91 protein-coding genes and 2 tRNA genes (2 of these 93 running past the window's edge) are annotated in these 115,343 nt (G+C 46.5%); 46 read left to right on the top strand and 47 right to left on the bottom strand.

Features of this window, described 5'->3' with window-relative positions; all coding sequences use genetic code 11:
- Together AC1DFM_RS28635 and AC1DFM_RS28630 are read left to right on the top strand one after the other, a co-directional pair.
- Positions 1 to 427, top strand: partial view of an Mpo1 family 2-hydroxy fatty acid dioxygenase gene (locus AC1DFM_RS28635; protein ID WP_477080204.1) — the 3' portion only. 35 nt of this gene lie to the left of the window's left edge; 427 of the gene's 462 nt are visible here — the last part of the coding sequence; its start codon lies beyond the left edge, outside the window; it ends in the stop codon at positions 425 to 427.
- Positions 428 to 519: 92 nt separating this feature from the next.
- Positions 520 to 3,363 (top strand): TonB-dependent receptor, encoded by a 2,844-nt coding sequence (locus AC1DFM_RS28630; RefSeq protein WP_477080203.1) that lies wholly within the window; start codon positions 520 to 522, stop codon positions 3,361 to 3,363.
- A gap of 99 nt (positions 3,364 to 3,462) precedes the next feature.
- Here AC1DFM_RS28630 and AC1DFM_RS28625 read toward each other — a convergent pair whose 3' ends face one another.
- The 4 genes from AC1DFM_RS28625 to AC1DFM_RS28610 all read right to left on the bottom strand — a co-directional run bounded on the left by AC1DFM_RS28625 (position 3,463) and on the right by AC1DFM_RS28610 (position 8,349).
- A complete protein-coding gene (locus AC1DFM_RS28625) occupies positions 3,463 to 5,040 on the bottom strand; it encodes a DHA2 family efflux MFS transporter permease subunit (RefSeq protein WP_477080202.1) in 1,578 nt (525 codons plus the stop codon).
- Positions 5,041 to 5,212: 172 nt separating this feature from the next.
- Entirely contained in the window at positions 5,213 to 6,301 is a 1,089-nt protein-coding gene (locus AC1DFM_RS28620) for an HlyD family secretion protein (protein ID WP_477080201.1), read from the bottom strand.
- A gap of 70 nt (positions 6,302 to 6,371) precedes the next feature.
- A complete protein-coding gene (locus tag AC1DFM_RS28615; RefSeq protein WP_477080200.1) occupies positions 6,372 to 7,727 on the bottom strand; it encodes a TolC family protein in 1,356 nt (451 codons plus the stop codon).
- Complete coding sequence (locus AC1DFM_RS28610) at positions 7,717 to 8,349, bottom strand: TetR/AcrR family transcriptional regulator (protein WP_477080199.1); 633 nt, start codon at positions 8,347 to 8,349, stop codon at positions 7,717 to 7,719. The genes AC1DFM_RS28615 and AC1DFM_RS28610 overlap by 11 nt, the downstream gene beginning before the upstream one ends.
- Before the next feature lie 251 nt (positions 8,350 to 8,600).
- Between AC1DFM_RS28610 and AC1DFM_RS28605 the strand changes: the two genes are divergently transcribed.
- From AC1DFM_RS28605 to AC1DFM_RS28585, 5 genes are all read left to right on the top strand, one after another.
- Entirely contained in the window at positions 8,601 to 9,074 is a 474-nt protein-coding gene (locus AC1DFM_RS28605; RefSeq protein ID WP_477080198.1) for a hypothetical protein, read from the top strand.
- Between the two features lie 207 nt (positions 9,075 to 9,281).
- Positions 9,282 to 10,748 carry a sensor histidine kinase gene (locus AC1DFM_RS28600; RefSeq protein ID WP_477080197.1) on the top strand — a complete coding sequence of 489 codons (1,467 nt, stop codon included), beginning with the start codon at positions 9,282 to 9,284 and terminating at the stop codon, positions 10,746 to 10,748.
- Positions 10,717 to 11,412 carry a response regulator transcription factor gene (locus tag AC1DFM_RS28595; RefSeq protein WP_477080196.1) on the top strand — a complete coding sequence of 232 codons (696 nt, stop codon included), beginning with the start codon at positions 10,717 to 10,719 and terminating at the stop codon, positions 11,410 to 11,412. The genes AC1DFM_RS28600 and AC1DFM_RS28595 overlap by 32 nt, the downstream gene beginning before the upstream one ends.
- 266 nt (positions 11,413 to 11,678) lie before the next feature.
- Positions 11,679 to 12,473 carry a DUF6597 domain-containing transcriptional factor gene (locus AC1DFM_RS28590; protein WP_477080195.1) on the top strand — a complete coding sequence of 265 codons (795 nt, stop codon included), beginning with the start codon at positions 11,679 to 11,681 and terminating at the stop codon, positions 12,471 to 12,473.
- 192 nt (positions 12,474 to 12,665) lie between these two features.
- Entirely contained in the window at positions 12,666 to 13,922 is a 1,257-nt protein-coding gene (locus tag AC1DFM_RS28585; protein WP_477080194.1) for an aminopeptidase P N-terminal domain-containing protein, read from the top strand.
- A gap of 137 nt (positions 13,923 to 14,059) precedes the next feature.
- On the opposite strand, the gene AC1DFM_RS28580 is transcribed toward AC1DFM_RS28585, so the two are convergent.
- From AC1DFM_RS28580 to AC1DFM_RS28570, 3 genes are all read right to left on the bottom strand, one after another.
- The gene (locus AC1DFM_RS28580; RefSeq protein ID WP_477080193.1) at positions 14,060 to 15,997 is read right to left on the bottom strand and encodes a hypothetical protein; all 1,938 of its coding nucleotides are present in this window, start codon (positions 15,995 to 15,997) and stop codon (positions 14,060 to 14,062) included.
- 21 nt (positions 15,998 to 16,018) lie between these two features.
- A complete protein-coding gene (locus AC1DFM_RS28575; protein ID WP_477080192.1) occupies positions 16,019 to 17,878 on the bottom strand; it encodes a 3-keto-alpha-glucoside-1,2-lyase-like domain-containing protein in 1,860 nt (619 codons plus the stop codon).
- Between the two features lie 361 nt (positions 17,879 to 18,239).
- On the bottom strand, positions 18,240 to 18,860 hold the full coding sequence (locus AC1DFM_RS28570) for an HAD family hydrolase (protein WP_477080191.1): 621 nt from the start codon (positions 18,858 to 18,860) through the stop codon (positions 18,240 to 18,242).
- Between the two features lie 58 nt (positions 18,861 to 18,918).
- On the opposite strand from AC1DFM_RS28570, the gene AC1DFM_RS28565 reads away from it, so the two are divergent.
- Positions 18,919 to 19,383 (top strand): GNAT family N-acetyltransferase, encoded by a 465-nt coding sequence (locus AC1DFM_RS28565; protein WP_477080190.1) that lies wholly within the window; start codon positions 18,919 to 18,921, stop codon positions 19,381 to 19,383.
- 118 nt (positions 19,384 to 19,501) lie between these two features.
- Here the strand turns inward: AC1DFM_RS28565 and AC1DFM_RS28560 are convergent, their stop codons facing one another.
- On the bottom strand, positions 19,502 to 20,020 hold the full coding sequence (locus AC1DFM_RS28560; RefSeq protein WP_477080189.1) for a DUF4251 domain-containing protein: 519 nt from the start codon (positions 20,018 to 20,020) through the stop codon (positions 19,502 to 19,504).
- 119 nt (positions 20,021 to 20,139) lie between these two features.
- Here AC1DFM_RS28560 and AC1DFM_RS28555 point away from each other — a divergent pair, with 119 nt between their 5' ends.
- From AC1DFM_RS28555 to AC1DFM_RS28535, 5 genes are all read left to right on the top strand, one after another.
- Positions 20,140 to 21,900: an ABC transporter ATP-binding protein gene (locus AC1DFM_RS28555; RefSeq protein ID WP_477080188.1), complete on the top strand. Its 1,761-nt coding sequence runs from the start codon at positions 20,140 to 20,142 to the stop codon at positions 21,898 to 21,900.
- 300 nt (positions 21,901 to 22,200) lie between these two features.
- Entirely contained in the window at positions 22,201 to 23,037 is an 837-nt protein-coding gene (locus tag AC1DFM_RS28550; protein WP_477080187.1) for a hypothetical protein, read from the top strand.
- An 85-nt stretch (positions 23,038 to 23,122) separates the two neighbouring features.
- Positions 23,123 to 24,022: an NAD(P)/FAD-dependent oxidoreductase gene (locus AC1DFM_RS28545; RefSeq protein ID WP_477080186.1), complete on the top strand. Its 900-nt coding sequence runs from the start codon at positions 23,123 to 23,125 to the stop codon at positions 24,020 to 24,022.
- 93 nt (positions 24,023 to 24,115) lie between these two features.
- Positions 24,116 to 24,427 carry a hypothetical protein gene (locus AC1DFM_RS28540; RefSeq protein ID WP_477080185.1) on the top strand — a complete coding sequence of 104 codons (312 nt, stop codon included), beginning with the start codon at positions 24,116 to 24,118 and terminating at the stop codon, positions 24,425 to 24,427.
- A gap of 513 nt (positions 24,428 to 24,940) precedes the next feature.
- Positions 24,941 to 25,306, top strand: a complete 366-nt coding sequence (locus AC1DFM_RS28535) for a contact-dependent growth inhibition system immunity protein (RefSeq protein WP_477080184.1) — start codon at positions 24,941 to 24,943, stop codon at positions 25,304 to 25,306.
- Positions 25,307 to 25,639: 333 nt separating this feature from the next.
- On the opposite strand, the gene dinB is transcribed toward AC1DFM_RS28535, so the two are convergent.
- The gene (dinB, locus tag AC1DFM_RS28530) at positions 25,640 to 26,830 is read right to left on the bottom strand and encodes a DNA polymerase IV (RefSeq protein WP_477080183.1); all 1,191 of its coding nucleotides are present in this window, start codon (positions 26,828 to 26,830) and stop codon (positions 25,640 to 25,642) included.
- A 26-nt stretch (positions 26,831 to 26,856) separates the two neighbouring features.
- Between dinB and AC1DFM_RS28525 the strand changes: the two genes are divergently transcribed.
- Positions 26,857 to 27,441, top strand: a complete 585-nt coding sequence (locus AC1DFM_RS28525) for a pentapeptide repeat-containing protein (RefSeq protein ID WP_477080182.1) — start codon at positions 26,857 to 26,859, stop codon at positions 27,439 to 27,441.
- Between the two features lie 14 nt (positions 27,442 to 27,455).
- Here the strand turns inward: AC1DFM_RS28525 and AC1DFM_RS28520 are convergent, their stop codons facing one another.
- From AC1DFM_RS28520 to AC1DFM_RS28500, 5 genes are all read right to left on the bottom strand, one after another.
- A complete protein-coding gene (locus AC1DFM_RS28520; RefSeq protein ID WP_477080181.1) occupies positions 27,456 to 28,466 on the bottom strand; it encodes a type II TA system antitoxin MqsA family protein in 1,011 nt (336 codons plus the stop codon).
- Positions 28,467 to 28,536: 70 nt separating this feature from the next.
- On the bottom strand, positions 28,537 to 28,818 hold the full coding sequence (locus tag AC1DFM_RS28515) for a hypothetical protein (RefSeq protein ID WP_477080180.1): 282 nt from the start codon (positions 28,816 to 28,818) through the stop codon (positions 28,537 to 28,539).
- A 127-nt stretch (positions 28,819 to 28,945) separates the two neighbouring features.
- On the bottom strand, positions 28,946 to 32,107 hold the full coding sequence (gene lacZ, locus AC1DFM_RS28510) for a beta-galactosidase, LacZ type (RefSeq protein ID WP_477080179.1): 3,162 nt from the start codon (positions 32,105 to 32,107) through the stop codon (positions 28,946 to 28,948).
- 148 nt (positions 32,108 to 32,255) lie between these two features.
- Positions 32,256 to 32,630 (bottom strand): hypothetical protein, encoded by a 375-nt coding sequence (locus AC1DFM_RS28505; RefSeq protein WP_477080178.1) that lies wholly within the window; start codon positions 32,628 to 32,630, stop codon positions 32,256 to 32,258.
- Positions 32,627 to 32,983 carry a hypothetical protein gene (locus AC1DFM_RS28500; protein WP_477080177.1) on the bottom strand — a complete coding sequence of 119 codons (357 nt, stop codon included), beginning with the start codon at positions 32,981 to 32,983 and terminating at the stop codon, positions 32,627 to 32,629. The genes AC1DFM_RS28505 and AC1DFM_RS28500 overlap by 4 nt, the downstream gene beginning before the upstream one ends.
- Before the next feature lie 305 nt (positions 32,984 to 33,288).
- Between AC1DFM_RS28500 and AC1DFM_RS28495 the strand changes: the two genes are divergently transcribed.
- The 5 genes from AC1DFM_RS28495 to AC1DFM_RS28475 all read left to right on the top strand — a co-directional run bounded on the left by AC1DFM_RS28495 (position 33,289) and on the right by AC1DFM_RS28475 (position 40,863).
- The gene (locus AC1DFM_RS28495; RefSeq protein ID WP_477080176.1) at positions 33,289 to 34,170 is read left to right on the top strand and encodes a helix-turn-helix domain-containing protein; all 882 of its coding nucleotides are present in this window, start codon (positions 33,289 to 33,291) and stop codon (positions 34,168 to 34,170) included.
- A gap of 89 nt (positions 34,171 to 34,259) precedes the next feature.
- Positions 34,260 to 36,986 (top strand): DUF1553 domain-containing protein, encoded by a 2,727-nt coding sequence (locus AC1DFM_RS28490; RefSeq protein WP_477080175.1) that lies wholly within the window; start codon positions 34,260 to 34,262, stop codon positions 36,984 to 36,986.
- Positions 36,987 to 36,991: 5 nt separating this feature from the next.
- Complete coding sequence (locus tag AC1DFM_RS28485) at positions 36,992 to 38,488, top strand: DUF1501 domain-containing protein (protein ID WP_477080174.1); 1,497 nt, start codon at positions 36,992 to 36,994, stop codon at positions 38,486 to 38,488.
- Positions 38,489 to 38,491: 3 nt separating this feature from the next.
- On the top strand, positions 38,492 to 39,418 hold the full coding sequence (locus AC1DFM_RS28480) for a sugar phosphate isomerase/epimerase family protein (protein WP_477080173.1): 927 nt from the start codon (positions 38,492 to 38,494) through the stop codon (positions 39,416 to 39,418).
- Positions 39,418 to 40,863 carry a c-type cytochrome domain-containing protein gene (locus tag AC1DFM_RS28475; protein WP_477080172.1) on the top strand — a complete coding sequence of 482 codons (1,446 nt, stop codon included), beginning with the start codon at positions 39,418 to 39,420 and terminating at the stop codon, positions 40,861 to 40,863. Before AC1DFM_RS28480 ends, AC1DFM_RS28475 begins: the two co-directional genes overlap by 1 nt.
- Before the next feature lie 27 nt (positions 40,864 to 40,890).
- On the opposite strand, the gene AC1DFM_RS28470 is transcribed toward AC1DFM_RS28475, so the two are convergent.
- Positions 40,891 to 41,913, bottom strand: coding sequence for a helix-turn-helix transcriptional regulator (locus AC1DFM_RS28470; RefSeq protein WP_477080171.1), 1,023 nt, complete (start codon positions 41,911 to 41,913; stop codon positions 40,891 to 40,893).
- Positions 41,914 to 42,157: 244 nt separating this feature from the next.
- Here AC1DFM_RS28470 and AC1DFM_RS28465 point away from each other — a divergent pair.
- The 5 genes from AC1DFM_RS28465 to AC1DFM_RS28445 all read left to right on the top strand — a co-directional run bounded on the left by AC1DFM_RS28465 (position 42,158) and on the right by AC1DFM_RS28445 (position 45,848).
- A tRNA-OTHER gene (locus AC1DFM_RS28465) sits at positions 42,158 to 42,275 on the top strand.
- 84 nt (positions 42,276 to 42,359) lie between these two features.
- Positions 42,360 to 42,469, top strand: a tRNA-OTHER gene (locus AC1DFM_RS28460).
- 82 nt (positions 42,470 to 42,551) lie between these two features.
- On the top strand, positions 42,552 to 44,093 hold the full coding sequence (locus tag AC1DFM_RS28455) for a hypothetical protein (RefSeq protein ID WP_477080170.1): 1,542 nt from the start codon (positions 42,552 to 42,554) through the stop codon (positions 44,091 to 44,093).
- A 116-nt stretch (positions 44,094 to 44,209) separates the two neighbouring features.
- Complete coding sequence (locus tag AC1DFM_RS28450) at positions 44,210 to 44,563, top strand: hypothetical protein (RefSeq protein ID WP_477080169.1); 354 nt, start codon at positions 44,210 to 44,212, stop codon at positions 44,561 to 44,563.
- A gap of 130 nt (positions 44,564 to 44,693) precedes the next feature.
- The gene (locus AC1DFM_RS28445) at positions 44,694 to 45,848 is read left to right on the top strand and encodes a BamA/TamA family outer membrane protein (protein WP_477080168.1); all 1,155 of its coding nucleotides are present in this window, start codon (positions 44,694 to 44,696) and stop codon (positions 45,846 to 45,848) included.
- 124 nt (positions 45,849 to 45,972) lie between these two features.
- Here the strand turns inward: AC1DFM_RS28445 and xseB are convergent, their stop codons facing one another.
- Positions 45,973 to 46,182: an exodeoxyribonuclease VII small subunit gene (xseB, locus tag AC1DFM_RS28440; RefSeq protein WP_291919532.1), complete on the bottom strand. Its 210-nt coding sequence runs from the start codon at positions 46,180 to 46,182 to the stop codon at positions 45,973 to 45,975.
- Positions 46,160 to 47,599 (bottom strand): exodeoxyribonuclease VII large subunit, encoded by a 1,440-nt coding sequence (gene xseA / locus AC1DFM_RS28435; protein WP_477080167.1) that lies wholly within the window; start codon positions 47,597 to 47,599, stop codon positions 46,160 to 46,162. Before xseA ends, xseB begins: the two co-directional genes overlap by 23 nt.
- Positions 47,600 to 47,771: 172 nt before the next feature.
- Here xseA and AC1DFM_RS28430 point away from each other — a divergent pair, with 172 nt between their 5' ends.
- The 5 genes from AC1DFM_RS28430 to AC1DFM_RS28410 all read left to right on the top strand — a co-directional run bounded on the left by AC1DFM_RS28430 (position 47,772) and on the right by AC1DFM_RS28410 (position 56,068).
- On the top strand, positions 47,772 to 48,365 hold the full coding sequence (locus tag AC1DFM_RS28430) for an RNA polymerase sigma-70 factor (protein WP_477080166.1): 594 nt from the start codon (positions 47,772 to 47,774) through the stop codon (positions 48,363 to 48,365).
- Between the two features lie 118 nt (positions 48,366 to 48,483).
- Positions 48,484 to 49,539 carry a FecR family protein gene (locus AC1DFM_RS28425; RefSeq protein ID WP_477080165.1) on the top strand — a complete coding sequence of 352 codons (1,056 nt, stop codon included), beginning with the start codon at positions 48,484 to 48,486 and terminating at the stop codon, positions 49,537 to 49,539.
- A gap of 223 nt (positions 49,540 to 49,762) precedes the next feature.
- The gene (locus AC1DFM_RS28420; RefSeq protein WP_477080164.1) at positions 49,763 to 53,314 is read left to right on the top strand and encodes a SusC/RagA family TonB-linked outer membrane protein; all 3,552 of its coding nucleotides are present in this window, start codon (positions 49,763 to 49,765) and stop codon (positions 53,312 to 53,314) included.
- A 25-nt stretch (positions 53,315 to 53,339) separates the two neighbouring features.
- Positions 53,340 to 55,157, top strand: coding sequence for a RagB/SusD family nutrient uptake outer membrane protein (locus AC1DFM_RS28415; RefSeq protein ID WP_477080163.1), 1,818 nt, complete (start codon positions 53,340 to 53,342; stop codon positions 55,155 to 55,157).
- Positions 55,158 to 55,165: 8 nt separating this feature from the next.
- Positions 55,166 to 56,068 (top strand): metallophosphoesterase family protein, encoded by a 903-nt coding sequence (locus tag AC1DFM_RS28410; protein ID WP_477080162.1) that lies wholly within the window; start codon positions 55,166 to 55,168, stop codon positions 56,066 to 56,068.
- Between the two features lie 67 nt (positions 56,069 to 56,135).
- Here the strand turns inward: AC1DFM_RS28410 and AC1DFM_RS28405 are convergent, their stop codons facing one another.
- Complete coding sequence (locus AC1DFM_RS28405; protein ID WP_477080161.1) at positions 56,136 to 56,957, bottom strand: DUF4846 domain-containing protein; 822 nt, start codon at positions 56,955 to 56,957, stop codon at positions 56,136 to 56,138.
- 201 nt (positions 56,958 to 57,158) lie between these two features.
- Between AC1DFM_RS28405 and AC1DFM_RS28400 the strand changes: the two genes are divergently transcribed.
- Entirely contained in the window at positions 57,159 to 58,001 is an 843-nt protein-coding gene (locus tag AC1DFM_RS28400) for an MBL fold metallo-hydrolase (protein ID WP_477080160.1), read from the top strand.
- Here the strand turns inward: AC1DFM_RS28400 and AC1DFM_RS28395 are convergent.
- On the bottom strand, positions 57,922 to 58,491 hold the full coding sequence (locus AC1DFM_RS28395) for a hypothetical protein (RefSeq protein ID WP_477080159.1): 570 nt from the start codon (positions 58,489 to 58,491) through the stop codon (positions 57,922 to 57,924). The genes AC1DFM_RS28400 and AC1DFM_RS28395 overlap by 80 nt on opposite strands.
- A 92-nt stretch (positions 58,492 to 58,583) precedes the next feature.
- Here AC1DFM_RS28395 and AC1DFM_RS28390 point away from each other — a divergent pair, with 92 nt between their 5' ends.
- The 3 genes from AC1DFM_RS28390 to AC1DFM_RS28380 are packed head-to-tail and all read left to right on the top strand — an operon-like array spanning position 58,584 to position 60,460.
- A complete protein-coding gene (locus AC1DFM_RS28390; protein ID WP_477080158.1) occupies positions 58,584 to 59,048 on the top strand; it encodes a ferritin-like domain-containing protein in 465 nt (154 codons plus the stop codon).
- Between the two features lie 45 nt (positions 59,049 to 59,093).
- Positions 59,094 to 59,702, top strand: a complete 609-nt coding sequence (locus AC1DFM_RS28385; RefSeq protein ID WP_477080157.1) for a Crp/Fnr family transcriptional regulator — start codon at positions 59,094 to 59,096, stop codon at positions 59,700 to 59,702.
- 50 nt (positions 59,703 to 59,752) lie between these two features.
- On the top strand, positions 59,753 to 60,460 hold the full coding sequence (locus AC1DFM_RS28380) for an alpha/beta fold hydrolase (RefSeq protein WP_477080156.1): 708 nt from the start codon (positions 59,753 to 59,755) through the stop codon (positions 60,458 to 60,460).
- Here the strand turns inward: AC1DFM_RS28380 and AC1DFM_RS28375 are convergent.
- Positions 60,434 to 61,348, bottom strand: a complete 915-nt coding sequence (locus tag AC1DFM_RS28375; RefSeq protein WP_477080155.1) for a DUF4349 domain-containing protein — start codon at positions 61,346 to 61,348, stop codon at positions 60,434 to 60,436. The genes AC1DFM_RS28380 and AC1DFM_RS28375 overlap by 27 nt on opposite strands.
- A gap of 84 nt (positions 61,349 to 61,432) precedes the next feature.
- On the opposite strand from AC1DFM_RS28375, the gene AC1DFM_RS28370 reads away from it, so the two are divergent.
- Positions 61,433 to 61,906, top strand: coding sequence for a helix-turn-helix domain-containing protein (locus AC1DFM_RS28370; protein ID WP_477080154.1), 474 nt, complete (start codon positions 61,433 to 61,435; stop codon positions 61,904 to 61,906).
- 73 nt (positions 61,907 to 61,979) lie between these two features.
- Here the strand turns inward: AC1DFM_RS28370 and AC1DFM_RS28365 are convergent, their stop codons facing one another.
- Entirely contained in the window at positions 61,980 to 62,483 is a 504-nt protein-coding gene (locus AC1DFM_RS28365) for a hypothetical protein (protein ID WP_477080153.1), read from the bottom strand.
- 248 nt (positions 62,484 to 62,731) lie between these two features.
- Positions 62,732 to 63,508 carry a hypothetical protein gene (locus tag AC1DFM_RS28360; RefSeq protein ID WP_477080152.1) on the bottom strand — a complete coding sequence of 259 codons (777 nt, stop codon included), beginning with the start codon at positions 63,506 to 63,508 and terminating at the stop codon, positions 62,732 to 62,734.
- Positions 63,509 to 63,716: 208 nt separating this feature from the next.
- On the opposite strand from AC1DFM_RS28360, the gene AC1DFM_RS28355 reads away from it, so the two are divergent.
- The 4 genes from AC1DFM_RS28355 (at position 63,717) to AC1DFM_RS28340 (ending at position 68,582) form a co-directional block, all read left to right on the top strand.
- Positions 63,717 to 64,310 (top strand): TetR/AcrR family transcriptional regulator, encoded by a 594-nt coding sequence (locus AC1DFM_RS28355; protein ID WP_477080151.1) that lies wholly within the window; start codon positions 63,717 to 63,719, stop codon positions 64,308 to 64,310.
- A 297-nt stretch (positions 64,311 to 64,607) separates the two neighbouring features.
- Positions 64,608 to 65,666, top strand: coding sequence for an HlyD family secretion protein (locus AC1DFM_RS28350; RefSeq protein ID WP_477080150.1), 1,059 nt, complete (start codon positions 64,608 to 64,610; stop codon positions 65,664 to 65,666).
- Position 65,667: 1 nt separating this feature from the next.
- Positions 65,668 to 67,248: a DHA2 family efflux MFS transporter permease subunit gene (locus AC1DFM_RS28345; RefSeq protein ID WP_477080149.1), complete on the top strand. Its 1,581-nt coding sequence runs from the start codon at positions 65,668 to 65,670 to the stop codon at positions 67,246 to 67,248.
- A gap of 23 nt (positions 67,249 to 67,271) precedes the next feature.
- Complete coding sequence (locus tag AC1DFM_RS28340) at positions 67,272 to 68,582, top strand: TolC family protein (RefSeq protein WP_477080148.1); 1,311 nt, start codon at positions 67,272 to 67,274, stop codon at positions 68,580 to 68,582.
- 108 nt (positions 68,583 to 68,690) lie between these two features.
- On the opposite strand, the gene AC1DFM_RS28335 is transcribed toward AC1DFM_RS28340, so the two are convergent.
- From AC1DFM_RS28335 to AC1DFM_RS28290, 10 genes are all read right to left on the bottom strand, one after another.
- A complete protein-coding gene (locus AC1DFM_RS28335; RefSeq protein ID WP_477080147.1) occupies positions 68,691 to 69,959 on the bottom strand; it encodes a right-handed parallel beta-helix repeat-containing protein in 1,269 nt (422 codons plus the stop codon).
- Positions 69,960 to 69,993: 34 nt separating this feature from the next.
- Positions 69,994 to 72,711: a TonB-dependent receptor gene (locus tag AC1DFM_RS28330; protein WP_477080146.1), complete on the bottom strand. Its 2,718-nt coding sequence runs from the start codon at positions 72,709 to 72,711 to the stop codon at positions 69,994 to 69,996.
- 192 nt (positions 72,712 to 72,903) lie between these two features.
- Positions 72,904 to 73,989: a Gfo/Idh/MocA family protein gene (locus AC1DFM_RS28325; RefSeq protein WP_477080145.1), complete on the bottom strand. Its 1,086-nt coding sequence runs from the start codon at positions 73,987 to 73,989 to the stop codon at positions 72,904 to 72,906.
- A gap of 198 nt (positions 73,990 to 74,187) precedes the next feature.
- A complete protein-coding gene (locus tag AC1DFM_RS28320; RefSeq protein WP_477080144.1) occupies positions 74,188 to 75,987 on the bottom strand; it encodes an aryl-sulfate sulfotransferase in 1,800 nt (599 codons plus the stop codon).
- Between the two features lie 269 nt (positions 75,988 to 76,256).
- Positions 76,257 to 76,733: a hypothetical protein gene (locus AC1DFM_RS28315; protein ID WP_477080143.1), complete on the bottom strand. Its 477-nt coding sequence runs from the start codon at positions 76,731 to 76,733 to the stop codon at positions 76,257 to 76,259.
- A 138-nt stretch (positions 76,734 to 76,871) separates the two neighbouring features.
- Positions 76,872 to 78,500: a RagB/SusD family nutrient uptake outer membrane protein gene (locus tag AC1DFM_RS28310; protein ID WP_477080142.1), complete on the bottom strand. Its 1,629-nt coding sequence runs from the start codon at positions 78,498 to 78,500 to the stop codon at positions 76,872 to 76,874.
- Between the two features lie 48 nt (positions 78,501 to 78,548).
- On the bottom strand, positions 78,549 to 81,839 hold the full coding sequence (locus AC1DFM_RS28305; RefSeq protein ID WP_477080141.1) for a TonB-dependent receptor: 3,291 nt from the start codon (positions 81,837 to 81,839) through the stop codon (positions 78,549 to 78,551).
- Between the two features lie 227 nt (positions 81,840 to 82,066).
- Positions 82,067 to 83,263, bottom strand: a complete 1,197-nt coding sequence (locus tag AC1DFM_RS28300) for a FecR family protein (protein WP_477080140.1) — start codon at positions 83,261 to 83,263, stop codon at positions 82,067 to 82,069.
- Positions 83,264 to 83,340: 77 nt separating this feature from the next.
- Positions 83,341 to 83,970: an RNA polymerase sigma factor gene (locus AC1DFM_RS28295; protein ID WP_477080139.1), complete on the bottom strand. Its 630-nt coding sequence runs from the start codon at positions 83,968 to 83,970 to the stop codon at positions 83,341 to 83,343.
- Positions 83,971 to 84,038: 68 nt separating this feature from the next.
- A complete protein-coding gene (locus AC1DFM_RS28290) occupies positions 84,039 to 84,494 on the bottom strand; it encodes a NanQ anomerase/TabA/YiaL family protein (RefSeq protein WP_477080138.1) in 456 nt (151 codons plus the stop codon).
- A gap of 107 nt (positions 84,495 to 84,601) precedes the next feature.
- Here AC1DFM_RS28290 and AC1DFM_RS28285 point away from each other — a divergent pair, with 107 nt between their 5' ends.
- From AC1DFM_RS28285 to AC1DFM_RS28275, 3 genes are all read left to right on the top strand, one after another.
- Entirely contained in the window at positions 84,602 to 84,931 is a 330-nt protein-coding gene (locus tag AC1DFM_RS28285; protein WP_477080137.1) for a hypothetical protein, read from the top strand.
- Between the two features lie 126 nt (positions 84,932 to 85,057).
- Positions 85,058 to 85,591 carry an RNA polymerase sigma factor gene (locus AC1DFM_RS28280; RefSeq protein ID WP_477080136.1) on the top strand — a complete coding sequence of 178 codons (534 nt, stop codon included), beginning with the start codon at positions 85,058 to 85,060 and terminating at the stop codon, positions 85,589 to 85,591.
- A gap of 9 nt (positions 85,592 to 85,600) precedes the next feature.
- Entirely contained in the window at positions 85,601 to 87,190 is a 1,590-nt protein-coding gene (locus AC1DFM_RS28275) for a hypothetical protein (protein WP_477080135.1), read from the top strand.
- Here AC1DFM_RS28275 and AC1DFM_RS28270 read toward each other — a convergent pair.
- Positions 87,179 to 87,844, bottom strand: coding sequence for a GDSL-type esterase/lipase family protein (locus AC1DFM_RS28270; protein ID WP_477080134.1), 666 nt, complete (start codon positions 87,842 to 87,844; stop codon positions 87,179 to 87,181). The genes AC1DFM_RS28275 and AC1DFM_RS28270 overlap by 12 nt on opposite strands.
- Positions 87,845 to 87,909: 65 nt before the next feature.
- Between AC1DFM_RS28270 and AC1DFM_RS28265 the strand changes: the two genes are divergently transcribed.
- Complete coding sequence (locus tag AC1DFM_RS28265; RefSeq protein ID WP_477080133.1) at positions 87,910 to 88,317, top strand: YrdB family protein; 408 nt, start codon at positions 87,910 to 87,912, stop codon at positions 88,315 to 88,317.
- Here the strand turns inward: AC1DFM_RS28265 and AC1DFM_RS28260 are convergent.
- From AC1DFM_RS28260 to AC1DFM_RS28225, 8 genes are all read right to left on the bottom strand, one after another.
- Positions 88,314 to 89,297, bottom strand: coding sequence for an ABC transporter ATP-binding protein (locus AC1DFM_RS28260; protein WP_477080132.1), 984 nt, complete (start codon positions 89,295 to 89,297; stop codon positions 88,314 to 88,316). The genes AC1DFM_RS28265 and AC1DFM_RS28260 overlap by 4 nt on opposite strands.
- Positions 89,298 to 89,400: 103 nt before the next feature.
- Positions 89,401 to 90,474, bottom strand: a complete 1,074-nt coding sequence (locus AC1DFM_RS28255) for a dipeptidase (RefSeq protein WP_477080131.1) — start codon at positions 90,472 to 90,474, stop codon at positions 89,401 to 89,403.
- 14 nt (positions 90,475 to 90,488) lie between these two features.
- A complete protein-coding gene (locus AC1DFM_RS28250) occupies positions 90,489 to 91,529 on the bottom strand; it encodes a PfkB family carbohydrate kinase (protein WP_477080130.1) in 1,041 nt (346 codons plus the stop codon).
- A gap of 99 nt (positions 91,530 to 91,628) precedes the next feature.
- Positions 91,629 to 92,099, bottom strand: coding sequence for a RidA family protein (locus AC1DFM_RS28245; RefSeq protein ID WP_477080129.1), 471 nt, complete (start codon positions 92,097 to 92,099; stop codon positions 91,629 to 91,631).
- Positions 92,100 to 92,171: 72 nt separating this feature from the next.
- Positions 92,172 to 93,488, bottom strand: a complete 1,317-nt coding sequence (locus AC1DFM_RS28240) for a gluconate:H+ symporter (RefSeq protein ID WP_477080128.1) — start codon at positions 93,486 to 93,488, stop codon at positions 92,172 to 92,174.
- A gap of 157 nt (positions 93,489 to 93,645) precedes the next feature.
- A complete protein-coding gene (locus AC1DFM_RS28235; RefSeq protein WP_477080127.1) occupies positions 93,646 to 95,877 on the bottom strand; it encodes a glycoside hydrolase family 20 protein in 2,232 nt (743 codons plus the stop codon).
- A gap of 53 nt (positions 95,878 to 95,930) precedes the next feature.
- Complete coding sequence (locus tag AC1DFM_RS28230) at positions 95,931 to 97,457, bottom strand: SusD/RagB family nutrient-binding outer membrane lipoprotein (RefSeq protein ID WP_477080126.1); 1,527 nt, start codon at positions 97,455 to 97,457, stop codon at positions 95,931 to 95,933.
- 58 nt (positions 97,458 to 97,515) lie between these two features.
- Entirely contained in the window at positions 97,516 to 100,683 is a 3,168-nt protein-coding gene (locus AC1DFM_RS28225; protein ID WP_477080125.1) for a SusC/RagA family TonB-linked outer membrane protein, read from the bottom strand.
- Between the two features lie 314 nt (positions 100,684 to 100,997).
- Between AC1DFM_RS28225 and AC1DFM_RS28220 the strand changes: the two genes are divergently transcribed.
- Both AC1DFM_RS28220 and AC1DFM_RS28215 read left to right on the top strand, forming a co-directional pair.
- Positions 100,998 to 101,783 carry a DeoR/GlpR family DNA-binding transcription regulator gene (locus tag AC1DFM_RS28220; RefSeq protein ID WP_477080124.1) on the top strand — a complete coding sequence of 262 codons (786 nt, stop codon included), beginning with the start codon at positions 100,998 to 101,000 and terminating at the stop codon, positions 101,781 to 101,783.
- Positions 101,784 to 101,897: 114 nt separating this feature from the next.
- On the top strand, positions 101,898 to 104,159 hold the full coding sequence (locus AC1DFM_RS28215) for a TonB-dependent receptor (protein WP_477080123.1): 2,262 nt from the start codon (positions 101,898 to 101,900) through the stop codon (positions 104,157 to 104,159).
- A gap of 102 nt (positions 104,160 to 104,261) precedes the next feature.
- Here AC1DFM_RS28215 and AC1DFM_RS28210 read toward each other — a convergent pair whose 3' ends face one another.
- From AC1DFM_RS28210 to AC1DFM_RS28195, 4 genes are read right to left on the bottom strand one after another with little or no spacing between them, the layout of a single operon-like run.
- Entirely contained in the window at positions 104,262 to 105,878 is a 1,617-nt protein-coding gene (locus AC1DFM_RS28210) for an arylsulfatase (protein WP_477080122.1), read from the bottom strand.
- A 22-nt stretch (positions 105,879 to 105,900) separates the two neighbouring features.
- The gene (locus tag AC1DFM_RS28205; RefSeq protein ID WP_477080121.1) at positions 105,901 to 107,544 is read right to left on the bottom strand and encodes an arylsulfatase; all 1,644 of its coding nucleotides are present in this window, start codon (positions 107,542 to 107,544) and stop codon (positions 105,901 to 105,903) included.
- A 17-nt stretch (positions 107,545 to 107,561) separates the two neighbouring features.
- Positions 107,562 to 109,031: a RagB/SusD family nutrient uptake outer membrane protein gene (locus AC1DFM_RS28200; protein ID WP_477080120.1), complete on the bottom strand. Its 1,470-nt coding sequence runs from the start codon at positions 109,029 to 109,031 to the stop codon at positions 107,562 to 107,564.
- A 30-nt stretch (positions 109,032 to 109,061) separates the two neighbouring features.
- Positions 109,062 to 112,118, bottom strand: a complete 3,057-nt coding sequence (locus AC1DFM_RS28195; RefSeq protein WP_477080119.1) for a SusC/RagA family TonB-linked outer membrane protein — start codon at positions 112,116 to 112,118, stop codon at positions 109,062 to 109,064.
- 474 nt (positions 112,119 to 112,592) lie between these two features.
- On the opposite strand from AC1DFM_RS28195, the gene AC1DFM_RS28190 reads away from it, so the two are divergent.
- A complete protein-coding gene (locus tag AC1DFM_RS28190) occupies positions 112,593 to 113,615 on the top strand; it encodes a YXWGXW repeat-containing protein (RefSeq protein ID WP_477080118.1) in 1,023 nt (340 codons plus the stop codon).
- Between the two features lie 150 nt (positions 113,616 to 113,765).
- Here AC1DFM_RS28190 and AC1DFM_RS28185 read toward each other — a convergent pair whose 3' ends face one another.
- Together AC1DFM_RS28185 and AC1DFM_RS28180 are read right to left on the bottom strand one after the other, a co-directional pair.
- Complete coding sequence (locus AC1DFM_RS28185) at positions 113,766 to 113,978, bottom strand: hypothetical protein (protein WP_477080117.1); 213 nt, start codon at positions 113,976 to 113,978, stop codon at positions 113,766 to 113,768.
- Positions 113,979 to 113,993: 15 nt separating this feature from the next.
- Positions 113,994 to 114,488, bottom strand: a complete 495-nt coding sequence (locus AC1DFM_RS28180) for a DinB family protein (protein WP_477080116.1) — start codon at positions 114,486 to 114,488, stop codon at positions 113,994 to 113,996.
- Between the two features lie 142 nt (positions 114,489 to 114,630).
- On the opposite strand from AC1DFM_RS28180, the gene AC1DFM_RS28175 reads away from it, so the two are divergent.
- Positions 114,631 to 115,343: the 5' portion of a GlxA family transcriptional regulator gene (locus tag AC1DFM_RS28175; RefSeq protein ID WP_477080115.1), read on the top strand. The gene runs 259 nt beyond the window's last position; 713 of the gene's 972 nt are visible here — the first part of the coding sequence; its start codon is at positions 114,631 to 114,633; the stop codon falls past the right edge of the window.

The following is a 115,343-nucleotide window of genomic DNA, read 5'->3' as shown; positions in this document are numbered from 1 at the left end:
TGCCAGTCACCGTAACCATACCAACAAACTGATTCACTGGATTTGTGTGCCGGCTATCTTCTTCAGCATAGTAGGCTTTTTATATGCGGTGCCCTTGCCCATCCCGGGTATGAGTGGGTTAATTACGCTGGCGCATGTAGCCCTGCTGTTACTCCTCATTTACTATGTGCGCCTCTCGCCTTCTCTGGCGGCGGGCATGCTGGTGATCGGCATTATTTGCCTCTGGCTATGGCGGCTGATTGCGCTTACCGGGCTGGTGATCTGGCAGGCGGCGCTGGGCATTTTTGTATTAGCCTGGATCGGACAATTTATCGGGCATAAGATCGAGGGCGCCAAACCTTCCTTTTTTAAAGACCTGCAATTTTTACTCATTGGCCCCGCGTGGTTAATGAGTTTTATTTATAAGAAGGCAGGCATAAAACTTTAGTACACAACGACCTTGTATTCGGGCAGTAATATTAAACCGGGGATTGCATCAAATCTCCGGTTTTTTTGTTAAATTCAGAAAACTGCCTGCATATGAGCCTCAAATTTCTACCTTGCTTCACAAGCCTGCTGCTATGTGCGCTTTCAACCATCGCACAAACTCAAAAGATCACTGGTAAAGTTACCGATGCCAGCACGGGACAAGCCCTCGAAGGCGTTACCGTACACGTAAAGTCTGCTCCCAAAGGCACGCAAACCAATGCTGCCGGTGTATTCAGCCTGGATGCTGCCTCCAGCGATGTACTGGAATTCAGTTCCATCGGCTACGCACCACAGCAATTAAACGTTAACGGACAAACACAGCTCAACGTAAAAATGGTGTCCCTCATTGCGGAACTGGGACCTATCGTTTCCGTAGGTACCCGCGGCGGTGGGCGAGCCAAAACAGAAACACCCGTCCCGGTGGATGTTATCAACGTCAATCAGGCCGGATTGCCTACTGCTAACATGGAACTCACCTCGTTGCTGAATGCGTCCGCCCCATCCTTCAACTACAACAAACAAAGTGGTAGCGACGGCGCCGATCAGATTGACCTCGCTACATTGAGAGGTCTCGGCCCAGATCAAACACTGGTACTGGTAAACGGCAAACGACGCCATCAAACCGCGTTTGTGGCTGTATTCGGCACCAGGGGCCGTGGTAACTCCGGTACCGACTTAAATGCCATCCCGGAATCTTCCATCGACCGGGTGGAAATACTGCGCGACGGCGCTTCCGCCCAATACGGTTCTGATGCGATTGCGGGTGTTATTAATATTATTCTGAAGAAAGATGTCAATCATCTCAATATCACCACCGGTTATGCCGGCTACTACGACCATAAATACAATACTTATTTTAGCCGCGATTTAAAGCAGTATGAATACGCCAACCCCATTGACGGTAACACCGTCACCGTTGGCGCCAATTACGGGCTTCCTTTGGGCAAACACGGTGGGTTTATTAATCTCTCCGGTAACTTCCTGAAACAAGGTAAAACGTTCCGGCAGGTAGGCGATACAGATCTGACACATGCCAATTCACTACCCATCAACACCGGCAGGCGCGCCCATGGCGATGGCTCCGTTACCTCCGGCGGCGGCATGTTCAATATGGAAGTACCCGTGAGCAGCAGCACCACCACTATCTACGCTTTTGGCGGCTACAATTACAAATCGTCTGACGCTTACGCCTATACGAGATCGTTTGCCGGTCACCCGGAACGCTTCCCTACTAATGCAGCCGGACAGCTGATCTACTACCCCGACATTATGGAAAGCATTCCTACACCGGGCAGTACCCCAGATACGATCTTCAATCCGCATATCCAGACACATATCCAGGATTTATCGCTGGCAGCCKGCGTAAAAGGCAGCACAAATAACAACTGGAAATGGGACTTCAGCAATACCCTTGGCAGAAATGATTTTCATTTCTTTGGAGATAAAACCTTCAATGCCTCCCTGGGCAGCACTACGCCCACTCATTTCAACGATGGCGGCTATTCCTTTTTGCAGAATACCACCAACCTCACTTTCACCAAAGATATTCCGCATATAGGCGCCGGCTTTAACCTGGCACTCGGGGCAGAGTATCGCTATGAGCGCTACAACATATACGCCGGTGATGAAAATTCCTGGAAAAACTACGACCCTAGCTTTGTCAAAGCCACCGGTGCACAGGGTTTCCCGGGTTATCGGCCCACAGATGAAGTAAAAGCCACCCGCTCCAACATCGCCGCATTTGTAGATGCAGAATGGGATATCACCACTAAGTTCTTACTGGGAGCGGCTATCCGTGCGGAAAATTACAACGACTTCGGCTTCACCAGCAACTATAAGCTGGCAGCCCGTTACAAGGTAGCGCCGCATTTTAATATACGCGGTTCCGTTAGTACCGGTTATCGGGCGCCTTCCCTGCAACAAATTAATTATAGCTCTCAATTCACCAACGTACAGGGCGGCCGTATTACCGAAGTGAAAATTGCACCTAACACCAATGCCATTACACAGGCTGCCGGCATTCCTGCCCTGAAACAGGAAAAATCCATCAATGCCAGCCTGGGCTTCTCCTGGAAACCCATCTCAGATCTGACCATTACACTGGATGGCTACCTGGTGAAGGTAAAAGACCGGATTGTGTTATCCGGACAGTTTAATAAGTCCGACGCCACTTTGGATTCGGTATTCCTTAAAGCGCTGAAAGATTTGCACATTGACAATGCGCAATTCTTTGCCAACGCCGTCAACACTACCAATACAGGGCTGGATCTGGTGATCGACTATAATAAGAAATGGGGCAACCAGCATTTCCGCGCGTTATTTACCGGAAACATTCAGCACATGAATATTGATAAAATCAATGTGCCGGATAAACTGAACGACAGCTACCTGCATCGCAATGAATTTTTCAGTGAAAGAGAACAACATTTTGTATTGGCCTCTGCACCGCCAGCCAAGCTGGGCTTGAATCTGGAATATGGCATCAACAAATTCAGCGTTGGTACCCATTTGAATTATTACGGTAAAATTGTATTGCTGGGATACGGTTTTGCGGGAGATCCTGCTAAAGAAGGTACCGGCTTACCCGGCGATCCGAATCTCGAAGGCACCGGTATCAATCCGTTGGTAGCATTAGATAAAGATGGTACGCTGGTACGGGAGCAATTTAATTACAATGGGAAACTAACCACGGATATTTATTTCAGCTACCGGTTTTCTTCCCATGTCTCCTGGTTCCTGGGAGCAGATAATATCTTCAATGTACATCCGGATTTCGGTTATGTGCCCGGCGCCAAACAATCTGCTTACGACGGTGAAACGGGTGGACCCTGGGACGCTGTCCAGATGGGCTTTAACGGCATCCGGTTGTTTACAAAACTGGCGTTGAACTTTTAGGATAAAAAAAATCCCCGATTAAAATCGGGGATTATTTACCTAAACCTACAACTGTTACACTGTTATTGCAACAATATTTTTATGTTGAAAACGGGTCCGTTAGTGCATAGCAGACGGGTCCAGTTTCGGTGCTTTTTTTGCTTTTACCATCAGTACAAATGGTACACAGATCAGGAAGAGTATGCCCAGGTACAGGAATACATCCATGTACGATAGCGTAGCTGCTTGCCTGGTGACGGTGTAGTCCAGCAACTGATAGCCGCTGTTGATGGCTTTATGCGGGTCCATCCCTTTAGCGATGAAGCTGTGCTGTAAACCATTTACGCGGTTAATTACATCCGGATCATTCACATCCAGTTTAGCTACCAGGTCGCTGCGGTGCATCATATTGCGGCGGGCCATAAAGGTAGTGATCAATGCCACCCCGAAGGAACCACCCAACTGACGCATCATCCCTGTAAAGGCGGCGCCCTGGCCAATTTGCTGACCTTTCAGGCCGGACAGTGATAAAGTGGTAATTGGAATGAAGAGTAAACCCATACCTATCCCACGTACAATCAGCATCCAGAAGAAAGCATCTGAGCCGGTATCAGCTGGCGTAATGATTTTATACCCCCAGAAACAGAACACAAAGAACAGGAACATCCCGGCGGCCACCATGTATTGTTGTGGTACACCTTTCTCCAGCATTTTACCGATCAGTGGCATCATGACGGCCGTGGTTAAGGCGGCAGGAATCATCAGCATACCAGACTGGGTGGCGGTCCATCCCAGAGAACCCTGTGTGTATAAGGGGATAATAAACGTAGAGCCGTATAATCCAAAGCCCATGATAAAGGAAAGAATTGTACCTACCCGGAGATTCCCGTTTTTAAGTACCCTTAGTTCCACAATGGGATTTTTATAAGTGAGCTCACGCCAGATGAAAAAGAACAATGCCATTACACTGGCAACGGTTAATGCCGTAATAGTGGGATCATTAAACCAGTCGTCTTCCTGTCCACGTTCCAGTACAAACTGCAGGGAGCCTACCATCACGGCCAGGAGCCCTATTCCGAGGAAGTCGATTTCGCTGACCGAACGTTTTTCTCCATATTTCGGGCTACGTACAAACTGCAGGGTAAGCAGGGTAGCAATAACGCCGATGGGTATATTAATATAGAAGATGTAAGGCCAGGAGTAGTTATCGGTAATGAAACCACCTAAAGGAGGTCCTAACGTAGGACCGATGATCACCCCTAAACCATAGATGGCCTGGGCAATACCGCGTTTTTCAGGCGGATAACTTTCGGTGATAATTGTTTGTGAGGTTACCAGCAATGCACCTCCTCCTAAACCTTGTATGAAACGGAATACAATCAGTTCCCACATAGTAGTGGCGTTACCACAAAGGAAAGAGGAAATGGTGAATATGATGATGGAAGCCGCAAAATAGTTACGGCGACCGAATTGTTGTGATAACCAGCTGGTCATCGGTACAATGATTACGTTACCAATGGCATAAGCAGTAACTACCCAACCGATTTCACTGAGCGTGGCGCCCATGTTACCCCGCATGTCATTCAACGCCACATTTACGATAGTGGTGTCTACTATCTCCAGCAGCGCGCAAAATATAGCGGTGATGGTGATAATCACCCTGCGCGAGCCGTATTCTATCAAGGATTCTTGTTGCATGCAGCACTTGTATTTTGAATGAGTACAATTTTACCCGGAGTTAATAATTAATGACGGACATGATCCTTTCTGTTAGGTTTCCTTTTTGTCTATCGATTACGCCTGTCTGTTAATTATTAGCATGGTTTCCATTAATTATTAACTCCGGACAAGTTGTTATTCATATATATGATTAGTTGAGATGCACATCTACCAACACGTTCATACCTGGGCGCAGCTGTTTTACCATTTCTTCATTCGGATTATCGAATTCGATTTTAACAGGTAAACGTTGTACCACTTTCACGAAGTTACCAGACGCATTATCCGGAGGTAACAGGGCGAATTTAGAACCTGTGGCAGGTGAAAAGGAAGTAATTTTTCCTTCGATGGCTTTTTCAGGATAAGCGTCGATATGAATCGTTACTTTCTGACCCAGTTTCATTTTGTCGAGCTGTGTTTCTTTGAAGTTAGCCACTACCCATGGAGTAGTATTTAATACTACGGTGAATAACGACTGACCTGCTGCTACAAACTGTCCTGGTTGTACGTAGATTTTTGACAGTACCCCATCTTCTGGTGCAGTGATTACTGCGTAAGACTGGTTCAGTTTTGCATCCTCCACATCTGTTTGACGTTGTTTGATACCTGCGTTAGCTACGTTGATTTGTTTGGAAGTAGCGCCGCTCTGAGACGTTACCACGTTGGTTTGACGGGCAGCTGCTGCTTTTTGTCTGGCCAATACATCCAGCTGACGTTCAGCAGTTTGTTTGGCGGCAGAAGCCTGTTCAAATTCCTGTTGGGTAATAGAGTGATCTTTGATCAGGTTAGCATAACGTTGGTAATCCTGGGTTGTTCTCCAGAGGTTTACTTTCGCTGCTTCAATTTGAGCATCGATGGTAGCGATTTGTGCCTGTGCGGTGCTGATATTGGTTTGAGCAGCAGCAGTAGTAGCTTCTGCAGCGCCAAGGTTAGCCTGGGCAGCAAAGAGGCCATTTTCTGCCTGTTGTACTTTAATGGCCAGGTCGCGGTCGTCCAGCACTACCAGGGTATCGCCTTTCTTCACAAACTGGTTATCTTTCACTCTCACTTCTTTTACGTAGCCTGATACACGCGGTATTACCGGGCTCACGTTAGCATCGATCTGCGCATTATCGGTTTCTTCATGGTGTTGACCATGGATATATTTGGAGATACCAAATGCGCCGCCACCCAGCACCAGCGCTGCCAGCACTATGACGAACCCTTTGCTTTTCTTTTTAGGCGCGGTTGTTTCCTGCATGTTTATATTGTTAGTAGGTTTTGTTTGAGTTTGCGTTTCCACGGCTTTGATATTTATTGGTTTGTGCGTATTATTTGTTCTTTGATTCCAGTATACCGGCTGCCTGTAACAGTTTATTGTAAGCTACGAGGGCATCTGCCTTAGCATAAGCGTAGTTCAGGTGCGACTGCAGGTTAGCCACATCTGCATCGAGCAGGTCAGTGGTGGTAGCCAGGTTGTTGTCGTGCTTGTTCTTCGTGATCCGGTAGTTCTCTTCTGACTGTTCTATTGCCTTAATATAAGTGTCCATCTTTTTGTGGCTCAGGACATAGTTTTCGTAAGATTGATACACATCCAGATGTATACGTTCAGCGATCATCTCTTCGTTGGCCTGTACTTCTGCCATTTGAGCTTTGGCACCGGCTACTTTTGATCCGTTTTTCCAGAGAGAGCCTAAGTTATACTTGACACCTACGCCTGCAGTAACTGCATTGGTGATGGTGATGATATTAGGAACATAAGCGGCGATGTATCCACCGGTGAGTGCCAGTGACGGATAGTAATCAGCTTTCGCTGCTTTGATACCCGCTGCTGCTGCTTTTTCACGGAAGCTGAGGGCGGCGGCATCTTTACGGTTCTGATAAGCTAATTGCTCAAACTCGGCAGCACCACGTCCGTCTACAGCGTTATCTACTTTAAAGGTGGCGGTATCTACCTGGATATCGGTGTTATCGGGCAGGCCGAGCATGATATCCATATTCAGGTTCGCAATTTTCAGGTTGTTTTCCGCATCCATTAAAGCTACCTGGTAGTTCGATTGCTGCAGTTCTGCTTTCAACAGGTCGTTACGCGCCAGCAGTCCATTCTGTTCTTTATTGGAAAATTCCTTCACTCTTTCATCTGACTGGCGGATGTTTTCCCGTACCAATGATACGGCTTCCTTCGCCTTAAAAAGGTTGCTGTAGGCGCCAATGGTGTTCGCGATCACATCTTCTCTGTTCTTATCCACATCCAGTTTGGCAGCTGTTTCCAGGTAACGGGCCGATTCTTTACCGGCTTGTATCTTACCTCCTGCAAAAATCGGGAGGGATACATTGGCTGATCCGTAAGCGGCCTGGTTTACTTTTGGGCTTTCTGAAGAACCGCCGTTGCCGCTGCCCAGTTTCATTTTCAGATCTATGTTCGGCTGCGTAAGACGCATATATGAACCTGAAATACTGGCATCTGGTAACTGACGTTCGTTTGCTTCTTTGAGTGAGGCAGTAGCCTGTGCTACTTTTGCAGTACTCACTTTTAATTGTTTGCTGTTTTGTATACTCAGCGATATGGCTTCATTTAACGAAAGCGGTTTTACGCTCTGTTGTGCGGTTGCTGTCTGAAAGAAGAAAGTCAGCAGGATTCCCGATGTAAGCGCATATAATCGTGTGTATATGCTTCTAGAATTCATGTGTTAGGATTGCTTTGAACAATTTTTTTAAATGTATACTTACTCTGTTCTTGATGTACACGCTAAACGCTTCGTCTGTAGTAACGTCGGCTGGCGCGTTTTTTTTAAGTATATGTTGGGCAGGTATTACCTGATGAATAGTCCCGAATAATGTAGTCATCAACATTTCCACGTCTACATCTTTATCAAAGATGCCCGCTTCCTGCGCGTTGGTAACAATAGGCTGCATCAATCCCAGCATCTCCCCTTTCAGTTGCCAGATCAGATCCCTTACCGGGCTTTGCTGACTGTTCAGTTGCTCCCGGCTCATAATACACTGGAAGTATTGCTCTCCCAACATTTTATTGATAAACCGGTCTATCAAACTATTTATTTTGTCCAGCGGCTCCATCGTGTCATTCTCCAACAATTCATTGATGAACTTACGCGATGCCTCCAGTCTATAAGTAAAAATCGTTTCCAGCAACTTGTCCTTTGATCCGAAATAATAAGAGATCATGGCAATATTTACATCCGCCTCCTGTGCTATATCTCTTACCGAAGTGCCATGAAAGCCCTGATCGGCAAATAGCCGCTCCGCAACTTTTAAAATCGAGAGCTGTTTTTCACTATACTCTTCCATGTTCCTTTTTTGATTTGACACCACAAAACTAAACAAACGTTTAATTTAAACAAGCGTTTATTTAATCGACTGTTTAAATTTTATTTTTTACAACTTATATATTAATGATTACCAATCATAACTGTTAAAATTTTAAGCTGTTTTTAATATTTGTTAATAATTCGTTCACATAGAACGTTAAAATTTGGCCTTTTTTCGGTTGGTTTTATATTAGAATTTTGTAATTTAATAAGACGACTAACACCACTTTCATGCGTTTTCCCAGCTCTTTTCCCAGCATCCTCCTGATGGCCGGCCTCCTCACCGGTACGCTCGATATCCTCTCTGCATCGGTATATTTTACCATTGTCAGCCACGGACAACCACTCAGCAAGCTGTTTGCCTATATCAGCAGCGGCGTGTTTGGTAAAGCCGCTTTCAACGGAGATCCGGCCATGACCGCCTGGGGCCTGCTGTTTCATTACTTCATCGCCTTCTCCTGGTCGCTCCTCTTCCTGGTGATTTATCCCAAAATCACTACGCTGCGCCAATACCCCATTGCCACCGGACTGGTGTATGGCGCTATCATATGGACTTTCATGCAGTTCATCGTATTACCGCTCAGTCATGTGCCACACGGGCCGCTACGCCTCACCAGCGCACTGATCAACATGGCCATCCTGATGGTGATGATTGGTATCCCCCTTTCCCTGATCAGCCGCCGGTATTACGCTACCCCGCACTAAAGGCCCGTAGAACAAGGTGCCCCAACGCGTACCTCATCTCCGGAAAACCCAAGGATAATAAAAAATGCTAAATCGATTTTCTAGATAAGAAAAAAATGTATCTTAGGGGAGCAACAGCCAGCAAACTGTATCGTGTTTTGCCAGCACAAGGAGGAGATTACCGAGCACCATGTATCATCGCAGCAACCAAAATTAATCGCGCAGGAAATGAAGCACTCTATCAAGCTCTATATCCTGACAGCCGTCATTTGTATAATAGCCCTTGCTATTGTACAATTCCTGCTGCTATATAATACTTACCAACTACTCGACAGCCGCTTTAACTACCAGGAAAAAGGCCGCATCGGCGAAGGATATAACCTCGCCATCGCTGACGATAAACTATTTCCCGGCGGACAACCACTGCTCGACAGTCTCATTGTTCCACAATATCCCTACCTCGAAAGCATTTATAAAACCAATCCACACCGCTTTGATACCGTTGCCCAGCAACTGGTCAACCACATTGTACAGGTACTGCAGCAACACGAAAACGCCGACAGCACACTGAGAGCCATCAAGGCTGTCAACGGTATTAAAGACTCCCTCCTGTACGCCGTATGCATTCACCGGCTGGATATTAAATTCAAAGAAAACCAATATATCAACCTCTATAACCGCTTTAAAAAATATCCGTTGATCCCCGCCGATCAACAACATGAAAAGGGATTATATATTTGCGGGAACCTCCACCGGCTCACACAAAACAATGCGGCGTCTTCCCTGGTAGCCAATTCTCCCCTGCCCTACTCTTATTCACTGTCGTTTTCCTTTTATGCAGATCCGTACAACCGCCGCATACTGGTATTGCGACAAATGAGATACACCATTCTCCCCGGCATACTCACCCTGCTGGCCGTTATCACGCTGTTTGGCATCACGCTGCGCAAATGGATACATCAAAAGCATTTATCGGATATGAAATCCGACTTTATCAATAACATCTCACACGAATTCAATACCCCTATCACCGCTATCATAGTAGCCAATAAAAATATACAAAACGAAAAAACGCTCGATAATAAACAAAGCCTGATGGCTTTATCAGTAATCATTCACCGGCAGGCAGAGCGACTGAAACTCCTCGTGGAAAAAGTGATCAACGTAGCCGCCACCGATCAACTGCAACTCAAACTAAGTCGCTATGACCTGCAGGAGCTAATCTCCGAAATACTGTTCATCTACCGCATGAATGCCGCCAATAAAGGCATCCACTTTGTGTTTGCTCCACATCCGCTACCCGCCATCATTGAAACAGATACCTTTCATTTTACCACGCTACTGCAAAACATCCTGGATAACGCCGTGAAGTACAATGATCATCTACAGAAAGAAGTAATACTCCAGGTGATACCACAACCAGCAGCTTTACATCTCGTGATAAAAGATAATGGTATCGGTATGGATGCCCATACCCAACGACATATTTTTGAAAAATTTTATCGCCGCCAACCCCGGCTGTCCAAGCCCACCAAAGGTTTGGGCCTTGGCCTCTATTATGTGAAGCAATGTGTGGATACGCATGGCTGGACCATCCACGTAGACAGTGAGCCGGGCGTTGGCAGCACCTTTACTATTTGCATACCTACAAAAACAAACACCCATGAAACATCGCATTTTGTTGTTGGAAGATGAAACCGATCTGGGCAACGTAGTCAAACAATACCTGGAACTGATGGACTTCGAAGTTGACTGGCACCAAAACGGTCAAACCGCGCTGGAAGCCTTTATTGCCACGCCACAAGTCTGGCATATCCTGCTCATCGATATTAACCTTCCTGAAATGGATGGATTTGATTTCGCACAACGTGCGGCCAAAATACAGCCTCACGTCCCCTTCCTGTTTCTCACGGCACGCGGAGAAAAAAAAGACCGCCTGCATGGATTAAAAATTGGTGCAGATGATTATATCGTGAAGCCTTTTGATGTAGATGAACTGATACTACGCATAAAAAATATCCTGAAGAGAAACCAGGGAATCGGCCCCCAGACCGCTAATACCATCGACTTAGGCGGCATGCGTTTTAATAAGGATACCCTGAAACTTATTGATATCAACGGGAAAGAAACCATTCTTACCCCGTTGGAAAGTGAATTATTGCTGCACTTTTATCACAACAGCAATAAAGTAATCCGCCGGGAAGATATCCTGCATCATGTATGGGGCGCTAATGATTATTTTGTGGGAAGAAGTCTGGATGTCTTTGTATCCCGCTTCCGTAAATACTTCCAGGGTAATGAACATATCAGTATCCGGAATGTATACGGCATTGGGTTTATGTTTAATCTTTCCTCATAAAAAAAAGGGCGGGCGCTACATCGCTCAAGGGCCCGCCCCTGCACATCCTGAACCATTACAGGATGCTGTGCCTGTTTATCAACCGTATCTTGATGATATAAAAAGGTAAACCGGGGAAAAACAAATACAGGAGGAGTCAGCTGCTGCAATAGTGTTTTTCATAGTAATACATAAGTTAACAGGCTTTTCTAAAAAAGGTTCATCCGGTTACCCGGAAAAAATAATGGTGGCTAATTCGTAAATTGCGGGTACAATCGATTACCAGCATGCAAGCCATTGAACTCATAGATCAGCAGTATTTTTCCAGCCAGTACCGGTTCATGGCGCCGGCACCGGATCTTGCGGAGCATGTGGTATATTACTGGTTGCTGGATCTTCGTCAGCCTCAGCTGCAGCAACAGGAATTCCGGGAATTACTGCTGGCTAATCTCTGTTCTTCCCTGGTACTTAACCTGGGGGCCCCTTTTGAAATATATGATGCACAAAACAAGTTCCTGCATACCAGCACGCATAGTGAACTACTTGGTTATAGACCCACTGCCGTAGGGTATCGCCATCTCTTTAACAACTACCTGGCAGGCATCAAATTTAAACCGGCCTCTTTGAACTACCTGTTTCATATCAAAGGCGCTGAGATCAATGGGAAAACCCTCCCGGCGGGTGATGCCGTGCCCAACATCTCCCGGCTGGAATCTGCGGTATATGAGGCCACCCATCCTGATCAGATCAAAACGCTGCTGGATGAGTTCCTGCGTGCGCAGTCGCCCTTACCGGCTACCGACAGGCATTTTCATTATGTACAACAATCGCTCAACAGCCCGACCCTGCTGCAATCCGGCTACCAGCTGAAGAAACTGGCGGCGCTGCTTTACCTCTCTCCCCGTACACTGGAGAGATACTTTACGGCTTCACTGGGCGTGCAGCCCAAGCATTGTTTGTCTATTTTGCGCTTCCGTGAAGCGGTGATGCAGTATGTACAATACGGTTACAAAGCCGATTGGGAAGCATTGGGGTATCACGACTTCTCGCATTTCCGGAAAGACTGGCGCAGGAGGAGCTGAAAGTAGAAAGCTGAAAGCAAAAAGGTATTGTAGCGGATCAACAGAGCGTGTAAATAATTCGCATTGATCATTCGCTACAATAGCTTTTTGCTTTCTGCTTTCTGCTTTCTGCTCCCAAAAAACTGTCGCGTTTTTACACCAACTCCTGTGCCCACTCCCCCTAAGTTTGTTGTGCAACAAAAGCACTCGTCTATGTTTTCCACCCAGCGTAAAAGACTGGTCAGCCAGCTTCCACCAGATGCCGTAGCTATTCTGACTGCCAACGACATCCTGCCTACCAATGGAGATGGTACCATGCGGTACGTTCCCAATTCAAACCTCTACTACCTCACCGGTATCAAAGAAGATGATGCCATGCTGGTACTTTGTCCGCAGCATCCGGAGCCTTCCCTGCGGGAAATATTATTTATCCGGCGCACGGATCAGCTGTATGTGAAATGGCTGGGACGCCGCCTTGATAAAGCCGCTGCCGCCAAAATATCCGGTATTGATACCGTATACTTCACCGATGAATACGATGTGATCATAAAAAAAGTGATCCCGCTATGTCGTCGTATTTTCCTCTACTCCAATGAGCACGCCCGCTCTGAAAATGAAACACAAACCCGGGAAGACCGGCTCCTGCTGGATTGCAAGCGTAAGTATCCCCTACACGAATACGATCGCTTATATCCCTTGCTGGGCAAACAACGCATGGCCAAAACACCCGAAGAAATAGTCCTGCTGCGCCAGGCCTCCAAAGTAACCGAAGCCGGCTTCCGTCGCCTGTTAAAATTTATAAAGCCTGGTAAAACCGGTTACCAGATAACCGCCGAAATGATCCATGAGTATATGCAGCACCATACTACCTGGGCCGATTATGAGCCCATAGTAGCCTTTGGAGCAGATACCTGTATTCTTCATTACCGCGCCAATGAAACCGCCGGAAAAAACGGCGACCTGGTACTGATAGATGCCGCAGCCAGCCAGGATCTATACAACGCAGACCTAACCCGCACCATTCCGGTGAATGGTCGTTATACCCCACGTCAGCGCGCCTACTACGACGCCGTACTACACGTACATCACCAGGTGCGGCAATACGTACGTGCAGGCATCCACCTGAACCAGGTGTGGCAGGCATCGAACGAACTGATACTGGAAGCACTCTGTAAACTGAGCATCTGCACACCCAATGATATCCGTCGCAACGGCGCCGCCTTCTACCTGCAGAAGTATAGTTATCATAACGTATCTCATTTCATTGGCCTCGATGTACACGACCCTGCCTGGATTCATGAACCACTGCCCGCGGGCGCAGTCATCACCAACGAACCCGGTATTTACAGTGCAGAAGAAGGTATTGGCATCAGAATAGAAAACAACCTGCTGCTAACTGCCAACGGATGCGAAGATTTGATGGAAGATATTCCGAAGGAAGCGGAGGAGATAGAGGAACTGATGAATTAGCAGAAAGCGTAAAGCAAAAAGCAAAAAGCTATTGAAGCGAATGAAAGGCGCGAGTATTATAGTTACTCATTCGCTTTTATCATTCGCTTCAATAGCTTTTTGCTTTACGCTTTTTGCTTTTTGCTTTTTGCTTTCTCTTACTTCAATGAATTAATCCATGTCGCAATCTTCACCGCATCGGCTTGTGGCACCTGCGGGAAAGGCGGCATTGGCGTGGCATAACCAGGCCAGTTTTCCGGCTTAGGATTTTTGATCAGCGCTAATATTTTTGCGACAGAATAATTTCTCTTAGCTACGTCTTTAAAGCCTGGACCTACCTGCTTTTTATCAGGATTGTGGCAGGACGAACAAGTGTATTTGTTCAGTAAAGGTTTTACCTGCTCGTAGGTCAGTGCTTTAGCTGGTACCGCTGCAGTAGCTGCGGCTTTCGCATCTGTTGCTTTCGTTGCCGGGGTAGCCGGTTTGGCAGCCGTGTTTTTGGTACTCAGTGCAGATACCGGAAGCTTGTCGCCATCAGGGATGTTGTTCAGCGTGTAGTATACATCCGGATGTACCAGTGAGTAAGAACGTTCCGTAGTGCGGATACCATTCAGGCTCAGTTTATGGATATAGTACTGACGCAGGCCATCCATCACGAGACGTACTTTCATCCCATCGGGCGATACCTGTACTCCTTTGATGGTCAGCTTTTCCGTATTCACAGTAGGGCTACCATAAACAGGATGGTATTTATAGATGAAGCTTTCTACATTGTAAGAAGCGATATCTTCTGCATACTTTTTATCTACCGGTTGTGTGAAAGTGATTTCAAAACCGTCGGGCATAGCGCTTACGGTTCTCATTTCAAAAGGCACGCGGTTGTTCCAAACGAGGCGTTGCAGGCCCTGGTTAGCATCACCGGCAGAACCCCATCCACGGTTGGTTTCACCTACAAAGAGGGAACCATCTTTACCCCAGGCCAGGCGCAGTACGCCCGACTGGAAGCCGCTTCTGAAATCCCAGGCAGCACCCTGGTATTCACCTTTTACTTTCTCCAGGAATACGCGTACTATTTTGCTCTGTCCCTGATCACCAATCAGTATCTGTTTCGCAAAAGGACCGAAAGCGCCTTCCGGAATACTGGTAAGTTGTGCATTGGACACTCCTAAAACACCATGAGGCAGCCACACTGCAGGCAGCTGTACTTCAGGGAAGTATTTCTTCATGTCGAACAACGTCACAAACTTTTCGTTTTCTACGTTCTCTGGTTTGATGGCATTGCCATTAGCATCTTTGCGGAAGCGGGGATCTACTTTGCTGTACAGTTCTTCCGTAGTCAGTTTTACGGGAGAATTAGGCAGGCCTGTCCAGCGTAAGCCGGCAGGGTGGCCTACGAAGCTACCTTTCTTAACGTGAGTGAGTCCACCGGAGCCCATCCAGTCGCCCTGGTTTTCGGTATAAAACAGTTCGCCATCGATCATACCGAGGCCGCAGGGAGAGCGGAAACCGGTAGCCCATGGTTCCATTTTACCGTCTTCTGTGATGTGCATCATCCATCCTCTCCAGGGAACGCGGCTTTCACCACGCCACCATTCTTCATCACCGAAAGCTACGTTACCGGATACGAAGAAAGAGCCATCGGTGCCCAGTACAGGACCGAAGCTATATTCATGATAGTGACCAGATAACGGCCACGCATATACGGTTTCAAACAGATCCATTTTACCGTCCATGTTGGTATCGGTCATTTTGGTCAGTTCACCGCGTTGTGCGCAGTAGAGGGAGCCATTTTTATAAGCCAGTCCCAGTACTTCGTGCAGTCCGGAGGCTACTTTTCTGAAGTAGGGTTTGGTGCTGGTAGGATTCTCTACAATAAAGATATCGCCGCGACGGGTAGCCACGCCCAGATCTCCATTAGGGAGCGTGCATAAGCCACCTACTTCCAGCAGGGTTCCTTCGGGTGAACTGATGCGCGCGATGCGGAAAAAGTCCTCTTCCTTGGGAGATTCCTGTGCCTTTACGGAAGTGATGGCGGTGGTCATCAGGAACATACCGGCGGCTATTCCTGCTGTAATTCTTTTATAATTCAGTTTCATAATAGTCATGAGTATTGCTGCTTAGAAGATAACCGCATAGCCTGTTTTGGCCTGTACCGGCACAATCAGTTCTGCGCGTCCGTTCTGGTTGCGGATGATAGGAGTTGCTTTGGCATCGTCCATCTTCACATAATAAGATTTATCACCGATCACATACAGGCCGGGCGACAACTGCTCGATGCTATCTCCAACGGCTATACGGAGATAGAGGTCCGCGGCAGGTTGTTGTACCGTAACAGTACGATGGATACCCTGATTTTCCGGCAGCACACTGATATCGTCTGTAACGGCGGTACCGTATACGTTGTAGTGGAAAGTTGGTTTTCCGGTTTCATCCAGTGCATAGCCCGTTGGACGGAAGCCGGTGCCGGTGGTATCTGTACTCCAGGCAGCATCTTTGTTGGCCAGCTTTGCAATAGCGAGGGCAGGTTGATTGTTCAGCACCTGTACGGTACCCATTGGGCGGGAAGAACCATCGCCGCGATCATGCCACATCGGGGTGGTGTTCAGGAATTCGCCGCGCCATACCTGCATGGGTAAGCCATTGTCCATATCATAGGTATAGTGCACTTTGGCAGGGCTACCTACGGAGATGGCGTGTACCACACGTTTGCCGCCACGAACATCCATGAAGCTGCGCAGTACGGTGTTTTCGTTGGCCGTTACCAGAATTGGATCAGTAGGATCATCAGCAGGAACGTTTACATCACTGATCACAAATTMGCGGATATTGGCTTCTTTCACGGATAAGGTGAGGGAAGCTTTGGCCCAGTCGGTATTCTTGGCATAGAGCACTTCTACCGGATAATCGCCGGCAGCCAGTTCCATCTTACCGTTACCATCCCATCCACGTGGGTTGATCACCGCCTGGTTGTTTATTTTCATCATACCCGGACCACCGGAAGTATGCAGGTTGAAATAGTAGGTACCGGCTGCTTTTACAGACAGCGTAGCGGTGTAACGCACCAGGAATTCATTGTCCGGCAGGCCGGTTACGTTAGACGTTAATTGCGTGCCCGTGCCGGTAGCAATAGGTTTCAGCGTGGCAAAGTCGGGTTGCTTATCAAACTGACCTTTATATATGCTGTATTTCACGTCCTGCAACGTTGGCTTCGGCGCGTTGTAGTTGTTGACAACGATGTTTCTGAAGGCTACGGTGCCGTGATCGCCTTGTATGCGGAGTGGTCCGGAAGCGACTTCGTTATTCTCCATGGCGCCGCGGGTGGGGCCCGACAGCACTACGTTTTCCTGGATGGTAACGCCATTCAGTTCCAGCTTTAAGATAACGGCATCGGCAATTTTGTTACCGGAGGCATCGAAGCGGGGCGCCTGGAAGGCGATTTTCATGTGTTGCCATAAGCCGGGAGCGCGACTTACATTCTGACGGGGAGCGTGGCCATCATAGCCTTGCTGGCCGGATGGTTTGCTGTCGTCCCAGCGTTGGTAGATACCGCCGTTGTCGGAGGCACTTGGGCTGGTGGTACCCCAGCTGTCGAGCAGCTGGATTTCATATCTTCCCTGCAGGTATATACCGGAATTGGAACCTTTGGCCATGAGGTAGTCGAGTTCCAGGTCCAGGTCACCATGCTGTAATGAGCTGAATAGGTCTTTTCCGTGGGTGTTTTTCTCTGGTAAATTTACCAGAATACCTGTTCCTGCAGTGGTTTGCAGCACATTGTTCTGTTGCAGGTCTGCTTTAACGCCACCGGCTATACGCCAGTTGGCGCCGGGTTGTGCGAATGCAGATAGGTCTGTTAATGGCAGTTTGTTTTGGGCCATCATCTGCTGACAACTGCCAATACTTAAAATCAATACCAAAGTTCTCCGGTCGTACACACTTAACTGTTTCAACTTTGGACGGAACTTGTTCCATCTAAGCATAGATCTGGATTTTTTTAAAAAGTTTACATTGATTGCTAAATGCATTTAGCTTTTCAGCTACGAGCATTTGTTTCTTTATTTCTGTTATCCCGAAATGTGAATGAAATTTAAATTCTCAACTACGCTAAACGTGGAACTATGCTAATTTTCACACCAGCCGACAAAATAGAAATTAATTGTAACAAAGTTGGTAACAGGGGTCAAAAAATTACACCAGCGGTAAATAAGGGAGGACGGAGAGAAAATGAGGTTGTTTTTAATTTTATTTAAAAAGAATAGCGGATGATCGAAGCCGGTTTTGTAAAAMAAAATCTGCTTCGATCATCCGCTACAATAGCTTTGTGCTTTTCGCTTTATGCTCTTACAAGATAAGTCCGAAAGTGGCCAGCTGCTTCACAGTGCTTGCATAATCGGTATGGCAAATACCATTAATACCTAAGCCATTCGCCACATCTACAAACATGGACCGGTCTTCCAGGTACACCACTTCCTCCGCCTTTACCTGCGCAATATCCAATGCTATCTTATAGATATCTGCATCGGGCTTGCGGAAATGTACAAAGCAGGAAGAAATATAAAAGTCCACGAAGCTGCTGATATTAAAATGTTTGATCCGGTGTTCATTCAGTTCCCGGCCTTCATTATTAACGATCGCAATTTTCAGCTTATACTTGGCTTTCAGCTTTGCCACCAGTTCCAGCATGTCCGGATAGGGCGCTGATTGCGCGAACATAAAATCACGGAACTCCTGTCGCGTAAAGGAGCGGTCTTCATAAAACACCACCCGGTTCAGGTACTCATCCAGGGTCAGCTTACCTTCTTCGTAGGTATCAAACGTAAGGTGGTGCCTTTCTTCCATTTCCACGGCATCCAAACCATAAGTTTGAATAGCCAGCTTGCGGGCAGCCCTATCCCAGCCGTTAGTAAGCAATACTCCCCCGATGTCCAGGAATAAGGTGGTAATTTTTGTCTGGTTATCCATTTGGAAAAAAATTTAACAGGTCACTAAATTAACGCTATCCTTGCATTAAAACATCATCATGCAAATAAGGAAAGCAACCCGGCAGGATATCCCCGCACTGAAAAACCTGTACCAGGGCACCATTATGCATGTTAACAGCCAACATTATAATCCGGCACAAGTCAGCGCATGGGCAGCCACCGGCGAAAGAATTACTTCTCTCGAAAAAAAAATTAAAGAACAATACTTTTATGTGGCGGTTACCACAGACAACACCATTACCGGATTTGCCTCCGTGGAACGGGATGGGGAACTGGATATGATGTATGTACACAAAGACTTTCAGGGGCAAGGCATTGCTACGCTACTCATACAACAGATCTATGATCAGGCAGCTGCACTGGGACTGTCTACGCTGACATCTTATGTGAGCATCACGGCAAAACCTTTTTTCGAAAAACAGGGATTCCAGGTGGTGAAAATGCAGGAGGTAATGTTGGGGGAAGTGGGGTTGGTGAATTATGAAATGGTAAAGACTATTTGATATTGTCCGGGGCAGGATTAGTCTGATTAAACTGATTTCATATTTTTATATCATCTCCTAACATCTTACAAAAAAATCAGTATAATCAGACTAATCCTGCCCCGGACAAATACTCGCACTATTTACTTTTCTTCGCTTTCCGCTCCGTCACATATCCGTTAAAGCTCATGGCTGATCTATCATTGCTGGTTACCTGTAAAGATGCATAACCTTCACTGGAAACGGTTAAGTTCATGGACTGTACTCCTTTGTTGTCTTTAGGTTTGATGGTGATTGTCCAGCCATCTTTTTTACCAGGCTTCACGGTATAATCGAAGGATTTGGTTTTGAAATCCAGCGGCGATTTGGTAGCACCATAATCAGCGGTATAAGCGCGGCCAAAAAACGGCAGATAGCTGACAACTGAGTCGGTAGAAACAGTCAGATTATAATCCGGTGTGATATTTCGCATGCGGCCGCTCATTGGAAAGGCATTCTGCGCCACGAATACATAGTTTTGTGCATCAATGAGTGATTTAATCTGTGCTGTTTTTTCGGCTTTTTTCTGCGCCTTGGTTTCCTGCGCAAACAGGCTGGTGGTAACGGTAAGGGCCAGTGCAAAAAGCAGGCATGTTTTTAAAACAAAGAACCTTTTCATATGGTAAGATTTAACAATGAGGGTAAGCCAATATCGTACCATAACAGCCGTTCCCCATTTTTTGTTTGCCTTGCTTCCTGTTAAATAACTTAATTTTAAGAGATGATTAAAACGGAATCATGCCTAACCCATATATTTCTCTACTGAAGACAGCCTGGAAATACGCCAGGCATCAGCGTAAAAAGTATTTGCTGATCTATACTTTATTTTTCCTGGCGAATATTGTCTTTTCACTGGCCCCTATGCTATTTGGCTGGTTTATTGGCAAAGTGCAGCAGGATACTGCTCACCTGCTGCGTTATGCGCTACTCTACGTAGGCGGATATTTAGCCATCAAATTCGGGGAATGGTGCCTGCATGGTCCTGCCAGAATTATGGAACGGCAGCTGGCCTTTAACCTGAGCCGCAACTTTCTGCAGGAACGGTATCACCAGGCGCTTCACCTGCCTGTAAAATGGCATCAGGATAACCATAGCGGTGCGGTGATTAACCGGATCAGGAAAGCATATGAATCGCTGAAAGAATTTTTTGAACGTGGCTTTATGTACATGCACGCGCTTTGCAAGCTGGTTTTTTCTGTGGTAGCCATGCTGTACTTCTCCCCTTTGTACGGCAGCATTGGAATTGTCATGGGGGTGTTGTGCATGTGGATATTGCTTCGTTTTGACCGGCCATTTATTAAAACGCTGAATGAAGTAAATGAGCAGGAGCACGTGGTATCGGCTACGCTGTTCGACAGTCTTTCCAATATCATGACGGTGATCACACTGCGATTGGAGAAGAGCATGGAAAACGGGCTGCTGGCAAAAGTACAGCGTATATGGCCTCCCTTCCGGAAAAATACGCTGATCAATGAATGGAAATGGTTTGTAGCAGAAATGGTGATTACCCTGATTTACTGTGTGATTGCACTGGGATATACTGTTCAGCATTGGGTGCCGGGCGAAGTGTTCCAGGTAGCCGGCCTGGTGATGTTACTGGGCTATGTAAACCAGTTCACCAGCGTATTCCAGGATGCTGCCTGGCAATATACCGATGTGGTTCAATTCAATACCGCCGTAGAAACGGCCTCCAATATCAGTGACGCCTATACGGCGCATCACCGCCCCGATACGGCACCGGAATTGCCGGAACATTGGCGCCAGATTACCATCCGGGAACTGAGTTTTTCGCACGTAGTAACAGATGAGGAAGTGAAGGGACCACACAGTTTACATCACCTCCAGCTGTTAATAGAAAAAGGTAAGAAGATTGCGCTGATAGGCGCCAGCGGTAGCGGAAAAAGTACCCTGCTGGCAATTTTGAGAGGACTGTATGAACCATCGGCCACCACTACGTTGCAGGTGGATGGGGCGCCGTTACCGCTGGCTTCCCTGAATGAAAGTGTGACCCTGTTCCCGCAGGAGCCGGAGATATTTGAAAACACCATCGAATACAATATTACATTGGGCCTCCCCTTCTCTGCAGAAGAAGTGCTGGCCGTATGTGAAAGTGCGCACTTTTCGGAAGTGGTGGAACAATTGCCGCAAGGCCTTGCCGCCGATATCCGGGAAAAAGGTGTGAATCTTTCCGGCGGACAAAAACAGCGACTGGCGCTGGCCCGCGGCATCCTCGCCGCACGCGACAGCCAGGTAATATTGCTGGATGAACCTACCAGTAGCGTAGATCCAAAAACGGAAGCGATGATCTATGATAAAATGTTTCAGGCTTTTGCTGAAAAAGCAGTGATTTCTGCGATGCACCGGTTGCACCTGCTGCCACAGTTCGATTATATCTACGTATTACATCAGGGCAACATTGTAGCGGAAGGTACCTTTACCTATCTGCGTCAGCATAGTCCTGCATTCCAGGAATTATGGCGGCACCAGGAAAGTGCGTAAGCGCAGTAACAGCGTTTACGTACTTCCGTGTACGTTAGACCGATGCTTTTCTTTCTTTACCGTCATTTTTATCATGCAAAGTATACGGTTCGTTAAGAATGGGCCACTCATATATTAAAAATTATTACCTTTGGTCACAGACCATTATCAGACAAATTGATTTTTAGGAAAGGATAGATATGATCCTTCGGTGGATATCATTTTTTAAGTACCTGAGTATCAGCAATTGTCGTTCTTATATTTTCATCCTATGCCAAGGTTCTCTCCCAGTAGCTATTAGATAGACACTATGACCACCATATGCAAAAAATTTCACTGTACGACCTGAAGCGCAAAGTGAAAATCAGCCAGGAGCCAGATGAAATTATCACCGGGCTCGGATACAATCTCTCTTCTCTTACCATGGATGAGCGTTCCGAATTACTTTGCGATTTACTCGAAAACCAGGAAATATTTTTTGAAGCAGCAGAATTATTGATTGAAGAAGGAGGAGCAGATATACATTATAAGAGAGAAGGTATTATTCCCATTATCTTTTGTGCGGTAGGTGCCAACAAGCCTCAGGCGGTACAATACGCCATGAAAAAAGGTGCGCGGCTGATCGTGGATAATCCGGATTATCTTTTTGCCATTGCATATATTTTTAAACACAATCGTCTTGTAGCGATTACAGATATGTTGTTGCTACTGATTGAGCATAACATTCACTTCAATTTTGTGCTGGCCAGTTTGGATACCCCTTTGCTACTGGCCACCAGACATAATAACAACCGTGAAGTAGTACAATACCTGTTGTCGGAAGAAGTAGATAAATATGTGTATGATGAAGATGGATTTACGGCTGTTCACTATGTACCTTTTGCCAAAGCCCCTAACCTGTATAAAGATATGATCACCTGTATAGCTGATGTACAGGTTAAAACAAAATTTGCCACCAGTATGGAACCTGTGTTTGAATGTGTGATCAAAGTGAGTGAACACCACACCTTTGAGGAATTTATTCATGAGGCCATGAATGCTTTTCTGGAAAACAGGCACCGGATGTATGACGATATTTTTGAGAAGTATTATTACCGGCTCCACCTGATTGCCGAACATATTTCCAACATCCGTGCTGGCCTGGGAGATAGCGGATGAAAGGATGCGGATATTTTTTTCTCAAAAAAATAAATGCAACTATGTTGCAAATAAGTATATTTGCAGCTGACTTATTCAAAAGCATATGCAATCATACGATGTCATCATTACGGGAGGCAGCTATGCAGGGCTTTCTGCAGCCATGGCATTAGGCCGCTCGCTAAGAAATGTGCTGGTACTGGACAGTGGCGCTCCCTGCAATCAACAAACACCGCACTCTCATAACTTTCTTACCCAGGATGGCGCCACACCTGCCGATATCGCTGCCAAAGCGAAGGCACAGGTAGCGCAATATCCCACTGTACATTTTAAAAATGGCCTCGCCGTTAGTGCAGAAAAAAATGCGGAAGGCTTCCTGCTGCGCACCGGCGCCGGCGAAACTTTCCAGGCCCGTCTCCTGCTTTTTGCAACGGGCGTAAAAGATGAAATGCCAGCTATCAAAGGCTTTGCGGAATGCTGGGGCATTTCCGTATTGCATTGTCCTTATTGCCATGGCTATGAAGTAAAGCAGATGCCGACCGGCATCCTGGCCAATGGCGACCTGGCGTTTGACTTCGCCCGGCTGATCAGCAACTGGACCCAACAGTTGACCGTATTTACGAACGGAACTTCCCTGTTGTCGGAAGAACAAACCGCAAAGTTTGCCCGGCACGGAATTGCCATCAACGAGCAGGAGATCGCTGAAATTGTTGCGGACCACGGACAGGTAAAGCATCTGTTGTTTAAAGACGGCAGTGTACAATCGTTACAGGCAATATATGCCCGACCGCCTTTCCGGCAGCACTGCTCCATACCGGAGGCGCTGGGTTGCAGCTTAACAGAAATGGGGCATCTGGCAGCAGATCATTTTCAGGCCACCAATATTCCTGGCGTATATATAGCAGGGGATGCCACTTCTCCCATGCGTTCCGTAGCAGCGGCAGTAAGCGCGGGCAATATGGCGGGAGCTGCCATGAACCGGGAACTGATACTGACTGATTTTTAGTTTCCCTGAATGCACTGACAAAGCTTGTATATGTGAAAAGGTTTTGATATTTTAGTCAAACAGACTATTTTGCCATCACCTAAATTAACCAGAATGTTCACAACCCTTACTGCTTTGGCCGCTGTATTTTTCCTGGCCCATGTTTTTCTCCTGTTTACCTCTTTTGGAAAAGCCGGCTTTCAGAAACAAAAATACTTATGGTCGCACATTACCCTATGGATTACCGGCGCGCTAGCTGCCCTGATTGCCATGATGTATGCCGGGAAATCGGTATCGGGTGTCCTGGATGTATTTAATACGCCAGGAAAGGCGGCCTTGTTGCTGCTGATTGCGTTTGCGCTATCTGGTGCTGCACACAGCATTGTAAAATTACTAGTGCTGCCTAAATATCAGAAAACGGCTTAACTAACTCAGATGATTATACGAAAGAGGTGCAGCAGACAACTGTTGCACCTCTTTTTGTTCCTACTTGATTATTTCGACAAAGGGCTTGTCATTCTTCACCTCATCAGATACTGGGTTCTTTCTTTCCTTGTGATCGGTAGTCCCCGAATAAAGTGAAACGTTAAAAAAATCAAACGCACGGCTTTTCCCCGTACAACACAATACTATGGCTGACTTAGCAATATCCGGCCTCTATGGAAAGACTATAGAAAATGTTAAAGGTGGAAAATAATATTTCTGCTTCAACAATATTTATTATATTTATAGCTGTTGATCCTGGTTTCTTATAACCGCCGGCACTGACTGGCTACCGCAACACCTGCACAAACTCCGCAGGACTCTGCAGATGATCACCATCAAAAGAAAAATTGCGCGTTGAAATCACTTTCATAAATAACTATTTTATTAGCACGAAAAGAGAGACACATTTTTATGAATAAGAAAGATATCTGGAGATATAAATCTTTGGAGCAGTTGGAGAATAAGACCTGGGGAACGGCCACAGAACAAGATTCAGGAATAACTCAGAAATCTCTTGCATTAGTGAAGGTACCTGTAGCAAAATTATCCGCCAGCGAACTGCGGACGTTAATCGGACAATCATTTAATCCAATCTACCTGGTACCTTTGGCCTTAGAGATATTAAAAAATGATGTACTGGTAACTGCCGGTATGTATCCTGGAGACCTGCTGAAGAATGTACTGGACGTACCTTCCTCCTATTGGGGAGAACACCCTGATCTTCACCAAAGCCTGATCAGTATGATGCAGGAGAGAAGTGAAGAAATAGAAACTGAAATCGACTTACCTGAATTCTGGCGTAAGAAGGCAGAAGCGTAATAACGTAACAGGTAACGCCGTTAAGGCGAACTGCTTCAATCCAATTTACATTTTGGTAGCTATTGCATTTTGATAAAATGCAGCAGAAAGCTATTGTAGCGAATGATCAGCGAGGATTTTGTCTTTGTACAAGATTAAACTGATTATACTGATTTTTTATTTTTAAGATTTTAGAAGATGACGGGGAGATGAAAGCAAATATTGCTGCCATCTCCTGTCTTTCTTAATCCATAAAATAAAAAAATCAGTATAATCAGTTTAATCTTGTACAAAGACAAAATTCGCTCAGATCCTCGCGGGAATAAACTGTAGCTAAAAACTAACGGCTGTTAATCAATCTTCGAAATCGAACAACGACAACTGGGTAGCATTAAGCGGCTTCCCTTCCGGTACTGATGTTTCATGAAAATTAGACAACGTAATACCGAGTAGCCGTATACGTTTGTTTTCTGGTTCAGATGCAGCCAACAACTGTTTGGCCGTTTCAACAATGGTATCAAAATCACCTACCGGAGATGGAAAAGATTGGTTGCGGGTAATCTGCTTAAAATCACTGTATTTTATCTTTAGCGTAATCGTCCGCCCTTTCAGCTGATATCGCTGCAGCCGGTCGTATACCGTTTTACCAATTTTGATCAGCTCCGCCTCCATGTCCTCAATGGTGGTAAGATCATAAGGAAATGTATCTTCTGCGCCGAGTGATTTTGTTTCCCGGTGAGGCTGCACTTCGCGGTCGTCCTGCCCGCGCACAATACGATAATAAAAACTACCTACTTTACCGAAATGATTCTTGAGGTCCTGTTCCGATAACTTTTTAAGATCGGCGCCGGTAAAGAGTCCCATCCGTTTCATTTTGTCGGCGGTCACTTTTCCTACTCCATGAAATTTCTCCACCGCCAGCTGTTCCATAAATGCTTCAATGGAAGACGGACCTATGAAGGTGAGCCCATCTGGCTTATTGAGATCTGACGCTATTTTGGCAACAAACTTATTGACAGATATGCCTGCGGATGCAGTGAGCTGTAACTCATCGCGGATCGCCTGTTTGATCTGCTTGGCAATTTCAATAGCAGAACCAATATTTTGCTTATCGCTGGTGACATCCAGATAAGCTTCATCCAGCGATAACGGCTCAATCAGGTCGGTGTAGCGTGAAAATATTTCGCGGATATGCCGGGATACTTCTTTGTAGGCATCAAAACGGGGGCGAACAAATATCAGCTCCGGACAAAGCTGCAATGCCCGCTTTGACGGCATCGCAGAACGCACCCCAAACTTACGGGCTTCATAACTGGCTGTCGCCACTACTCCACCCCGCCCCTCCGGGGAACCACCTACCGCAATAGCTTTACCGCGATAGAGCGGATTATCGCGTTGCTCTACAGACGCATAAAATGCGTCCATATCAATATGAATAATTTTTCGTTGTATGCTTTGTACGTCTTTCTCCATGTCTACACCCGGAAGCGCCTCAAAGATACAACGAAAAAAAATGCGGTAATGCCGCCAAAACAGCAAATACATTAACTTTAAACCCTAATTTCTTCACTGTGAACGACAACGATCAGGAATATAGTTACGAACATCAAAAATTCGAAAATATCATATGGGATGGCAACACCATTTCCGGCAAGGAATTCTATGAATGTAAATTCTACAAATGCAGTCTGAAAGAATGTATTTTGGTGGACTGCTCCTTTGAAAATTGCACATTCGAGGATTGTGATTTATCACTGATCCAGTTCAAAAAAACAGCTTTCAGCCGGATCACCTTACTGCATTCTAAAGCCATCGGCATAGCATGGACCAACGCCCGCGATCCACTCACCGTAGATTTTCAACACTGCCGCATCAGCTATGGAACCTTTGCCGGTAAAAACCTGAAGAAAGCGGTGCTTATACATTGTCAGGCGGATGAAGCAGACTTCACCGACTGTAACCTAACACAGGCCAACTTTACAGGAACAGATCTTGCAGGCGCACGGTTTGTTGGCACCGATTTAACCCAGGCGAATTTTGTGGGAGCACATCGCTATGCCATTAACGTACAGGAGAATAAAATAAGAAAAGCGAAGTTTAGTTTGCCAGATGCGCTGGCATTGCTGGATGGACTTGGGGTGGAGATTGTGGAGTAGACATAGGGAATGATTTACTTTTCTGTGATTTTAAGTCCAAAACTATACTCATAGCTAATACGGCCAGACATATCCGCATTATTCTGCCAGGCAGACTCAAGATGACTTAACTGAACAATTTCTTTGGTTGTTTTGCCCTTAAATTTTTTTGATACTGCCTTCAATACAGCGACTTCCGATGCAGCAAAAAGCGGATCATTTTCTTCATTCAATTTAATGTTCACATCGCTGAAAAACTGATCTCCTACAAAGTCCTGAAATGCTACTTCTGTTACATTGATTAAGCCTTTATTCAAAAGATAATTATAAACACTCCCATAATTATTGGGCACCGGTCCCTTTGCAAAGGCCTTGTAACACAAGCCACTTATACCATTACCGTACTTTTTGAAATGAATAAAATCAGCATAAAATAATAGCTTATTTAGTGCGGTTGTAAATGGCTTATTCTCTTGCGCAAAAAAAAGGATCATACCAGCAATTCTTTTAATATCTGCCATTCGAAACCCATTTAGTATGTTCGGATACTTACTTTCGAAAAGATAAAAATATAATTTCTCGTCAATGGCGTCCACAGGTGCTGCTTGATTTACTTTGCGCAATACGCGGTCATATTCGTGTGGCTCAAATGCCCCCTGGCTAATATCAAGTAACTTCCTAAACTCTTGCGGGTCCTTGGCTAATCGAATTAGTCGCCCGGTTGCAACACTCGGAATTTCACCACCTTCATATTGGCGGTATACATTGACTCCCAGTCCTAATACCTCACTCATTTTTGCAGCACTCAGCCCGTATTGCTCTCTTATCGCCTTAATTTCTTCCACGAAAGGAATTCCAAACTTAGACCGGTACTTGTTATGTACCTGTGCTATATTGAGTTCATCTGATTCTGTGTCAGTAAACTCTTCACCGGAATCAACGCATTTATAAAAATGGAAACAGATGGAAAACTTTTCTTTACGGTATTCCAACTTTTTCATTTCTGTTTTTAATTCAACTTTACCGCCTGTAAATGGACTTTTCATAAACTATTTTTTAAAGGGATACTTCATTTTATATGAGGCAAGATGAAATGAAATACAAATAACACATGCATCAATAGTTCCCATCGTTATTTATATACACTTCCTTTCCCTTAACATCTTTACCAAACACCCACATATCTGATCCTCCGTTCAATTTTTCTGTGAGAGGCCCCTCACTGTAATCAATTATCTCCAGAGATTTGAGCACCTCTGTCCGCTGCTGGGGTCTGATATCTAAATCGAGTAATGCTTCTAAATTCTTCTCTCTATTGGTAAAAATCACACCCCATATATCCAGTTTAACAAAAAATGCTTGTAGGAAGCCCAGTACTTTGGCTTTTTCAGATATCATCGTGGTTGGTTTTTCAATCACAAATATATCATAAAACAACTAATTAGTTGTTTTATTTCTGAAAAAGATTAAAAAACGAATCCCCGGCAAAATTTTGCCGGGGATTCGTTTTTTAATCTTTTTCAGCTTACTTCAACGGCTTTATCCGATAATCATAAAACTGATCTGCATATGGTATCCTATACTCCTTCAATGGCATAGATCCCCAGCTATCTATTCCCTGTACACCCGACTGCTGCATATCTACGTGCATATACACGGTATTACGCGGCACCAGCTCACCGGAATGATATTGTTTCTTATCTGCTTCCGGATCGAGATCATCAAGACTATACGGCAAAGCAGAAAAATTAAGGAGTTGGGTGGTATATTCAAATCTCAATCCCTTCCCTTTCTTATTGGTGATATTCACCCAGCGTACATCCGACTTATTACCACTTTCCTGCGGGCGGGCATAAGGGAAATACTGGCTATCTACTGATTGCTGATAAAGCCCTACGAAAGATGCCGTTTTTCTATCCCAATAGTTTTCCCATGGACCACGACCATAGTAACTGATGCGGCTGAGTTGTTTATTCAGCGGCAAATCATTACCCACACGCAGCAGCAACGGATATTTTCCTTTGATCACATTCAGCTGATTACCTACATCTACGGAGCCATCGCCATATACTTTAAAGGTCTGCGTAATGGTTGCTTCTCCGGCTAAGAATTCCTTTTTGATGGTGACAATGTAAGCCGTGTCTGTTTTTTGTAATTCGGCGCTGAGTAGTTTACCTTCCTCTGCGGCATTGCGCCATTTACGCAGGGAGTGATTAAAGCCGGCGCCGATATCATTATCTGTTGGCGCACGCCAGAACGAAGGCTGGAGGCTTCCTTCCAGCAAGGTATCTCCCTGCAGCACATAGCTATTTAAGGCGCCCTTGTTCATATCAAAAGTCAACGCAAAACCGCTTCCCTTGATTTGTAATACGCCTGGCTTTTCTATGGCTGTTAATGCTGAAAGCTGGCGAACTGCTGCAAAGTCAGGCTTCACCAACGGACGCCATACAAACTGCGATGCAGCGATTTCGTAGCCCGCCGGGATAAAGGGTTCCTTTGTTTTCAGCTGATAACGCACGTTCAGAAAATATTCACTGCCAACTTTAGTGCTTACTTTTATTGGTAACAGCAAGGAAATGGTTTGTTGTGGTCCTGCTTTAAGATCGCTGATGGTGCCACGTTGTACCGGTTTTCCATCTTCCAGTATTTCCCATACCAAACGGTAGTTAGACAGATCCCGGAAGAAATACCCATTCCGGATGGTCAAACTATCGCCCTGGCCCAAAGTGGTGTGAATATGCTGGTACACTTTCTTCACTTCCACCGCCATGGGTGTGAGGCCGCGATGTGCGGTCACCACGCCTTTTACGCAGAAATTGTTATCGCTGAAATCTTCATTTACGGGACCACTCAGTGGGAAATCGCCGCCGTAGGCGAGAATGCGTTTACCATTTTTTACGGTATCGATGCCCTGATCTATCCATTCCCAGATGAATCCGCCCTGTAAATAGGGATTGTTTTCAATGGCGGTCCAGTATTCCTGGAAGTTACCCAGGCTGTTGCCCATGATGTGGGCGTACTCGCTCATGATCATCGGACGATCAGGATTACGCTGGGAATACTTCACCAGAGAACCCGGCGATGGATATTGCGGTACAATCATATCCGTGTTATAGTCGTGCTCCGCGCGTTCATACTGCACCGGACGGGTACTGTCTTTCGCTTTCAGCCAGTCGTACCCTTCGTAGAAATTGCAGCCATTACCGGCTTCATTTCCTAACGACCAGGTAATTACCGCTGCATGGTTTTTATCTCTTTCGTACATGCGTTGTATCCGCTCCAGGTGAGGAATACGCCACTGCTTATCATTCGCAAACGTATAGGCAAGATCGTAGTAGCGGCCATGTGATTCAATATTGGCTTCGTCAATCACATACAGGCCGTATTCATCGCAAAGCTGCATCCAGTAGGGATCTGGTGGATAGTGAGAATGACGTACTGCATTTACATTCAGTTGTTTCATCATTTCCATGTCTTTACGCATATCGTCTTTGGTAAGCGTATGGCCCTGTGTAGCATTGTGTTCATGCCGATTTACTCCTTTCAGGAATACGCGTTTACCATTCACGAGGAAGTTCCGGTCTTTAATTTCGATAGAGCGGAAACCAACGCGCTGTGGAATTACTTCCAGCACTTGTCCTGTTTTATCTTTCAGCGTGATGTAAAGGGTGTACAGGTAGGGTATTTCGGCCGACCAGGTTTGTACGGCGGGTATTTCTTTGCTGAAAGCAATGGTAGATTTATAATTGCCCAATACTTTCTGTATACCGCGGGATTCTTCACTGTACACGCTTTTCCCGGTGGCATCACGGAGGTCTACTGCTACGGAGAAGGTATCGGGTTTGCTGTGATTGGTATTTTTATCGATACGATAATTATCTACCTCCATCGCTATTTTAAAAATACCGTTGGTATAGGATTGATCTAATGTGGAGGTGATTTTAAAATCGCGTACATCTATTTTCGGTGTAGCATAGAGGTAAACGTCTCTTTCAATACCGGAGATGCGCCACATATCCTGGCATTCCAGATAAGAGCCATCGCTCCAGCGGTATACCTGTAGTGCTACCAGGTTTTCACCGGGCTTTACATATTTGGTAATATCAAATTCTGCAGCCAGTTTACTATCCTCACTATAGCCAACCTGCTGACCATTTACCCAAATGAAGAAGGCAGATTTCACGGCGCCCAGATGAATGAATACCTGCTTGCCGTTCCAGTCCTGCGGGATATTKATTTTCTTGCGGTATGATCCTACCGGGTTATTATCTTCCGGAATATCAAAAGGTGCATGCAGGTCTTCCCCGGTTTTAGCACGACCGGCAAACTCGTAAGGCTGATTCACATAAATGGGTAATCCATATCCGTTCACTTCCCAGTTAGCGGGCACTTTGAAATTATCCCAGGCGGCGTCATTGAAATCTGGTCTATAGAAATTTTGTGGACGTTTCCGCGGGTCCTGTACCCAGTTGAATTTCCAGGTGCCGTTGAGCGACAGGAAGCAAGCGGATTTTTCCTTTTCCTGTTGCTGCGCCAGGGTGGCATTTTCATATGCAAACGCGGTGGCCCGCATCGGCATTCTGTTGACCGATACCACTTCCGGCGTTTGCAATTCGGTGGGTAATTGTTGCGCCCAACCGTTCATAGCAAAAGCGGTCAGCGCTACCAATAGTAGTCTTTCTTTCATTGTTCAAGTATACGTTCAGTAACGTATAAAGAAAGAACTTTTTTTTAAACCGGTGCTATAAATTTGATGAGCGTGCAGGAGGAGGGGTAATGCGGCAGGCGCAGGAAATAATTCCCGCGCCCGCAAATTGGGTTGGATGAAAGACCGGCTATAGTGTTACTACACTTCTTTTTTCTTTTGAAATACTTCTTCCTCTGAAAAATAAATACAGGTTGAGGAACAACATAACGCCCAGGTAGATGAGAAAGCCGCCTATTTTAACACTGAGAATTTCCATTAAAGCCCCTGGAGTATTAATCTTTTGTGCTATTGCCATGATCAGGAAGGCAAATCCCAGGTTGAGTAAGTAAAATCCTGTTTCAAACAGGGTGTTGGTAGCGCTGGCCAGGTCTTCTTTCCCATGGAAGATATCCAGCATAAACACCCGGCTGTTTTTGAAAAGTGTGTGTGCAACCAACCAGGTAACCACTATCACAATAGGCAGATAGATAGTGTAGGCGATGAAATTTAGGGATTGTATCATATACGAGGTTTTAGATAAATATTTCGTTTGCCGATGAAGTAGATAACGAGCATGTTGAAGCAGTGCATAACGCCCAGTGACAGCAGGATCTGGCCGGTCATGGTGATGATCACCGTGAGCATGGCTAACCCATCGTGAATGGGTTGCCAGGTGCTGATCATGACTGTAGCATAGCCAATGTTTACGAGATAATATCCCACCAGTAAAATGTTATTAATGGCGTCGGTGAGTGCGGCATTTCCTTGCAGTAGTCCGAGGATAAACACCCTGCCGTTACGGTAAAACATCCATCCCACTTTTACAGTGATCAGGTAAGTCAGTGTCAGATAAATCAGGTAAGCAATGGTATTCATAACTCATTGGTTGCTTTCTGCCCTCAAAGTTATTTTATATTATTGAATTTTCAAAATATTCTGAAAGTTTCTTAATTTAAAAATGTTGCTTCCCGTTTTCCTTTTAATATATTGGGAGAGACATTTGCGCACAATGCTACTAAAATCCGGTCTGCCATTGACTTTGCGCCGGAGGCGCCTGGTTGCGGCGCTGGACAAGATAAGCTATAGGATCACTAAAGTAATAGATTTACGGGCGGGGGCACACCACCCTCCCGGTAACCATGAACCGTAAAAATTGATTGTTTAAAGATAAAACCAACGTGATGATCAGGAAAAAGGAAGGTTTCCAGGGGCAGCGCATGATCGTGATTCCCCGTAACATCCTGAATAAAAACTGTGCTAAAGAACCCGTACTAACGCCACTTTACATTACAGACATCGGCTATTATCCGAAAGCCCTTTTTCACCACCGGAAAAGAGCGCAGGGAGCCGATCAGCACATTCTTATTTACTGTGTAGACGGCAAAGGAACGGTCACCATAAAAAAAGAAACGTTTGCGGTCCAACCGGGCGATTGCTTCATATTGCCCCGCAAGCTGGCGCATGAATACAGCGCCGATGCCTCCGATCCATGGACTATCTACTGGGTGCATTTTTTAGGCAGCAGCGCCCCTGGCCTCGTAGACACAGCCGTCCGGGAATGGGATGGATATAAAACTTTTTTGCCGCACGCACCAGAGCGACTGGAACAATTTGAGACTATCTATCAACCACTTGCACGTGGCTATCGCCAGGAAAACCTGGTATATTCCAATATGCACTTCTGGTCTTTTCTCGCGTCCTGTATATATCCGGGCGTCAACAAACCCGGAAAATCAATACAGCAGCATGACGCCATAGACACGGCCATTGATTATATGAATAATCACCTGGACAAAATGCTGACCCTGCAGCAGATGGCGAAGTCTGTAAACCTGTCGCAGTCGCACTTCTCCTTTCTTTTTAAAAACAATACCGGCTTCTCTCCCATTGAGTACTTCAATCACCTGAAAGTACAGAAGGCTTGCCAGTACCTGCTCTTCACGCCACTACGCATTAAAGAAGTAGCCATACAATTGGGAATGGAAGATCCTTATTATTTCTCCCGTATGTTTACCAAAGTGATGGGAATTTCTCCCAACCAGTACCGCGAAAAGAAAGTATAATCGTAATATAGTCCATCAAAAACAACAGATCATCTAGCAGCATTCTGTCAGGGGACACTTATTTTTACAATGTGAACAATCAACTGCCAATGCATTATTTTTCCACGTTGAGGATAACTGTTGTCCTCACTATTGCTGCAGGCGCAGGCATCATGCTGGCAGCCTGCCATTCCAAGAAAAAAGTAGATTACAGCTCGGAGGTAAAACCGGTGCTGAACAAGCATTGTATCAGCTGCCACGGAGGCGTAAAACAAAATGGCGGATTTAGTGTACTGTTCCGCGAAGAAGCCCTGGGCAACACCAAATCCGGCAAACCCGCTATTATTCCCGGTCACCCTGAAAAGAGTGAATTCATTCGTCGCCTTACCTGCAAAGATCCTAAAGAACGGATGCCGCAAAAAGGAACTCCCCTCACAGAAGCAGAAATCGATATCCTCACCCGATGGGTGAAAGAAGGCGCTGAATGGGGAGAACACTGGGCTTACGTACCTCCCAAACAAATCAAGGTCCCTGATATCGATGTGGCCAACGGCAACAACATTGATCGTTTTGTACAGGCCAAACTGAAAGCAGAAGGACTTAAACCTTCGCCAGAAGCGGATAAAATGACCTTGCTGCGCCGCGTCAGCATGGATATCACCGGTCTGCCGCCAACACCGGAAATGGCTAAACGCTTTGCCGAAAGCAAAGATCCCAAAGCCTACGAAAAAATAGTGGATGAACTGCTGCAATCGCCCCATTACGGCGAACGCTGGGCCGCTATGTGGCTGGACCTCGCCCGCTACTCCGATACCAAAGGCTATGAAAGAGATGAAGGCCGCAGAATATGGCGGTACCGCGACTGGGTGATTGACGCCTTTAACAGCGATATGCCTTACGACAGCTTCACCATCAACCAGCTGGCCGGCGACCTGCTGCCCAATCCCACAAATGCACAGCTCATTGCTACGGCGTTTAACCGCAATACCATGTGCAATGATGAAGGAGGTACACAGGATGAAGAATTCCGCACCGCCGCCGTCATGGACCGCGTAGCCACCACCATGGATGTATTCCAGGGCGTCACCATCGCCTGTGTGCAATGCCATAGCCATCCTTACGATCCTTTCCGTTTCCAGGACTACTATAAACTGCTCGCCTTCCTCAACAATACCCGCGATGAAGATACCCACATGGAGCATCCTAAATTGCGTTTATACGACAGCGTTAGTCTTTCTCAGGTAAGTGAAATCAGCAGCTGGGTATCACAAAACGGCAACAACAGCGAGCTGCAGAGCGTACAGGAATTCCTGAAAGTACTGGAACCTAAAGTACATGCCCACGACGCAGATCAATATATCAACGGCGCCCTGTTAGATACCAAATACATGGGCGTAAGAAATAACGGTAGCTGCCGTCTTCCTCACCAGCAACTGGACGGAAAAACACAGCTCTTCATGAACTACTGGACCGGCAATCCTGGTGGCACCATGGAAATCAGGCTCGATAGCCTCAAAGGCAAAACGATCCTCACCCATCAACTGGCTACTACCAATGGACGCCTCGCCATCGCCATGCCAATACCAGCTATCACCGGCACGCATGATCTGTATCTGATATTCCGCAACGCGGCTATCAACCCGGCCGATGCCGTATGTGCCATAGAATGGTTTGCTTTCCGCGGTGATATGCCCGGCAAAGGAAAACCAGGATTTGATAAAATCAATGCCGAAATGATGGCACTGATTAATCAGAATCCCGATGATGTACCCGTGATGATAGAAAATCCCGCCTACATGGCCCGCACGACCCATGTATTTGAACGCGGTAACTGGCTGGTAAAAGGACCTGTAGTAACACCGGATGTACCGGCAGTACTCAATCCGTTTCCTAAAAACGCACCCCGCAATCGCCTCGGACTGGCAGAATGGATGACGTCTACACAGAATCCGCTCACCGCCCGTGTGATGGTGAACCGCTGCTGGGAACAAATTTTCGGCACCGGCATCGTGGAAACGCTGGAAGACTTCGGCACACAGGGCTTCCTGCCCTCTCACCCGGAAATGCTGGACTACCTGGCCTACCAGTTTATGCACGAATACAAATGGCACCTGAAACCATTCCTGAAGGAAATTGTAATGTCTGACGCGTATAAACAAACATCGAATGCCACACCGGAAATGCTGGAAAAAGATCCTGCAAACCGCTTGCTGGCAAGAGGCTCCCGTTTCCGTCTTACTTCAGAAGAAGTACGCGACCAGGCATTATTGGTAAGTGGTTTACTCAATCCGCAAATGCATGGCCCCAGCATCATGCCTTATCAACCGGACAACATCTGGCAAACCGTGTACAACGGCGCCAGCTGGGTGACCGCCACAGACGGCAATCAATACAGAAGAGCGGTATACGTATATCAGAAACGTACCAGTCCTTACCCATCCATGATTTCCTTTGATGGCAGCAGCCGCGAAGTATGCCTGCAACGCCGTATCCGTACCAACACACCCTTACAGGCGCTCACCACCCTGAATGATCCGGTTTACCTGGAAACGGCGACCGTGCTGGCGAAACATATGCAGCAAAACGGTGGTAAAGACGCAACAGCGTGTATTCGTTGGGGTTATCAAACCGCTTTATACAAAGCGATTCCTGACAATAAACTGAATGTATTAAAAACACTCTATACCCAGGCGCTGAAGGAGTTCCAGAAAGACCCGAATGCTGCCAAAAAAATGCTGAAAAGCCAAAACAGTGAACCGCAACAGGCCGAACTGGCTGCCCTGGCAGTAGTGGCTAATGCTATTATGAACCTGGATGAATTCCTGACTAAATCCTAAGCAGTATGACCAAACATGCAAGACTGATCAAGGAAGCAAATGATACTACCCTGCGCTTTTTTACCCGGCGTCACTTTCTGAAGGATTGTGTTACAGGCCTCGGAGCAGCCGCATTGGGCTCTTTCCTCGCCAGTTGCGGTAGCAGTAGCAGCAGCAACAAAACATTGGTAGATGCCGCCGGCAACCCGATGGCGCCTAAAGCGCCTCACTTCCCCGGCAAAGCCAAAGCAGTGATTTACCTGCACATGGCCGGCGCGCCCTCTCAACTGGAATTATTCGACTATAAGCCGGAACTGGCGAAACTACATAACCAACTTTGTCCGCAGTCCCTGCTGGAAGGTAAAAAGTTTGCGTTCATCAGAGGCGTTCCTAAAATGCTGGGACCACAGGCCGTGTTTAAACAACACGGGGAATCCAGGGCCTGGATTTCTGACCACCTGCCACACTTCACCACTATGGCCGATGATGTGAGCTTCCTGAAAGCCGTGCAAACAGACCAGTTCAACCACGGTCCAGCCCAACTGCTGATGCAAACGGGTAGCGCGCGACTGGGACGCCCCAGCACCGGCTCCTGGGTGACTTACGGACTGGGATCTGAAAACAGCAACCTGCCTGGATTTGTGGTACTGACCTCCGGAGGTAAAACCCCCGATGCCGGTAAAAGCGTATGGGGCAGCGGTTTCCTGCCTTCCGTATATCAGGGTGTACAATGCCGGACCAAAGGAGAACCGGTACTGTACCTCAATGATCCGGATGGTATGAGCAGAGACCTGCGCAAAGAATCCATTAATGCCATCAACGAAATCAATAAAGAAGAATACACCGCCTTCGGTGATCCTGAAACACTGGCGCGCATTTCCCAGTATGAACTGGCGTACAAAATGCAGATCTCTGTGCCGGATGTGATGAACATCAACAACGAACCGGACTACATCCATGAAATGTATGGCACACAGCCAGGCAAAGAATCCTTCGCCAACAACTGTTTGCTGGCCCGCAAGCTGGTGGAAAAAGGCGTGCGTTTCGTACAGCTGTACGATTGGGGTTGGGATACACACGGTACCGATGAAGGAGGTTCTATCGACTACGGCTTACGCAACAAATGCCGCGAGATCGATCGTCCTATTACCGCCCTGCTGCAGGATCTCAAGCAACGCGGTTTACTCGATGAAACCCTGGTAGTATGGGGGGGCGAATTTGGCCGTACGCCCATGCAGGAAAACAGGGATGGTAAAGAAATGCCTTTCCTGGGCCGCGATCACCACGTAGAAGCCTTCACCATGTGGATGGCCGGCGCTGGTATCAAAAGAGGCTGCTCCTTCGGTGAAACCGATGAAATAGGCTATGCTGCCGTAAAAGGTAAAGTAGCCATCAATGATATTCATGCTACCATCCTGCAACAACTGGGATTCGATCATGAAAAACTCACTTATCAGTTCCAGGGACGTCCTTTCCGCTTAACAGATACCGGAGGAAGAGTTATTACACCCATACTTAGCTAAAACATGGATCAAACAAAAAGAAATTTTCTGAAACAATCCGCCTTAATGGCTTCTGCGTTATGTTTACCGTCTCTCCCCTCCTTTGCCGCCGCCAGTATGGCTCCTGCAAAAGAAGGATTCCGGTTAATTGTGTTAGCTACCAACTGGGGATACAATGGCAGTATAGATGCCTTTTGCCAACAAGCCAAGCAAGCCGGCTACGACGGACTGGAACTTTGGTGGCCCGGAGAAGTCAGCGCACAACAGGAATTATTTGCAGCATTAGCGAAACATGATATGCAGGTGGGCTTCTTAGCTGCGGGCTACGACAGCGACTATACGAAACACGCACAGCAGTTTGAAACCATGCTGAAAGCCGCTACCAGCAGTAAAGTAAAGCCGTTGTATATCAACTGTCACTCAGGAAAGGACTATTTCACCTTTGCACAGAACTGCGCCCTGATAGACATGACCGTTCGCATCTCCAAACAATCCGGTGTACCGGTGTATCATGAAACACATCGTTCGCGGATGTTGTTTGCCGCACATGTAGCGCGGCAGTTTATTGAAGCGAAGCCGGACCTGCGACTCACACTCGATATTTCACACTGGTGCAACGTACACGAGTCGTTGTTACAGGATCAATCTGCTACTGTTGCCAAAGCGCTGGAACGCGCCTCACATATACATGCACGTATTGGTCACCCGGAAGGCCCGCAGGTAAACGATCCACGGGCGCCGGAATGGGACGGTGCGGTAAAAGCACATTTCGCATGGTGGGATCAGGTAGTACAATATCACCGTACTGCCGGTAAGCCGCTGACCTTCCTCACCGAATTTGGTCCGGCCGATTACCTCCCTACCCTGCCATATACCCGTCAGCCGGTGGCCGACCAATGGGATATCAATGTATATATGATGAAGCAGCTTAAACAACGCTATAGTAAATAATGAGACTACTGATAAATACCGGTAGCTGGAGCATGTTTATAGGGCGTTCGCATCCCTTGCTGGTCCACCTGCCTATTGGCATATTATTGATTGCCTGCATCCTTACCTTGCTGGCACGCCGGGAAAAATGGCGGCACCTGCAGGGCGCATTACCGGCTACGTTGTTGATTGCCGCATTGTCCGCCATCGCCAGTTGTATTACTGGTTACCTGCTATCGCTGGATGGAGGCTATGAAGAAAGTTTATTGCTCACACATAAATATCTCGGTATAGGCGTGGCCGTTGTGAGCACCGGCCTGTATATCCTGGAGAAAAATAAGCACAAAGGCAAGCTGCGCAAATGGCAGGTACCCGCCTCCGTGGTGATGGTATTATTGCTGAGTGCAGCAGGCCACTACGGTGGTAGCCTGACGCATGGCGATGACTACCTCACACAGGCCATGCCGGATGGTTTACGCAAACTAACCGGTATAGGCGCAACAAAAGCTCACGTAGCCGCCTATACGAATATCGCTGATGCGCGGGTATATGAAGACCTGGTGATGCCGGTGTTAACGAACCGTTGCTATGGCTGTCATAATGAGCAAAAGCTGAAAGGCGGGCTGCGGCTGGAATCGGTGGCATTAATCCGTAAAGGAGGTGAGCATGGGCCGGTATTGAAAGATAGTGTACCGGAAGAAAGTGAATTATTCAAGCGGCTGATTTTACCTGAGGAAGATGAACACCGCATGCCGCCCAAAGGTAAACCGGGCGTAACACCGCAGGAGCTGGAACTGCTGCACTGGTGGATTTCGCAGGGCGCCCCTACCGGCAAAACGGTTAAAGAGCTCAACAAAACGCCGTTAATGCTGGCGGTATTGGAAGGTATGCAACCCGCTACGCCATGGGATAAGCAGGAATTTATTCCGGAAGAAAAAGTAAGTGCCGCTAGTGCGGAGCATATAGCGAAGCTGGAAGCAAAAGGCATGAAAGTATTGCCGGTAGCCACTGGCAGCAACTACGTAAATGTAGATGGTATCAACGCAGGTAATTTCACCAATGAAGATATGCAGTTATTGTTGCCGCTGAAAGCGCAACTGGTATGGCTGAATCTGGCCGGCACCCGGGTAACAGACAGCTCGTTTGGCGTGATAGGCAAGCTCACGCACCTGGTACGGCTGGATCTCCGGAATACGGGCGTAAAAGGCAAGGACTTGTCCTCGTTAAATGCCTGTACAGAGTTGCGTTATCTCAATCTGGCCGGCACTGCGCTGACGGGGGCATCTTTAACATCTCTCGAAAAAAACAAAAAACTGCAACAGGTATACTTATACCAGTCTGGGTTAACACCAGCAGCCATGGCAGAATTACATAAATATATGCCTAAGCTGACGATTGATACCGGTGGATACCGTTTACAACAACTGGCGTCCGATACCATGGTGTATCACAAAGTAGCCAGCTGACAAGGCCACTACGTATAAGCGCATACGTTACTCCTCACCGGATTTATATCTCCGGGTAGCTATGTTTAGTCGCTTTGCAATTTGCAGGGCCAGGGATTTGGGGGACAATACTTTCATGTGTTCTCCAAATCCCATAATTTCTCTCTCCAGTTCAAAGTTCCGGACTACTTCAATACTGATAATAGTACTGCGTTCCCCTTCTTTCAGTACCTGCTGGGAGTGGTGCAGGGGTTTGGTAATCACATAAGGGGCATGCTTACTATCTACTTCCAGCACTACTTTATGGGCCACGTCTTTCTCTGATTTGGAGACACCGATGAGGTCACCGAAGTATTCTTCAAATGGTACGCCGTTATAATGAATAAACTTTTCTTTGGGTAGTTCCTGCAATGCTACTATCCTGTCCAGCGCCATGGTAGTGAGCTGCGGGGATTGTTTGGTGCGCGTGATGAGGAACCAGCGATTGCGGTATTCTTTCAGCAGGTACGGATAGCAGATGTGTTCCTGTGCGGTGGTAGCTTTAAAAGATTTATATTCTATCAGCAATGCTTTGCGTTGGAGGGTGGCCTGGTACAGCGGATTGATATGGGCTAATCCCTGTAGTTGGTGATTATTCTCAAACTGAATGCAGTTGCGGTGTGCATCGGTAGATTTATAGAGATTATTTTCCAGGCGGGCAATCATGTCGCTCATATCATCGAAGTAGCTGAAGCCATTGAATTGCTTCAGTACCGATACTATTTCCTTCATTTTATCTACATCGCCTTCGTTAATGGGCGCGTTGGTGATACTATAGGCGGAGTCGCTGTAACTATAGTATTTACGATCCTTTACCACAATGGGCGCATTATATCCCAGCTTATCGCTGCGCATCAATTGAATATCGGCCTGGATGGTGCGCTTGCTGACGCCCGAGCTGATGCCTTCTACATTATATAATACATCGGCTACTTTCTCTATCAGATCTTCGAGGGTCCATTTACGATAGCGGTTACGCAAACAATCATCGATGGCTTTATACCGGATCAGGGCCAGTTTATTAATGGACATACGCGCGTTTTATGCAAAGAAAATAAAATTCTACGCAATCTATCTGCGTAGATATCTCTTTTAGAAAAATAATTATCTCACAAAATAATGATTATCATCTCATTAAAATATTTTTTTAAATATTTTTTATGTACGCAGATGGACTGCGCACATACATTGGCATCTTTGTGTCATCGGAAGCGGTCAAGTAGATGTTACTTCAATCAACACCAAGAGATACATCCATCATTACCGCCGAAGATGGAAAGCAGTAGCTTAATGGGAAGCACCGCAATGAGCAGTTTTGAAATTACCGGCAGGTCAATTAAAACTTATTTCTATTACGGATGCGGAGTATGTTGGTTCGAATCCAACCTGCTTTACGAATACCGAGGTCAATTGTCGCTTACTTCATTCATTTGGGAAAAGCCACAACATTACCTGGTAACTTATAATCATTCATTGGAAAAGCAGTAGTTGAAAGGTAACACCGTCTTGAAAAGTTTTCACATCACCGCCAGATCAATAAAAACTTTTCACAGGATGTATAACGTTGGTTCGAATCCAACCTGCTTTACTACAATCGAGGTCAATTGTTGCTTACTTCTTCTTTTAAGGTAAAGAGCAACAACATTATCTGATTCTTAATAACAACAATCATGAACACATTATTACGCGTAGGTTTACGTCAGCAGTCGGTTTTTATTCCTGAACATGCCATGCAGGCGAATGCGGCCTACCTGACCCCTACTACCGGCTTATTGATTGCCAACCTGGCTAAACTGGGATTTGGTGTATCTGAATCTTTACTGCAGGCATTGAATAAAACCACTCCTGCCTACCAGGCTACTGTACTGGAAACATTGCGGGATGTAATGGGCGTGAATAAAAACTGGACTCCACTGATAAAAAACTGGACCATCCCTACAGAAGTAAGGATATCCGATTATATCATGACGTATTTCAACACGGTGTTCCAGGGCAGCGGAACCGAGCTTGCCTGCGGACATATTATTCCAGCTAATACATTCCCGCTGGAGCGCTATAACGGATGCCCTTTCTGCGGTACACCGCTGGAAACAGGTGTCATAGAAAACTATGGACAAAATAAGAAATTGCGCGTATTGGATCTGTGGAGCAACACAACCGCTGCCAATTACCTGCACGACTTATTGGCTTCCAAAACAGCATTGGATGCTACCCAGATGGATAGCCTGAAATCCTTGCTGTTGGTGCTTCCTTTACCAACCGTAAAAATTGGTATGAAGGAAACCCTGGTGGCGGTAGTGGATATATTAATTGAACGCAACGAAGCAGCCAGCGCTGCTGCCTTGTTTACTACGCCTACGGATATACTCCGTTACCTGTGGTACAAACATACCGGGTTCACGCAATTGATTGCGCCTAAAACCATCGTGCGGCGGAAAATAAAAAACAACACTACGCTGCATGTGGCCTATACCACTAATCCTGCCTTTGTGCAGACCTCCCTGAAGCTGAAATACAGCCGCCGGGAAGGTATTATGGTAGCCGGATGGTTGAACAGCTTAGCGATGGATGCGGAAGCAGTATGTGAAAACATGCATCCTAAACGTGGGATGTGGGTACGTTTCATCCGGGCATTACGTTTGGCGGAATTCAGCCAGCGCGCCGGATTTGAACACCTGCGTACGGTGATGGATAAATTTTATCGGGAAGATTATACCGTATGGCAGGGAACTCTGAACCATTATCGCTTGCGCTATGATGTGAACAGTACCATGTACCTGTTGCAACAGCGGCCAGGATTATTTGCCCGCTCCCTGTTTGCCAACATGCTGTGGTTTGGGCCTGAGCCAGTAGTGGCAGCTTTCCAGGCTATTGTAGATAAGATCCCTGCCCGTTTGCTGTTTACTTTGCAGATGTATGCAGATTATTATTTCGATAAAACAGCCACCCGCTCCGTGAAACCATTGGGAGGTGTGAGCAAAAGCATACCGGCTAACCGCTTGCTGGCCATGTATGACGAGGCGCAACTCCTTGCCATGCAGGCATCCATCACCACCCTGTGCCTGGAAGCCATGACCAAACGTTTTGAAGCACAGGCTACTACTGCCAAAAGCATGTACATCGCACCGGAGCGCATACCGTCGGTTGTAAACATAGCGGAGATATCCGTTGTATTCCAAGCCAGATTGGTACCGCTGAGTATATTGAAATAGATATACCACAGCTGGAACAGGCAGGCGCCCGATATGTTACGTTTACCTGCAACGCCTTTAGCCGTGGGGAAATTACGCCTAACCTGGAAGTTGGATGGATGGATAACAAACATCCAATGAGGGTCTCTGAAAAAAAGGGGGTCGCCTACGATCCTTCCTGTGTACAGCATATGGTGCGTATCACCCGCGGATTAACCAAAGGACTGGTGTTTGGCGTATTGGATGTAAAAGCAAAGGAAATCATCTGGCTCGAAATGCCTTTCGACGGACAGGTAGTATTACAACTGGACCTGGCCAATGTAAAAGCCATCCTGAAAAAACTGGATAGCAAATTATCCATTGGTCAGTTACTGCAGATCAAAGCAGCAGCACAACAGTTAACCATCACTGATCAGCTGCCTGCCGATGAGGTATATACTGCCAAATGGGCCATGAATACCGCCGCCGTGACACAGTTATTCCTTGATTAATTTGTTAACCTATATTCCATAACAATAGCAGCCGGGCATTTGCCCGCGCTGCTATTGCCATATCCGCATTTTTTATCCCTTCTTTCATCAATTTTCTAAAAATGGTGTTATATTCATATCATTGTCATACATGAATAAATACCGATTACTGTTTCTCCTTATTGCAACCCCAGCTGTATTGCATGCTCAGCTTAAGGACAAGGCCGATAGCACGGCTACGGTTTCCGTGCCCAGAGGCTTCTTCGATAATATTATGTATTATCTGAAACATACCAATGTGGAGAAGAAAAAGAAAAAAGTAGATCTCAGCTTCATTGGTGGCCCCGTTTACACACCGGAAACCAGTGTGGGCATTGCCGTGATGATGGCCGCCCAATACAAAACCGATAGAAGCGATTCCCTGCTGCCCGTTTCCAATGCGGCGATTTACGCTTCGGTAGCTGCTACCGGCTTCTATGGAGTAGGCATCAGCAATACCACCATCTTTCCGCACGACCGCTTCCGGCTGGCACTTAAAGCCTCCTTCAGCTCCCGCCCCAACAAATACTGGGGCATTGGTTACGATGCCGGCGAAAACAAAGACAACTACAGCGAATTTGTACAACTCACCGAAAAAATGCAGGCCGACTTCTCCGTGAATTTAAACGGTAAATTATTTGCGGGCCTCTGCGCACAAATTCAAAATGTACAAACGAAAAAGTTAGACACCACCGGTGGTAAGCCCTTTATGCTGCCGGAAAAAATATTGGGTATAGGCGCCGGTCCTTTTATCGTATACGATACCCGCGACTTCATCCCCAATGCCTACAAGGGCATGTATGTGCGTCTCGGCTATCGCTTCTTCCCTTCTTTCTTCGGCAACAAAGCTGTTTTCTCGCAGTTTGATCTGCAATTCGACTGGTACAAAAAATTGTGGAAAGGCGCCGTACTGGCGACCGACCTGTATGCGGAAGAACGCAGCGGTGATGTGCCCTGGAGTTTACTGGCAGAAGCCGGCGGCTCCAATCGTTTACGCGGCTACTACGAAGGCCGCTTCCGTGATAAAAACTATATCGCTGCACAAATAGAACTCCGGCAACGAATCTATAACCGCAGTGGTGTGGTGGCCTGGGTTGGCGGTGGTAACGTATTTCCGCAGTTCAATGCCTTCGAATTCCATCAGTCGCTCATCAGCTATGGTATCGGGTATCGCTGGGAATTCAAAAAAAGAGTCAATATCCGCCTGGATTATGGCAGAGGAAAGGACCAATCCGGGTTCTATTTCGGAATTAATGAAGTATTTTAGGGAGATGGATAACGCATCGCATTCTCCGACGCTCCAGACCGCTCCCAGTTGTCGGCGTATATCAAACAGTTATATCAGCAATATAAAGATAGCGTTGACAAAGCAGTAGTAATACCCTGAAGGATTACTTCTCCCCTTTCCCTTCCATCTGCTTAATAATATTATTTACCTCTGCTTCTGTGGCGCGTAATTTCTGCTGACAGAATTCTATCAGCACGGCAGCGCGTTTTACTTTTTCTGCCAACAGGTCTACTGACACCGCTTCATTTTCAATTTCGGCGGCTATCTCCTGTAATTCGTTATAGGCGGTTTCATATGTCAGTTCCTGGTTCATGCGTAGTTGTTTTTGATGTAATAGTGGCGTCCAGCGAGGCATCCGGCAATACCACCATAATATGGCTGCCCGGCTGAAGCGTACTGGCATTGCTGAGTACCTGTCCATCCTGGTAAATCATGGCGAAGCCGCGTTTTAGAATGTTAGCAGGACTCATCAGTTTAAATAAAGTATCATAGTGGGCTATCTGTCCCCGTTTGCTTTGCATGTACATCCGGCTGAACGAGCGGAACTTGTCCACCATATTATTCAAATCATTGAGGCGGTTGGATACCGTAATCCGTGGCCGTTGCAGCACCGCATTCGACGCCGCTATCAGCTCCCGGTGACGATTCAGCATAGCGGCAGAAGCATGTTGTAATACCGTATTCTTGATATTATGCAGTTCCTCTTTATGATTAGCCAGCAAGGTTCTGCTCTGATTGATAATGCTACTGTTCAGCGATGCCAGCTCCTGAAAATGACCAGAGAAAAGTTGCTGGGAACGGATCACAATACTTTGCTGCATCGAGATCAGGGCTTCTTCAAAACTACGATTATGTGCAATGATCAGCTCTGCTACCTTGGTAGGCGTTTTTGTGGCGGTATGCGCCATCATATCCGTAATAGTTTCATTCTTCTGATGACCAATACCCGTGATCACCGGTATGGGAAATTTAGCTACTGCGCGGCCTAAGATGAAGGTATCAAAAATCAGGAAGTCGGTTTGTGCCCCGCCACCACGGATAATAACCACTGCATCGTAGGGAATCTGGCTGTTGTAAATATCAATCAGCCGCTGTTGCACTAATTCCGCTTTGGCTTCCCCCTGTACCACTGTAAAATAATTATCGATGATAAAAGTATAGCCGAAATGGTTATGCTCCAGGGTATGCCGGAAATCCTGGTACCCCGCGGAATTACCAGAGGTGATGATGGCCAGTCGTTGTATCACCGCCCGCAACGGCAACTGGTTATTCTTTGTTATATAACGATCACCTACTTTACGGATAAAGTCCGCGCATTCACTGGTGAGTCGCAACAACGTTTGTTGCTTCTGCTGTTCCAGCATTCCTATCGTAAAACTGGTATCAATATCCAATAACGAAATCTGTAATCCATGTACCTGGTGATAAGCCACCGATACGCGGATTAACACATGAATATCGTTTTTAAATGGCTGTCCCGTTACAATTTCGAATTCCTTAATCCGTGTAGCGCCGTTCCCCCAGGCTACCGCGGACACTTTGGCCACGATGCCACCGGCTTGTGTATCTTTCTCCACCAGATCGAAATAATGATATCCTTTTTGCTGGTAAAAAGAGTGATTGGTCACATCGGCTACTACCCAATAGGTCTGGTCTGCAAACACGTTGTGGAGTGCCTGCTGTATTTTACTGGTGAGTGCGGAAAGCTTTATAGCGGGTGAATCGTTCATTAGCCTGGTAAAGATAAGTAAAACGTTTATTTCCGGAGAAGAAGGGAATATGCGGGGAATCTAAAAAATGTATATATTGCCCTCCATTGAATAATGAAAAGATCGTCGGTCAACCAAAATACGTAACAATCACTTAATAAAAGACTTATTCGCTTTTATATACTTTTGCGCCATGAGAGAAAATGAGCAGATAAAATTGCTTTTTCACGGAATCTGCTATGAGAACAGTATACAGGCGTATAATGAATTATATGTAAGCTTGTGTGCGCGGCTGATTCATTTTTCTGCATCTATTGTTTCCTCCTTTCATCTGGCAGAAGAAATTGTGTCGGATGTATTTATCTCCTTATGGCAAAAAAGAAACGACTTATTACATGTACAAAACCCCGTGGTGTACCTGTATGTAAGCACGAAGAATCTTTCTCTCAACACCCTGCAGCAACAAAAACGGCATCAGCATCATTCGCTGGATGATATCAACACCGACATGCTGGCTATTGCGCCGGATGCGGAAAACGGGATGGTATCTGCCGAAGTATCTCAAAAAATAGAAAGGGCGATACGTAGTTTGCCGGCCCGCTGCCAGCTGATTTTTCGTTTAATCAAACAAGATCGTTTAAGCTACCGGGAAGTAGCCGAATTGCTCAATATTTCTACCAAAACGGTGGATGCCCAGCTGACCATTGCGGTAAAAAGAATATCCCAGGCCATCCGCTTTGACCTCTCCGATGAAACGGCGCAAACCTACCTCCGGATTGATTCTTAACTTTTTTTATTTTTCTTTAGGGAGTTTTCATTGGTTTATTTGTCCTTCTAATAGTGGGAAGGACAAAAGTTACTATTTACCCATAAAATGAGGTCGTTATTTGTCCTTAACTGAAACTATGGATCAGGAAAAACTGTACACGCTACTGGCCCGCGAAATGGCCGGCATATTAACGGAAGACGAAGCAGTGGACTTGCAGCAGCTATTGCAGCAATATCCTGACGCCAGCTATATCCGCGAAATATTTGCACAAAACTGGGTACCTGCCGGGAAACAATATACCGGTTCACAGGTACAGCAACTGTTGGAGAAGCATCAATTAAGAATGCAGACACTAACAGCTGCCCCTGTCGTTGAAGCACCGGTGAAACGCCGGATGACAGGATGGTACGTCGGTATAGCGGCCAGCGTATTGGTACTGCTGGCGGTTGGCGCCTGGTGGTGGTATCCGTTGCCTCACAAAAAACCGGCGGAACTGGCGCAAATGGTCACCGAAAAGAGAATGCGTTCTCAGGTACTCCTGCCTGATGGCACACGGGTATGGCTGAATGCAGGCAGTAAACTGGACTATCCCAAACAATTTGCGGCCCATGCTCCCAGAGAAGTAACACTGGAAGGAGAAGCCTATTTCATCGTTACCGCAGATGCAGAACGTCCGTTTCGCGTACATACCAAAACCCTTCAGGTAAGGGTGTTAGGTACTGCTTTTAACGTAAGAGCCTATCCGCAGGAAGACAGCGCCGTTACCTCCTTAGTGCAGGGCGCCGTAGAAGTGGTATTGAAGAACGCTGACAACCAGGTGATATCTCTCAAACCAAATGAAAAGCTGACGGTTCCCGTGCAGCAGGCGGTGGCCGAAATCCATACTGTAGCGGCCCCGGCGCCTATTGTGATTTATAAAAGCAAACTCAGTCCCGTACAGGACAGCGTGCTGACAGAAACCGCATGGGTACAGAATAAACTGGCATTTAAACACCTGGAGCTGGAAAAAGTAGTGGTGATGCTGGAAGAATGGTATGGGGTGGAAATTGGATTTAAAGACAATCGAAAAAAGCAATTATACTTTAGTGGCGTATTTGAGTCGGAAAACCTGGAACAGGTACTCAATGCGCTGGAGACCACGTTATCATTCACCTGGCAAAAAGATGCTGCCGGTAAAATATGGATTCAATAAACAAACGTTCACTTAAACATCAGTCGCGCGAAATAAAATAAAGACAGGTTCATTTAATAGCTAAAACATAAAATAATAACAACGTAAACAAACAGCTTTAACAGTAAGCTTTTAACCGAAAAAAAACGGGAAATGTTCGTACCATTCCCCGTCCAAATATCGGTTAACAGCATTGTATTGGGTAAACTTTCCATCAACAATTATTAACCAACAAAACAAATGTATGAAAAAAAGTACAGTGGACAATTGGCTTCCGCCTAAGCGGGAGTTGTATAAACTGTTGATTTTTATGAAGCTTTCTATGCTGCTGCTTACCGTGGCCTGCTTACATGTCAGCGCATCGGTACACTCACAGTCCACCATCACGCTGAAGCTCAGCCAGGTACAACTGGAAAAAGCGCTCACGTTGCTGGAAAAAAACAGCCATTACCGGTTTGTTTATAACGATGATAATCTGCCGCAAAATCACAAAGTATCACTGGATGTGATAGATGGCAGCATCGACATGGTATTAAATAAAATACTCGATAATACTTCTCTCCGCTTCCGGAAGATGTCGGACAACCTGATTGTGATTGCGCCRGCAGCCGTGGTGAGTAAGGATATTACGGTAAAAGGACGCGTAGTAAATACGACAGGCGATCCATTACCTGGTGTAACCGTGCGCCTGAAAAACACCACCATTGGGTCTATGACCAACGATAAAGGTAATTTTGAATTGAAAGTACCTGAAAACGCTATACTGGTAGTTACCTACATCGGCTTTGACCAGCAGGAAGTAACCCTCAATGGCCGGGAAACCCTGACCATCACCATGGAGCCTTCTAAAAACTCTATGGAAGAAGTGATTGTGGTAGGTTATGGTACACAGAAGAAAATAAACGTTACCGGCGCCATTGATCAGATTTCAGGTAAGCAACTGGCAGCGAGGCCTATTGCCAATGTGGTGCAGGGCTTGCAAGGTTTAAGCCCCGGGCTGAACATCAGCTATGGCGGCGGTAAACCAGGTCAGGTGCCGAACATCAATATCCGTGGCTTTGCAACCATTGCCACTGTCAGCAACAATACTGCTACTAATGGTATGGTGGCGCCATTGATTATCATTGATGGTATCTCCGGTACAACAGAAGATATGATGCGCATCAATCCCAGCGATATTGCATCTATATCGGTGTTACGCGATGCCGCTTCCGCTGCTATCTATGGAGCGAGAGCTTCCTTTGGCGTCATCCTGATTACCACCAAAAACGGTACACCTGGCGGCAAACAGTCTCTCAGCTACAGTAATTACTTCGCTAAATCACGTCGTACCGTGATGCCGGATGCCGTTACTGATCCATATATCTATTCCCGTGTACTGGAAACAGCTACCAATAACACGCCGTGGGACTATGTAAACTACTCCGACGAATATTATAAATGGGCAAAAGAAAGATCTGATAATCCTTCTCTCCCCGATACCCGTGTAGATCCCAGCGACCCTACCAAATGGGCTTATATGGGCAGCAACAACTGGAATAATTATTTCTTTAGCAAAACCAATTCCTCTCAGTATCATAGCATTTCCCTGAGTGGTAGTGCGGAAACAGCTAAAAAAGCACCCATTACTTATCTCATTTCAGCGGATTATACCAAAGAAAACGGTTTGAATAAACTGGCAAAAGACGACTGGAATCGTTATGGTATGCGGGCTAAGATTAATATGCGCCCGATCAAATGGTTGCAGCTGGATAACAACCTGAGTGTTTATCAAACCAAGGCGGACGCACCTGCTTATAACATCACGGACGTATACTATCTGCAACCTACGCAGGTGGCTGTAAATCCCGATGGTAGCTGGGCTAATACCGGCGCCGGCCGACTCGCTGCCCAACTGGTAGATGGAGGACGCAATCTCGAAACACGTTTTGGATTCCAGGATGTGATAAGAGGGGTGGTATCTTTACTGAACAACGACCTGCAAATCACGGGGGATGCCAGCTTTAACAGAGAATTACGGAAATACCATATTGATCAGAAGCCGTATAACATTGGTTACGGCCCCAATGATGTGCGCACAGAAGGTTCCAGCAACTCAATAACAGAGCAAAACGGTACCATTATTCATGATGTATTTGACCTGTTTGCTAATTACCATAAAACCTTTGCCCGTCAACACAGCATTAATGTGGTAGTAGGATACAACCAGGAAAATTATGAATGGCAGCGTATTGACGCCCAGAAGCTGAATCTTATTTCCCCTTCCCTGCCCTACATCGCATTGACCAGCGGCGCAGCTACTGCAGGTACGCAGTATCAGTCCTATGGCATACAGAGCGTATTCGGAAGAATAAACTATACGTTCAAAGACCGCTACATTCTTGAAGCGAATGGCAGATATGACGGTTCTTCCCGTTTTCCTTCGATCAGACGCTGGGGTATGTTCCCTTCTTTGTCTGCCGCCTGGATCGCCAGCGAAGAAAGCTTTGTGCGTAATTTATCTCCCGTATTATCTACGCTCAAATTCAGGGCTTCCTATGGCAGCCTCGGTAATCAGAACGTGTCTTACTTCGGATTCCGCGAAACACTGCCTACGGATATGTCGCACTACCTGATCGAAAACGAAATCAATAAAACCATCATTAAAAGTGCTCCTGCCAACAAAGTAGACCCCACCAACTATACCTGGGAAAAAGTAACTACCAGCAACGCCGGTGTTGACCTGGGCTTCCTGCAGAACAAAATACAGGCATCTTTTGACTACTTTATACGTAATACCAAAGGCATGCTGGCGAAAGAGCGGGACTTGCCGGGCGTGCTGGGTGCAGATGCTCCTCAGCAGAACGTGGCGGACCTGTCTACACGTGGTTGGGAATTAACCCTCGGCTACCGCAACGATTTCACTGTAGCGGCCAAACCACTGAATGCAGGGATAAGAGTAACCCTGTCAGATGATAAAACAAAAATTACCCGCTTCCCGAATCCCCAGGGATTATTTTCCAACTATCGGGAAGGGCAGAACATCGGAGAAATCTGGGGCTTAGTAAACGATGGCTATTTCCAGAGTAAAGATGAAATCAAAAAACTGGACGAAACAGCGATCGTTCCATGGGGAGCACTGGACATTGTACAGGGATGGCCTAAATACAAAGACCGGGATAACAATGGCAAAATAGAACAGGGCCTTTCTACCAAAGATCCGAAAGACATGCAAGTGATCGGTAATACTGCGCCCCGCTATCGCTTCGGGATTAACCTGGACATGAACTGGAACGGTTTTGACTTCTCTGTATTCATGCAGGGTATTGCCAAAATGGATTATTACCCACATCACTACCTGTTCTGGGGGCCTTACCAGCAACCATATGCCAACATCTATCCATGGAACCTGGACTTCTACCGCGCTACCRCTGATAATGAGGCTACCCGTGCACAACACAGTGCATCTTACATCAAAGCAGGACTGGCAGATGCCAATACCAATTCTTACTACCCGGTATTACAAGCCTGGATGGCCGATGCAAACAATGGCAAAGGACTGGATATTCCACAATCTAAATACCTGCTGAATGCCGCATATATGCGTATCAAAAATGTGACGATCGGTTATACACTGCCGGCATCACTCACAAAACGCTATCACATTAATCGTTTACGCGTATACGTTACTGGCGAAAATGTATTTGAATTCTCCGCTATTAAAAAGTATGTAGATCCGGAATCTATTATTGACGGCTATGGATGGGCTTACCCTTACCAGCGTAAATATGCAATAGGATTGAATCTTGACTTGTAGTACCGGACCTTTTAAACTTTTCAACATGAAAAAAATTACTTGCTATATTATTACCGGAATGCTCCTTGCCGGCACTTCGTGTAAAAAAGATTTCCTGGATCGTTATCCTCAGGATGGTATTGCACCTGAACTGTTTTTCAAATCGGAAACAGATCTCTCTTTGTATGTGAACGGGCTACTCAATTTACCCGGCACCGGACAATATCTGAGCGATCAAAGCAGTGATAACACTGCTTCCACAGCAGCATTGGAAATTAAAAACATGATGGTGGGAACCCCAAGTTCCCAAACCATTACCTCTGGCTGGGATGCTAAACAGGATTGGAGCCGTTTACGTAATATTAATTACTTCCTGGACAACTACAGCAACGCCAAAGTAACCCAGGATGTGAAAGATCATTATGCAGGTTTAGCCAGATATTATCGCGCTGCATTTTACTATGATAAAGTAAGCCGTTACTCAGATGTTCCCTGGTATGGCACTACCGTTAAACCCAGCGATTCAGCCCTCTTCAAAGGGCGCGATCCCCGCGCAATGGTGGTAGACAATATCATGGCCGATCTTTTGTTTGCTGCGCAGCATATCAAAGAAAAAGTACCTGGTGGTACTCCCAACGTGTGGGCAGCCAAAATGTTGTACGCAAGAATTGCACTCTACGAAGGCACTTACCGTAAATATCATCCGGAACTGAACCTGCAAAGCACTGCCAGCCGGTTCCTTGATAGTGCCCGTGTACAGGCAACTGATATTATCAACGCCGGTAAATTCTCTCTTTATAATACCAATCAGCCTAACCAGGACTATGCTACCTTATTTTCCAGCCTCGACCTGTTAAAGAACCCAGAAGTAATACTGGCTTGTCCTTACGACTATACGAAAGATGCCACTAACAGCAACAGCAATGTGAACGGAACGGTATTTGGCGACTACGAACAATCACCTTCCCGCGACCTTGTGCAAACTTACCTGATGAAAGATGGTAAGCGCTTCACCGATATGGCAGGTTACGATAAGTTGCAGTACGTACAGGAATTTCAGAACCGTGATCCCCGCATGCAGCAAACGCTAGCTGCTCCCGGATTTAAAAGAGCGTCTGATGCCACCCCTTATATACAGCGACTCAATAAAAACTTCACCGGTTATCACCAGGTAAAAGGCTACGCTAACTACACAGATAATGCCATTGCAGGTAGCATGGACTTTCCTGTATATCGCTACGCGGAAACCTTGCTGATCCTGGCAGAAGCTAAAGCAGAACTGGAAACGCTGACCCAAACTGATGTTGATCAAACCATCAACCTGTTGCGCAGCCGCGCTGGTATGCCTGCTATGAATATGGCTTTGGAAAATGCTACCCCTGACCCGGTACAAGCTGCCAAGTTCCCGGATGTAATCGGCAAAAACAAAGGAGTAATCCTCGAAATACGCCGCGAAAGACGTGTGGAACTGGCACTGGAAGGTTATCGCTATAATGACCTCATGAGGTGGCATGGCGGTAAAGTCCTGGAAAAAATACCTACTGGCATGTACTTCCCCGGCCTTGGCAAATATGACCTGACCGGCGACGGTATAGAAGATATTATCCTTATTGGTAAAGACAAGGACATTCCAACGGAAGGTGCTAAAGAGAAGAATTCATTAGGCATCACTTTGAACTATTATAAAGCAGGGGCTTTCGGGGATGACGTCACCGTGTACCTGACCAACGGCACCGGTGGTGGCGCTATTGTTACCGAAACCCGGACCCGCCTCTTCAAAGAGCCGATGTATTACTACCGTCCTATCCCTTACACACAGGTAGCACTGAATCCTAATCTGCTGCAAATTTTTGGCTGGCAATAAACAACACAATGAACAGAAGAGATATCCTGAAACATACAGGCCTGATGGCAGCCGGCACCCTACTGGGACCGGCCGCCTTAAAGGCAGGCACGCCCGATCATGGGAAACGTACACCCATACTCACTATAGCGCATATAACGGATGTGCATATACGTGAAGATCTCAATGCCCCTGCCCGGTTTAAAAAATGCCTGGAGCAGGTAAAAAACCACAACGTCGACTTCTTCCTGAATGGCGGTGATGCTATCTTTGACGCCTCTTATGATGATGTAAAAAGAGAACGCGTTACACAGCTGTGGAGCGTCTGGGACGACTGCATCAGCAGCCTGAAAAACTATGAACTTTTCAGCTGTATCGGTAACCACGATATCTGGTGGAAAGCGCCCGCTAAGGACGATCCCATGTATGGCAAAGACTATGTGGTAAAGCGACTGAAAATACCTCATCGTTACTACAGTTTCACCCGCAAAGGCTGGCATTTTATTATCCTGGATGGCAATAACGATAAAGTATCACTCGATGAAGAACAATATCAGTGGCTGGTAAAAGATTTACAACAGTTGCCCGCCGGCACCCCTACCCTGGTGATGTCGCACTACCCGATATTGGGTGTTACCCCCATATTGGTGGGTGGCGGCCATTCCGATCATCAGCAACTGAAAACACTGTTCTTTCAGCATCGCGACAAAGTAAAGGTATGCCTCAGTGGTCATAATCACCTTGCCGATAATGCGGTGTACAATGGCGTGCGGTACTGCTGCAATGGCGCGATGAGCGGCTTCTGGTGGGGTGAAGGAGATAAAGAATCTGCCGGAAAAGGTTATTACCTGGAAACTCCTCCCGGATATGCTATTTTGAAATTATATGCCGATGGAACCGTGGAAAATGAATACATCGCCCACGCAGAATAAAACTAAAAACACAACAGCGCACTTACGGGTGCGCTGTTGTGGTATATATAAACCCCTGTTGCATGTGCTATGGAAATCTTGATAATTCACTACTGTCAAATACCCATTCCGGCGTCAGTAACTTTCCCGAAAAAGCAGCCGGATACCAGGGGTCAGCGCTGCCCGGATTTTTCAACACATGTATCTGTTGCGCCGGCATATAACTTTGTGCCAGCAGAAATACCCGCTCGTTCTTCGCATTTTCTGCCACGTCCATTACAATCACCGCATGACCGGGTGCGCCGCCTTTGATAAATACATCTCCCGGCAGTATACTGCGTGTATCCTTCACCGGTAGTAGTGTTTTACTGAGCGACATCGTACCAGCCCAGGAAAACACCGTTTCAAGATATTGGGCAAAGCAGGCAGGTCCGCTGTTGGCGGCTGCCTGTCTTACTTTCAGCAAACGATTCTTTTGCAACACAAAACGATCTCCTTTCATCCAGTCGCTGTAACTCATTTTAGTACCATCCGTTGCATTGAAACTGATTTTGCCGAAAGCGCCGTTGGCGTATAAATATTCGGCATATAGGCGCATCACCGCGTCCGCACATTGCTGCAGGTCCTTGTTGCCCACAGAAATATCCAATACCGCATATTGCGCCTGTTGGTTGTTTTTTAATTGTCCGTTATAGAGATGTACTTTGTTATCTGCGTTCAGCTGCATCATGCGCAGCCAGGCGCCAAAAGAACCGGACGATTGTGGCAGTCGCTTATACCCTGCCGGCAGCGGAATTTCTGCTACAGACCGGGAAGGTGCAGGGTTACTTACTTTCGGATGAATGGGCCAGGTAAGTATCGCCAATAAACCCGAAAGAATCATCATCAAAGGTTTCCACATTATTGTCATCTCCAGACATTTTACAGAAGATGCCGGTTGCCGGCATTTCCATAAAAATATTTTGGGGAGATGGATACCTGCGACCAGCTGCTCTTATCCGGGGATATCCCGGAACCCTCGCCCCTAAACACATTGTATTAATATAGAATATCAATACAATCCTCCACCCGGTTTATTCAAATCCCGATCTGAAATTTTACCTTTGCCCGCATGTCGCTATTTATTACATCATTGAATTCGGGAAGCAACGGGAATTGTTATTACATTGGCAACGACCAGGAAGCAGTATTGGTAGACGCCGGCATTTCCTGCCGGGAAACGGAGAAGCGCATGACCCGACTGGGGCTTTCAATGAAAAAGGTAAAAGCGATCTTTATATCGCATGAACATATAGATCATATCCGCGGGGTAACGGTACTGGTGAAGAAATACCAGCTGCCGGTGTACATTACCCATGCTACCATGACGCATGGCGGGCTGGCGCTGGACCCACTGCTGGTCATGTCATTTAATCCTTATGAGCCGGTGGAAATAGGTACTTTAAGCATCACTGCTTTCCCCAAATTTCATGATGCGTCAGAACCACATAGTTTTATCGTAACCGGTAATGCCGTTACTATCGGGGTATTTACGGATATCGGTGCGCCGTGTGAGCATGTGATCCGCCATTTCCAGCAATGTCATGCTGCGTTCCTGGAGGCTAACTACGATGAAGAAATGCTGGACAAAGGCCGGTACCCTTATTACCTGAAAAATCGTATCCGTGGTGGCAAAGGACACTTGTCCAATACACAGGCGCTGGAAATATTCAATCAACACCGCCCGGCATTCATGAGTCTTTTGCTGTTGTCGCATCTTTCCCAGGATAATAATAACCCCGATCTGGTACAGGCGCTGTTTGATCAACATGCCAACGGCACCGGAATCGTGGTAGCTTCCCGTCACCGGGAAACGGCCGTATACCGCATTACCGCTACCAACTTTGTGGATATGCCTGCAGCAACGCCGTTATCAACGGCCACAGCGGAAGTACCACCAGGAAAATTATTTTAACCCGGGTGCGCTTTTTCTTAAAAAAGAGCACTCCTCCCAGTAAAAATAAGTAGAAAAGCACCAGCGGAACTACCACGGGACTTAGTACAAAAGCCGCAAACAAGAAGGTATCCCATTGTTCTCCCGGATGAATAGGGTCATAACGTCGTTTCCAGAAGTGCGGACGAAGACGATGTTCTTCCACATACTGATTAAACGCTTCCACACTATGGAAGGTAATTGTCGTACAGCTGGTTTCATCTGCAATAAGATATACCCCGTTATCTCTTTCTCCAATAATATGATTCCGGTAGAAGTACCAGTCATGAAAATAAACGCTGTCTGACGCTACATCCGGGCATTTCAGCCATCGCACCTCCGCCCTGTAGGCACTGGTGCCGTCATATTCCATCTCGTTCCCGCCGGGAGTAGGCTTCACCCAGGAAGAAAGACCACTGCCATCAGCAGATCCAAATATCAAACAACTTATCAGTACAAATAAAAAACGCATGTTTTAACCGGGTGATTGAACCGGGTGTAAAATAGATAAATCTATTGGCATGTTTTATGGCAGCTACCAGTTACACTAAAAAAACTATCATCATGGAAACTATTACCACCGCTGCTACCAACGAAGTATTGAACGACCTGATCGCTGTTAATAACGATCGGATTGAAGGCTATGAAAAAGCCTTGAAAGAAGTAATTTCAGAAGACAGCGACCTGAAAGGACTTTTTACCGATATGATCGCAGAAAGCCACCAGCTCCGCAACGCCCTGGGCAATGAAGTACAGGCCGGCGGTGGCACCATGGCAAGTGGCACAACTGCCAGTGGTAAAATATACCGTGCCTGGATAGATATAAAATCTGTTTTTACGGGTCACGACCGCCACACCCTGCTGGCCAATTGCGAAGCAGGAGAAGATGCGGCACTACGGGCTTATAAAGATGCACTGGATCATGAAAGCCTGCCGGCATACATCAGTGAATTGCTCAACCAACAAAAGGAAATCCTGAAACAATCGCATGATAAGATAAAGAGATTAAGAGATAACGCCAGAAAATAACCTGCATCTAAAAAACGTTATATTGCAGCCATAAATAATGCCTGCATGACGTACGAATTGCCAGCCATCTACCATCGCCTCCGAAAGAAATATCCGGTAGTAACCGAGGCGGAATGGCAACTGCTGGACTCCATTGCTACCGTAAAACATATCAAAAAAGGAGAATCCTTTCTGCGCTATGGAAAAGTAGCCAGATATGCGGCCTTTGTGATATCCGGCATGTTCAAGTTTTCTATCGTAGACGAAGAAGGCAGTGAAAAAATTGTAAAATTCAGCTTTATTGACGATTTCCTCGCCAATTGTGAGAGCTATAATAAAAAGGCGCCTTCTGCGGTAAGTATTATCGCCGTGGAAGACGCTGTCGTGTTGAGAATCAATATCAAAAAATTGCAGCCTTTATACGACCTGCACATGAATTTACTACACGTAAATCTGCAGCTCTACCAGGAAATATTGGAACAACAATCCGAACATCAATACATTCTTTCTTTAAAAAGTCCTTTACAGCGCTACAAATTTTTACTGGAACGCCGGCCGTTTATTATCCAGAAAATATCACTCACCAATATTGCCCGCTACCTCTACACCAGCCGGGAAGCCCTTAGCAGAGCGCGTTTGTTCCTGTTAGACAAGCACCGGAACTTTTGTGATTGAGATCACAGTCGCCCTCTTTGCAGAATAATAGCTTTGTATCAAAAAACACGATGAAACAAAGCATGATTTTACTGCATGGTCTTTTTGGCGGATTGAGTAACTGGACGGAAGTAATCGCTCATTTTGAAGCAGCATACGATATTCATATTCCCCCGCTTCCTATTTATGATCAACACAGTGAAGATAATCTTGCTTACCTGGTGAAATATCTCGCCGGCTACATTGAAGCAGCACAACTGGAAAACGTTATCCTGGTGGGCAATTCGCTGGGAGGCCATGTAGCCATCCTCTACACACATCAACATCCCGAAAAAGTGAGTCGCCTGATTCTTACGGGCAGTTCTGGCTTATATGAAAATACCACTATGGGCAGCTTTCCCAAACGTAGCAACTACGACTATATTAAAGGGCGCGTAGCCAATATTTTCTATGATCCTGCCACTGCTACCGATGCATTGGTAGCTGAAGTATTTGCAACTACTACTGACGCCCGCAAATGTTATCATATCGTCAAGATGGCGAAATCCGCCAACCGCAATTATGTAGCAGACCTGCTACCAGCTATTGCTACGCCGGCATTATTAATTTGGGGAGAAGATGACAGGGTTACGCCGCCTGATGTGGCGTTACACTTTAAAAGCTTACTGCCGAACGTATCACTGGTCATGCTTTCCGCTTGCGGTCATGCACCCATGATGGAACGTCCGGCAGCATTTAATTCCGCGTTGGAATTATTCCTGCATTCTGCGGAGTTGTAATTTGCGATAGCCGATCCACGCCAGCACAGCGGCGATCAGGAAAGGCCATATCTGCACAAAAAACAAAAAGATGTTACGCAATACGACTGTCCCATCCTGCAAGGCGGTCAGCAGTTCTGTGCCGAATCCTGCGCGACTCACCGCAGCGGGGTTCACCACAATCTGTACATCTGTTACTTCCGGCTGATAAAGTTGCACCGTCAGTGTAGAATAATTCACATCGTCTAAAATGGCCAGATTATTCATTCTGCGATCAATCACCGCATCATCTTTCTGATCTTTGTAGGTGGCTACATCCAGCGGTGTAGCGTTATCACCGGCCACTACTTTCTCTACCGGTGGTTTGCCTTGTTTCTCACGACGTGCGGCCATCACTTCTTCCTTGGCGGCTTGTTGTTCGTGTTGCTCATTCTTCAGCGCATTCGCCAAATACTTGAGCGTCATGTCCTGATCTTTGATTGTGCGATGCTCAATATAACTGGCGATACCCGTCAGCGATTGATCAACAGAATCCAGTCGATCTGCCGGTACTTTCAATGTAAGATTTGCCGTGGGTGTGTATATCAGCATTCGTTTGATGGAGTCCGAACTATACGGCAACTGATATTGTTGTACACTTTCATTCGACAAGCTGCTTTCCGCTACCACGCCACCTAAACTGGTGACCAGGTGTTCTAATTGAGCGGTGGCCTTAAACACGCTAGGGACACGGCATCGCGTGTCGGCCGACTTCACTCTTTTTCGGGAAGGGGAATTAATACCGGTGATGTCATTGGAAAAAGAAGTAGAGTCGGCAGTAGCAGCCATGGCTCGATCTTCTTTTGATAGGTTGCTGCAGGCGCAAAAGCCTAATACGGGGATGAGCAAATAGTACAGTGAAGGGCGCATAACAGGAAATTTAAACTTTATACGCTCGTGCCGCAAAAGGTAACCTGCTGGAATTGTTAAAATCAGTTAACAGATTTTAGGAAGATGGGTAAGGCTATAATTTATGTATCTTTATTATCTATCAACAATATCATGCCCGTACTTCCGCAAAAATATCAATCCAGGAAAGCAGCCATTACCGCCAGTTTTATTGAAGCGGTGAATCAGCATATAGATCAGATCCTGGATGGCAGCGTTGACCGGATGTATCACATTAAAGATTTTGCCAGCCAGCTATTCATTCATCCGGTGCATCTGAGCAATACGATTAAGTTGCATACCAATCATGCGCCCTGTTATTTTTTTGAGATGCGGTTAATGGAAGAAGCCCGGAAGATGTTGAGAGATCCACGGCTCACCATCACAGACATTGCTACCCGACTTACATTCGACAATTCTAATTTTACGAAATTCTTCAAACGGTTTGAAGGGGTTACGCCGTCTCAATACCGGCAGCAATCTGAAACAGAGCAGAAAGCTGAAAGCATAAAGCAAAAAGCTATTGTCGCGAATGATTAAAGCGTAATACTATCCGCAATGATCATTCGCAACAATAGCTTTTTGCTTTATGCTTTCAGCTTTCTGCTATTTATCAGATGTAACGCTGTAAATAAATAGGTTTCAGGAAGAAGTAATTGTTCAGTGGTTTGTTATCAAACAAATCACCATCATCAAAATAGAATCCGTTGGTAAATTCTGTTTTGGAGTTCAGTTGTATTTTCCCGGTGTTATGTTCTACAATAAAATACACTGGAATAATCACATAATACTTACCGCTTCTCCCGGTAAATTTATTCCAGCGGATGTCCAGCTCCTGCATCCGAAAGAACCGGGGTTTCAGGTCGCTGGCCACATTGGTGGAACAATCCAGTTTTGTAATTTCTCCATGATCTATTTCTGCCTTCAGGGAAAATGCCAGGCTGATAGCGCCTGATTTCATGGGAATCAACGCCGTATCAATGAACCGGCTTATTTGCTGATAGGTGTTGTTGAAAGCGGTTGCCTGTTGCGCCTGGGCACTTGTAGCCAACCAAACAATGAGCATCGGGACGATATAGCCGGTCAAACAGCTAAATCGCTTAGTACCTGTTTTCATACGACATGAAATAACGTTAACGCCTATCCTATTTACCTAATTAAGATACGATTTCTTACGGGCAAAAAGATTGCAGCCGGATAAAAAAACGTAGTTAAAACAGATCAGGCTGAATGGCATCTCATTGTATATGGCAGGTAAATATTATTTGAGCAGAAAGCAGAAAGCATAAAGCATAAAGCTATTGTCGCGAATGATTAAGGCGTAACACTATCCGCAAAGATCATTCGCGACAATAGCTTTATGCTTTATGCTTTCTGCTTTCTGCTCAACAAATAATGCGCAATAGCTACTTCTATGCAGGGAATAGCCAGGATGAGCAGGAAGGTGGTTAATATGCCTTTCTGTATGCCTTTGAGAAAATGGTCTATCTGCAGGAGGGCGATGTTCACAAATAAACCTCCTTTCAGCAGCGTAGCAATTTCTGTTTGCATTACTTCCGCACTTACTTCTTCCTGCAGTCCAATTTTTTCCGTAAGCAGTTGGCGGATATATTTTTTGATGATAAAAGCCAGCCCGGCTCCTTCTGTGGTACGAAGCATGAAAGCAGCCACCTGTCCCTTTGCACCAGTAGCGGCTGCCTGTTGAGTTAGCGTTTGTCCGTATACGTTATATATCGCTGCACCAACAGTATCTATCAGCTGGTTGGAGCTAAGCCGGGATACGCCACCATCTTTAGCGCTAAACAGGGCATTGATAGCTACGGTTGCCTGCTCATCAAATATGGCGGGGACATGTTTTGCATATACCTCACGATGGGCTTTGATATCCTTACGTACACTGTTAAAGAAGCCCCACTTAAATGCAAAAAAGCCTGCCAGCACCGGCAGCAGGAAGAAATAGGTGTAAGCGATATACCGTAGCCATTGATGAGAACGATCTACGAGTATCCGTTTGCGTAAGAGGATCACTAATACCACGGCTACTACAAAGGCCAGGAAACCGCTTAGTAGGGCGCCCCAGATAAAGGTTACAGGATTGGTAAATTCACCAATAAGGTTAAAATACGTAACAACGGATTTCATCAGTACAGAATTTTTTTGGGGTACAAGATAATGTAAAACCGCCTGTTTCCCGCCTCTTCCCGGTTGGTATCCCGTCGTCAGATGTAAACTAACTGCCCATAAACCGCTACCCGCACCGCATTATCACGATGGTTATCCAGTTCATTTTAATTTAATTTGGCTGAAATGGAAAAAGGATTACTTTTACATACCAAATGGTCGGTTTTATATGAAGGATACCAGAGAACTAATTCTCAATGCCTCTTTAAAGCTCTTTCTGCAGAAAAGTTTTAAGGAAGTAACGATGAAAGAGATTGTGACAGAAACAGGGCTATCGAAAGGTGCATTTTACCACTATTTCAGCAGCAAGGAACAGGTATTTGAAGAAGTACTCCAGTTCTTTTATGGAGATGTGATGGCTGTACAGTATGATACTTTTCCCAAAGATTCACTACTGGATTTCCTCCACACCTACATTGCGAATGTAGAAAAACAGATGAAATCAGCTAAGTATACAATGGGCACAGATTTCAGCTCGAACCACTACATGCTGATTTTCGACGGACTGAAATTGCTGCCGCACTTCAGAGAAGAGCATATGGAGCGCCAAAAAATAGAACTGAAAGCCTGGACAGACATCGTAAAAGTCGCCCGAAAAAAAGGAGAGATTAAATCGGCCATGTCGGATGGACAAATTGCACGATTGTTTATTTATTGCGGCGACGGTATGGGTGTCAATTACATCATGACTGACTCCTTACATAAAGCATCCAAAGAGCTGCTGCCGCTATGGGAAGGATTGTATTATACGTTGAAAGCTTAAATATCGTATAGGCGTTAGCGCATATCGCAAAGTAATCCGGTAAAAATTTGTTTAACGAATAAACAATTATACACCGGCAATATCATATATGCCATCGCATTAGTTTATCCCGCAAGGCCACCTTATTGCAGGGCTAACCGTACATTTCACAGGAATTGGCAACAATTCTTTTTTTTAACATCAAAAACATACCGACTGGTCGGAATTATATCCGGCACAGGAGATCTATGCAAACTATTTTTCACACTTAAAATAAACCGAGCGTTCGGTTTTACATTCAACGATCAAACAATTCATATGAAAAAGAAAGCCTTAAAACTGCTGGCCATTTCCCTGATAGCCGCAGCAGCCGTAGGTACTGGCGCCTGGTTCCTGGTAAAATCCAGGTCATTTGCCTCCACAGATAATGCGCAACTGGATGGCGACATTGTTCCTATCCGCTCCGGTGTAGCCGCCTATATCGATGCGGTTCGCTTCCACGACAACCAGTCCGTGAAGCAAGGCGATACGCTGGTGCTGCTCAACACCGTTGCCCTGCAAGCCAAAGTACAACAGGCCATCGCACTACTGGAAAGCGCAAAGCAAAACCTCAGTGCATCCGACCTGAAAGCATTGGCCAGCAGTCAAAATGCACACGCCTCCGTACAAAATGCAGCCTCCGATAAACAAACCATCGCCGCTGCCGCAGCCAACCTGGCCAAAGCCCAACAGGACTTCGACCGATCCACCCAACTACTCAACATCAAAGCCACCACACTGGAACAACACGAAGCCGCCAAAACCACGCTCCTCCTGGCCCGCGCCGATTATGAAAAAGCGGTCAACCGGGAACACAGTACCTATACCACCGCCCTCGGACTGGCAACCCAGGCCAAAGCAGAACACCAACAGATATCCGTGGGACAGGCACTCGTGAAACAACGACAAGCCGAACTTAAAATGGCCGAGGAAGAACTCAGCCACGCCTACGTCACCGCCCCCTTCGATGGCTTCGTCACCAAACGCGCTATCAAAGCAGGACAGTACATCAGCGTAGGACAAACCCTCTGTGCCCTCATCGACAATCAGCATTTATGGATCACCGCCAACTTCAAGGAAACGGAACTGCATAAAATAAAAACAGGGCAGCCCGTTGAAATAACGCTGGACGCCTTCCCGGATGCACCACTCCATGGTCACGTGGCTTCGTTCAGCGGCGCCACCGGTGCTAAATTCTCCCTGCTGCCACCAGATAATGCCACCGGCAACTTCATCAAAATTACCCAGCGCTTTCCCATCCGGATCACCATCGATCGGCCAGGCAACAACGCCCTGTTTCCCGGCTTAAGCGCCCTTGTGAAGATTAATATCCAATAACATGACTACCACTACCATCCCCACTCCCATCACTTACCCTACCGGCGCCGCACGGTGGATACTACTGCTCACCGCCGTTTCCTGCGCCGTACTGGAACTGATTGACACCACCGTGGTGAATGTATCCCTGCGGGAAATCAGCGGTAATATCGGCGCTACCACCACAGAAATTGCCTGGGTGGTAACCGCCTACAGCATTGCCAACGTGATTGTTATCCCCCTCTCCGGTATGCTGTCGAACCTGTTCGGCAGAAAGCGCTATTTCACCGCCTCCGTGGCCCTCTTTACCTTTTCTTCCTTTATGTGCGGCTGCTCCACCAGCCTCTGGGTATTGGTAGCCTGGCGCTTTATACAAGGCATTGGCGGCKGTGGTATCCTGTCGACCGCACAGAGTATTATCATGGATGCTTTTCCGCCGGAGCAAAGAACTACCGGCCTCGTGATATTTGGCTTAGGCGTGATACTCGGCCCCTCCTTTGGCCCAATCCTCGGCGGCTATATCACGGATAATTTTTCGTGGCACTGGATCTTCTTTCTCAACATCCCTATCGGCACGGTGGCGGCATGGTTGTCGTGGCGCTATGTACAGGACCTTGCCGATGCCGAAAAGCCACGCATCGATGTATGGGGCATTTGCTTCCTGGCCATTGGTATTGGCTCCCTGCAATACATCCTGGAAGAAGGGACTACTGCCGATTGGTTTGCCAGCAGTGACATCACTTTCTTCTTCGTGCTGTCCGTAGTAGGATTGATTGCTTTTGTAATCCGGGAATTGTCGATCGACTACCCAGCTGTTAATCTCCGGCTGTACCGCAACTTCAACCTGGCGATGGGTAGCGCCATGAACCTGATTGTGGGCATCATCATGACCGGCACCCTATTTATTTTCCCGCTCTTTGTGCAGGTATCACTGGGGTGGACCGCTACACAAACGGGCGCATTTATGATTCCCGGCATGTTGGTCACCATTGTGGGGATGGCCATCGTAAAGAAAACCATGGAGAAAGGCGTGAACCCTAAAATCATTATCCTGACCGGCCTGGGGCTTACCTGTCTATTTCTTTTCATGATGTCTTTCTCCTCTCCGGAATCAAACAGCAACAATTTCTTCTGGCCTTTCATGATTCGTGGAATAGGCGCCGTGATTATGGTGATGCCGGTAATAGGGCTGGCCACAGCCGGTTTACAGGGCAAGGACCTGGCGCAGGCGGTGGGCTTATCCAACATGTTACGGCAATTGGGCGGTGCCTTAGGAGTTGCCTTGCTGAACATCTATCTGAGCCACGAAAATGCTGCGGTTCGTATGAACATCATACCCGCCATCAGTATCTATAATCCGATTAGCACTAACTATATCAACAACATTCAGCAAAGCATGGCAGGCCAGGGCTACGGCCCGGAAGAATCAGCGCAACTCGCCTGGCAACTGACCGATAGCGCCGTCACCAAACAAACCTTGCTGATCAGCTATAATCATGGATTCCTCCTGGTAGGCATGGTGATGCTGCTGGCCGTACCGCTGATCCTGATGATACGGTATAAAAAATCCGATGCACCCGTTGCCATGACGGATGCGCACTAATACAAACTTATAAACACACATCAATGAAACTTTTTCTGCTCACTATACTGACCGGGTTAACGCTCACCGTCCATGCGCAAAGTAACCAGCTCCGGCAGTTGAGCCTGCAACAGGCCATGGACCTGGGCCTTGCCAACAGATACGACCTGAAAGCCAACAGATACAATATTACGCTGGCGGATAATGCGCTGCAAAAAAGTAAAACTGCGTGGCTGCCGGATATCAATGCCACTGGCAATATTCATTACCAAACACAGTTACAGGCTACTTTTATTCCACCTGGTTTTGTAGGGTCCGATAAGCCTACCCTGCTGGCATTGGGCGCCAAAAACGCCACCATTCTGGGTATAGAGCTGCAACAGCCGGTACTGGAGCCCACTCTCAACACGGATATTAAAATTGCCCGCAATCAGCTGGCCCTCCAAAAAGAGAAAAACAGGTCAGATGAAATCAATATCAAAGTGCAGATTGCCACCGCGTATTACAACGTGTTGCTGAAAGATTTACAGCAACAGATCGCCACAAAAGATCAACAACGATTCCGTGAATACTATGAACTGGCCGATGGGAAATACCGGCAGGGCGCCCTTATTGAAACAGACTACCTGCGCGCACAACTGGATTATCAAAACGCTAAAATCACGGCCACCAGTGCTTCTCAGCTTTATGAGCTGGCCATGAAAAATCTCAGATATCAAATCAACATTCCCGTTAATGATACACTCACGTTAACGGACACACTGGCGACCAATCAAACAGCTGTATCTGCCGGCAACAGCTACACTAACAGAACCGAGATCAAACAGCTGCAAATAACACAACAGACAATACAACTGGAATTACGCAAGGCACGGCAGTATGGTATTCCCAGCCTCTCTGCCACCGCGAACTATTCACAACAATTTTTATACAACAACTTCGATTATGCCCGTGGGCAATGGTGGAGTCCTTTTAGTTATGTGGGTGTAAAATTGAGTATTCCGGTTTCCGGTCATCTTAAAAATCAGCATAATATCCGGAACTATCAGTTACAGGCCCGGCAGGCGGCCGACCAGCTGCAGCAGCAAACAAACGATGTGTTATTTGACATACAACAGGCCACCATTGAGTTAAACAATGCTTTGCTGAATGTAGAGAGCGCCCACAGTAATTACGCGTTATCTGAAAAAATTTACCGGCAGCAACAACAGCAATTTGCCCTGGGCAGCTTCGCTTATAATAACCTACTGGAAACAGAGCGGTCTATCAGCTCCGCGGAACAGCAGTATATCAAAGCGCAGTACGATTATCTCATTGCGCAAATAAAATATAACAAAGCAACGGGCACCTATTAACATCTAACAGTGTCGTATATACGATCATGTGCAGAGTGGGCCGTTATACAATGAAATGAGCCAGCGCTATAATAGCGCTGGCTCATTTCATTTAACAGGTAACCCGTATTAATGCTTGTTTCCGGTACCATCTGTAGGATAGGCGCCCAGGTCTTTATTAGGACCATTGCCAGCAGCTATCGACGTAGATATGCCCGCCCAGGTAGTAACACCTTTGCCAATCGCCGCAGAGGTAGATTGCAAGTGAAAATCATTGTTATTAGCAGCTCCATTGGCTACTAAAAATGCGTTATTGAAATTTGTAAACATGGGATTAGCAGTGGCTATACTGGTAGAAATAATATCTGTAGGCTGCGGTTTACCTGCTGCGCCGCCAGGATAATATCCGTTCCGTAAATTTACCACGATGGCCGGACCAGCAGGCGTGGCCGTCAGTGGTGTATTATCCGTAAATGAATCTGCGGTAGAATAGAATAAGTTATTACCATAAGTAGTATGAGCAATATCTGCATCTGTAAAAATTTCCAGTCCATGATAACAGTTTACTATCACATTATTGTATACATGGCCTATAGCGCTCACACCTACAGAAACTCCTCTGCCTGGTTCACCTGCTCCTCTTCTCCAGCCGCAGGATACAGTGGTGTTGTTGTATACGTCCACGGTGGTTTGGGCAGTAGTGACTACTGTTGCGGTTTCTAATTTAATACCAGTGCCAGCCTGGCTGTAAACCACATTATATGCTACGATGCCGGTAGCGCCAGTCTTTAAATTGATGGCTTCTCCATCATTGCTGCCACCGGATTGAATGGTGTTTCTAAGAATGGTTACCTGTGCACCTCCAAATAAACCTAATCCGTCATCCTGGCCATTGAATATCCAACTATCTTCAATATCAACTTTAATGGGCTTACTAACGACTAATGTCCTTCTGGCGCCGCCTTTATTATCTGCACCACCGGTGTCGAAAATTTTAGTCCATAAAATGGTAACAGCCTGAGCACTATCGCAGGCAAAGCCACCCCATGATCCTGGCGTATGCGTGTCAGAGTCAAATGTAATGGGATTCTTCTGGGTTCCAACAGATTCAAAAACGCCCTGGATTTTAAACTGGGAATTATTCTTAACAACAATGTTAGCACCTTCCTGCGCGTGTAAAGTATCTCCTGCTTTCACATACACATCCTGGTTCATAGTGTATGTTTTCCCGGCTAACAAAGTTCCCTTTACAAATCCACCGATGGTATCCGCCGTGATGGGATTGGAAGGAGGAATAACGGGTGTGCCAACAGTAGTACTATCTTTTTTAGCACAGGATGTCATTGCGATAATTAGAAAGATAGCTGCAAAACAGTTGTAGCGTTTTGTCGTTTTCATTTTTGGTAAATTTTTGAATGAAAGGATTTTTTCTTTAGTATTTATAACGAATACCTGCCAGATAAGAGGCGCCGGTAGCGTTGTAGCCGTTGTTAAAATTGTGGAGTACCACCACTGTCTTTGTATTTAAAAGATTATTTAACTTAACGAACATGGTAAAATGTTTACTGATAGGCGCATCGCCCGATGCCGCGAGGAAAGACATAGACCGTTGGATATAGTCGTCACCGTTATTAGGGTAAATGCTCGTCAATGTTTTACCCAGGAACTGATAAGCGATCTGGCCATTTATTTTAGTCCTTTTATTTCTATATAGCAGGGAAATATTGAGGTCATGTACCGATGCGCCGGTGAGCATCCGATGCTCGTACACCCTGACTGCCGGGTTATTCCGGTCAATTTTCAATGAATTGACATCAGAATAGTTGTAAGCGTAGTTACCACTCACACCGATGTTGCCCATGAATTTCATAAAGGTGAATTCCGCACCCGCAACTTTGGCGTTGCCTGAATTAATAGGCTGCAGATAAGTATTCGGGCCAGTGTTGCCAGCGATAGAATACTCAATGGGGTTGGTCAGGTCTTTATAATATACTCCCAGAAAAAACTGCTCCTCTTCTCTTGGAAAAAATTCATAGCGGATGTCGTAGTTATTGGCGGTGGTATGTTTGATCTGAGGATCACCTTTATAGGAGATGCCGCCGGTGCTGGGCGGGGATACTGGTGCTAAGTCGTAAAATGCCGGCCGGGCAATAGACGCAAAATAAGAGAACCTTAAATTGGTTCTGTCATTCAAGAGGTACTTAATCTGCAGGCTTGGCAAGATATCAGCATAGGACTTGGTCGCATTAGACGGATTAGTGGGGTCGGTGCGGATATAAACAACCTGGGAAGTGCTTTCAGATCTGATGCCACCGAGAATATTTATCTTCGGTAACATAATTTTAAACTGTCCATAATAAGCCGTAATATTTTCGGTAATCGTGTAGTTATTCAGGTTATATGTGCCGGCGCCATAGGGATTGTATACATTCCATTGTGCAGCATAAATATTGGTAAAAGTAGGTTTACCACCATTGGAGGCCGCCACAGGTCGCAGCGTATAATCATCTTCATAGTTGAACCGGTATTTATGTCTGTATAAACCGCCGCCTTTCAATTCCAACTGCATCCTGCCTTTGCTGGTATTGAACGTTAAGTTGCCTCCACCGCTATAATCTTTATCCTGATTATGTTGCCATAAACGATCTATCGTGTCAAAGTAATCAGGAGAAGTAGTGGTTTGCTTTGTCGATGGATCATACACCGTCAGGTTATTCGTATTAATCTGCGCCTGATCAGGTGTTTTCCTCGTGGCATCGGAAATCACACCGGTCCAGTCGAAAAGGAAATGCTTTGATAAAATATGATTTCCAGCGAGCTTGACGGTTTCTATGATCTGATTGGTGGTGGTAGATCTGTAAGCGCTATTCACCGGGCCAGTACCGGGCGTTGTTCTTCCTCCATTACCACCGGTAATGGAAGTGTCTCTGCCGATGGCACCTTCTATCTGATGGGCATATAGCAGGATATTATCTAACGTGATTTTATTCTTTGCGTTGATATTATAGTCGAGGTGTACAATCAGGTTATTTAATAACTGTCTGGTAGAAAATGATTGGGTGATAATGTCATTGATACGGGGCCGGTGATCGGGATCATTGGGGTCCGCGTTGCCGCTGTTAATTTCGGCATCGGAGCCAAAGCATATATTTTGGTAGCTATCTCCGATTAAAAATCCCAATTTGTTTTTAAAAAATCTTTCTCCGTAGGAAGCGCTCAAAGTGCCGGTAGGTGGCGCGCTGGCCGGCTTGAAATCCAGGTTGGACCGGGAGAAATCACCGGGTTGCGCCACATAATTGGCACCATTTCTTTCAGAAGGACTATATTTCTGCACATCCGATGAAGAGAATTTCAGAAACTTCCTGTCGATAAAAATCTGACTGTACCCTAATGCGCCGGTGGCAGATAATTCTCTTACTTCAGGGGCATCTTTGAAAACCAGGTTAATAGTGCCACCAATAGCATCCCCTTCCATATCCGGCAGCAACGATTTGCTCACCTCAATTCTGGACAACAATTCAGATGGTACAACACCTAAAGAGACCAACCTGGATTTGCTGTCGGGGCTCGCTATTTTGACGCCATTGATCAGCGTATTGTTGTATTTAGGTTCAAGGCCCCGGATGATGGCATAGGAATCATCGCCGGCTCCATTGCGCTGTATCGTTACACCAGAAAGCCTTTGCAGGATAYTGGCCGCGTTGATATCAGGAGATTTGGCAATCGCCTGTGCACTTACCACATTCTTTATGTTATCTGCATTTTTTTCGTTGGACCTGGAGGCGGATTCTGTTTCTTTATCCAGTTTCCCGGTAATGCTGACTGCCCGTAGTGTTTTGGAATTCGGCTGCAATGAAATGTCCAGCACAAGCGTCTGTGAGCTATTAATGGTGACGCTCTTTTCAAACTCGTAGTAACCAATGAATTTGACTTTGATCTTATAACGTCCGGGAGTCAGGTCAGAGATGGTATAAGACCCATTAGCGTCTGTTACTATAGTGATTTTGGTATCATCTAAATGCACATAGGCTCCCGCCAATGCTTCTTTTGTGTGAGCGTCTGATATGTTACCTTTTAGGGTGGCGTGTTGTGCAAATAGGAAAGCTGGAAATAGTATTACCAGTAATGATGAGATGAATTTTCCTGGCATAAATGATTTTGATTTTCCTACAAACCACCTCCCCGATTCTGTAGGAAAACTGTGTTTTATGCCCTAAATAAATCTCATAATATTATCATAACATTTGAAGCTTTTTTTTAATTCTCCTTTAAGCAAATCGTAACATTAAGTTAAAGAATGGGGAGTTTAAGCGATAGCATTTTCCTCCGATGCCGACGTTTATCAGAACCTAATCGTTTTGCCGGTACGAACTGATTCCCGGGCGGCCGACAAGATGCGTACCACTATCACGTTGTTAGCAGGCGCATATAAGCCGTAATCCGGCATTTTCAGGGTACCATTCAATACATCGATCAGGTAACGGAAAGGGTCTTCGTATACGGGTACATCTGTTGCGGTGATATGCCGGGTGGCGGCAGGGGTACGTTCGTTGTTTCGTTGTATCAATGTGTTTTTATCCGCAGCAATGAGGTATCCTTTGTCGCCATAAATCTCCATATCCTTGCGGCTGAATGTCCAGTTCCACGATGCCTGAATCGTACACTGTGCGTCGCCGTAATCTACGAGGATGGTAGCATCATCTTCCACTTTGGGATAGATCAGCGGTTTATAATGGCGTGCCACGGCAGTAACGGAAACGGGCATACGATTTTTCATCAGGCGCGTCATCAGGTTGGCGCCATAGCAGCCGAAGTCCATGAGGGCGCCGCCGCCATTCAGCACGGGGTCGGTGAGCCACTCCAGGAACTCCGGTCCGCAACCTATTTCTTTGGGGCCCTGGTGGCCATCGTTGATGGTCACTTTCCGGACCTGCCCGGCGAAGCTGCTATCTTCCAGCAGTTGGAAGGTTTTCGCCACGGACGGGTACCAGCTGGTTTCGTAGTCGGTGAGCAGGTGTATTTGATAGCGTCTGGCAATGGAATCCATCCATTGCGCATCGGCCACGGTGGTGGCCAGCGGCTTTTCCACCATGACGTGAATATGACGGGGTGCAGCCGCGGCCACCACATCCCGGTGTGCTTTAATGGAACCAAATGCCAGTACTGCAGCTGGTTTCACGGCATCCAGCATTTGGTCGAGACGGGTATAGAATATATTTTCCGGCAGGTGATATTGCCGGGCACGCAGCTTTGCTAACGCCGTATCCGGCTCATAAATACCTACGATGGTGATATCGCCTTTATCAGGGCGACCGAGAATGAAGGCCGCATGACCATGAGAAACACCGGCTACGGCTACACGTAATGGCTGTGCCAGGATGCTGCCCATGGCATGCATCAGCAGGAGAGTAAGTAGAACAACACGCATTCCTAAATCTAGGAAATATGTTTTGTTTCTACTAGTGTTTTAGTAAGATGGCTTCCACCCTTTGGCTTCCCAATAACCGATCACTGGCAGGTACGTACCGTACTTATGTTGTGCGGTAGAAAAAGTATCTGCAAAAGAACCTTTGTCGTAATCGATCGCTTTTTCCGCAATATGCGGATAATCGAAAACCGGTCTGCGTTAAATAGCATCCGGATAAAGCGCGATACGGTTTACACGATGAAAAGCAGTGCCGCTGTTGGTAACAATTTCCATTTCAAACAGCACTTCTTTTGTTACTGGGTCTATTTCCACAATACGTCCTCCGTTTCCGATAGAGGTAGGCACAATCATACCAGGACAAAACAGGATATGCCCTGTTTTGGGCAGGAGCTGCACGCTGGATATTGCCTGTGAAAAGCACTGCGCGCCTCTTTCCTGGCCATAGGACCAAACCTGTTGCACTGTTTTATTTAACACATCGATTTTGTATTCCACTACCCGGCTATAATTATTGGCGCCCGAACCAAAGTTGGGTACCCAGTTGCGGTTATACCCGTTGTCAAATACCAGTATATGATCTTCGGATAATACCACCGGCGTGTGGGGGCCCCAGGGCCAGTCAAAACCTGCCGTATGTGCGTCCCCGTTAATCACTGCCGGGTCAGTTACCAGCGACCCGCTTTCATCAACCGGTTTTAGCAGGTAAGGCTGATAGGCGGCGCCCCAATATTTATGCGGGGAAATGATCCATTGAATATTACCGGCGCGGGTAAAACGAAAAATCCCCTGGTAACGTGCGGTAGCCAGCAGGTCACTTCCAATTTCATTGATGGAATTGTTATGTGCCCAGTTGGTAGGATTCTGGGAATATTGTGGCGGTGTAATACCATCAGGCTTCACATAGCGTGCAGTATCCAGCATGTTAGCCAAATCCCACTCCTTTACAAGAGAGCCGGATGCCCGGTCCAGCTCTATAATATGGTCGTAAACGCGAGGATCTCCATTACGCAGGCGTGCGGCTGTTTTCGTGACGGTTACCAACAAATTTCCATTAGTAGCTTCTTTTACCTCATGATGAAAGGTATAGCCGAATTTTTGAAGATCCCATTGACGCAACAGGTTGCCAAACATATCGATTTCCACGATGCGTGGCTGCGACTGATCACCGGCGATGAAAGTGCCACTGTTGGTTCGCTTTAAGCCAATGGAGGCGGAAAGGTGCTGYAGATCGGGCGATGATTTAAACAGCAGCAACCACCGCAGCTCTCCTTCGTTATCGATCATATAGGGCAGGGATACATCGGCTTCAGACATTCCGGGGTAGTTGACGAGATTTACACCAGGTTCGATTTTTCCAGGTTGGGATTTTACCAGCTTCCATCTTGGGAAATCCTGTACGGCAAGTGGCGCGGTACGAATGTGTATTGTTGTACTACCACGTTCCCTGCCTATTCTATCCGTAAAAGTAAGGTCTACGATGTTGTCGTAGTTCGCATACAAGCCCAAAACAGGCACATTCTGGCGGGGCATATCTTCGTGGCATAAGTGTGTGATGGTGCCAGCGTCCCCGTTTTTGCCGTGCACAGTTACTTTTACCCGGCCATAAGTGGGCAGCCATACATTTACCAAGGCGGCCAGTGGATTGTAGCCGGATGGGTTGAGTTTTATGTCCTCCACGATATAATCGAGGCTTCCTCCTTTGGAAGGTACTACCAGGGTGGTTTTGTCGCTAAAGGTAAGAGTGGTACGCCAGTGCGCCGGATCGGGGGCAATGGCGGTAATGTCTTGTTGCGGAATGCGCAGGGAATCTGTTTGGTCAAAATCAAAAACATACACATCACCTTCTCTAATGATGGTGTCGAGCAACAGGCCTTTGTCGGTCAGGGCACTGATGGATTGTTTAGAGGCCATATTTGCCGGCCCTGCGTCCTTGTTACGTGAGCAGGAAAACATAAATAGTCCAACGCCAACCACTAAATAGGACAGGGCACGCTTCATTCTTTTCAAATGAAAATTTATACTTTTCGTTTTGTTAATCATTGCTATGGCTGTTAGAGCAAAAGTGCGAAGTGTATTCACCCCGCACTTTTGCATATTTTATTCTTACAATTCAATGAAGCAGCCGCACATTATCAACGAATATGCTATTGAATGCTGCAAAAAATTCCTAACGGCTTGTCAGCTGAAAACTGGATGGGCTCAAAATCCGCATTTCCTGTTCTGCTGACTACCAAGGGCTAATGAATCGGTACAGGGATAAAATCGGCTTAATTACCGGGGCAAAATGGTGTGTTGCTGGCATCGCTGGCAGTCATACATACAACGGAGAGAACGTCTCCCTCAATAAGTGTATAGCTTCCAAAATCTTTGTCAGGCAAACCACAATTCGGGCCTTTTTGCGGAATGAAACAACGATAGTTTGTAACGATTGAACCAGGGAAGTATCCCTGGATGTCGTAGGTCCCGGCCGGAATGTCTGAATAAGAATTAACACCGGAGCCTGTTGTAGGGAAATACAGGGTTCTTACAACTACTCCTCCCTGTTTGAGAAAAACTCCTGAAGTCGGTAAACTACCTCCTGTGGAGTTGTTGAGATTGATGGTGACGGTTCCGGTCACTTTTAATCTTTTAGGATGTACTGGTGTCTGGCCATGCGCTTTTTTACCTGTAGTTCCTGGAGTAGTAAAGCTGCTGATGCCGATAGCCAAACAAAGCAAAGTGGAGATAAAAACAAGATACTTCATAGTTTACTATTTAGAGTGTGAGAAAAAAGCAAATTATGGTGGTCTGATTTTCAGGGATACAAATTGGGAAAGCATGCTGCTTCCTGGTGCTGTAATACAGGAAAACAGCAGGCTATTCCCAATTTTATCTAATACGGTTTACCTCCACAGCGGGTTTTGCTGAATGGCCGTATTCGTATTTATTTCCGATTCCGGAATGGGCAGATAGAAGTGTTTAGGTTGGAAATTATTGGCGCCCTGTTTTTGGTTATTGATAAAAATCTGCTTCACTTCAGCAGCTGTGTACCAGCGTTTCAGGTCAAAGAAGCGATGTCCTTCAAAGAAGAACTCCAGTTCATCTTGTTTGATCACTTCTTTCATCAGTTCATCTGCATTGGCCCAGGTTTTATTTGCCAGGCCTGCCCGGTCGCGAATACGTTTCAGGCTGGAAGCAGCTCCTGCCAGATTGCCGTTTTTAGCACAAGCTTCTGCGTGTAATAATAACACTTCTGCAAAGCGAAACACGCGCAGGTTATTATTACGGTTTGCAGCATCATACATGCTATTGGAGCCAGCCTGGTTGATATAAAAATTGGTGTATTTCTTCAGTAAGAAACGACCTGGTTTACCATCTACATTAGGATAAGTTAATCCTGTATTCATTGACATCTTAGCCTGGGCCTGATCCCAAAGCCAGTCAAAATTATTATTACCAAACCAGGAACCATCAGTCAACCCAGTTTCGTAGTCAGAATATTTCCAGAAAAAGCTGGTGTACATACGTTTGTCGAAACGGGTATCTGATCCTGCGGGGCGCTGTTCGCTCACGAAATCACGTACGATCGAAATACCCGGCACTAATTTAAACCAGGCACCGGTACCAGCCGGTCCGCAGAAGTTGGGCAGTACAAATCCCAGCTGACCGGAGGGGGTATCATCTCCCCAGGTTGAGCCAGAACTCAATTTACCGTCATAGGATAATTCCCAAACTGATTCTTTATTGAGTTTGGTGGTTTCTTTAAAATTATCTTCAAAGTTTTCTACCAGGTCGTAGGTATAAGGTGCACTTAACAGGGCTTTTAGCTCAGTTTCGGCTTCGCCGTATTGTTTGGTATATACCAATGCTTTACCCAAATAGGCAATAGCGGCACCTTTGGTTACCCGGCCTGCTTCGCTGCCTGGTCTTGTTACAGGCAGGTCGTCTTTAGCTACTTTCAAATCGGCAATGACCTGTTTCCACACATCTGCTTCTGGTGAGGAAACTTTGTTATTCCCATCCGGGTCGTCCGCTACAGGTAACAACCGCAAAGGCACATCACCATAATTGGCTGCCAGTAAAAAATAGTACATACCCCGCAGGAAGCTGGCCTCACCGATCAATTGCTTTCTTTTATTGTCATCCATTTTCACCCTGCCAATATTTTTCAAAAACACATTGGCCCGGTTGATGCCGGTGTATAAGGTCCCAAAATCGCTTCCGGAGGTGCCGGCAGAGTTAAGGAAGTTAATATACTCCCAGGTAAAGGCTTCTTCACCGATCAAAAACCACATATCATCGGCCCGGTTCATTGTTTGATAACCGGAATAGGCGCCGTAATAACCCGACATCTGGTTACGGATGGGTGAATAGATCGTTGGAATAGCAGATACCGCATCTGACTCAAGCTGCCAATAGGTGTCTTCTACCGGAAGATTAGGGTTTGTTTTGTTTAGAAAATCTTTGCCACAGCTGCCCAAAAGCACAAGCACTGCGGCGGCTGCGGTATATGTTTTTATTGAACGTTTCATCGTTATCTTTTTTAAAGGAAGATTGTTATACCAAATGCCGTTTAAACATTAGAAATTAGCCTGTATGCCAAACATAATGGTGCGTGCCAGTGGAATACGGCCATAATCCACGCCGGCGGAGAAAACACCAGTATAATCACCATTATCACCATTGCTTTGTCCCAAATCCGGTGTATAGCCTTTGTATTTGGTGATGGTAAACAGGTTGTCTGCTGCCAGGAAGATGCGACCATTCTTCAGGGTAGCTTTGTTCAACCATTGTTTTGGCAAAGTGTAACCCAGCTCCAGTGTTTTCAGGCGAAAGAAAGCGCCATTTTCCAACCAGCGATCACTTACGCGGCGCTTGTTGTCATTGGGATCTTCCCGGGTATAACGGGGAATATCAGTATTGGTATTTGTAGATGTCCAGGAATTCAGCAAGGCGGCGGAATGGTTGTTTACCTCGTTGGTTTGTTCCATACGTGCCCGGGTATAATTGTAGATTTTATTACCGTACATACCATCAAAGAAAAAACCGATATCAAATCCTTTGTAATCCAGGTTAGCCCTGATACCATAGGCCAGTTTGGGGAAGGCGCTTCCTACGTATTGACGGTCATTGTTGTCAATCCGACCATCACCATTGAAATCTGTAAATTTAATATCGCCAGCTTTCGCATTGGGTTGTATTACCTGACCCTTGGCATTTTTGTAGGACTGTACTTCAGCATCTGACTGGAACAGCCCATCCGTTTTAATTAACCAGAAACCGCCAATGGGATAACCTACCTTAGCCCAGTTAATTACACCTTCTCCACGTGGGCTAATACCTTCAAACTGTTGTACATTACCCACAGTTACAGCTTTTACTTCGTTTTTAACAGTAGAAGCGTTGACACCAATGTTATAGTGTACGGCACCAATACTATTTCTATAGGTAGCTAAGAACTCAAAACCTTTATTGCTGATCGTTCCGGCGTTCATTACGGGTGAGCCACCAAGTCCTGTAGATGGAGGCTGATTGATGCTCAACAGAATATTCCTTGTTTCCCGCACATAATACTCAGCACTAATGGTGAGTTTATTTTTCAAAAAGGCCAGATCCACTCCTACGTTGCTGGTAGCGGTTTCTTCCCAGGTCAGGTTTCGGGGAGAAACCCAGTTAATACCGGTGCTGGAGCCCAGCCACAGGTTACCACCCTGAATATAGTTGATACCGTAGGTAGTGATACTCTGTGTAGTATAATTAGCGATGTCCTGGTTACCCAATCTACCATAGGAGGCACGTACTTTAAACTCGTCTATTGCATTTCTTACTGGTTCAAAGAAGCGTTCGTTCATCAGGTTCCAGCCTAAGGCGATAGAAGGGAATACGCCATAGCGATGCCCATCGGCAAACTTGGAAGAACCGTCCCGGCGCACCGATGCGGTCAACAGATAACGGCTGTCGTAGCTATATACCAGGCGTCCAAACTGGGATACCAGTGCAGCTTCCTGCAGGTTTCCGGAGGTAGATTGATCACCTAATGCACCTGCATCAATGGCATCCGTGCCCAAAGGAATATCTTTCCGGCCCACGCCAAAGTTCCTGTTGGAATTTTCCTGTGATGAATAACCTGCTAACAGGGAGATATTATGCTTCTTAAACGTTCTGTCGTAATGCAGGGTATGTTCCAGCAGCCATTGGTTATTAAAGAAGGCATTTTCGTTGAGGTAAGACTGGTTAAGTGCAGTACCAAAGGTATAGGCCAGGCCTCTGTTGTAATTTCTTCCGGAAGTGCGGTTGATACCGGCATTGATGCGATATTTCAGCCCTTTCACAAACAAATCTACTTCTGCATAACCATTCAGCATCATATCCGTTTGATATACGTGTTGATTGTGCTGGTTGATGTACCCCACCGGGTTTTCCAGGTTTTTCATCCATGGCGCGTAGGTAGCGTAGCCACCTACGGCAGTAGCATCGTAAATAGGCAGTAGGGCATTCTGACGCAGGACATCGGTGATGGTTAAATCGGAAAATTGCTTGTCGCCTGATTTCAATAAAAAGGTGTTACCTACACGGAAATGATCGTTGAAAAAGTTGAAGGTATTCTTAGCGCGTACGTTAAATGCCTTGTAACCGGTGGTTTTTAAAATACCCTGCTGATTCAGGTAACCAGCTGACACGTCGTAGGTAGAGTGTTCTCCACCGCCGGAAACATCTAGATTCACTTTATTAACAGGCGCGGTCTGGAACACTTCATCCTGCCAATCAGTATTGGCAGTAAAGCTTTCTGCCTGGGTAGGCAGCAAACCATATTGCTTTTCCATGGCCTTCCATTGCGGGCCACTCATCAGTTTCATTTTTTTGGGGAGGCTTTGCACGCCAGTATAGGCATTTACACCAATCGTGGGGGCTGAGTTTTTGTGTCCGCCCTTGGTGGTAATGATGACAACACCATTAGCCGCCCGTGAACCATAGATAGCTGCGGCAGAGGCATCTTTCAATACGTCTATGGAAGCAATATCATTGGGGTCTACCCAGTTAATGTCGGCAAAAACCCCATCAATCACGTAAAGCGGGGAATTGCTTCCCAGAGAGCTGAGACCACGGATATTGATACTCAAACCTGCACCGGGCGCGCCACCAGCATTGGCAACGGTTACACCAGCTATGCGGCCCTGTAAAGCACCAGCAGCGCTTTTAGCCAGGTTAGATTGTAAATCTTTACCAGTTACCGTAGCTACTGCACCTGTCAGATCTTTTCTCTTCACAGTTCCATAGCCTACTACGACCAGTTCATCTGTCAGTATGGCTCTTGGTTTCAGGGCAATATCCAGCTGTCCGGCAGCGGTCACTGTTTTTTCCATCGGTTCATATCCAACGAAAGAAACTACCAGTACACCGCCGTTATCTGGTAGTTGCAGGGTATAATTACCTTTGGCATCGGAGCTGGCGCCTTTAGTGGTTCCTTTCAGTACTACAGAAGCGCCGACCAATGGTTCATGAGTGGTGGCGTCCGTAATTTTACCAAATACGGAGATATTGGCTACCGGTGGGATCACTTCTTCCGTTTGCGGGGTAGGTTTTACAGAAAGGATAATGGTATTGTCGATGATGCTGTAATTTAGTCGCTTATTGAGCAAACATTTGCTCAATACGTACTCCAGGTCAGCCTGCACAACAGCCACAGATACCTTGTCGGTCTGCTCCAGCATTTCTGTATTATAAAAGAAGGTGTACCCGGTTTGCTTCCGGATTTCCTTAAACACCTTAGACAGCGGCACATTCCGCATGTTAAGGGTCAGTTTTTGCGAGTACCCGGTTGCACTTACCTGCATTGCCAGTACAAATAGCAAAAAAGCAGCTAGTTTCATAACTTTCAGCATTTGGGCCCATACCCTGGTCCTAAGGTATTTGCCAGCATGTCTAAATAGCATAGATTTGTTAAGTTTTTGGTGAGCGTTAAGCTGTTTAGGTCAAATAAGCGCATAACATGCCTACCAGACATTTCTGCCGGGGACGTTGCCGCGTTCCCGGTTTTTTTTGTCCGAAACATTATTATACGAAGATCCTGGTTGTTACATCCTTATAATTGGTGTGTTTATTTTACTTCAACGATGATTTCTTTTCCTGCAATTGTGTATTGTATCCCGGCCGTTTTTAAAATGTGTAACGCCTGGGATAACGTGGATTGTTTGCGGATAGAACCGGTGTAATGTTTATCCGGCACTTGTCCGCTAAATTTTATTTTGACATCATACCAGCGTGCCAGCTGTCTCATAACTGTGGTGATATCATCGTCATCAAATTCGAACATCCCTGATTTCCAGGCGATGGTTTTATCAACGTCTGCTTCGCCTACCGTCAGTTGCTGACTGCCTTTGGGCAGTGTGGCCTGTTGGGAAGGCGCCAGCACAACGCTGTTACCGGTTGATGTGGCTACTTTAATTTTTCCTGTTACCAGGGTGGTGTTGATGGCCTGCTCATCGTCGTAGGCCATGATATTGAAATCGGTGCCCAGTACGGCTACTTTCGGCCCATTGTTCACTTGTACCTGGAAGGGTTTTGCAGCGTTTTCTGCTACTTCAAAATATGCTTCTCCGCTGAGATATACGGTCCTGTCTTTTTCTACAAACTTTGTGGGGAACCGCAGGGAGGAAGCGGCATTCAGCCATACTTTGGTGCCATCGGGTAATACCAGCTGGAACTCTCCTCCTCTGGGGGTCGACAAGGTATTGAACACTACCTGACTGCTGGTGTTGCCGGCATCATGGTATACGAGTTTACCATTGTCTTTATTAATACGGGTACCATCTTTCTCTTTCAGGCCGTTGTTCTGGATAGCATCGAGCGATACTTCGGTACCATCGCCCAGTTGCAATCTGGMTTTGGGAGCGCCGGGTGCTACGTCCTGCTGAGCTATCGCAGTGTTAGCAGCTGGCGATGTATGCCGGTAACTGAACTGGTACCACAGGACGCCACCACCAATCAACAGCACTGCTGCGGCGGCTGCGCGCCAGCGATACAGCTGACGTACTTTATTTTTTGTGGTATTTGACTGATCAATATGTTCCTGTAACAGGGTTCTGAACTTACCCACTTCCACGTCTAACCGGCCCTGCTGGCCATTGATCACCTCAAAGGTATACCTGGCCCGGTCAAACGCGGTGCGCTTGTCCGGATTTTCAGTGATCCATTTTTCCCAATACTGTATGTGCTCCTCATTGGCGCCCATACAATAACTMAGGAAAGAATCGTCTAACAGGAAGTCTTCGGCGACGTTAAAATTTTGGTCCATTGTTACGTTGATAATAGGTAGTGTAAGAAAACGGGATTTATTCCCAAGAAAAAGGAAACTTTTTTTAAAAAAGTTTTTTACCGAGATAACCACATCAGGATCAACACTATCAACTCTATCGATAAACTTTTGAGGGCGCTGCCCAGGGTATTATAGGCGGTTTTGGTAGTAATCCCTACCCTTTTGCTAACTTCTTCCATGCTCAGGCCATCAAAAAAACGCAGTTGTACCAGTTCTTTTTGCCGGGGTGTCAGCGTGGCCAGGGCACGTTTTACTTTCTCTTTTACTTCTTCCGAGGTTTGCATCGCTACAATACATTCTTCATAGGAAAGCTCATGGGGGCTGCTGGTATCGGCATAGGCGTCTGCTGCCTCGCTGGATTTTCTGGACTGGCGGATGCTGGCAAAAATTTTACGACGCAGGTAAGTAAACAGGTAGGACTTTACATTATTCACGGCCGGGAGCTTGTGGCGCTGGTCCCATATTTCGAGGAACATGTCGTTAATGGCATCTTTCGTTATTTCTATATCCCCACAACTGCGGATACCATAGCCAACAAGATTAAAATACAGATGTTCGTATAGTGCTACCAGTGCTGTTTGTTCGCTTTCCCGGACCTGATTCCATAAATTAACGTGAACACCTGCCTCATTGGCCGGGGAGGCGGCAGATTGGTCTCGAAATGGTGTTAGTTGCTCACTGTTCATCAGTCGTACGCTATTTCATAAAAGTGGAATGGAGGGGGCATTCGCCACCATAGCGAATGCCGCTACTATCAACTCACCGCTATCTTTATCACTACTTTCTTTACCGGCATCGGCGTGCTTACCTTAATATTAGGCATATGCAGGTCGGTAGGAAAAAAGATGGCAAACATACCTTTCTCCAACCGGGAAAAGAACACCGGATTTTCTGCAAACAACTGGTAGTCGGCTGTTTCATCATAAGCTTTTGAAGGCGTTTGATCTTGCAGGAAATCATGTCCAATCAGTTCCGAACCGGATACAATATATTGTACATCGATGTACTTCTTGTGTGACTCCATCTGTTCTGTGGAAGCATCTACGGTATCATATTCATTGACAATCGCGAAAATGTTGGTACCGTCGATGTCGTATTTACCTTTCTCCAATGACGCCAGATCCGTTTKCGCCAGGTATTCAAAGGCCTTGATAAATTTAACGCCGAGGCGATAATAAAGATGAGCGTTCTGCAGTGTGTCCAGTATCATGCGTAGTAAAAAATGTATGAATCAATTGGCAAGATACTTTTTTTTCCATTTTACCCAACCTTTTGCTGTTAAGCCCCCGTTTACTTTATTAAATAACCTGAAATCATATGAAACATACGCCGCTCTATTTAATGGGGTTCATCCTGTTAACCTTCATCGTGTTCGGCTGCCGGAAACAAATGCAGTTGGACCCACTGGATAAGTCGTTAAAGAATTCCAGCTTTGCGAAAAAAGATTCCACGCATCCCGGGGATACCATCCACCATCCTGGAGATACGATCCCGCATCACCCTGGTGATACCATTCCACATCATCCGGGCGATACGATCCCGCATCACCCTGGTGATACGATTCCGCATCATCCTGGTGATACGATCCCACATCACCCCGGTGATACGATCCCGCATCATCCGGATTCTACCTGGCGTCGTCGGTAAACCACTCTCCGTTCCGCCTGCGGGACTGGCCCCATGACATAAAATTATTATACTCACAGCATTAACGTTGCCTTTGCAGTATGCGAAGGCAACTTTGCTATTTCTTACCATCCAGGAAACCACCCATTGGAAGATATTTCGCAACTGATAACAGCATGTGCTGACAACAATCGTTTAAGCCAGGAAAAGCTCTACTACAGGCTTTACCCAGCTCTTTTTTTACTATGCCGCAAGTTTTTCAGTGATAACAATGACGCATTGGAAGCACTGAACGACGGAATGATTTTAGTTTTCAGGCACATCAAAAAATATGATTCCTCCAAAGGAGCTTTTTTTAACTGGGCTTATACCATTGTCAGAAATGCGGCGCTGGATAAGCTAAAACAAAAAAAATGGCCGGAACATCAGGAGCTGGATAATTATCTGCCAGAAAAAAAAGAAAACCTGCTGGGCAAGCTGGAATGGAAAGATATCTATACACTACTGGACCATCTTCCGCCTGCCACCCGAACCATTTGCTCTTTATTTTACCTGGAAGATCTGTCTATTAAAGAAATCAGCGAACAGCTACAACTCAGTACAGGTACAATAAAATGGCATCTGAGTGAAACAAGAACCAGGTTAAAACCGGTATTTATAGCTTACTATCTGAATAAATAAATTACATCTGTGAGTGCAACTAATATAAACGACGATTATTTAAACGAGGAAGACTTGCCGATTCCTATTCCACCCGCGAAAGACGGATGGGCGGACATGGAGCGCAGGTTAAATGCAACGCCTCCTACGCTGCAGGTTAAAAGAAGTAGCCAGCTGTTATTGCGCGCGGCGATGATCGCCGGCATGGTAGCCGTTGTCAGCGCAGCATTGGCCGTTGCTTATCATTTTCTCTTCCATCCTCATCAGGAAAGTTCACTTGTTCCTGCCATCGTTGCACCTGATCATCGCAACCATACTGCCAATCACAATAGCACGGGAAGTATTTCAACCACTGATACCCTGCAGCAGTCTTCCATCTCCCAAAACAATTACCAGCCGCCGGCTTCCGCTACTCCGGCTACAAATGGAGTACAGCAGCCAGGTGCACCCCGTATTGACTTAAAAGAAAATAGTGCTGCTGATAGCGTTTCCGGTAAAGGAGTACTTCCTGCTGCTTCAGCAACAGTCGCTGGCAACAAGGGTTCCCATCCTGCTACCGGTACCGCTGCGACAACGACAAATGCACACACAGCCAGTACCCATCGCTCCCGCACCGCTGCCGCCACTTCCCATGGCAATAACGCCAACACAGCGGCTGCAAGTGATCCTGGCCGGATTGCTTCCAGAAACCCTCGCCGGAAAGGCCACCAAAAGTCTCCCACCACCTCGGCACAAAACGGAGATACACAAAGCGGTCCACATCATACATCTCCGGAAAAAAATAATGGAGATACCGAAAGTAGCCAGCGTAGTACATCTCCGGAAAAAAATATCCCCGACGGCAATACGCCTTCGCAAGCTGGTAACCCAGCCTCTATTACGCACAATACACTGCAATCATTGCCACTGGCCAATCATCAATTATTGACGAAACAACCGCCGACGGCCGTTGCCGCCAGCTGGCATTCCTCACACACGCGTGTGCTCCCGGAATGGCAACTGTTCCTGCAATGGCAACTGCCTGTTCCACTTACCGGCAGCAGCTATTATTTCAATGGTCCCAATGGCAGCAATCAGTTCTATCGTACACTGATACCGGGTATTCGCGGTATGAGAACATGGAATGCCAACAGCATCTCGCTGGACCTGATCCCATTCACTGCGCAAACGTATAACAGTCCGGTAATGAATACCGCTACAACGATGGGCCGCGACAGCTCCAACACCCGCGTGACAAATACTTTGCAGAAAGAATTCGGCGCCGGCGCTACCCTGCTCTATCACCGCCGCATTTTATCACACTGGCAAATAGCCGCTGGTATCCAGTTTAACTACTGGATGCAGCAATCTGTTAATCAGAAAACAGTGCATTACGCCCGCTGGACAGGCAATCCGGTAGATTCCAGCAACACAATACAAAAGGAGAGCATCCACCGGCCGGAATTGAAAGTACCGCTGGAAATATATTACAACGCGCCGCGCTGGCAGGCAGGCGTACGGATAGACGTACCGGTAGTCAGCAAGCGTGACAGTCTTACTTCGGATATTAAAACACCGGTACAGTTACAGCTGATGCTGCGGTATAAACTGCTGCCACGGCGTAAATCATCATTCAGGTAACAGGTATGGCTGTACGGCTTTTTCCCATATAGCATACCCCTGTTTGTTCATATGCAACATATCATCAAGGAATAATTCCTTGCGGGGCTGCCCGTCCTTATCCAGCATTTTTGAGTAGATATCTACGTACACCGTATTCTTCTCATTAGCCAGAAACTGTTTGATCAGCTCATTAGTTTGCTGTGCTTTATCGAAATAAGCAGCCCTGGAAGGACTGGGTTTTATGGAGATATAAATAAGGGGGATATCCGGTAGCTCCGCTCTGATCCGGGTGTACAAGGTATTAAACCGTTGCAGCAACGTATCTGCGTTGACGTTAGCGGCAGGCAAATCGTTTTCACCTACATATATTACAATTTGCCTGGGGGCATACGGGAAAATGATGCTGCCGGCGAAAAAGGTTACATCGTTGGTTTCCGCGCCACCAAAGCCACGGTTCAGCACTACATACCGGCTGAAATTCCGCTCCAGGTCGTCCCATTTCCGGATGGAGGAGCTGCCCACAAACAAAATAGGATGCGGCGGCGGTGCATAAATTTTATCATATTCCCGGATGGTATGGATATCGTTGGCAAACCGCGCCGGCGACTGCGCAAATAAGTAGCCACCGACATGCAACAATGCGCAGACTAAGAGTAACAAAGTTTTTTTCATAACAATTTAATGATTGCGGAACCGTTAAATTAGTCGAAAAAAACTAATTCAAAATAGACTATACGATGAATACCCACCCTGTGAATCTCGCCGTTCGTTTTATGCTTGAAATTGTTATGCTGATTGTATTAGGTTGCTGGGGCTGGCACCTGGGTACTGATTGGCTGCGTTATGTGCTGGCAGCCGGATTACCCCTGATAGCAGCATTCCTCTGGGGACAGTTCCGTATCCAGAATGATCCTAAACCGGCGCCTATCGCCATTCCCGGACCATTACGGCTCCTGCTCGAATGGGTGTTATTCGGCCTGGCGGTATACGGATTGCAGGTGCTGGGACATCCGCAACTCAGTATAGGCATGGCGATCATCGTTGTTATACATTACGCCGTTTCATACGACAGAACCTGGGTGATGCTGCAAAACAAGCCCTACAACGGATTTGTGGGCAAAACCATTATGGGACAAAAGCCTTAGAAATACCAGACCATTTCCGGTTCGATGCCCACATTTACGCTGGCGCCCTTTTTCAAGCGGGTATCCGTGGTTTTGATGGTCAGTAACTCCTCACCTATCGCTACAGTGGCTTCGAGATAGCTACCGTAAAAACTGAGGTCCTGGATTTTACCACTCACGGCATCCTTCTTTGTCCGCACCAATTTAACATCTTCCGGACGTACAAAGATATTTTTGCCATTGAGGGTGATGCCCGGCAATCCTTCCAGTATGGCGCTTTTAGCGGGAGATATCAGGTTATATTTACCAAATAATCCGGCTACATATTCATTCACCGGCTGGTTATAAATTTGTTGAGGTGTTCCTTTTTGTACAATTTCTCCGTCTTTCATCACCATGATTTCATCTGCCCATGGGAGAATATCCTGTGGGTCGTGCGAGATGAGCATACAGGTGATGCCCAGTCGCTCACCAATATCACTGATCACCTGCTTTAGGATGCTTTTATGAATCATGTCCAGGTTGGAGTACGGTTCGTCCAGTAAAAACAGTCTGGGTGAGGATATCAGCAACCTCGCCATAGCGATACGTTGTTTTTCTCCACCAGATAACTGGTCTGTTTTTCTTTTCAGCAGGTGGGAGATGCGGCAGATATCGTAGATCTCTGCGGCTTCCTCGTCTGTGAGTTTATTGGCATAAGAAAGAATCTCTTCTACGCGGTAGTTGTTTCTCAGTTCAAAATGCTGCGACAAATAAGCTGTACCTGGATGCCCTGGTATCAATACTTCCAGCGCACCCCTAACTCTTTTTCCTTCAAACATAACGGTGCCGGAATCTGCCTGTCCCATGCCACCCACAATTTTCATCAGGGAACTTTTGCCGGAACCGGTTTCACCTGCGATCACAATTTTCTGAAATTGCTGTTGTGTAAAGCTGACATCCTTTAGAATATAAGCGCCGTGCTGTTGTTTGCTGATATTGGAAACCTCAAGAAAATTCATGCGCGCAAGTTAAGTTTTTCCGGGCGCGATTTCAGCGATTTTAGCGATTTTTTGTCTGCGGGCGTCCTGCCCGCAGACAAAAAATCGCTAAAATCATCCGTTGTTAGTCGTTCCAGGCTTTCCGCAAGAAGCGCAGCCAGTTGCCATGCATTACATTTTCGATATCTGCCTGGCTATAGCCTCTTTTAGTCAGCAGGTCCGGCAGTTTTTGCATATCGGCAATGGTTTCCAGGTCGTATGGACATTGTTCTTTACCAAAGGCACCATCCAGGTCTGTGCCGATGCCCACGTGCAGGGCATTACCGGCAATCTGGCAAATATGATCCATGTGATCGATCATTTTTTCAAGATTGCAGCCTGCAGCTTCGGGGGTAGATTTTCCACGTACCCAGCCGGGTACCATCATCCACGCATCGAGTGCGCCGCCGATCACGGCGCCTTTCTGGACAAGGGTTTTGATCATGTCATCGCTGAACTGGCGGTTATGATTTACCAGTGCGCGACAGTTATTATGACTGGCCCAAACCGCGCCATTAAACAATTCCATGGCATCCCAGAACGCATCATCGCAGAGATGGGTAGCGTCGAGAATCATGTTCAGCTTTTCCATTTCTTTGATCAGCTGTTTGCCTTGTTCATTCAGACGACCAGTGGCATCCGTGCCATTTGCATATCGTCCGGGGCCGTAGTGGGCAGGTCCGATGGCGCGTAATCCTTTGTTATAGGCACGTTCCAGATATTTCAGGTCGATGATGGAATCAGCGCCTTCCAGGCTAAGGATGTAGCCAATTGGTTTGCGATCATTGGGTGTACCGTCATTCCATAGGGCCAGATGCTGTTCCAGTCCTTTGCGGTCTTTGATCATCACCATCTCTCCTTCGTCTTCCATGGCTTTGTACCAGGCCAGTTGTCCCTGAGTCTGGGCCCAGGCCTGTTCCGGTGAATGCCAGCCTGGCAGCGGATTATCCGGTGCTACATAACGGCCTATCTGGGTGGCTACTACCAGTCCTATATTTCCTTTTCTCAGCTCCGGGAATGCCACTACGCCTTTTGCGCGATCCGGCTTATCGGTTAATCCGGCTTCTCTGGCCCGGATGGCGGTGACAGGCTGTTTCAGGTTTCTGTTCCATTCCAGCGCGTTCATGCTGAGATCCAGGTGTGCATCTATCGTAAACATAGTTATTTCATTAATTAGCGTACAATTCTTCCGGACATACCGTTTTTCATCAGTTCAACTATTTCCGCGTGGCTTACAATGGCCCAGTCGCCGGGAATACTTTGTTTGATAGTACCGCAGGCCGTGGCAAAATCGATGACTTGCTGCGGTGCATCTCCGTTCATCAGGCTATACAACATACCGGCGGTAAAGGCGTCGCCTGTACCAATCGGGTCGGTGATTTCTGTGAGCGGAAACCCTTTCGCATAGTAAAACTGTMCTTCGTGTGCCAGGGCGCCGGTGTACCAGAGCTGTTGATCTTTTTGCCGGCGGAAACTCATGCCCAGCGTTTTAAGACGGGGCATTTTTGGCAACAATGCGGTGTAGCATTGCTCAAACCGTTGTTCCAATGGCAATGCCGTATCTGTGTCGATATCAAAATATACTTTCACGGCATCCAGGTCGGCTACGGTTACTTCACTATGTTGCAGTAGTCCCGGCATCACTTCCGATGGATGCTGGCCATACTTCCATAGTTTGGAGCGGTAATTAAAATCCGACGAGATGGTAATTCCCGCCGCTACTGCCGCTTCCAGCGCCTCCCGGCAAACAGCAGCTGCATTTTCAGATACTGCTGCTGCTACGCCGGACCAGTGAAAACAATGGCTATGTGCCAGGATCTCTTTCCAGTTGAGCTGCCCGGGTTCCAGGGCCGCATAAGACGTTCCCGTTCTATCGTAAATGACGCGGGTAGGCCGGATACTGTTGCCAGGTTCTGTAAAATACAGGCCCAGCTTATCGCCACCGAATAATACATGGTCGGTGTTCACTCCATGACTTCTCAGTTGTTGAATACCTGCCCAGGCGAGATCGTTGTCCGGCATACGGCTCACATAATCTGCGTGTATCCCTAACCTGGCCAGCAGTACACATACATTGGCTTCCGCCCCTGCATACCAGGCGGTATATCCGTCGGTTTGTTGAAATCGTTTGCCACCACTACTGTGCAGGCGCAGCAAAAATTCCCCGAAGGCGGTTACCCGAAGCCCTTTGTTACCATCCGGTTTCTGCATCATTAAATTATTTTGTTACCTGGATATTGCTGAACTATTTTTCAAAGTACTCTTTTTGAAACAAACTCCGCTAAATATCCAAATATACAAATCAACCGCTGTCTAGTATAATTCAAACAGTGCTTCTATTTCCACCGGAATATTATCAGGCAAAGAGCCGAAGCCGACTGCACTTCTTACGCCGATACCATTTTCGGCTCCCCATACTGCCGCAAACAATTCGCTGCAACCATTGATCACATATGGGTGACGCTCAAAATCGGGTGTACAGTTCACCATACCCAATACTTTGATGACGCGCTTTACTTTATCCAGGCTGCCTACATGTGTTTTAATCGTAGAAAGCATGGTTAAACCCACCTGGCGTGCAGCCAGTTTACCTTGTTCGATATCCAGTGCATCGCCTATACGGCCAATGATCAGTGACTTATCATCTTGCACGGGTCCATGACCAGAGAGATACAGGTATTTACCATCTATCAGAAATGGTTTATACACCCCTAATGGCGTCGGAGCCGGAGGCAATGACAGTCCCAGGGCCGCTAATTTCTCTTCTGCATGATTGTTTTCCATAGTTGCTGTTTTAGTTTTCTAAAAAATATGATTTGCTGATGTTGTACTATTATTTTTTTGAAAGATAGGTACCTATACGAACTTATCTAATATCAGTACTCCTATAAGTCCTACGGTACCTACAATGGTTTCCATAACCGACCAGGAATACAAAGTATGTTTAATGCTCAGGTTAAAATATTCCTTAAACAGCCAGAAACCTGCATCATTCACGTGCGAAAACATCAGGCTCCCCGCGCCTATTGATAATACCATGAGGTTGGGGTTTACATGTCCCTGCAACATCAGTGGAGCTATCATTCCAGCAGCGGTAAGGCCGGCAATAGTAGCAGAGCCAACACAGGCCCTGATAATAGCAGCGGCTAACCAACCCAATATCAGTACGGGAATATGCCAGGATTGCATGGCGTTCGCAATCTGTAAACTCACCCCGCTATCTGCAAGTATTTGTTTCAATCCGCCGGCCCCTGCCACAATTAATATGATCATAGTAATATCCCGGATCGCATCTGCATAGATCCCCATAATTTCCTTTACAGGCCTTTGCTGGCAAATACCCAGCGAAAAGGTGCCTACCAGCAACGCAAACAGCATTACGGTGGGGGCGTCTCCTGCAAACAATATCCAACGATGGGCCACTGTGTTTTCCTGGTTGAAAAAGTGAGCTAACAACGTTGTGAAGATCAATAGTAATACTGGCAACAAAGCAGTGATAAAACTATTCATTTTTCCTGGTAAAGGCGTATCATTTACTTCCTGTTGCTGAAACAAAGCAGCAGGCGATGCAGGGATATGCTTCAGATACCTTGAAAAAACAGGGCCGGCCAGTATCAATGCAGGAATAGCCACTACCAGCCCATACAACAATGTCAATCCCATATTGGCATTAAACTGTGCTACCAATGCAGTAGGCGATGGATGTGGCGGCAGAAACCCATGCGTAATCGACAATGCCGCCAGTGCCGGCAATCCAATATATACGGCTGGTAATTTATACTGGTATACCACGGAGAAAATCAATGGCACCATCAATACAAAGCCTACCGTATAAAACAACGGGATGCCGATAATAAATCCAGCAACCATCAATGCCCACTGGAGATATTTTTCGCCGAATAGTTGCATCAGGGTGTTGGCAATCTGGCGGGCCGCACCACTTTCCGCCACCAGTTTGCCCAGCATGGCTCCCAGTACAATAACGCTCAGCAACCCTCCTATGGTGTCGCCTATACCTTTTTGCAGGGAAGCAGAAATTTTATCAGCGGGTATCCCTAATAGTAACGCTGCCAACACAGATACCAGGAGGAAAGCAATAAAGGGATTCAGTTTGCACCAGGTGAGCAAAACAACGAATACCAACATGCAAAATATTACTATCAGAAAAGACATATCAATCACTTTTGGCTGTAGCGGCAGGCTGTCGGACTGTAAGCTGGCAGCCGTAGGCGTTTCGCGGAATTTTGTTTTAGCAGATAGCGGTGAGCTTTTTACTTTGTCTGATGGTGAATGGTAATTGGCTAATGGTTATTGGCTCACCGCTAATGGCTTAATCAATTATAATTTCATCTATCAATAACTGGCTGTTACCACCTGCGCCGTATTCGCCTTCCGGTATCACGCCTTTGTTGCGGGCCACCACTTTTACATACCGGGCCTTCACCGGTTTTACCGGCAGGCGTATGGCATTGATGCCATTTACCGGAAAATCAGTGGCGATAGCGAGTGGTGTAAAATGAGTCCCATCATTAGAGATCAGGAACTCAAGCACAGTAGGCGGCCACATTTTCTGCCAATGATAATTCAGACAATTGGCCCCTACCTGCTGAATAGATTGTTCACTGCCCAAATCAATCACTGCTTCCAGATCCCGTTTGCTGAAGCCCAGCCACTGTTGATCATTGTAGCGGTTAGATCCTGCAATACCATTTACCAGCAAGCTGGCATCACCAGTATATTTGGTATTAGGCGTTTCCTTTAATGTAATAGTAGCGCCAGTCGCTTTATTGATCGTAAACGACTGATGAAATAGTCGTTGCGTACGTTGTTGTTGTTGATACAATACAGCTTTGAGCGTGCTGCTTTTGGTGAGTCGTACCGGGTGTTTATACGCGGGACTCTTAGCGCCGGGCATACTGCCATCCGTAGTATAACGGATAGTAGCGGCAGCGTCTGTACTATACAGTGCAATGTATAATTGTCCTTTCGCGAGGCTGTCTATACTGTAATTTATTTCATCGAAATTATTCGCCGCAGCAATATGTTGTGCGCGCAACAATGGCTGCTGCGCTTTTACCCGGATGCGGAAATCAGCATCATCTCTCACGCTTTGCGGCGACCAGGCCCTTTCTGCCACCGCCAGCAAACGTGGATAGATCATGTACTGCGCCTGTTGCTCGGTATCCAGGTATTCACTCCATATTTCCCCCTGCATGCCCGAAATATAAGGAAGCAATGCGGTATCACCTGCGGCGTGTAGCGGATCGTAATGATATACTTCTTCCAAAGGCGTATATCCGCCGGCGGCTACTTTTTCTTCGGGGTATAAAGACTGATAATGATCGAAATACAGTTCATCTTCCGGTGTCATGATCACGTGATGCTGTTGCCTGGCTGCGGCAATGGCGCCGTCTACACCTCTCCAGCTCATCACGGTGGCACCGGGCGCCAGTCCGCCTTCCAGTATTTCATCCCAGCCAATTATCTTCCGGCCTTTGCTGTGTACGTATTCACTGATTCTTTTGATAAAGTAGCTTTGTAGTGCGTGCTCATCTGCCAGGTGTTCCTGTTTCATACGCAGCTGACAGGCGGGGCAATGCGCCCATCTTACCTTTGGGCATTCATCCCCACCGATATGGATATACGTAGAAGGGAACAATTGTATCACTTCATCCAGTACGTCTTGCAGGAAAGTAAAGGTGCTATCGTTTCCTGCGCAAAACACATCATCAAATACCCCCCAGAACTGCGCGGTTTTATACGGTCCTTTTGTGCAACCCAGCTCGGGGTATGCGTTGAGCGCTGCCAATGCGTGACCGGGCATTTCAATTTCCGGGATCACGGTAATATGTCTGGCAGCGGCATAGGCAATCACTGCTTTCACTTCTTCCTGCGTATAATATCCGCCATATTTTTTCCCATCAAATACGTGGGGCAATTCTTTCTTGTGTCCAATCAGAGTTTGGTCCCGCCACGCAGCGATAGACTGCAGTTTGGGATACTTTTTTATTTCAATGCGCCAGCCCTGATCATCGGTCAGGTGCCAGTGAAAGTTGTTGATTTTATACAGTGCCAGCTGATCAATAAACTGTTTGATAAAGTCAACCGAAAAGAAATGGCGGCTTACATCCAGGTGCATGCCCCGGTAGCCGAAGCGGGGATAGTCGTGTATCACTGCTCCCGGCAACACCAGCTTAGTAGCATTTTGTTGCTGCCATAACTGTCGTAGTGTGGCAATACCCCGTACGATGCCGGTAGCATTGTACGCGGTGATGGTCACCTGTTCTCTGGTAATATGCAGCAGGTATTCTTCGGGCTGTTTTACGAGGATGGTATCCGTATGTAATACGATACGGTTACTGCCGGGTTGTGCTGTCAGCGGTAATGCTTTCTTTGTTTGCTGCTGAATATATTCCTGTAGCAGCGTGGCGGCGCCTTCATTGCCAGGATCTGCCAGCAGCGTGGTGTTGGGAGTTAGCTGAAAGCTATCCGTATTATAAGTAGCACTCACTGGCAAAGGAACCAAGGCTGCCTTTGCGGCAGCCTTATTCCTCTGTGACATTGTTGTGTTACAAACCCCTACTAATATTGATAAAAGCAATATTCTTTTCATAGTTATTTATCCCACCAAACTCTGGTTGTTAATAAATCCGGACCTTGTCTTTTTACTGCTTCCTGGTAGTGTGCACCGTTAATACCTTGTTCTGATATAGAGTAAGGTAAACGGCGGGGAATAGTACCACCAGTCGCATTGCCCACGTAATTAACCGGTACCAGTACAGGGTAGCCGGTGCGTCTCCAGTTAGCATAGGCTTCCTGTTCATCCAGGAATAATGCGGCCCACAATTGTGTATGAATCTGGTTCATTTGTGCGTCAGGAGTACCAGCTACATTCAATGCATGTGCAGTTACGTACTGGTTGATCTTAGCATCTGTGATGACACCCGCAGGGCCAAACAGTGACCAATTCTTCAACGCAGCTGTAACGCCGTCGTTGTAATACTGTGCTTTATCACCGGATACCCAGCCACGTAAGGCGGCTTCAGCGAGTAACAAGTTGGTTTCTGCATTACTTAAAATCAATAGCGGTGCTGCATTATTTAAAACAGTAGCCGGATTAGGTTCTGAGAAAGTGACGAATTCAGCGGTCCTTTTATCGGAACCATTCGGCATGCCTTTCTGAATGGCAGCGGAAGTATCAGGTACATTATTATTCCATACCACTGACACTACTCCCAGGCGGGGATCATTATTATTTTTCAGGAAGTCGATCCAGGTTTTGCTGTATTTACCCCATTCTATATTTTCTGCACCGTGGGAATTCAGGCTATAATCCTGTCCTACGAGTTCAAATGCCACGGGATTGTTGTTATATGTCTGCGGCCCGTTGCTGTAGCCTATTACAGCACTCTCTTTTCCCTGGAGGATAACGCCGCCGGCGAATGCTTTCTGTACCCAATCTTTCGCTACTACTTTACCATCTGTTACTTTGGTAGCGCGCATGGCTACTCTCAGCATCAGTGCATAGCCGAATTTTTTCCAACTGGCGACATTACCTTTATACAGCAAATCGGCGTCTTTGAAAGTAACAGCAGTTGCGCTGGGATCAAATGCTTTGATGGCTTCATCCAATTCCTTTAGCATGTCTACGTAAATATCTGCCTGTGCATCGTATTTAGGCAGAAATACACCACTCCTACCCTGGGAAGCTTCTGAATACGGCACATCTCCATAGAGATCTGTGATACGCTGCATCAGCAATACTTTCCAAATTCGGGCGGCCGATAGTTTATTTACTTCCGCTATATGCTCCGGTGTTTTCAGCGCAGTAATGATTTCCTGCAGGGTAAGGATCGCATTGGTATAAATGTAACGATAGTAATAACCCTGGTAAAAATCATTCGCCGCGTATTTATCACCGGCGCCGGCGCCCGCAATTTCCTTCGCCGTTGAAAAGTGCTGCACATAGTTACCGCACTGCAGGTAAGAAGTATAAAAGTAAGTTCTGTCGTATACCAGGTTACCTTTCAACAAGCTCTGTGTAAAGAGATAATCGACATTCGGCTTAGAAGAAGCATTAGGATTTGTATTCAATTTTTCAAATCCTTTGTCACAGGATGACAGTCCAAGTACTGTACCCATGAGAAATATATATTTATATCTGGCCAATCGTTTCATAAATATTTTTTTTAAACGTGAACTACAGTTTTACCATGAGGTTGATACCATAACTCCTGGTGCGTGGCACGGCGAACATTTCAAAGCCCTGCGCATTCCTGTTACTAAAGGCTGATTCAGGATCGACGTTCGGTGCGTTTTTATACAGGATGAAGAGGTTTCTCGCTACAAATGAAACGGTAGCTGATTGCACTTTTGCGAAGGCCACTGCATTAGTAGGGATGTTGTAGCTCAACACTACCTGTCTTAATTTAATGAAGCTGGCATCGTATACAAATTTCTCGGAAAGGTTTTTGAAGTTATCGTAGTACTGTTGCAAACCGTTGCCATAAGTAAATGTTTTGGTGAACGGCTTATCATCAGTATCCACACCGGTTACCGTTAATCCTTCTTCTCTGCCTGGCAGGGTAATTTTACTTAATCCAAAGCGGGTGGCATACAGGTTGGTACCGGAATATACATAACCGCCAAATTTACCGTCGATCAGGAAGCTCAGGTTAAATTGTTTATAACGGAAGCTGTTAGTAATACCTCCGCCCCATGGTGCAATACCTGTTCCCAGATCCTTTTGCTCGTTTACTTCGTAGCCATTGGACTTGTTGTAAATTGTTTGTCCCTGTGCATTCTTCTTGGCACCAAAGCCACGGATCATGCTATAAGGCTTACCTACTTCTGCGAAGATGAACGCATAGCTGTTTACGGCTCTGTCCAATTCCAGTTTATCTAGGCCATTATTAAGTTTCAACACTTCGTTTTTATTGTATGATGCGTTGAAAGTCACCTCCCAGTTAAAATCTTTTTTCTTCACAGGAGTACCGGAGAACATCACTTCCACGCCTTTATTGCTCATTTCGCCCACATTCAGATAAGCGTAGTTGTAGCCGGAACCTTGAGAAATTGCCGCCTGCATGATATCATCGGTAGTTTTACGTTGGTATACGGTGATATCCGCAGATAATCTATTTTGCAGGAAGCGACCTTCGACACCAAATTCCAGGGTAGTAGACGTAAATGGTTTCAGGTCCTGGTTAGGCGCCATCAGCTCACCAGAGCCAACGCCGTTTGTTTGTGTGGGTGTTTGGAGTGGTAGTCCAAGGTGTCCTCCACCGGGTACCATGCTATAGGTTTGGTTCAACGCATAAGGCGTTGGTGCACCACCACCTACCTGTGCCCAGGAGCTTCTAACTTTAGCAAAATTTACCCAGGAAGGCATTCTAACCGCTTCAGACAGCAGGAAGCTGGCACCGAAGGAAGGATAAAATATATTATTCTTCTTTTTAGATAAAGTAGAGAACCAATCGTTACGGCCGGTAGCAGAGAAATACAACAGGTCTTTAAAAGAGAGGTCTATGGAACCGAAAAGAGAATTGGTTCCCTGATGCCGGTTAATATTTTTAACACTTAAATTCTTTACGTTCGACTGATCATAAAAACCCGGTTCGAAGAAGCCTTTACCATCAAAAATAGTTTCATCTGATTTGGAGCGACGTTGGTTACCACCGGCCATAGCTGTCAAACCGAGGTCTTTACTCAGTTTAGTCTGGTAGTTCAGCGTCAGTTCACCGTTTGTTTCAGTGATAGCAGCTGTATTTTGCGCATAAAAACCATCAGATGCATAAGCGGTACCAGAAGGTACTATCCCTACATAACCGGCGTTGGTATAATCATGGTTAACACGACCACGAACAAACAGGTTATCCAGGATATTGTATTTGATACTTACGTTCCCGATAAAGCGGTTACGGTTGTCGTTATTCTGGAATTTATTAAGAATGAAATATGGATTACCTGCGAAGTCAGAAGAATTCCATCTTACTTCGTTTCCGTCTTTACCGTAGCCGGGATTCATATTCCGGATATCTACGGTGTTAGCCAGCATATAAGTACTCCAATTCAGGTTACCAGGAGCATCAGACACGTTGCTTCTGTTCTCTGCTTTTTMAATATTATACTGCGCAAATGCTTCTACTGCAAGCTTTTTACTCAGGTTGGAGTTTACGGCTGCAGTGAATATTTTTTTATTCAGGTGCTGGTTAGGCGCCAATGCACGATTATTCATATCAGAGAGAGAGGCGCGGAAAGTAGTGCTTTCATTACCACCGGCAAAAGATACGGTGTTGGTGAAAGTGGTACCTGTGCGGTAGAAATTTTTGATGTTATTTTTCTGTGGAGAATAAGGACGTCCTACACCATCAAACTGCACCACATTGCTACCATCCATTTTAGCTCCCCAGGAAAGGCGGCCGGCGCTGATAGCGGATGATTGATCTGTTGGCTTTGCGCCGTTCTGACCGGAACCATAATCGTATTGCCAGTCAGGAATAATAGCAGGTGTTTCAGCAGTGAAAGTGGAGTTGTAGTCTACACCAATTCCTTTTCTGGTTACCCCTTTTTTAGTTGTAATCAGGATAACGCCATTGGCTGCACGGGAACCGTAGAGAGCAGCAGCGGGGCCGCCTTTCAATACCGTAATGCTCTCGATGTCGTCTGGATTGATACCACCAATACCATCACCACGGTCTGCGTTCAGACCAATAGCACCATTACCGCTGGCAGGCATATTTTGCGTGGTATTGTCGATGGGCATACCGTTGATTACATACAATGGCTGGTTGTCGCCATTCAGGGAACCCGTACCACGGATGATCACGCGACTGGAACTACCAGGACCTGCAGCGGAACTACTTGAGTTTACACCGGCAATTTTTCCGGTTAAAGCATCTGCTACGTTGATTTCGCGGGCCTGGGTAAATTCACTGCCTTTCACTTCTGTTACCGCATAGGCCACGGCTTTCTTTTCCTTTTTGATACCCAACGCAGTCACCACCAGTTCACCCAGTGCTTTGGAAGCCTGGTCCAGCTGGATGTTCACTTGCGTTTGGCCAGGTGCTACTTTCACTTCTTTCCTTTCATATCCGATATAACTAACGGCGAGGGAGATGTCGGCAGCATGGTTGGCAGGCATGTTTAAAGTAAATTTTCCGTTGGCATCGGTAACTGCGCCTACTCCTTTTGCGGACAGCAAGGAGATCGTAGCGCCAATAATTTGTTGTCCATCAGGTCCCTTTACGGTACCTGAGATGGATTTGTTGGCAGGTGCCTGGGCGTAACTCCCAAAACAAAACAAGAGGCTCAGTACAGGTAGCATCAGTTTCGTGAAAGTTGCCAGCTTTATGACATTTTTCATCATTGTGGTTTGGTTGATAGTTCTTCAAATAATGCGGAAATACTGCTCTAAAATAGGTATTTAGTTTATTTCTGCAAATAATTTGCAACTATATTCTGCAAATAAATCGCAAACAAGATTGAAATAATGTATCAATTTATTGGTTATTAATATTTTATCATTTTACAACTTTTGCAGAAAAATTATTTTTACTGTCAAAAGTGCAAAATCGATATTGAACACATATTTTTGCGCTAATATTATTTTACCCGGCAGTCCGAAACTTTGCAAATGCTGGGATTTTTAACTATCATCACCCTCTGAATCGTCGCAACGCTATGGATAGTCCGAACACGCAGGAGCAGCTTCCTTTTGCTTCCCTCACTAAAAAAGCGAGGAAGCAGTTAATTATACAGCAGGTAAATATTCATACCCGCATCACCTACTCCGAACTGGTGGGACTGATCAACGTATCAGAAGACACCATCCGGAGAGATGTAAATGAACTGGCGGAAGACGGAGAAGTAGTGAAAATTAAGGGAGGCGCCATGTCTATCGCCTACCATTATGGGCATGAATCGCAGACCTATGCACAGAACAATAAACTGGTCATCGCGGAAAAAACCCTGCAGCTTCTCCGGGACGATATGATCGTTTTAATCGGTGGGGGCACCACTATCCGGGAATTCATCAAAAAAATCCCCGCTACCCTCCGTGCCACTTTTATCACCGTGAACGTGCTCTCCGCCGTAGAGTTGCTTGATAAGCCTATGATAAAAACAATTGTCATCGGTGGACAAATTTCTGCCTATAGCCAGATGACCGTAAGTGGGGAAGTATTTGAGTACCTGTCCAACATCAAGGCGGACCTCTGTATCATTGGTACCAACGCCATTGACCCGGTGAATGGCTTAACGGACGCCGACTGGGAAACCATACAGGTAAAGAAAGCCATGATCAAGGCAACAGAGAAAGTAGCCATACTGGCTATTTCTGAAAAGCTGAACTCTTCCATGAAGATGAAAATAGCCGATCTGCAGGATATTCATTACCTCATTACTGAACTCCCCGCCGACAGCCCCGAATTACAGGCCTACAAAGCGAAAAACCTGACTATCTTATAACCCGGAAAATCCGTTAAAATTTTCCTGATCTCGTAAATAGTTTTCCTGATTACATAAACCCACCGGCCGCGGCTATTCTAATTTTGTGCCGCTTATTAAAGATCGACGGTGTTTATGAATCAATTTTTTACGAAGACAATTTTCCGCAGCGCAGGCTGCCTGCTGGCCTTTTCAATTACAACCGCCCATGCGCAGACCGCTGGCCAGGACAGCATCCCCGGGATGAGTACTACCCAGCTGCGCGATGTAGTGGTGGTATCTTCCAGAATTCCCCAACAAATCAGCAATATACCCGGTACTGTTTGGGTGATCGACAGTACTAAACTTCAAACGCAAATCAAGGCCGGTGTTCCTTTGAAAGAAGCACTGGGCATACTTATTCCCGGACTGGACCTCGGTGGACAGGGACGTACCAACAACGGACAAAATCTCCGCGGCAGAGAAGTACTGGTGATGATCGATGGTGTGTCGCTGAACAGCACCCGTGGCGTAAGCCGGCAGTTCGACGCCATCGACCCGTTTAATATCGAAAAAATTGAAGTACTCTCCGGCGCCAGCGCCATTTATGGTGGCGGCGCTTCCGGCGGTATTGTTAATATCATCACGAAAAAAGGCGTGCGTCATGGCGTAGCCTTCGAAACAGAAATAGGCGGCAGAAGTGGCTTAAGAAACAGCGATGACCACGATCTTCGTATAGCCCAGTCCGTATCTGCCGGCAACGAGAAAATCAGTGGCCGCATTGGCGCCGCCTTTCAGAAAAACAGCGCCGCTTATGATGCCAACAACCAACAGGTCAGGATGGATATCACCCAAACCGATCTGCAATACAACCGCTCCATCGACATCTTCGGAAACGGTGAATGGCGTATTTCTCCCAAACAATCATTAAGTGTAGCCGCACAATACTACGATTCCCGTTTTGATGGCCATAAAGGCCTCTACCTGGGTCCTGACCTCAGCGGCACCTTCGGTGGTAAGCCGGAGCTGATTAGTGTAAAAGATGGCTTTGAATCTGATGTAAACCCAATGTCCAAAAGAGCCACTGCCAATCTGAATTATCGTATTACCGATGTACTCGGACATCAGGATATTTATGTACAGGCGTTTGGCAGATCCGAGCGTTTTAACTTCTATCCTTTCCCGGGCACCCTCTCCTACACAGATGCTGCCGGCGCTAAAAAGAGCATCCCCAATATGGGCGCTTCCAGCCAGAACACAGATGTATATGGATTTAAACTGGTACTGGCTAAAAAATGGAAGACGCTGAACGTCAGCTATGGCATAGATGGCGAACATGAAAATTTCGAATCAAAACAAACCTACTTTGATGCCGCCACTTCCTACACCTCTGGTGGTTTGATCAACAAAACCTTTGCAGTAGCCGGACGCTATCCGCATATTGGCATCAACAGCATCGCCGGATTTGCGCAGGCAGGCTGGAATATTCTTTCTTCTCTGACGTTATCAGCAGGTATCCGTCAACAGCGGATTCATGTTAAAGTAGATGATTTTGTTGACTATCGCCAACAGGCGCTCATCGCCTATGGTATTGGTAAAACGGCCGATGCGGTGACAGGTGGAGAGAAAAGCTACAACATCACTTCTTTCAATGGCGGCCTGGTGTATAAAGTAACGAAGGCCATGCAAACCTGGATGAATTTCTCGGAAGGCTTTTCCCTGGCAGATCCTGCCAAATATTACGGCACTGGTAGCTACAAACTCATCGACCAACACTGGACATTACAAAATGGCGCCAGCGTAGGGTCGTCACCGTTAAGTGGTATCAAAACTCACCAGTTTGAAGCCGGATGGAGATGGAAGCAAAGTGGCTGGAACGCGCAAACTGCCTTGTTCTACACCCGTTCCAACAAAAATATTCAGTATACTGCTGCTACCCTCACCCTGCTGTTGATTGATCAGCCCCGCAGAAATTACGGTATTGAAGGTGCGTTGTCTTATAACTTCAACAATGGTATTGAAGCCGGTACTAATTTCCTGCTGATAAAATCAGAAAACAAAAACAATGGTAGTTGGCAAAAGCAAACCGTTACCGATGCCAGTCCTTCTAAAGTAGTCACTTTCGCAGGATGGCATAACCGCCTGTTTAATGTTCGTTTGCAGGATGTACAAAGCTTTCGCTTAAAAGATGATGCCGGTAACCAATTATCCGACTTCAACACACTGGACCTGGTGGGTGGCGTAAAATTACCTTTTGGTCGTTTAACAGCGGGTGTACAAAACCTGTTGAACCGCAACTACCAAAGCATCTGGAGCCAGAGAGCGCAGGTGTTCTACAAAGCGTTAGGCAGTGCAGCTACTTATGAATTCATGGGACGTGGCAGAACGTATTCATTGACTTATACGATTACTTATTAGAGCAAAAAGCAGAAAGCAAAAAGCAAAAAGCTATTGTAGCGAGTGATCAAAACGTATAACACTCGCTACAATAGCTTTTTGCTTTTTGCTTTCTGCTTTCTGCTATTTTGCTGGCTTCTTATCAAATAACGACGCCGGTTTTATCTTCTCATACTCCACTACCCCGGTTTGTTTGGCCCACTCGAAATAAGCAGCAGACAACTCATTTACGATCTGTGTATTTTTAGCCGCCAGATCATTGGTCTCTCCACGATCCTGCTCTACATCATACAATTCCCAGCGATACTGCGGATAAATGGATACCAGTTTCCATTTACCTTTTCTTACGGCCCTGTTGCCGGCGCGCTCCCAAAAAAGAGGCGCCTCACGGTTTACCGCTTCGTCACGGAAAAACAGTCCGGTAAGGCTTTTCCCAGGCAATGCATTTACCTTTATCCCATTATATTTTTCCGGATACTTCACGCCTGCTACTTCATAAAAAGTGGGCGCCAGATCTATCAGATGGGCAGTTCCTTTAGAGATCGTGCCCCCTTTAATTTTACCGGGAAACMAGGCAATCAGCGGAGAACTGATACCACCTTCATACATAAAGTTTTTGAAGGCCCTGAAAGGGCTGTTGGATACGAAAGACCAGTTTTTCCCCTGGGATTCAAAAGAGCCGGCTGTACCCACCGGGCCGGTATTCCTGGCTGCTTTAGGCCCCCAATGCGCCACATCTTCCGCAGGAGCGCCATTGTCTGAAATGAATATCACCAGCGTGTTATCGTCTTTCTTCAGTGCTTTCAACGCATCCAGTACTTTGCCTACTCCCTGGTCCATCCGGTCTACCATAGCGGCATACACCTCCATCTTCGATTTCCAGAGCTGCTTTTCATCCCAGGTAAGACTATTCCATTCCGGCACTTCTTCATCGCGGGGAGCCACTGTTTGACGAGGGTCCAGTATGCCCAGTTGTTGTTGCCGTATTAAACGCTCGTGGCGAAGAGAGTCCCAGCCAATATCATATCTCCCTTTATACTTTGCAATATCCTCCGGCAATGCCTGCAAAGGCCAGTGCGGCGCATTAAAAGCAAGATATAAAAAGAAGGGCTTGTTGGCTTTGCTTTGTTCCTGCAGGTATTTCACGGCATGGCCGGCAATTTCATCGGTGAAGTAATAGCTGTTATCTGCCGGATGCAGGCGCTGATTATTCTCTACCAGCACCACCGGATACTGACCTCCTCCCAATGGCATAGGCTTCGCATCGAAGTAGTCGGCGCCTCCGCCTATTACGCCGTAATATTGCTCAAAGCCACGTTGATTGGGCCAGGAAAGACTATCGTTTCCTACATGCCATTTCCCCGACATCAATGTACTATAACCCGCTGTTTTCAGCACCTCTGCCAGCGTCAGTGATTCTTTGTTCAAAAAGCCCTGATAAGCAGGCAGGCCCAGGTTTACATCGAAATAGCCGATGCCCGCTTTATGCTGATACTGACCACTCAGCAAAGAGGCACGGGTGGGCGCACAAATAGAGTTATTGTAAAACTCTTTCAGGCGCAGTCCTTCGGCAGCCAGCCGATCGAGGTTGGGTGTACGTATTTCAGAGCCATAGGCGCCCAGATCCGAATATCCCATATCATCCACCATGATGAGAATAATATTCGGCTTTTTCGTTTGTGCGGATACGTTAGTAGTCCATATGGCTGCTGCTATTAAAGCAGGTAATAATTTTTTCATGATTCTTTTTTTGTGTGTGGCATTATTTGTTCCGCTTTCCTGCGGCAGGCTGGCTCCCGCCAGTAGGGCCTGCAAATCCTGACGGACCAGTGGGTTTTATTTTATCATAATCCACCACCTCATTTTCTTTGGCCCAGTTATCATAGGCTGCTGCCAGTTCCTTTACCACCTGAGGTTCCTGTGCCGCGAGGTTGTTGGTTTCCGCCCGGTCTGTTTCCAGGTTATACAGCTCCCATTGTTTGGATGGCCAGGAGGAAATCAGTTTCCACTTTCCTTGCCGCACGGCCCTGTTGCCGGCGCGTTCCCAGAAGAGCGGCACTTTACGGGTAATTTCCTGCTGCGCAAACAGCAATGGGGTTAAGCTAATGCCAGGTAAAGGATTGGTGTTGATATGGTGGTAGGAAGATGGATATGCAGCACCACCTATTTCATAAAATGTAGGCGCCAGGTCTATCAGGTGTGCAGTACCCCGTGCAATGCCTCCAGCCTTTATCCTGGCTGGATACCAGGCTATCAATGGTGAGCTGATACCTCCTTCATAGGCACTGGCCTTGTAAGAACGGAATGGCGTGTTAGATACATGTGCCCAGCTTTGTTCCTGATAATCATATGATCCTGCTGATCCAATGGGACCGGAACTACGTGGCCTTTTTCTGCCGGTTGGTATAAAACCGCCCTGGGCACCGTTATCGGAGATAAACACGACCAAGGTATTTTCGTCTTTCTTCAACTCTTTTAACTTCGTTAATATCTTACCAATGCCCTGGTCCATGCGGTCAATCATGGCAGCGTATACTTCCATTTTCCTTTGCCATAATTGTTGTTCATCCCAGGTGAGGCTTTCCCAGGCGGGTACTTCCGGATCGGGTGCAATGGTGGCATTCGGCGCTATGATGCCTAACTTCTTTTGTTGGATAATCCGTTCCCTGCGTAGTGAATCCCAGCCGATGGCGTAGCGGCCTTTGTACTTTGCAATATCTTCCGGCAATGCCTGTAGTGGCCAGTGTGGCGCATTGTAGGCCACATACAAAAAGAAAGGTTTGTTTAATTTATTCTGTTCGTCCAGGAATTTCACGGCGTGGCCGGCAATTTCATCGGTGAGGTAATGTCCTGGTTGCAGGTTGAAAGAACGATTGTTTTCTACAAGCGGTACTGGTGGCGCCTTATCCGGGTAGCTACCAATATCAAAATAGTTACTGGCGCCGCCAATAAAGCCAAAAAACTGGTCGAACCCACGTTGATTAGGCCAGGCGATACTATCATCTCCCACATGCCACTTTCCTGACATGAGTGTGCTGTAACCCGCGTCCTTCAGCACTTCGGCCAATGTCAGTGATTCCCTGTTCAGGTATCCCTGATAAGCCGGCAGTCCGAGGTTTACGTTAAAATAGCCCACACCCGCTTTATGATTGGATTGACCGGTAAGCAATGATGCGCGGGTAGGCGCGCAGATGGAGTTATTATAAAACTCCTGTAACCGCAGTCCTTCCGCCGCCAGGCGGCTGAGATTAGGCGTCTGTATTTCCGAGCCATACGGTGCGATGTCTGAGTAGCCCATATCATCCACCATAATCAGGATGATATTAGGACGTGCGGCCTGTTTTTGTTGGGCCAGGCTCCCATAGCTGACACCGAGCCACAGGAGCAGAAAGCATATTTGTTTCATTCGTTGGTATTTAGGTATTAGTAGTTCACCCAAAGCGGGTCTTGTTTCAACTTTGGATTCAGGTTCAATTCACGTTGTGGCGTTGGAAAATGAATGTGACGGGGCGCCGCCAGTGTTTTGCCTGCTGCTTTTAATACTTTCACATAGTAATCCGGGCCTCTTCTTACCAGGTCAAACCAGCGCTGGTATTCATATACCAGTTCTTTCCTTCGCTCCTGGAAAACGCTGTCGCGGAAATTATCTGCGCTCAATCCCGGCGCTATATCCTGCAGTCGCGGTACATTGGATCTTTGCCGTACCGCATCGATGGCGTTATATGCAGCGGCGGAAGGACCATGGTTCACTTCATTCAATGCTTCTGCATAAATGAGCAATACCTCTGCATACCGGATAATGGGTAAATTTTTCGAGGATTCGCCCTGGCTGCCTACTACCGCCGGATCGTAATATTTATTCAGGTGTGGTTCGAAGGTGTACAGTTTACCATCTGTGGGGCTGGTCATCTGGGTCACAAATGTGACGGATTTGCGGGCATCCCCTTCGCCAAAACTTTCATATAGCCCTCCCTGTTTGTGTAATGCGTCGGCATAATCGCCGTTAATGCCGGGCACTTCATTGGGAGCAGAGCGGCTGGCAAGGCTATTTCCCTGGTAGGCGGAATTGCCCTGGAACTGCGCAGAGAAAATATGTTCCTTTCCATTTTTCTTCGCTACATTAAACACATCCGCGAAGTTTTCAAACAGTTCGTACCAGTGGAGATCGATGATCTCCTTACTTTTATCGGCAGCCAGCTGCCAGTCTTTTTTTGTGAGATATACTTTGGCCAGCAGACTCTTGGCAGATCCGGCAGTAGCGCGGCCGATGTCTGCCGGGCCATATTCCGCCGGTGCCGGCAGATGTTCTGCCTCCTGCAGGTCCTGGATGATTTGTTGGTATACTGCCTGTTCCGGTGCTTTCTCTACATATAATGCGTCCGGTGATAATGATGCCGGCGCATGCAGCACCAGTGGCACCGGGCCAAACCATCTCACTAAATTAAAATAATGTAATGCCCGCAGGAACTTAGCTTCATTGATCAGGCGTGTTCTGATGGTTTCGGTGATACTACCCTTACGGATCAACGCAATCTGATCAATAGCAATATTGGAGACATTGATGGCGTCATAGCTCTGTTTCCACAGCTGCTCCATCCGATCATTGGAAGCATCATGCGTAAGACCGGAAATAGCGCGCACATGGGCATTCCGGGCTCTTGGCCCTGCTTCATAATCATCTGTAGCCATTTCCACGCCTATCTGAAAAAGGCTGTTGTACAATGATTGTCCTGTTTCATATAGTTTGCGATAGGCGGCTGTTACCGCGGCATTCGCTTCTGCTTCATTCTGATAAAAATTATCGGAAGTAATGACTGCTTCCGGCTGTTCATCCAGTCTGGTGCAGGATGCCACCGTTATGGCCAGTAGTATAATGATATATATCTTTTTCATGTGCCCTGGTTTTTAGATAAATAATATGGATCAGAAAGTAATCCTGGCGCCGCCGCTAATGGTACGTGCTACCGGGTAAATACCCAGGTCTGTTCCGGGTGAAACGTTGTTGCCGGAAGTCACTTCCGGATCGAAACCGGTGTATTTTGTCCAGGTGAATAAATTTTGTGCCGTAGCAAATACATTCACCGCCGATATTTTTCCGGTGATTCGTTTAGGCAGGGTATATCCCAACGTAATGCTTTTCACCCGCAGGAAGGAACCGTCTTCAATAAAGCGATCTGAGAAAACCGGCGCAGGGTCCAGCTTTGCGCGGGGAATTGTTTGGCTGGGATTCGTGGGTGTCCAGCGATCGAGCGCAGATGATGCAGCCCCTTGCTGACCATTAAATAACTCCAGCGACTGCCGGTTGGAATTCAATATTTTGTTGCCATAAGAACCTTGTAGCAGCAGGGATAAATTAAATCCCTTCCAGGAGAAGTTGTTGGTGAGCCCAAAAATGAAGTCTGGTTGCGCATTGCCGATAATTGTTCTGTCGGCAGCGGTAGTGAAGTTGCCATCTCCATTAATATCTTTATACAGTCTGTCGCCGGGTTTTGGGACGGCATTACCGGTCAGTTTCCCCTTCTTCCCTTCTTCCCCGGTTTGCAGAATGCCGTCTGTTACCGTGCCGTAAAAGCTGCCCAGCGGCTCTCCCACGCGTATAATGTAGTTGCCGCTGATATAAGACTGCGCACCATTTCCAATGGTTAACACCTTATTGCGATTCACAGATACATTCAAATCAGTTCCCCACGTAAACGCCCCCACGAAGTTCTTACTGCTCACGCTTATTTCTATTCCTTTATTTTGTACGCTACCAAAGTTTTGCAGGGAGGATGCCTGCCCGGAAGTCCATGGTATTTCTACATTCAGGAGCAGGTTGGTGGTTTTCTTATAATAGCCATCCAGCGTTAGCAGTAGTCGGTTATCGAAAAATCCGATATCAACACCCACGTTGTACTGGAAAGTTTTCTCCCAGCCGAGATGGTCGTTCGCCAGGCGGGAAGGCGCAAACCCCGTAGCAATGTCTTTTCCAAAAAGATATCCCAGTGTATACAGGGTGGCAAGCGACTGGTACTCTCCTATTTCGAGATTGCCCGTGGTACCAAAGCTGGCCCTGAGTTTCAGGTCACTGATTTTTTTAGACAGCGGCGCAAAAAATGATTCGTTGCTCACTCTCCACGAGGCGGCGGCAGAAGGGAAATAGCCCCATTTATTTCCTTTACCAAAACGGGAAGAGCCATCCGCACGGATACTGGCAGTGAAATAATAGCGACTGTTATAATTATAATTTATCCGGGAGAGATAAGAATGCAATACCCATGCGGTAGCGTCGGAATAGGGTCGTACCAGCGTAGACCCGCCCTGCAGGTTATTATACGTCAGATCATCTGTTACAAAGCGCTGAGCACCGGCCCTGGTAATATCACTTTTAAATTCCTGCTGCGTAAATCCGGCCAACACATCGAGGGCGTGTTTATGAAATACACGGTTATAGGAAATGGTATTTTCATTGAGCCAGGAATAACTGTTGTAAGTGCCTTTCGCTGCACTTCCTTTGGTTAACAGCCCTTCATAAATAGAGGATGGTATGTAGTTCTTTTCGGTGTTATTACTCACGTCGGCGCCCATCAGTACCTTCAGATTTAGTCCTTCTATCAGGCTGTATTCTGCGAAGGCAGTACCTAACAAGCGATTGGCAGTAGACTTGTTAATCTGTTCCTGTATGGTGGCGATTGGGTTAGCGAAAATATTTTCAAATGGATTACGTAGGGTATAGCTCCCGCTGGCATCGTAGATGGTTGCCGTGGGCGGCATCTGCAGCAGGGACGTGATAATACCGGAAGGCGCTACGTTGGCATCGGATTTACTCACGGTAAGATTGGCGCCTATCTTCAATTTGTCGTAGGGTTGTGCATCTATGTTGGCCCGCAAACCAATCCGGGAAAAGTCTGTATTTTTCAGAATACCTTCCTGGTTGAAATAGTTCCCGGAAATAAGGTACCGCGTTTTAGGCGTTCCACCGCTGACGGACAACTGATGATTTTGTTGCGGAGCGGTCCGGAAGGCAGCATCCTGCCAGTCGGTGCCAGCGCCTAGTTTATCGATATCGGCTTGCGACAGGTACTGATACTTTCCTTTGGTGGGATCTGTATCATAGAAGGCATCATTTCTGAGTATGGCAAAATCATGCGCGTTGAGTACATCTATTTTTTTGCGGAGCGACTGTACCCCATAACTTCCTTCATAGGTAACGCTGTTTCTGTCGGCTTTTCCTTTGCGGGTAGTAATGATCACTACGCCGTTGGCGCCTCTGGAGCCATAGATAGCGGTGGCAGACGCATCTTTCAGGATATCTATACTTTCAATATCGGATGGATTGATGCTGGCTAGTGGATTTACCGGTGTGCCGGTGAGAATACCGGGGCCGGCAGGGCTGTTGTAAACCGGAAATCCATCTATCACATACAGGGGCTCATTTCCACCTTGTATGGAGCTACCACCGCGAACGCGGATACTCACGCCGCCACCGGGCTGCCCGGATGTTTGCGTTACCTGCACGCCTGCTACGGCCCCTTTCAGCGCCTGGTCAACAGAACTGAGTGGCTGTTTTAGCAAAGGGCCGGAAACGGCGGCAATAGCGCCGGTAAGATCACTTTTCTTTTGTGTACCATAGCCTACCACTACCACATCGTTCAGTTGACTTTGTACGGGTTCCAGCGGAATTTCGATGTGTTCTCCGTTGGCGGTGATTTCCAGGCGGCGATAACCGATATAACTAACGATGAGTATGTACGGAAATTTCTGACCGGTGACAAAAGTGAATCGTCCGGCTGCGTCTGCAGACACGCCGTGGGTGGTGCCTTTAATGTTTATCACAGCGCCTGGTAATGGTTCGTGTGTTTTAGCATCCACTACTAAGCCGGTAAGATGTGAGTTGATCAAAGGCGTACCGGGTGTTTGTGCCAGAAGGGCAACAGGGAAAATAAATAGCAGGAAGAAGCCCGCCTTTAACAGGTGTGTTTCTCGTAAAATTTGTCGCATTGTAAAACAACATTTAATCTGCTGATCAGTACCGTGACCACATCAGATAGCAGGAAAGCCTATACCGTGTGAGTAAAGGGCATAGTATCCCTTCTGTCACCTGGTTAAATGAACAGCATGAATGAATAAGTATTAAAAAGAAGGTGCCGGGAAATGGCTACTGCATTACACTACAGACGAAACAGCACCTTGTTTCGCCACTGACAGAGAAGATGTGAGATGTTGACATCTGGCTTGTTTTATTGGTTGAGAATGGTGTTGTTGTCATAGCGGCGTCTTCCCGATAGTTTTATGTGGTGGTGCTAAAAACTATAAGGGTTTTCGTTCCTGCTGTAAGTAGTGTTGACGACGCTGTGTTTTGAACAACGGCGTAAAAGTAAAGATAATTTTATTAGTACACAAACTTAGTAGACTATTAATTTTTAAACTTTATGCATTCCCTGGCGTCCAACTAATGAAAAACCTAATCGAACCATGAAAAAGTTCACATTCGCTTTACTGTTGTTAGCAGCAGTAATCGGCACCGGATCAACAGCATATGCGCAGGTTAGTGTGGGCGTAGGCGTTTCTATCCGGGTAGCACCTCCTCCATTGCGGGTATATACCCAACCGCCCTGCCCATATGATGGATATATCTGGACACCGGGCTACTGGGCTTACGGACCAGATGGATATTACTGGATACCCGGCGCATGGGTGGCGCCACCACGCATCGGTGTGGTTTGGACACCGGGTTACTGGGGATTTGTGGGCGGTATTTATAGCTGGCATACCGGCTACTGGGGCCCTCACGTAGGATTCTACGGAGGAGTCAACTATGGTTATGGATATGGCGGTTCCGGCTTCTATGGCGGTATGTGGCGGGGAAATTCCTACCATTACAATACGGCTTATTCAAACGTGAATACCACGATTGTGCATAACACCTACGTGAACAATACCTACATCAATAACAACACGGTGGTGAATAACCGCAGCAGTTTCAATGGTCCTGGTGGTATTACGGCAAGGCCTACACGTATAGAAACTGCAGCGATGAATGAGCAGCATGTCAACGCTACCTCCGCACAGTTATCGCATGAACAAAGTGCCCGGAATAACCGGAGCATGCTGGCAGCGGGTAACAACGGTCGTATTATGGGTGGAAATCATACTGTCAGACAGGGGACTACTTCTCCCGAAGGAAACCATGGCGGTGCACAGCCCAATCATATTTCCAACAACAATGCTACGGCGCGTATGAGTAACGGCGATGGCGGCAATCATTTTAACAATGCCGGCAATCGTGCAGGAGAAAATCATTTCAATAACGCAGCGCCAAGAGAAAATCATTTTAACAATGGAGGTGGCAATCGCATGGTAGCCATGCAGCACCAGCAGCATTTTTCGCAGCCACATATGAACGGTGGCGGGATGCCTCGCGGCGGTGGAGAACACGGCGGTGGCGGTGGCCATGGTGGTGGTGAACATGGTGGCGGCGGCCGGGGCAGACACTAGCTCCTCAATTACTTCATCTCACCCCATCTATTTCATCCAACAAACTCCTCCTTCATTTCATCCAATGCAAAAAAGCCATCTTTCCGGTGGCTTTTTTCATTTGACCAGGTGCTTTAAAAAAGTATCCGGTGCTGTAGACCCGGATGCTTTTCAGTCTTCCATGATCTGGCAATGGAACCCTGTTTCATTGACCAGCATCATTACTTTTCCTGCGTGAAAATTATCTCCTTCCACGCGCAATACCTTATCGCAATCTTCCAGGTCGAAATTGACTTTACTATCCGGAAAATTTTCGAGCAACAGCGCTACTATTTCCTGTGCTGCTGCTACCCGTCTGACATTTGTTACAAATACTTCTACCATGCTACTAAATTTAAATTACATATAGCTCATAGCAGGATACCCCAATAAGCGGCGCCACAGCGCTATCTGGCCAATACAGTTGGCTTCCCGGTACATGGAAAAAGTCACCATATCCCACACCGGAAAAGACATATTCATCTCCGGAAATTTCAGGATAACATTCAATTCCTCGTCAGTAGCGGATACGATGGCAGCGCGTAACAACGGTGTAATAGTTTCCCAGTCTTTTTTATACACGTCCAACGACGGATAAATCACGTCTGCTTTGATGCCCTGATTTTTACTAAACAGGTGATCTGCGGAAGATTTGGCTTCCACTTTTAAAAAACCGGCCAGATCAAATCGTTGTTGTACGAGGCTGCCAGCGAGCCATGCCACGTGATTAGCGGGTGTATCCAGGCGTTTATGCGCATCTGAATCGGAAATCCCAAACAATGCGTTAGGAAAAAATCCTGTTTGTAAGTCAAATAGTGAAAGAATGCCCAGCATTCTGTTGCTTGCTGTTTCCATTTTCTTATTATTTTTAGGTATTCAAAGTTGTTGTAAGGTAGTTGTTAATCCTTGCAACAGCAGATGCTGTTAAAGCCAATCTTAGGGGGTATTTGCGACAAAAGTCTTAAGTTTGACCAGCGAATTAAAAATTGAAACCCATATGATCAAGATAGGTATCCTGCTTATCCGCCATTACAAGCTACTCAGCCTGGCGGCCATCACCGATGTACTTGAAACAGTCAATAAGATTTACCAAAAAAAAGGTGAAGCAGCACCATTTACCATTACCCTTGTCAACACCAGGGAAACGGTACATTTGTCTTCCGCTTTTCCGAACTACGAATCGCTGGACATTTCGGCCACAACGAGTTTCAACCTGATACTGATACCCTCTTTTACCAGTGACGACCTGCAGCAATCCATTCATGAAAACAAGGTCTATTTGCCCTGGTTAAGAGAACAATATAAAAACGGCGCCGCATTAGCCAGCTTCTGTACCGGCGCCTTCTTACTGGGCGCTTCCGGCCTGCTGGATGGAAAAATTGCCACTACGCACGTGGATGCCTGCAAAGATTTTTCCGCGGCTTTTCCGGCAGTAAACCTGCTATCCGACAAAACAGTTACCCATGATGCCGGTATTTATACCAGCGGTGGCGCCACCTCTACCTTCCATCTGCTACTGCATTTGCTGGAAATACATTGCGGTATTGAAATAGCCGTAAGAACCGCAAAAATATTTGCCATTGATATGGGCAGAGACAAGCAATCTTACTTCTCCACATTTCAGCCTACCCGTAATCATCACGACGACCTGGTGGCTACTGCCCAACAAAAAATTGAAGCCAGTTACCAGGAAGCCGGCACTATTGAAGA

The sequence above is a fragment of the Chitinophaga sp. 05T412 genome (assembly GCF_056396465.1).
This window is presented reverse-complemented; position numbering and strand designations above follow the sequence as displayed.

What these genes read in the sequence shown, in the direction of transcription:
- AC1DFM_RS28625 (WP_477080202.1), bottom strand. Translation starts at nt 5,040, where the DNA reads ATGCAACAAGAATCCTTGATAGAATACGGCTCGCGCAGGGTGATTATC.
- AC1DFM_RS28620 (WP_477080201.1), bottom strand. Translation starts at nt 6,301, where the DNA reads ATGCAGGAAACAACCGCGCCTAAAAAGAAAAGCAAAGGGTTCGTCATA.
- AC1DFM_RS28615 (WP_477080200.1), bottom strand. Translation starts at nt 7,727, where the DNA reads ATGAATTCTAGAAGCATATACACACGATTATATGCGCTTACATCGGGA.
- AC1DFM_RS28610 (WP_477080199.1), bottom strand. Translation starts at nt 8,349, where the DNA reads ATGGAAGAGTATAGTGAAAAACAGCTCTCGATTTTAAAAGTTGCGGAG.
- AC1DFM_RS28605 (WP_477080198.1), top strand. Translation starts at nt 8,601, where the DNA reads ATGCGTTTTCCCAGCTCTTTTCCCAGCATCCTCCTGATGGCCGGCCTC.
- AC1DFM_RS28600 (WP_477080197.1), top strand. Translation starts at nt 9,282, where the DNA reads ATGAAGCACTCTATCAAGCTCTATATCCTGACAGCCGTCATTTGTATA.
- AC1DFM_RS28595 (WP_477080196.1), top strand. Translation starts at nt 10,717, where the DNA reads ATGAAACATCGCATTTTGTTGTTGGAAGATGAAACCGATCTGGGCAAC.
- AC1DFM_RS28590 (WP_477080195.1), top strand. Translation starts at nt 11,679, where the DNA reads ATGCAAGCCATTGAACTCATAGATCAGCAGTATTTTTCCAGCCAGTAC.
- AC1DFM_RS28585 (WP_477080194.1), top strand. Translation starts at nt 12,666, where the DNA reads ATGTTTTCCACCCAGCGTAAAAGACTGGTCAGCCAGCTTCCACCAGAT.
- AC1DFM_RS28580 (WP_477080193.1), bottom strand. Translation starts at nt 15,997, where the DNA reads ATGAAACTGAATTATAAAAGAATTACAGCAGGAATAGCCGCCGGTATG.
- AC1DFM_RS28570 (WP_477080191.1), bottom strand. Translation starts at nt 18,860, where the DNA reads ATGGATAACCAGACAAAAATTACCACCTTATTCCTGGACATCGGGGGA.
- AC1DFM_RS28565 (WP_477080190.1), top strand. Translation starts at nt 18,919, where the DNA reads ATGCAAATAAGGAAAGCAACCCGGCAGGATATCCCCGCACTGAAAAAC.
- AC1DFM_RS28560 (WP_477080189.1), bottom strand. Translation starts at nt 20,020, where the DNA reads ATGAAAAGGTTCTTTGTTTTAAAAACATGCCTGCTTTTTGCACTGGCC.
- AC1DFM_RS28555 (WP_477080188.1), top strand. Translation starts at nt 20,140, where the DNA reads ATGCCTAACCCATATATTTCTCTACTGAAGACAGCCTGGAAATACGCC.
- AC1DFM_RS28550 (WP_477080187.1), top strand. Translation starts at nt 22,201, where the DNA reads ATGCAAAAAATTTCACTGTACGACCTGAAGCGCAAAGTGAAAATCAGC.
- AC1DFM_RS28545 (WP_477080186.1), top strand. Translation starts at nt 23,123, where the DNA reads ATGCAATCATACGATGTCATCATTACGGGAGGCAGCTATGCAGGGCTT.
- AC1DFM_RS28540 (WP_477080185.1), top strand. Translation starts at nt 24,116, where the DNA reads ATGTTCACAACCCTTACTGCTTTGGCCGCTGTATTTTTCCTGGCCCAT.
- dinB (WP_477080183.1), bottom strand. Translation starts at nt 26,830, where the DNA reads ATGTATTTGCTGTTTTGGCGGCATTACCGCATTTTTTTTCGTTGTATC.
- AC1DFM_RS28520 (WP_477080181.1), bottom strand. Translation starts at nt 28,466, where the DNA reads ATGAAAAGTCCATTTACAGGCGGTAAAGTTGAATTAAAAACAGAAATG.
- AC1DFM_RS28515 (WP_477080180.1), bottom strand. Translation starts at nt 28,818, where the DNA reads ATGATATCTGAAAAAGCCAAAGTACTGGGCTTCCTACAAGCATTTTTT.
- AC1DFM_RS28505 (WP_477080178.1), bottom strand. Translation starts at nt 32,630, where the DNA reads ATGATACAATCCCTAAATTTCATCGCCTACACTATCTATCTGCCTATT.
- AC1DFM_RS28500 (WP_477080177.1), bottom strand. Translation starts at nt 32,983, where the DNA reads ATGAATACCATTGCTTACCTGATTTATCTGACACTGACTTACCTGATC.
- AC1DFM_RS28495 (WP_477080176.1), top strand. Translation starts at nt 33,289, where the DNA reads ATGATCAGGAAAAAGGAAGGTTTCCAGGGGCAGCGCATGATCGTGATT.
- AC1DFM_RS28490 (WP_477080175.1), top strand. Translation starts at nt 34,260, where the DNA reads ATGCATTATTTTTCCACGTTGAGGATAACTGTTGTCCTCACTATTGCT.
- AC1DFM_RS28485 (WP_477080174.1), top strand. Translation starts at nt 36,992, where the DNA reads ATGACCAAACATGCAAGACTGATCAAGGAAGCAAATGATACTACCCTG.
- AC1DFM_RS28480 (WP_477080173.1), top strand. Translation starts at nt 38,492, where the DNA reads ATGGATCAAACAAAAAGAAATTTTCTGAAACAATCCGCCTTAATGGCT.
- AC1DFM_RS28475 (WP_477080172.1), top strand. Translation starts at nt 39,418, where the DNA reads ATGAGACTACTGATAAATACCGGTAGCTGGAGCATGTTTATAGGGCGT.
- AC1DFM_RS28470 (WP_477080171.1), bottom strand. Translation starts at nt 41,913, where the DNA reads ATGTCCATTAATAAACTGGCCCTGATCCGGTATAAAGCCATCGATGAT.
- AC1DFM_RS28455 (WP_477080170.1), top strand. Translation starts at nt 42,552, where the DNA reads ATGAACACATTATTACGCGTAGGTTTACGTCAGCAGTCGGTTTTTATT.
- AC1DFM_RS28450 (WP_477080169.1), top strand. Translation starts at nt 44,210, where the DNA reads ATGAGGGTCTCTGAAAAAAAGGGGGTCGCCTACGATCCTTCCTGTGTA.
- AC1DFM_RS28445 (WP_477080168.1), top strand. Translation starts at nt 44,694, where the DNA reads ATGAATAAATACCGATTACTGTTTCTCCTTATTGCAACCCCAGCTGTA.
- xseB (WP_291919532.1), bottom strand. Translation starts at nt 46,182, where the DNA reads ATGAACCAGGAACTGACATATGAAACCGCCTATAACGAATTACAGGAG.
- xseA (WP_477080167.1), bottom strand. Translation starts at nt 47,599, where the DNA reads ATGAACGATTCACCCGCTATAAAGCTTTCCGCACTCACCAGTAAAATA.
- AC1DFM_RS28430 (WP_477080166.1), top strand. Translation starts at nt 47,772, where the DNA reads ATGAGAGAAAATGAGCAGATAAAATTGCTTTTTCACGGAATCTGCTAT.
- AC1DFM_RS28425 (WP_477080165.1), top strand. Translation starts at nt 48,484, where the DNA reads ATGGATCAGGAAAAACTGTACACGCTACTGGCCCGCGAAATGGCCGGC.
- AC1DFM_RS28415 (WP_477080163.1), top strand. Translation starts at nt 53,340, where the DNA reads ATGAAAAAAATTACTTGCTATATTATTACCGGAATGCTCCTTGCCGGC.
- AC1DFM_RS28410 (WP_477080162.1), top strand. Translation starts at nt 55,166, where the DNA reads ATGAACAGAAGAGATATCCTGAAACATACAGGCCTGATGGCAGCCGGC.
- AC1DFM_RS28405 (WP_477080161.1), bottom strand. Translation starts at nt 56,957, where the DNA reads ATGACAATAATGTGGAAACCTTTGATGATGATTCTTTCGGGTTTATTG.
- AC1DFM_RS28400 (WP_477080160.1), top strand. Translation starts at nt 57,159, where the DNA reads ATGTCGCTATTTATTACATCATTGAATTCGGGAAGCAACGGGAATTGT.
- AC1DFM_RS28395 (WP_477080159.1), bottom strand. Translation starts at nt 58,491, where the DNA reads ATGCGTTTTTTATTTGTACTGATAAGTTGTTTGATATTTGGATCTGCT.
- AC1DFM_RS28390 (WP_477080158.1), top strand. Translation starts at nt 58,584, where the DNA reads ATGGAAACTATTACCACCGCTGCTACCAACGAAGTATTGAACGACCTG.
- AC1DFM_RS28385 (WP_477080157.1), top strand. Translation starts at nt 59,094, where the DNA reads ATGACGTACGAATTGCCAGCCATCTACCATCGCCTCCGAAAGAAATAT.
- AC1DFM_RS28380 (WP_477080156.1), top strand. Translation starts at nt 59,753, where the DNA reads ATGAAACAAAGCATGATTTTACTGCATGGTCTTTTTGGCGGATTGAGT.
- AC1DFM_RS28375 (WP_477080155.1), bottom strand. Translation starts at nt 61,348, where the DNA reads ATGCGCCCTTCACTGTACTATTTGCTCATCCCCGTATTAGGCTTTTGC.
- AC1DFM_RS28370 (WP_477080154.1), top strand. Translation starts at nt 61,433, where the DNA reads ATGGGTAAGGCTATAATTTATGTATCTTTATTATCTATCAACAATATC.
- AC1DFM_RS28365 (WP_477080153.1), bottom strand. Translation starts at nt 62,483, where the DNA reads ATGAAAACAGGTACTAAGCGATTTAGCTGTTTGACCGGCTATATCGTC.
- AC1DFM_RS28360 (WP_477080152.1), bottom strand. Translation starts at nt 63,508, where the DNA reads ATGAAATCCGTTGTTACGTATTTTAACCTTATTGGTGAATTTACCAAT.
- AC1DFM_RS28355 (WP_477080151.1), top strand. Translation starts at nt 63,717, where the DNA reads ATGAAGGATACCAGAGAACTAATTCTCAATGCCTCTTTAAAGCTCTTT.
- AC1DFM_RS28350 (WP_477080150.1), top strand. Translation starts at nt 64,608, where the DNA reads ATGAAAAAGAAAGCCTTAAAACTGCTGGCCATTTCCCTGATAGCCGCA.
- AC1DFM_RS28340 (WP_477080148.1), top strand. Translation starts at nt 67,272, where the DNA reads ATGAAACTTTTTCTGCTCACTATACTGACCGGGTTAACGCTCACCGTC.
- AC1DFM_RS28335 (WP_477080147.1), bottom strand. Translation starts at nt 69,959, where the DNA reads ATGAAAACGACAAAACGCTACAACTGTTTTGCAGCTATCTTTCTAATT.
- AC1DFM_RS28325 (WP_477080145.1), bottom strand. Translation starts at nt 73,989, where the DNA reads ATGCGTGTTGTTCTACTTACTCTCCTGCTGATGCATGCCATGGGCAGC.
- AC1DFM_RS28315 (WP_477080143.1), bottom strand. Translation starts at nt 76,733, where the DNA reads ATGAAGTATCTTGTTTTTATCTCCACTTTGCTTTGTTTGGCTATCGGC.
- AC1DFM_RS28310 (WP_477080142.1), bottom strand. Translation starts at nt 78,500, where the DNA reads ATGAAACGTTCAATAAAAACATATACCGCAGCCGCCGCAGTGCTTGTG.
- AC1DFM_RS28305 (WP_477080141.1), bottom strand. Translation starts at nt 81,839, where the DNA reads ATGAAACTAGCTGCTTTTTTGCTATTTGTACTGGCAATGCAGGTAAGT.
- AC1DFM_RS28295 (WP_477080139.1), bottom strand. Translation starts at nt 83,970, where the DNA reads ATGAACAGTGAGCAACTAACACCATTTCGAGACCAATCTGCCGCCTCC.
- AC1DFM_RS28285 (WP_477080137.1), top strand. Translation starts at nt 84,602, where the DNA reads ATGAAACATACGCCGCTCTATTTAATGGGGTTCATCCTGTTAACCTTC.
- AC1DFM_RS28270 (WP_477080134.1), bottom strand. Translation starts at nt 87,844, where the DNA reads ATGAAAAAAACTTTGTTACTCTTAGTCTGCGCATTGTTGCATGTCGGT.
- AC1DFM_RS28265 (WP_477080133.1), top strand. Translation starts at nt 87,910, where the DNA reads ATGAATACCCACCCTGTGAATCTCGCCGTTCGTTTTATGCTTGAAATT.
- AC1DFM_RS28260 (WP_477080132.1), bottom strand. Translation starts at nt 89,297, where the DNA reads ATGAATTTTCTTGAGGTTTCCAATATCAGCAAACAACAGCACGGCGCT.
- AC1DFM_RS28255 (WP_477080131.1), bottom strand. Translation starts at nt 90,474, where the DNA reads ATGTTTACGATAGATGCACACCTGGATCTCAGCATGAACGCGCTGGAA.
- AC1DFM_RS28245 (WP_477080129.1), bottom strand. Translation starts at nt 92,099, where the DNA reads ATGGAAAACAATCATGCAGAAGAGAAATTAGCGGCCCTGGGACTGTCA.
- AC1DFM_RS28240 (WP_477080128.1), bottom strand. Translation starts at nt 93,488, where the DNA reads ATGTCTTTTCTGATAGTAATATTTTGCATGTTGGTATTCGTTGTTTTG.
- AC1DFM_RS28235 (WP_477080127.1), bottom strand. Translation starts at nt 95,877, where the DNA reads ATGTCACAGAGGAATAAGGCTGCCGCAAAGGCAGCCTTGGTTCCTTTG.
- AC1DFM_RS28230 (WP_477080126.1), bottom strand. Translation starts at nt 97,457, where the DNA reads ATGGGTACAGTACTTGGACTGTCATCCTGTGACAAAGGATTTGAAAAA.
- AC1DFM_RS28220 (WP_477080124.1), top strand. Translation starts at nt 100,998, where the DNA reads ATGGATAGTCCGAACACGCAGGAGCAGCTTCCTTTTGCTTCCCTCACT.
- AC1DFM_RS28215 (WP_477080123.1), top strand. Translation starts at nt 101,898, where the DNA reads ATGAATCAATTTTTTACGAAGACAATTTTCCGCAGCGCAGGCTGCCTG.
- AC1DFM_RS28205 (WP_477080121.1), bottom strand. Translation starts at nt 107,544, where the DNA reads ATGAAACAAATATGCTTTCTGCTCCTGTGGCTCGGTGTCAGCTATGGG.
- AC1DFM_RS28200 (WP_477080120.1), bottom strand. Translation starts at nt 109,031, where the DNA reads ATGAAAAAGATATATATCATTATACTACTGGCCATAACGGTGGCATCC.
- AC1DFM_RS28195 (WP_477080119.1), bottom strand. Translation starts at nt 112,118, where the DNA reads ATGCGACAAATTTTACGAGAAACACACCTGTTAAAGGCGGGCTTCTTC.
- AC1DFM_RS28190 (WP_477080118.1), top strand. Translation starts at nt 112,593, where the DNA reads ATGAAAAAGTTCACATTCGCTTTACTGTTGTTAGCAGCAGTAATCGGC.
- AC1DFM_RS28185 (WP_477080117.1), bottom strand. Translation starts at nt 113,978, where the DNA reads ATGGTAGAAGTATTTGTAACAAATGTCAGACGGGTAGCAGCAGCACAG.
- AC1DFM_RS28180 (WP_477080116.1), bottom strand. Translation starts at nt 114,488, where the DNA reads ATGGAAACAGCAAGCAACAGAATGCTGGGCATTCTTTCACTATTTGAC.